Source organism: Pseudomonas sp. yb_5, assembly GCF_043103865.1.
GTDB classification, from domain to species: domain Bacteria; phylum Pseudomonadota; class Gammaproteobacteria; order Pseudomonadales; family Pseudomonadaceae; genus Aquipseudomonas; species Aquipseudomonas putida_Y.
The window spans coordinates 1-97,556 of sequence record NZ_JBICKE010000143.1 but is presented as its reverse complement, the minus strand read 5'-3'; the positions used below and the strand labels follow the sequence as shown (position 1 = coordinate 97,556).

84 protein-coding genes, 4 tRNA genes and 2 pseudogenes are annotated in these 97,556 nt (G+C 61.8%); 34 read left to right on the top strand and 56 right to left on the bottom strand.

Annotated elements, in window-relative coordinates; translation table 11 throughout:
- Positions 1-131 precede the first annotated feature (131 nt).
- Positions 132-2,021, bottom strand: a complete 1,890-nt coding sequence (locus tag ACF8GF_RS25375; protein WP_392488721.1) for a propionyl-CoA synthetase — start codon at positions 2,019-2,021, stop codon at positions 132-134.
- Between the two features lie 179 nt (positions 2,022-2,200).
- Here ACF8GF_RS25375 and ACF8GF_RS25370 point away from each other — a divergent pair, with 179 nt between their 5' ends.
- Entirely contained in the window at positions 2,201-3,067 is an 867-nt protein-coding gene (locus tag ACF8GF_RS25370) for a LysR family transcriptional regulator (RefSeq protein ID WP_176683923.1), read from the top strand.
- On the opposite strand, the gene ACF8GF_RS25365 is transcribed toward ACF8GF_RS25370, so the two are convergent.
- The 5 genes from ACF8GF_RS25365 to ACF8GF_RS25345 all read right to left on the bottom strand — a co-directional run bounded on the left by ACF8GF_RS25365 (position 3,041) and on the right by ACF8GF_RS25345 (position 7,076).
- Positions 3,041-4,195, bottom strand: coding sequence for an HPP family protein (locus ACF8GF_RS25365; protein ID WP_176683924.1), 1,155 nt, complete (start codon positions 4,193-4,195; stop codon positions 3,041-3,043). The two genes, ACF8GF_RS25370 and ACF8GF_RS25365, sit on opposite strands and share 27 nt — an antisense overlap.
- 273 nt (positions 4,196-4,468) lie before the next feature.
- Positions 4,469-5,788 carry a sensor histidine kinase gene (locus ACF8GF_RS25360; RefSeq protein ID WP_176683925.1) on the bottom strand — a complete coding sequence of 440 codons (1,320 nt, stop codon included), beginning with the start codon at positions 5,786-5,788 and terminating at the stop codon, positions 4,469-4,471.
- Complete coding sequence (locus ACF8GF_RS25355) at positions 5,785-6,453, bottom strand: response regulator transcription factor (protein WP_010953307.1); 669 nt, start codon at positions 6,451-6,453, stop codon at positions 5,785-5,787. Before ACF8GF_RS25355 ends, ACF8GF_RS25360 begins: the two co-directional genes overlap by 4 nt.
- Positions 6,454-6,768, bottom strand: a complete 315-nt coding sequence (locus ACF8GF_RS25350; protein WP_209964896.1) for a PepSY domain-containing protein — start codon at positions 6,766-6,768, stop codon at positions 6,454-6,456.
- Complete coding sequence (locus ACF8GF_RS25345; RefSeq protein WP_176683927.1) at positions 6,768-7,076, bottom strand: PepSY domain-containing protein; 309 nt, start codon at positions 7,074-7,076, stop codon at positions 6,768-6,770. The genes ACF8GF_RS25350 and ACF8GF_RS25345 overlap by 1 nt, the downstream gene beginning before the upstream one ends.
- A 237-nt stretch (positions 7,077-7,313) precedes the next feature.
- On the opposite strand from ACF8GF_RS25345, the gene ACF8GF_RS25340 reads away from it, so the two are divergent.
- Both ACF8GF_RS25340 and queD read left to right on the top strand, forming a co-directional pair.
- A complete protein-coding gene (locus tag ACF8GF_RS25340) occupies positions 7,314-8,393 on the top strand; it encodes a patatin-like phospholipase family protein (protein ID WP_392488720.1) in 1,080 nt (359 codons plus the stop codon).
- Between the two features lie 53 nt (positions 8,394-8,446).
- Positions 8,447-8,803: a 6-carboxytetrahydropterin synthase QueD gene (queD, locus tag ACF8GF_RS25335; protein ID WP_392488719.1), complete on the top strand. Its 357-nt coding sequence runs from the start codon at positions 8,447-8,449 to the stop codon at positions 8,801-8,803.
- A 10-nt stretch (positions 8,804-8,813) separates the two neighbouring features.
- On the opposite strand, the gene ACF8GF_RS25330 is transcribed toward queD, so the two are convergent.
- Positions 8,814-9,296, bottom strand: a complete 483-nt coding sequence (locus ACF8GF_RS25330; protein ID WP_392488723.1) for a DUF1289 domain-containing protein — start codon at positions 9,294-9,296, stop codon at positions 8,814-8,816.
- Positions 9,297-9,701: 405 nt separating this feature from the next.
- On the opposite strand from ACF8GF_RS25330, the gene acnB reads away from it, so the two are divergent.
- Positions 9,702-12,311, top strand: coding sequence for a bifunctional aconitate hydratase 2/2-methylisocitrate dehydratase (acnB, locus tag ACF8GF_RS25325; RefSeq protein ID WP_176683991.1), 2,610 nt, complete (start codon positions 9,702-9,704; stop codon positions 12,309-12,311).
- A gap of 71 nt (positions 12,312-12,382) precedes the next feature.
- On the opposite strand, the gene prpD is transcribed toward acnB, so the two are convergent.
- From prpD to ACF8GF_RS25295, 6 genes are all read right to left on the bottom strand, one after another.
- Positions 12,383-13,867 carry a 2-methylcitrate dehydratase gene (prpD, locus tag ACF8GF_RS25320; protein WP_392488718.1) on the bottom strand — a complete coding sequence of 495 codons (1,485 nt, stop codon included), beginning with the start codon at positions 13,865-13,867 and terminating at the stop codon, positions 12,383-12,385.
- Between the two features lie 171 nt (positions 13,868-14,038).
- Positions 14,039-15,229, bottom strand: a complete 1,191-nt coding sequence (gene prpF / locus ACF8GF_RS25315) for a 2-methylaconitate cis-trans isomerase PrpF (RefSeq protein WP_176683931.1) — start codon at positions 15,227-15,229, stop codon at positions 14,039-14,041.
- Positions 15,230-15,380: 151 nt separating this feature from the next.
- Positions 15,381-17,969 carry a Fe/S-dependent 2-methylisocitrate dehydratase AcnD gene (gene acnD, locus ACF8GF_RS25310; protein ID WP_392488722.1) on the bottom strand — a complete coding sequence of 863 codons (2,589 nt, stop codon included), beginning with the start codon at positions 17,967-17,969 and terminating at the stop codon, positions 15,381-15,383.
- A gap of 162 nt (positions 17,970-18,131) precedes the next feature.
- A complete protein-coding gene (gene prpC / locus ACF8GF_RS25305; protein WP_021782879.1) occupies positions 18,132-19,259 on the bottom strand; it encodes a 2-methylcitrate synthase in 1,128 nt (375 codons plus the stop codon).
- A gap of 60 nt (positions 19,260-19,319) precedes the next feature.
- Positions 19,320-20,210, bottom strand: coding sequence for a methylisocitrate lyase (prpB, locus tag ACF8GF_RS25300; protein ID WP_012053054.1), 891 nt, complete (start codon positions 20,208-20,210; stop codon positions 19,320-19,322).
- On the bottom strand, positions 20,207-20,923 hold the full coding sequence (locus ACF8GF_RS25295) for a GntR family transcriptional regulator (RefSeq protein WP_176683933.1): 717 nt from the start codon (positions 20,921-20,923) through the stop codon (positions 20,207-20,209). The genes prpB and ACF8GF_RS25295 overlap by 4 nt, the downstream gene beginning before the upstream one ends.
- A 310-nt stretch (positions 20,924-21,233) precedes the next feature.
- On the opposite strand from ACF8GF_RS25295, the gene ACF8GF_RS25290 reads away from it, so the two are divergent.
- The 5 genes from ACF8GF_RS25290 (at position 21,234) to ACF8GF_RS25270 (ending at position 26,644) form a co-directional block, all read left to right on the top strand.
- Positions 21,234-21,770 carry an ATP-dependent zinc protease gene (locus ACF8GF_RS25290; RefSeq protein ID WP_021782881.1) on the top strand — a complete coding sequence of 179 codons (537 nt, stop codon included), beginning with the start codon at positions 21,234-21,236 and terminating at the stop codon, positions 21,768-21,770.
- A 5-nt stretch (positions 21,771-21,775) separates the two neighbouring features.
- On the top strand, positions 21,776-23,311 hold the full coding sequence (locus tag ACF8GF_RS25285; protein ID WP_176683934.1) for an inactive transglutaminase family protein: 1,536 nt from the start codon (positions 21,776-21,778) through the stop codon (positions 23,309-23,311).
- Positions 23,311-24,291: an alpha-L-glutamate ligase-like protein gene (locus ACF8GF_RS25280; RefSeq protein ID WP_176683935.1), complete on the top strand. Its 981-nt coding sequence runs from the start codon at positions 23,311-23,313 to the stop codon at positions 24,289-24,291. Before ACF8GF_RS25285 ends, ACF8GF_RS25280 begins: the two co-directional genes overlap by 1 nt.
- Positions 24,292-24,490: 199 nt before the next feature.
- Positions 24,491-25,831 (top strand): aminodeoxychorismate synthase component I, encoded by a 1,341-nt coding sequence (pabB, locus tag ACF8GF_RS25275; RefSeq protein ID WP_392460389.1) that lies wholly within the window; start codon positions 24,491-24,493, stop codon positions 25,829-25,831.
- 78 nt (positions 25,832-25,909) lie between these two features.
- Positions 25,910-26,644: a phosphoadenylyl-sulfate reductase gene (locus ACF8GF_RS25270; protein WP_003250299.1), complete on the top strand. Its 735-nt coding sequence runs from the start codon at positions 25,910-25,912 to the stop codon at positions 26,642-26,644.
- Between the two features lie 168 nt (positions 26,645-26,812).
- Here ACF8GF_RS25270 and cysB read toward each other — a convergent pair whose 3' ends face one another.
- The 3 genes from cysB to ACF8GF_RS25255 all read right to left on the bottom strand — a co-directional run bounded on the left by cysB (position 26,813) and on the right by ACF8GF_RS25255 (position 29,485).
- Positions 26,813-27,787 carry an HTH-type transcriptional regulator CysB gene (gene cysB, locus ACF8GF_RS25265; protein WP_010953293.1) on the bottom strand — a complete coding sequence of 325 codons (975 nt, stop codon included), beginning with the start codon at positions 27,785-27,787 and terminating at the stop codon, positions 26,813-26,815.
- Positions 27,788-27,915: 128 nt separating this feature from the next.
- On the bottom strand, positions 27,916-28,413 hold the full coding sequence (locus ACF8GF_RS25260; protein WP_176683937.1) for a universal stress protein: 498 nt from the start codon (positions 28,411-28,413) through the stop codon (positions 27,916-27,918).
- 124 nt (positions 28,414-28,537) lie between these two features.
- On the bottom strand, positions 28,538-29,485 hold the full coding sequence (locus ACF8GF_RS25255; RefSeq protein WP_209964880.1) for a putative 2-dehydropantoate 2-reductase: 948 nt from the start codon (positions 29,483-29,485) through the stop codon (positions 28,538-28,540).
- Between the two features lie 232 nt (positions 29,486-29,717).
- Between ACF8GF_RS25255 and ACF8GF_RS25250 the strand changes: the two genes are divergently transcribed.
- Positions 29,718-30,794: a 3-deoxy-7-phosphoheptulonate synthase gene (locus tag ACF8GF_RS25250; protein ID WP_176683939.1), complete on the top strand. Its 1,077-nt coding sequence runs from the start codon at positions 29,718-29,720 to the stop codon at positions 30,792-30,794.
- 69 nt (positions 30,795-30,863) lie between these two features.
- On the opposite strand, the gene ACF8GF_RS25245 is transcribed toward ACF8GF_RS25250, so the two are convergent.
- On the bottom strand, positions 30,864-31,145 hold the full coding sequence (locus ACF8GF_RS25245) for a GNAT family N-acetyltransferase (protein ID WP_003250290.1): 282 nt from the start codon (positions 31,143-31,145) through the stop codon (positions 30,864-30,866).
- 507 nt (positions 31,146-31,652) lie between these two features.
- On the opposite strand from ACF8GF_RS25245, the gene ACF8GF_RS25240 reads away from it, so the two are divergent.
- Complete coding sequence (locus ACF8GF_RS25240) at positions 31,653-31,904, top strand: Lpp/OprI family alanine-zipper lipoprotein (RefSeq protein WP_003250288.1); 252 nt, start codon at positions 31,653-31,655, stop codon at positions 31,902-31,904.
- A 132-nt stretch (positions 31,905-32,036) separates the two neighbouring features.
- On the opposite strand, the gene ACF8GF_RS25235 is transcribed toward ACF8GF_RS25240, so the two are convergent.
- From ACF8GF_RS25235 to ACF8GF_RS25225, 3 genes are all read right to left on the bottom strand, one after another.
- Positions 32,037-33,014, bottom strand: coding sequence for a L,D-transpeptidase family protein (locus tag ACF8GF_RS25235; protein ID WP_176683940.1), 978 nt, complete (start codon positions 33,012-33,014; stop codon positions 32,037-32,039).
- 113 nt (positions 33,015-33,127) lie between these two features.
- Entirely contained in the window at positions 33,128-33,418 is a 291-nt protein-coding gene (locus tag ACF8GF_RS25230; protein ID WP_003250283.1) for a hypothetical protein, read from the bottom strand.
- Positions 33,419-33,476: 58 nt separating this feature from the next.
- On the bottom strand, positions 33,477-34,082 hold the full coding sequence (locus ACF8GF_RS25225; protein WP_176683941.1) for an arylesterase: 606 nt from the start codon (positions 34,080-34,082) through the stop codon (positions 33,477-33,479).
- Positions 34,083-34,092: 10 nt separating this feature from the next.
- On the opposite strand from ACF8GF_RS25225, the gene ACF8GF_RS25220 reads away from it, so the two are divergent.
- Both ACF8GF_RS25220 and ACF8GF_RS25215 read left to right on the top strand, forming a co-directional pair.
- Positions 34,093-34,779 (top strand): ABC transporter ATP-binding protein, encoded by a 687-nt coding sequence (locus tag ACF8GF_RS25220; protein ID WP_021782890.1) that lies wholly within the window; start codon positions 34,093-34,095, stop codon positions 34,777-34,779.
- On the top strand, positions 34,776-37,283 hold the full coding sequence (locus tag ACF8GF_RS25215) for an ABC transporter permease (protein ID WP_392460390.1): 2,508 nt from the start codon (positions 34,776-34,778) through the stop codon (positions 37,281-37,283). The genes ACF8GF_RS25220 and ACF8GF_RS25215 overlap by 4 nt, the downstream gene beginning before the upstream one ends.
- 97 nt (positions 37,284-37,380) lie before the next feature.
- On the opposite strand, the gene greB is transcribed toward ACF8GF_RS25215, so the two are convergent.
- The 4 genes from greB to ACF8GF_RS25195 all read right to left on the bottom strand — a co-directional run bounded on the left by greB (position 37,381) and on the right by ACF8GF_RS25195 (position 40,394).
- A complete protein-coding gene (greB, locus tag ACF8GF_RS25210; RefSeq protein ID WP_209964877.1) occupies positions 37,381-37,869 on the bottom strand; it encodes a transcription elongation factor GreB in 489 nt (162 codons plus the stop codon).
- Positions 37,870-37,880: 11 nt separating this feature from the next.
- Positions 37,881-38,189, bottom strand: coding sequence for a hypothetical protein (locus tag ACF8GF_RS25205; RefSeq protein ID WP_176683944.1), 309 nt, complete (start codon positions 38,187-38,189; stop codon positions 37,881-37,883).
- Between the two features lie 248 nt (positions 38,190-38,437).
- On the bottom strand, positions 38,438-38,875 hold the full coding sequence (locus tag ACF8GF_RS25200) for a DoxX family protein (RefSeq protein WP_392460391.1): 438 nt from the start codon (positions 38,873-38,875) through the stop codon (positions 38,438-38,440).
- A 112-nt stretch (positions 38,876-38,987) separates the two neighbouring features.
- Positions 38,988-40,394, bottom strand: coding sequence for a transglycosylase SLT domain-containing protein (locus ACF8GF_RS25195; RefSeq protein ID WP_176683945.1), 1,407 nt, complete (start codon positions 40,392-40,394; stop codon positions 38,988-38,990).
- A 157-nt stretch (positions 40,395-40,551) separates the two neighbouring features.
- Between ACF8GF_RS25195 and ACF8GF_RS25190 the strand changes: the two genes are divergently transcribed.
- The 3 genes from ACF8GF_RS25190 to ACF8GF_RS25180 all read left to right on the top strand — a co-directional run bounded on the left by ACF8GF_RS25190 (position 40,552) and on the right by ACF8GF_RS25180 (position 43,398).
- Positions 40,552-41,349, top strand: a complete 798-nt coding sequence (locus ACF8GF_RS25190) for a TatD family hydrolase (RefSeq protein WP_176683946.1) — start codon at positions 40,552-40,554, stop codon at positions 41,347-41,349.
- A gap of 126 nt (positions 41,350-41,475) precedes the next feature.
- Positions 41,476-42,954, top strand: coding sequence for a methyl-accepting chemotaxis protein (locus ACF8GF_RS25185; RefSeq protein WP_176683947.1), 1,479 nt, complete (start codon positions 41,476-41,478; stop codon positions 42,952-42,954).
- Between the two features lie 75 nt (positions 42,955-43,029).
- Positions 43,030-43,398 (top strand): Mpo1-like protein, encoded by a 369-nt coding sequence (locus ACF8GF_RS25180; protein ID WP_176683948.1) that lies wholly within the window; start codon positions 43,030-43,032, stop codon positions 43,396-43,398.
- Between the two features lie 41 nt (positions 43,399-43,439).
- Here the strand turns inward: ACF8GF_RS25180 and ACF8GF_RS25175 are convergent, their stop codons facing one another.
- The 3 genes from ACF8GF_RS25175 to ACF8GF_RS25165 form a co-directional block, all read right to left on the bottom strand.
- Positions 43,440-44,237 (bottom strand): acyl-CoA thioesterase II, encoded by a 798-nt coding sequence (locus ACF8GF_RS25175; RefSeq protein WP_176683949.1) that lies wholly within the window; start codon positions 44,235-44,237, stop codon positions 43,440-43,442.
- Between the two features lie 77 nt (positions 44,238-44,314).
- Positions 44,315-45,094 (bottom strand): CHAD domain-containing protein, encoded by a 780-nt coding sequence (locus ACF8GF_RS25170; protein ID WP_392488717.1) that lies wholly within the window; start codon positions 45,092-45,094, stop codon positions 44,315-44,317.
- A 14-nt stretch (positions 45,095-45,108) separates the two neighbouring features.
- Positions 45,109-45,387 carry a hypothetical protein gene (locus ACF8GF_RS25165; RefSeq protein ID WP_176683951.1) on the bottom strand — a complete coding sequence of 93 codons (279 nt, stop codon included), beginning with the start codon at positions 45,385-45,387 and terminating at the stop codon, positions 45,109-45,111.
- A 177-nt stretch (positions 45,388-45,564) separates the two neighbouring features.
- On the opposite strand from ACF8GF_RS25165, the gene ACF8GF_RS25160 reads away from it, so the two are divergent.
- On the top strand, positions 45,565-46,605 hold the full coding sequence (locus ACF8GF_RS25160; protein ID WP_176683952.1) for a patatin-like phospholipase family protein: 1,041 nt from the start codon (positions 45,565-45,567) through the stop codon (positions 46,603-46,605).
- 115 nt (positions 46,606-46,720) lie between these two features.
- Here the strand turns inward: ACF8GF_RS25160 and ACF8GF_RS25155 are convergent, their stop codons facing one another.
- The 11 genes from ACF8GF_RS25155 to ACF8GF_RS25105 form a co-directional block, all read right to left on the bottom strand.
- Positions 46,721-48,592, bottom strand: coding sequence for a SurA N-terminal domain-containing protein (locus tag ACF8GF_RS25155; protein WP_339443603.1), 1,872 nt, complete (start codon positions 48,590-48,592; stop codon positions 46,721-46,723).
- Between the two features lie 181 nt (positions 48,593-48,773).
- The gene (hupB, locus tag ACF8GF_RS25150; RefSeq protein WP_003250246.1) at positions 48,774-49,046 is read right to left on the bottom strand and encodes a nucleoid-associated protein HU-beta; all 273 of its coding nucleotides are present in this window, start codon (positions 49,044-49,046) and stop codon (positions 48,774-48,776) included.
- A 152-nt stretch (positions 49,047-49,198) separates the two neighbouring features.
- Complete coding sequence (gene lon / locus ACF8GF_RS25145; protein WP_176683954.1) at positions 49,199-51,595, bottom strand: endopeptidase La; 2,397 nt, start codon at positions 51,593-51,595, stop codon at positions 49,199-49,201.
- A gap of 164 nt (positions 51,596-51,759) precedes the next feature.
- The gene (clpX, locus tag ACF8GF_RS25140) at positions 51,760-53,043 is read right to left on the bottom strand and encodes an ATP-dependent Clp protease ATP-binding subunit ClpX (RefSeq protein ID WP_003250242.1); all 1,284 of its coding nucleotides are present in this window, start codon (positions 53,041-53,043) and stop codon (positions 51,760-51,762) included.
- Between the two features lie 108 nt (positions 53,044-53,151).
- The gene (gene clpP / locus ACF8GF_RS25135) at positions 53,152-53,793 is read right to left on the bottom strand and encodes an ATP-dependent Clp endopeptidase proteolytic subunit ClpP (RefSeq protein WP_003259400.1); all 642 of its coding nucleotides are present in this window, start codon (positions 53,791-53,793) and stop codon (positions 53,152-53,154) included.
- Positions 53,794-53,884: 91 nt separating this feature from the next.
- Positions 53,885-55,198 (bottom strand): trigger factor, encoded by a 1,314-nt coding sequence (gene tig / locus ACF8GF_RS25130; RefSeq protein ID WP_103444061.1) that lies wholly within the window; start codon positions 55,196-55,198, stop codon positions 53,885-53,887.
- A gap of 247 nt (positions 55,199-55,445) precedes the next feature.
- A complete protein-coding gene (locus tag ACF8GF_RS25125; RefSeq protein ID WP_176683955.1) occupies positions 55,446-55,745 on the bottom strand; it encodes a DUF6388 family protein in 300 nt (99 codons plus the stop codon).
- Positions 55,746-55,934: 189 nt separating this feature from the next.
- Positions 55,935-56,010, bottom strand: a tRNA-His gene (locus ACF8GF_RS25120).
- Positions 56,011-56,046: 36 nt separating this feature from the next.
- Positions 56,047-56,131, bottom strand: a tRNA-Leu gene (locus tag ACF8GF_RS25115).
- Positions 56,132-56,183: 52 nt separating this feature from the next.
- Positions 56,184-56,259, bottom strand: a tRNA-His gene (locus ACF8GF_RS25110).
- 41 nt (positions 56,260-56,300) lie between these two features.
- Positions 56,301-56,377, bottom strand: a tRNA-Arg gene (locus ACF8GF_RS25105).
- Positions 56,378-56,646: 269 nt separating this feature from the next.
- On the opposite strand from ACF8GF_RS25105, the gene folD reads away from it, so the two are divergent.
- Entirely contained in the window at positions 56,647-57,501 is an 855-nt protein-coding gene (gene folD, locus ACF8GF_RS25100) for a bifunctional methylenetetrahydrofolate dehydrogenase/methenyltetrahydrofolate cyclohydrolase FolD (RefSeq protein WP_003250234.1), read from the top strand.
- Between the two features lie 93 nt (positions 57,502-57,594).
- Here the strand turns inward: folD and ACF8GF_RS25095 are convergent, their stop codons facing one another.
- From ACF8GF_RS25095 to ACF8GF_RS25085, 3 genes and pseudogenes are all read right to left on the bottom strand, one after another.
- Positions 57,595-59,283, bottom strand: coding sequence for a bifunctional diguanylate cyclase/phosphodiesterase (locus tag ACF8GF_RS25095; protein WP_176683956.1), 1,689 nt, complete (start codon positions 59,281-59,283; stop codon positions 57,595-57,597).
- A gap of 13 nt (positions 59,284-59,296) precedes the next feature.
- Positions 59,297-60,415, bottom strand: a complete 1,119-nt coding sequence (locus ACF8GF_RS25090) for a methyl-accepting chemotaxis protein (RefSeq protein WP_370844330.1) — start codon at positions 60,413-60,415, stop codon at positions 59,297-59,299.
- 117 nt (positions 60,416-60,532) lie between these two features.
- Positions 60,533-60,862: pseudogene (locus ACF8GF_RS25085) on the bottom strand (PAS domain-containing protein); the annotation flags it as partial.
- 266 nt (positions 60,863-61,128) lie between these two features.
- On the opposite strand from ACF8GF_RS25085, the gene ACF8GF_RS25080 reads away from it, so the two are divergent.
- The 5 genes from ACF8GF_RS25080 (at position 61,129) to ACF8GF_RS25060 (ending at position 65,607) form a co-directional block, all read left to right on the top strand.
- Positions 61,129-61,443 carry a helix-turn-helix domain-containing protein gene (locus ACF8GF_RS25080; RefSeq protein ID WP_010953232.1) on the top strand — a complete coding sequence of 105 codons (315 nt, stop codon included), beginning with the start codon at positions 61,129-61,131 and terminating at the stop codon, positions 61,441-61,443.
- Between the two features lie 227 nt (positions 61,444-61,670).
- Positions 61,671-62,981: a C4-dicarboxylate transporter DctA gene (locus ACF8GF_RS25075; RefSeq protein ID WP_176683958.1), complete on the top strand. Its 1,311-nt coding sequence runs from the start codon at positions 61,671-61,673 to the stop codon at positions 62,979-62,981.
- Between the two features lie 44 nt (positions 62,982-63,025).
- Entirely contained in the window at positions 63,026-63,724 is a 699-nt protein-coding gene (locus ACF8GF_RS25070) for a FadR/GntR family transcriptional regulator (protein WP_176683959.1), read from the top strand.
- 16 nt (positions 63,725-63,740) lie between these two features.
- Entirely contained in the window at positions 63,741-64,409 is a 669-nt protein-coding gene (locus ACF8GF_RS25065) for a GntR family transcriptional regulator (protein WP_176683960.1), read from the top strand.
- A 151-nt stretch (positions 64,410-64,560) separates the two neighbouring features.
- Positions 64,561-65,607: a hypothetical protein gene (locus tag ACF8GF_RS25060; protein ID WP_176683961.1), complete on the top strand. Its 1,047-nt coding sequence runs from the start codon at positions 64,561-64,563 to the stop codon at positions 65,605-65,607.
- Between the two features lie 39 nt (positions 65,608-65,646).
- Here ACF8GF_RS25060 and ACF8GF_RS25055 read toward each other — a convergent pair whose 3' ends face one another.
- Positions 65,647-66,075 (bottom strand): PACE efflux transporter, encoded by a 429-nt coding sequence (locus ACF8GF_RS25055; RefSeq protein WP_176683962.1) that lies wholly within the window; start codon positions 66,073-66,075, stop codon positions 65,647-65,649.
- Positions 66,076-66,177: 102 nt separating this feature from the next.
- Between ACF8GF_RS25055 and ACF8GF_RS25050 the strand changes: the two genes are divergently transcribed.
- The 3 genes and pseudogenes from ACF8GF_RS25050 to ACF8GF_RS25040 all read left to right on the top strand — a co-directional run bounded on the left by ACF8GF_RS25050 (position 66,178) and on the right by ACF8GF_RS25040 (position 69,085).
- Positions 66,178-67,056, top strand: coding sequence for a LysR family transcriptional regulator (locus tag ACF8GF_RS25050; protein ID WP_176683963.1), 879 nt, complete (start codon positions 66,178-66,180; stop codon positions 67,054-67,056).
- 97 nt (positions 67,057-67,153) lie between these two features.
- A pseudogene (mcpA, locus tag ACF8GF_RS25045) lies at positions 67,154-68,230 on the top strand (methyl-accepting chemotaxis protein McpA); the annotation flags it as partial.
- A gap of 114 nt (positions 68,231-68,344) precedes the next feature.
- On the top strand, positions 68,345-69,085 hold the full coding sequence (locus tag ACF8GF_RS25040) for a methyl-accepting chemotaxis protein (protein ID WP_370290711.1): 741 nt from the start codon (positions 68,345-68,347) through the stop codon (positions 69,083-69,085).
- Positions 69,086-69,138: 53 nt separating this feature from the next.
- On the opposite strand, the gene ACF8GF_RS25035 is transcribed toward ACF8GF_RS25040, so the two are convergent.
- The 3 genes from ACF8GF_RS25035 to ACF8GF_RS25025 all read right to left on the bottom strand — a co-directional run bounded on the left by ACF8GF_RS25035 (position 69,139) and on the right by ACF8GF_RS25025 (position 71,848).
- Positions 69,139-70,203, bottom strand: a complete 1,065-nt coding sequence (locus ACF8GF_RS25035) for a hypothetical protein (RefSeq protein ID WP_176683965.1) — start codon at positions 70,201-70,203, stop codon at positions 69,139-69,141.
- A gap of 112 nt (positions 70,204-70,315) precedes the next feature.
- Positions 70,316-70,693, bottom strand: a complete 378-nt coding sequence (locus ACF8GF_RS25030; protein ID WP_176683966.1) for a RidA family protein — start codon at positions 70,691-70,693, stop codon at positions 70,316-70,318.
- Positions 70,694-70,705: 12 nt separating this feature from the next.
- A complete protein-coding gene (locus ACF8GF_RS25025; RefSeq protein WP_392488716.1) occupies positions 70,706-71,848 on the bottom strand; it encodes an NAD(P)/FAD-dependent oxidoreductase in 1,143 nt (380 codons plus the stop codon).
- Between the two features lie 114 nt (positions 71,849-71,962).
- Here ACF8GF_RS25025 and ACF8GF_RS25020 point away from each other — a divergent pair, with 114 nt between their 5' ends.
- Positions 71,963-72,556: a helix-turn-helix domain-containing protein gene (locus ACF8GF_RS25020; protein WP_392488715.1), complete on the top strand. Its 594-nt coding sequence runs from the start codon at positions 71,963-71,965 to the stop codon at positions 72,554-72,556.
- Positions 72,557-72,679: 123 nt separating this feature from the next.
- The gene (locus tag ACF8GF_RS25015) at positions 72,680-73,465 is read left to right on the top strand and encodes a sulfite exporter TauE/SafE family protein (protein WP_176683969.1); all 786 of its coding nucleotides are present in this window, start codon (positions 72,680-72,682) and stop codon (positions 73,463-73,465) included.
- 3 nt (positions 73,466-73,468) lie between these two features.
- On the opposite strand, the gene ACF8GF_RS25010 is transcribed toward ACF8GF_RS25015, so the two are convergent.
- From ACF8GF_RS25010 to ACF8GF_RS24995, 4 genes are all read right to left on the bottom strand, one after another.
- Positions 73,469-74,008 (bottom strand): histidine phosphatase family protein, encoded by a 540-nt coding sequence (locus ACF8GF_RS25010; protein WP_176683970.1) that lies wholly within the window; start codon positions 74,006-74,008, stop codon positions 73,469-73,471.
- 126 nt (positions 74,009-74,134) lie between these two features.
- Positions 74,135-76,369: a TonB-dependent siderophore receptor gene (locus tag ACF8GF_RS25005; protein ID WP_392488714.1), complete on the bottom strand. Its 2,235-nt coding sequence runs from the start codon at positions 76,367-76,369 to the stop codon at positions 74,135-74,137.
- 450 nt (positions 76,370-76,819) lie between these two features.
- Positions 76,820-77,518 carry a type 1 glutamine amidotransferase domain-containing protein gene (locus ACF8GF_RS25000; RefSeq protein ID WP_392488713.1) on the bottom strand — a complete coding sequence of 233 codons (699 nt, stop codon included), beginning with the start codon at positions 77,516-77,518 and terminating at the stop codon, positions 76,820-76,822.
- A 77-nt stretch (positions 77,519-77,595) separates the two neighbouring features.
- Positions 77,596-78,219, bottom strand: a complete 624-nt coding sequence (locus ACF8GF_RS24995) for a TetR/AcrR family transcriptional regulator (protein WP_176683973.1) — start codon at positions 78,217-78,219, stop codon at positions 77,596-77,598.
- 102 nt (positions 78,220-78,321) lie between these two features.
- Between ACF8GF_RS24995 and ACF8GF_RS24990 the strand changes: the two genes are divergently transcribed.
- Positions 78,322-79,758 carry a coniferyl aldehyde dehydrogenase gene (locus ACF8GF_RS24990; RefSeq protein ID WP_392488712.1) on the top strand — a complete coding sequence of 479 codons (1,437 nt, stop codon included), beginning with the start codon at positions 78,322-78,324 and terminating at the stop codon, positions 79,756-79,758.
- 265 nt (positions 79,759-80,023) lie between these two features.
- The gene (locus ACF8GF_RS24985) at positions 80,024-80,926 is read left to right on the top strand and encodes an acetoacetate decarboxylase (ADC) (protein ID WP_218115690.1); all 903 of its coding nucleotides are present in this window, start codon (positions 80,024-80,026) and stop codon (positions 80,924-80,926) included.
- A gap of 61 nt (positions 80,927-80,987) precedes the next feature.
- On the opposite strand, the gene ACF8GF_RS24980 is transcribed toward ACF8GF_RS24985, so the two are convergent.
- On the bottom strand, positions 80,988-81,428 hold the full coding sequence (locus ACF8GF_RS24980) for a MerR family transcriptional regulator (RefSeq protein WP_021785530.1): 441 nt from the start codon (positions 81,426-81,428) through the stop codon (positions 80,988-80,990).
- A gap of 314 nt (positions 81,429-81,742) precedes the next feature.
- On the opposite strand from ACF8GF_RS24980, the gene ACF8GF_RS24975 reads away from it, so the two are divergent.
- Positions 81,743-82,675 carry an NAD-dependent epimerase/dehydratase family protein gene (locus tag ACF8GF_RS24975; RefSeq protein ID WP_392488711.1) on the top strand — a complete coding sequence of 311 codons (933 nt, stop codon included), beginning with the start codon at positions 81,743-81,745 and terminating at the stop codon, positions 82,673-82,675.
- Positions 82,676-83,005: 330 nt separating this feature from the next.
- Here the strand turns inward: ACF8GF_RS24975 and ACF8GF_RS24970 are convergent, their stop codons facing one another.
- The 5 genes from ACF8GF_RS24970 to ACF8GF_RS24950 all read right to left on the bottom strand — a co-directional run bounded on the left by ACF8GF_RS24970 (position 83,006) and on the right by ACF8GF_RS24950 (position 92,534).
- The gene (locus ACF8GF_RS24970) at positions 83,006-83,194 is read right to left on the bottom strand and encodes a hypothetical protein (protein WP_218115671.1); all 189 of its coding nucleotides are present in this window, start codon (positions 83,192-83,194) and stop codon (positions 83,006-83,008) included.
- A 152-nt stretch (positions 83,195-83,346) separates the two neighbouring features.
- On the bottom strand, positions 83,347-83,781 hold the full coding sequence (locus tag ACF8GF_RS24965) for a universal stress protein (protein ID WP_392460395.1): 435 nt from the start codon (positions 83,779-83,781) through the stop codon (positions 83,347-83,349).
- 67 nt (positions 83,782-83,848) lie between these two features.
- Positions 83,849-86,584 carry a cation-transporting P-type ATPase gene (locus tag ACF8GF_RS24960; protein ID WP_392488710.1) on the bottom strand — a complete coding sequence of 912 codons (2,736 nt, stop codon included), beginning with the start codon at positions 86,582-86,584 and terminating at the stop codon, positions 83,849-83,851.
- Positions 86,585-86,744: 160 nt separating this feature from the next.
- Positions 86,745-91,841: an AAA family ATPase gene (locus ACF8GF_RS24955; protein WP_392488709.1), complete on the bottom strand. Its 5,097-nt coding sequence runs from the start codon at positions 91,839-91,841 to the stop codon at positions 86,745-86,747.
- A 42-nt stretch (positions 91,842-91,883) separates the two neighbouring features.
- Entirely contained in the window at positions 91,884-92,534 is a 651-nt protein-coding gene (locus ACF8GF_RS24950) for a response regulator transcription factor (RefSeq protein ID WP_176683979.1), read from the bottom strand.
- A gap of 202 nt (positions 92,535-92,736) precedes the next feature.
- On the opposite strand from ACF8GF_RS24950, the gene ACF8GF_RS24945 reads away from it, so the two are divergent.
- From ACF8GF_RS24945 to ACF8GF_RS24935, 3 genes are all read left to right on the top strand, one after another.
- Positions 92,737-93,111 (top strand): response regulator transcription factor, encoded by a 375-nt coding sequence (locus ACF8GF_RS24945; RefSeq protein ID WP_176683980.1) that lies wholly within the window; start codon positions 92,737-92,739, stop codon positions 93,109-93,111.
- Positions 93,112-93,275: 164 nt separating this feature from the next.
- Positions 93,276-94,478 (top strand): NAD(P)/FAD-dependent oxidoreductase, encoded by a 1,203-nt coding sequence (locus ACF8GF_RS24940; protein ID WP_176683981.1) that lies wholly within the window; start codon positions 93,276-93,278, stop codon positions 94,476-94,478.
- Positions 94,479-94,515: 37 nt separating this feature from the next.
- Positions 94,516-95,427, top strand: a complete 912-nt coding sequence (locus ACF8GF_RS24935; RefSeq protein ID WP_176683982.1) for an MBL fold metallo-hydrolase — start codon at positions 94,516-94,518, stop codon at positions 95,425-95,427.
- Between the two features lie 94 nt (positions 95,428-95,521).
- On the opposite strand, the gene ACF8GF_RS24930 is transcribed toward ACF8GF_RS24935, so the two are convergent.
- Positions 95,522-97,330, bottom strand: coding sequence for an ABC transporter ATP-binding protein/permease (locus ACF8GF_RS24930; protein ID WP_176683983.1), 1,809 nt, complete (start codon positions 97,328-97,330; stop codon positions 95,522-95,524).
- Positions 97,331-97,556: the final 226 nt, after the last annotated feature.

Genomic DNA, 97,556 nt, shown 5'->3' with positions numbered 1-97,556 from the left:
GGCAGCAACGGTGAAAGGCGGGTGAAATTGGCCAGCAGGCCCGGCCCTTTCGCGGGTAAACCCGCTCCTACGGCCTCTGCCGAACCACCGTTGCGTGTCCCGCCCGCGATAGGGCCATCGAGGTCAAACCATCAACCCGCCCTGGGCAAATCCGCCAGCACCGCTTCGATCTCGCCCAGCACTGCCGGATCATCCAGGGTCGAAGGCGGCACATAATCCTGCCCATCGGCAATCTTGCGCAGCACCGCCCGCAGAATCTTGCCGGAACGGGTCTTGGGCAGGCGCTTCACCAGCCGTACCCGGTTGAAACAGGCCAGCGGGCCGATTTCCTCGCGCACGCTGCCCACCAGCTCCACCAGCAACTGCGCTTCGGCAATGCCCTCGCCATCCTTGAGTACCACCAGCGCCAGCGGTACCTGGCCCTTGATCTCGTCATGTACGCCGATCACCGCGCACTCCGCGACCGCCGGGTGGCGGGCGACCAGGTCTTCCATTTCGCCGGTGGACAAGCGATGACCGGAAACGTTGATCACATCATCGGTGCGCCCCATGATGTAGACGAAACCATCATCATCCAGATAGCCGCCATCGCCCGTGTGGTAGTACCCCGGATACGTGCGCAGATAGGCCTGCAGGTAGCGCTCGTGATCCCCCCACAGCGTCTGACTGCAACCGGGTGGCAATGGCAGGGCAATCACGATCGAACCCTGATGGTTGGCCCCGAGCATGTGGCCTTCGTCATCCAGCACGCGAACGTTGTAGCCAGGCACCGCCCGGTTGCTCGACCCTGGCTTCGCCGCGCTGCCCTCCAGCCCGACGCAAGGCGCGGTGACCGGCCAGCCGGTCTCGGTCTGCCACCAGTGGTCGTGCACCGGCTTGCCACTCACCCGCTCCAGCCATTCATGGGTGCTGGAATCCAGCTTTTCCCCCGCCAGAAACAGTTGCCGCAGCGAGCTGAGGTCATGCTTGCGGATCAGTTCGCCCTCCGGGTCTTCCTTGCGGATGGCGCGCATGGCCGTCGGCGCACAGAACAGCGCGTTGACCTGATACTGCTCCACCACTCGCCAATAGGCCGAAGCATCCGGGGTGCGGATCGGCTTGCCTTCGTAGAACACCGTGGTACAGCCGCTCATCAACGGCCCATAGACGATCAGTGAATGGCCGACCACCCAACCGACGTCGGAAATGCCCCACCACACATCGCCGGCCTGCATGCCATAGATATGGCGCATGGCATAACACAGCGCCACGGCATTGCCGCCGTTTTCCCGGACGATACCCTTGGGCTTACCGGTGGTACCTGAGGTGTACATGATGTATAGCGGGTCGCCGGCATCCAGCTCCACAGGCGCCACCGGCTCGGCACAGGCCAAGGCCGCCTGCCAGTCCAGGTCGCGGCCTGGCAGCAGTTCAGCATGCGCTTGCGGCCGCTGCAGCACCAGCACATTGCGCGGCTGGTGCCGGGCCAGTTGCAAGGCGCGGTCAACCAGCGGCTTGTATGCAATGACCCGGTCGAACTCCAGCCCGCACGATGCCGTCAGCAACAAACTGGGCCGGGCGTCATCGATGCGCAGGGCCAACTCGTTGGCGGCGAAACCACCGAACACGACCGAATGCACCGCGCCGATCCGCGCGCAGGCCAGCATCGCCATGGCCGCTTGCGGCACCATGGGCATGTAGATGATCACCCCATCGCCCTTGTTCACCCCCAACTGGCGCAGCAAACCGGCCAGGCGCGCGACCTCATCACGCAACTGGTTGTAGGTGTAAGTCTGCTGCACGCCGGTCACTGGCGAATCGTAGATCAACGCCAACTGCTCGCCCCGGCCCTGCTCGATCTGGTGATCGAGGGCCAGGTAACAGCTGTTGAGACGGCCATCAGCGAACCAGCGGTGGGTCCCGTCAGCGTTGTCTTGCAGGGTCAGGGCAGGCTTGCGGTGCCAGGCCAGGTGTGCGGCCTGTTCCGCCCAGAAAGCGGCAGGGTCGGAAATGGAATGGGCGTAGCTGTGCTGGTAGCTCATATCGTCAGAAACCCGGTACTTGTTGTTATTGAAGGGCGAAACTTGAGTATGGACCGCTACACCCACCCTGCCATGGGACTAAAGTCACAACCGACCTGCAAATTTGCAGACAACGCAATAACGCCCCATAACGGTGCAAAGCCTCTAGAATAGGCCCCCCCACAAACACCGAGCAGCCCATGGACATCGATCAGGCCCGTACCTTCCTGGAAATTGTGCGTTGCGGCAGCCTGGTCGCCGCAGCCGAACGCCTGTTCGTGTCACAAACCGCGATCACCGCGCGCGTGCAGCGCCTGGAGCAGCAACTGGGTTGCCAGCTGTTCGTGCGTAGCCGCAGCGGCGCCAGCCTGACCAGCAATGGTGAAGCGTTCGTCAGTTATGCCAACCAGCTGGTGCAAACCTGGGAAGCCGCGCGCCGCGACCTGCCGCTGCCTGAAGGTTGCCAGCAGGTGCTGCATGTGGGCGGTGAGGTGAGCCTGGGCAATCCGATGATGCTCGACTGGGTAAGTGCCCTGCACCGTGAACTGCCCAGCCATGCCATCCGCAGCGAGGTCAGCGATGGTGAGTCGCTGCTGCGCAAAGTCGAGATGGGCCTGCTGGACGCCGCGCTGGTCTACCAGCCGGCCTACGGCCCAGGCCTGCAGGTGGAACAGTTGATGGAGGAGAAGCTGATTCGCGTGCGCCGGGTCGAGCGGCCCGAGCCATACATCTACATCGACTGGGGCGAGGCCTTCCGCCGCCAGCATGATGCGGCCCTGCCCGACTGTGCGCGCCCGGCGCTAAGCTTCAACCTTGGCCCGTTGGCCCTGCAGTTCATACTCGACCAAGGTGGCAGTGGCTACTTCCGCACGCGGGTGGTGCAAGCCTATCTGGACAGCGGCGTGTTCGAGCGGGTGCCACAGGCACCGGAGTTCACCTACCCGACCTTCCTGGTGTACCCACGCAAACGCGACAGCGAAGCCCTGCAACAGGCCTTCGCCATCCTGCGCCGGCTGGTAGCTACCGGCGCCAGCGACTGGTCACAACGCTGGGACCCGGTTATCTGAAGTCTCAGTCTTGCTGAGCAACTGACGCTTGAGGCCGGCGATCAGGTCGGTCTGGGTGATCACCCCCACCAGCTTGTCAGCATCAAGCACCGGCAAGCAGTGCAGGCCTTGTTCGCACAACAAGGGCAGCAGGCGTTCCAGCGGGTGCTGGCTGCTGACACTGACAACCCGCGTACTCATCACTTGCGCCATGCGCACCGCCTTGCGGCCGAACAGGCCGCGCCAGCTGAAACGCCCACGCTGCATCGCCGGGCCAATCAGGTCGCCGAGGCTGACGATGCCCACAAGCTTGCCGTGCTGCAGGACAGGCAGGGTCTTCAGGTGATGGCTGGCGAGCATTTTCCAGGCCTGCTCCAGCGTGGTATCAGGCGTGGCGAACTGCACATCGCGGGACATCACCGAGGCCGCGGTGATACCACCAAGGCTTCGCTGCAGGGCGTGCTGCTCGGTGGCGAGGATGATGCGCTCCAGCTCGTCACGGGTGACGTCGACGAACTCGCCCAACTCTTCCAGGGCCTGGTCCAGGTCTTCACTGCGGATGCCGACCCGCTCGCCGGGCAGCGGGTCATGGGTGTGGTGCAGGTCTTTGCGTGGCACCGCGCCTTTCGGGTAGCGCACACCCGTCAAACGGTTGTAGGCGATTGCCACGGTCACCAGGATCAGCGCATTGAGCAGCACCGGCTCCAGCAGGTGATCGCCCATGGCGGTCAACCCCGGGTCGGCCAGCACCGCGCTCACTGCCACACCACCACCCGGCGGGTGCAGGCAGCGCAACAGGCACATGACCAGGATCGAGATGCCGAGCGCCGCAGCAGCCACCCACAGCTCGGGGCCGAAGCCTTCGCGCATGGCCAGCCCCACTGCACCCGCCAGGGCGTAGCTGCCCAACACCGGCCAAGGTTGGGCCAAGGGGCCGGAATGCACCGCAAACACCAGTACTGCCGAGGCAGCCAGCGGGCCGAGCAAGTGCAGGGCGATGCTGGGGCCATAGGCCAGGCTGGTCAGCCAGCCCGCGAGGAACAGGCCAAGCAGCGCACCGATACCGGCACGCAACCATTCTTTTGGGGGGATGTTGAGGGGGGCCGGCAACAGCCGCTGCAGACGACTTTCGGAACGCGAGGCAGACATTTGGGCAATCGGGATCTTTGGTTTTTCTGTTCAAAAAGAAAGCCCAGCCGAGTTGGCCTGGGCCTCGTATTGCGCATGCAATATCACAAGGGGCTCCGTCCGTGGAGAGATGGAAACCGCAGGGTTTCGTGGGGAGGATTTTGCCGGGTGGGGGGAATTTGGGCTAATTCAAAAAACTGCGGCTGTACTGCAATTTTTTTGTAGTACTGATAGGGCCAAAGGGGATTGCGTAGACCTGTGGGAGCGGCCTTGTGTTGCGATGCGGCCCCGGCATTAACGAGCCTTGCGCGGCAGGTCGATGCTCACCCGCAGGCCGCCCAGCGGGCTTTCCAGCAAGGTCAGGCGCCCTTCCCAGGCATCAACGATATCGCGCACGATACCCAACCCCAGCCCATGCCCAGTCACCTGCTCGTCCAGCCGTGAACCTCGCTCAAGCACCTGCTGCCGCTGGTCTTGCGCAATACCCGGGCCATCGTCATCGACCCACAGCCGGTAGCCCTCGGCGTTCGAGGCGATACCCACGCGCACCTCGCTGTCAGCCCACTTGCAGGCGTTGTCCAGCAGATTACCCAACAGTTCCAGAACGTCCTCGCGGTCCCATGGCAACAACAGCCCGGGCGGCACATCACTTGCCAACAGCACGCCCTCGCCATGAATCATGCCCAAGGTCCCGAGCAACCCCGGCAGTTCGGCATCACAATCGAACTGCGCGCCCGGCAGCGCATCCCCTGCCAGGCGTGCACGGTTCAGTTCGCGCGCCAGGCGCTCCTGAATCTGCTGCAACTGCTCGCGCATTTGCGCGCGTACCTCCGGCAGCCCCTGCAGACGTTCACTGGAAGCCAGGCTCAGCAGCACCGCCAGCGGCGTCTTCAGCGCATGGCCGAGGTTACCAAGGGCGTTGCGTGAGCGGCGCAGGCTGTCTTCGGTATGGCTAAGCAAGTGGTTGATCTGCCCCACCAGCGGCACCAACTCGCTGGGCACCTCGGCATCCAGCTGCGAGCGCTGCCCCTGCTGCAGTTGGGCGATCTGCTGGCGTGCCCGCTCCAGCGGCCGCAACGAGCGGGTAACTGTGATGCGCTGCAGCACCAGAATCAGGATCAGCGCCACCAGGCCCATGCCCAGGCCGATCTGCTGCAAGCGTCGGAAACCCTCGCGCACCGGTGAATAGTCCTGAGCCACACTGATCGAAATGTCCTGGCCCAGGCGCCGGTAGTCGGCACGCAGGGCCAGCAGTTGCTGGCCTTCCGGGCCGAGTTCATGGCTATCGGAAAGCCCGGGCGCTGCGGGCTTGGGCATGTCCAGGTCCCACAGCGAACGAGACCTCCAGGTACCCTGGTCGAAATCGATGCGGAAGTAGTAACCGGAGAACGGCCGCTGATAGGCAGCCGAGATGCGCCGCTCATCCAGCTGCAGGCCGGAAGGCCCACGCACCAATGCCACCAGAAGGTTCTCGCTTTCCTTGCGCAGGCCGTTTTCCAGATAACGTTGCAGGCCGGCCTCGAACAGCCACAGCGTCAGTTGCGCCAGCACCACGCCGACTACCACCAGTACCGCCACCAGGCCCAGGCTCAGGCGCGCCTGGATCGACTTCACTCGCCACTCCCGGCATAGATGTAGCCTTGCCCGCGACGGGTTTCGATCACACTGCGGCCCAGCTTGCGGCGCAAATGGTTGACGTGGACCTCAAGCACGTTCGAGTCGCGCTCGGTTTCACCGTCGTAGAGGTGCTCGGCCAGGTGGCTTTTGGACAGGATCTGCTGCGGGTGCAGCATGAAGTAGCGCAGCAGGCGGAACTCGGCGGCGGTCAGTTGCACATCCACCCCGTCGCGGCTCACGCACTGACGGCTTTCGTCAAGGTGCAGGCCGGCCGCTTCCAGCTTAGGCTGGTTGGCCAGGCCACGGGCGCGGCGCAACAAGGCCTGGATGCGCAGTTGCAGCTCTTCGGGGTGGAAGGGCTTGCTCAGATAATCGTCAGCCCCGGCCTTCAGCCCTTCGATGCGCTCGGCCCAGGAGCCGCGGGCGGTGAGGATCAATACCGGTGTGGCCAGCCCAGCGGCGCGCCACTGGGCCAGCACGTCCAGGCCGGGCAAGCCGGGCAGGCCGAGGTCCAGGATGATCAGGTCGTACGGCTCGCTTTGCCCCTGGTAAACCGCGTCTCGGCCGTCAGCCAGCCAGTCCACGGCATAGCCCTGGCGCTGCAGGCCGGCGGTCAGTTCATCGGCCAACGGTACGTTGTCCTCGACAAGCAACAGGCGCATTCAGTCATCTTCCTCGTCTTTGAGCAGGGCGCCGGTGCTGGCATCGAGCTTGATCTCGCGCACCACACCTTCAGTCGTCAGCAACTCGACTTCATATTCGTAGCGATCATCGTCTTCTTCCAGCTCGGCTTCCAGCAGACGCGCCCCGGGGTGACGCCCCAGGGCGGTCTCGAGCAGCTGTTCGAGCGGCAGAATGACGCCCTTCTGACGGAGCTTCAGGGCTTCATCCTGGTCCAGGTCGCGGGCCACAGCCAGGGAGCAGACGGCCAGCAGCGAGAGTGCCAGGTAACGTGCCGGCCGGGATACATGGATCATCAGCTGTCTCGTTCGTCCTTGAGCACCTCACCGGTCTTGGCATCCATGTCGACGTCCCATTCGACGTTCTGCGCATCACGCAGCTCGACCTTGTAGATGTAGCGGCCGTACTCGTCTTCAAGTTCCGAGTCAGTGACGGTGGCGCCTGGGTGCTTGGCCACGGCAGCGGCCTTGAGCTCGTCCAGCGACTTGATGGTCTTGGCGTTGACCAGTTTGACCACTTCGTCAGGCTGAACGTCCTTGGCGAAGGCAGCATTGGCGCCCAGGGCAAGGGCAGCGGCGGTGATCAGGGCAGTCATGGTTTTCATCGTTCTTCTCTCCTGAGAACTGTACAAGTTGTCTACGGGGTTAAGATTAACCACCGGTCCTTAATTCAACCTGAAAGCAACTGGCGGCATGATAGCGCAGTTACGATGCCAACCAGACTCGCCCCCCTGCAAGGGGCGGCCTTGTGCTGCGAAGGGCCAATACAGGCACCTACAGTTATGTTATCTGTAACCGCCCCTTCGCAGCACAAGACTGCTCCTATGCCCAAGAGACCCGCCATGAGCGCCATCCACATCAAATACCCCGCCCTCACCTTCAAGGCCGGCCGGCGCGCCTTGCGACACATCCGCGAGCGCGGCCTGCAGGCGGCCGATGTCGGGGTATTGCCGGGCGCGGCGGGTGGGCCGAAGCCGCTGGGCATCCAGGGCCTGGACCTGGCGCTGTTCGGCGAGTGGCTACCCTCGGCACCCCGTCAGCGTGCCCTGATCGGCGCATCGATCGGTGCCTGGCGCTTCGCCAGCGCCTGCCTCGAGGACCCGGTCGCAGGCATCCGCCGTCTTGGCGAGCTGTACACCGAGCAGGATTTCGCCAAGGGCGTCACTCCGGCCGAAATCAGCCGCAGTTGCCAACGCATGCTCGATGACCTGCTGGAGGGCCGCGACGGCCAGCTGCTGGCCAACCCGCACTACCGCCTGAACATCCTGGTGGTGAAAAGCCATGGCCAGCTCGCTCACGACCATCGCGGCCGCCTGGGGCTGGGCCTGGGCTCGGTGGTTGCCAGTAACCTTTTGGGCCGTTCGCGCCTGGCCCGCCACTTCGAGCGCATCATTCTGCACGATGGGCGCGCCGCGCCTCCGCTCGACACGCTGACCGACTTCCCCTCACGCTACCTGCCGCTGGACCTGGCCAACCTGCGCCATGCCCTGCTCGCTTCCGGGTCGATACCGATGGTCATGCAGGGCGTGAAAGACATCCCCGGTGCCGGCGCCGGCACCTACCGCGACGGCGGCCTGCTCGACTACCACCTCGACCTGCCCTACCGCGGTGACGACCTGGTGCTGTACCCACACTTCACCGACAAGGTGGTCCCTGGCTGGTTCGACAAGGCCCTGCCCTGGCGCAAGGGCGATGCCACCCGCCTGCAAAACGTGCTGCTGATGACGCCTTCGCCGCAATACCTGGCCGCCCTGCCCTACGGCAAACTGCCCGACCGCAACGATTTCAAGCGCTTCATGGGCGATGCGCCAGGGCGCAAGCGCTATTGGTACAAGGCCATCGCCGAAAGCCAGCGCCTGGGTGATGAACTTCTGGAACTGACCGCCACCGGGCGGCTGCATGAACGCCTGCAAGCCTTGTAGCGGCCATGCTGGTAGACTGCGCGCATTATTGATTCACACAGAGTTATGACAGCGTGGAAATTTTCAAGGAATTCACATTCGAATCGGCCCACCGCCTGCCCCACGTCCCTGAAGGGCACAAATGCGGCCGTTTGCATGGCCACTCGTTCACGGTAGGCCTGCACCTGACCGGCCCGCTCGACCCGCACACGGGCTGGATCCGCGACTTCGCCGAGGTCAAGGCGATCTTCAAGCCGATCTATGATCAGCTGGACCACAACTACCTGAACGACATCCCCGGCCTGGAAAACCCCACCAGCGAAGTGATCGCCAAGTGGATCTGGGACCAGGTCAAGCCGCTGATGCCGGAGCTGTCCAAGGTTCGCATCCACGAAACCTGCACCAGCGGTTGCGAATACACCGGCGACTGATTCGCCCGGCTCACTGGCCCTGCGCGCTGCCCATGGCATCGCGCAGGAAGCCAGGGGCGATGTAGCGCTGGTAGTGCGCCTCTGAAAGCAGGAAGAACTCGCGATCGATCGCATCGCGCAATTGGGGCAGTTCCCAGTCACGGAACTCCGGCAGCAACGCCATGCCATAGGCCTCCAGGTCACGGATCATCCGCGCCCCGCGGGCAATCAGCTGGTAAGCCCAGCAATATTCCGACTGCTGCTCGACAAAGCGGATGGAGCGCTGCTCCAGTTGCTGGCGCAGCAGGCCTTTGTCGAACACCTCAAGCTTGGCCATCATCACCTGCACCAGCAGCTGCTCAAGGCGCAACCACACGGCGCGCTTTTGCGAGTCGTCGTAACCGTTCCAGTTGATCACTTCGTGGTGAAAACGCTTGCAACCACGGCACACCGTGTCCCCGTACACCGTGGAGCACAGGCCGACGCAAGGGGTTTTGATGGACTTGTTGGACATGAAAAACAACAGCTTGGCGATGGAATACAGGCCCATGTTAGCCCTTTGTCTAACCGGGGTCACTCGTTAAAGTCATGTACACCGCCTTACCTTCGGGCTTTTTTTACCGTAGAATCACCCGGCCTTTTCAAAGGCAACAATGTCCGTTGGAAGCTGTTTTCAAAGCGTCACGAGCACAGTTGATCCGGTAGAACGGCGTTGGCCCGGGCCATGCATCCCTCGCATGCCCGCGCCAGCCCTCATCAGCCCCCGTTCTGCAGGCGTAAAACTTTGAAAGCAGCTTCTGTAAGGATTCTTTGCGACCCTGGCTGGGCGGCCCACAAAGCCGCGGCAGCGCATGGGTGCATTGAATGCTGGATAAGCGTCCCGGACCCCCTTTAGGGACCACTGATGAGGGAAATAACTGTGCTTGAAGCCTACCGCAAACACATCGAAGAGCGCGCCGCCCTGGGTATCGTTCCCCAGCCGCTGAACGCCGAACAAACTGCAGGCCTGGTCGAGCTGCTGAAAAACCCGCCGGCCGGCGAAGAAGCCTTCCTCGTAGACCTGATCACCAACCGCGTACCGCCAGGGGTCGACGAAGCTGCCTACGTCAAGGCCGCTTTCCTCTCCGCTGTCGCCAAGGGCGAAGCCACGTCGCCACTGATCGACCGCAAGCACGCCACCGAACTGCTGGGCACCATGCAGGGCGGCTACAACATCGAAACGCTGGTCGCACTGCTGGATGACGCCGAACTGGGCGCCGTCGCGGCCGAACAGCTCAAGCACACCCTGCTGATGTTCGATGCTTTCCACGACGTGGCCGAAAAAGCCAAGGCCGGTAACGCTCACGCCAAAGCCGTCCTGGAATCCTGGGCTGCCGGCGAGTGGTTCACCTCGCGTCCGGCCATCGCCGACAAGTACACCCTGACCGTGTTCAAGGTGCCTGGCGAAACCAACACCGACGACCTGTCGCCTGCCCCGGACGCCTGGTCGCGCCCTGACATTCCGCTGCACGCCCTGGCCATGCTGAAAATGGCCCGCGACGGCATCGAACCGCAGCAGCCTGGTTCGGTCGGCCCGCTGGCCCAGATCGAAGCCGTCAAGGCCAAGGGCTTCCCGGTTGCCTATGTCGGCGACGTGGTCGGTACCGGTTCCTCGCGTAAGTCAGCTACCAACTCGGTACTGTGGTTCTTCGGCGACGACATCCCGTACGTGCCGAACAAGCGCGCCGGTGGCTTCTGCTTCGGCACCAAGATCGCCCCGATCTTCTACAACACCATGGAAGACGCCGGCGCCCTGCCGATCGAATTCGACTGCACCAACCTGGGCATGGGCGACGTCATCGACGTTTACCCATACAAAGGTGAAGTACGTCGTCACGACAGCGACGAACTGGTCACCACCTTCGAGCTGAAAACCGAAGTGCTGCTGGATGAAGTCCGCGCTGGCGGCCGTATCCCGCTGATCGTCGGCCGTGGCCTGACCGAAAAAGCCCGCGCCGAGCTGGGCCTGGGTGCTTCCGACCTGTTCAAGAAACCAGAGCAGCCTGCCGATTCCGGCAAGGGCTTCACCCTGGCGCAGAAAATGGTCGGCCGTGCCTGTGGCCTGCCAGAAGGCCAGGGCGTGCGCCCAGGCGCTTACTGCGAGCCCAAAATGACCACCGTCGGCTCCCAGGACACCACTGGCCCGATGACGCGCGACGAGCTGAAGGACCTGGCATGCCTGGGCTTCTCTGCTGACCTGGTCATGCAGTCGTTCTGCCACACCGCGGCCTATCCGAAGCCGATCGACGTCACCACCCACCACACCCTGCCAGACTTCATCCGCACCCGTGGCGGCGTGTCGCTGCGCCCGGGCGACGGCATCATCCACAGCTGGCTGAACCGCATGCTGATGCCTGACACCGTAGGTACCGGTGGCGACTCGCACACCCGCTTCCCGATCGGCATCTCGTTCCCGGCCGGTTCCGGCCTGGTGGCCTTCGCTGCCGCCACCGGCGTCATGCCGCTGGACATGCCAGAATCGATCCTGGTGCGCTTCAAGGGCAAACTGCAGCCAGGCATCACCCTGCGTGACCTGGTTCATGCCATCCCTTACTACGCCATCCAGCAAGGCCTGCTGACCGTTGAGAAGAAAGGCAAGAAAAACGCCTTCTCCGGCCGCATCCTGGAAATCGAAGGCCTGGACGAACTGACCGTCGAGCAAGCCTTCGAGCTGTCCGACGCCTCGGCCGAGCGTTCCGCTGCCGGTTGCACCATCAAGCTGCCGGAAAAGGCCATCGCCGAGTACCTGCAGTCCAACATCACCCTGCTGCGCTGGATGATCGGCGAAGGCTACGGCGATGCCCGCACCCTGGAGCGCCGCGCCCAGGCCATGGAAGCCTGGCTGGCCAAGCCTGAGCTGCTGTCGGCCGACGCCGATGCCGAATACGCCGAAATCATCGAAATCGACCTGGCCGACGTCAAAGAGCCTGTGCTCTGCGCGCCGAACGACCCGGACGATGCCCGCCTGCTGTCCTCGGTACAAGGCGAGAAGATCGACGAAGTGTTCATCGGTTCGTGCATGACCAACATCGGTCACTTCCGCGCTGCCGGCAAGCTGCTGGAGAAGGTCAAGGGTGGCATTCCGACCCGTCTGTGGCTGGCTCCGCCAACCAAGATGGACGCTCACCAGCTGACCGAAGAAGGCTACTACGGCATCTACGGCAAGGCCGGTGCTCGCATGGAAATGCCAGGCTGCTCGCTGTGCATGGGTAACCAGGCACGTGTGCAGACCGGCTCGACCGTGGTCTCCACCTCGACCCGTAACTTCCCGAACCGTCTGGGCGACGCGACCAACGTGTACCTGGCATCGGCCGAGCTGGCCGCTGTCGCTTCGATCATCGGCAAACTGCCGACCGTCGAAGAGTACATGCAGTATGCGAAAGACATCGACAGCATGGCTGCCGACGTTTACCGCTACCTGAGCTTCGACCAGATCGCCGAGTTCCGCGAAGCGGCAGCCAACGCCAAGATCCCGGTGGTCCAGGCGTAAGCTGAGTTACAGGTTGTAAGCAAAGCCCCGGCAGCGATGCCGGGGCTTTGTTGTTTTATGCGCAGGCAAGCTCATATCACAAACAAATCCACGAACCTGTGCACCGCCATGCCTTCCAGCTTCTGCTGGTCCTTGCACAGTTCGAAAATCTGCTGACACCGCTGCCGGGCAAAGCGGGTCGCCAGGTTGGCCCTGAACTTGGCCTCCAGCAACGGTATACCTTCCCCGCGCCGCCGACGATGCCCGATCGGGTATTCCACCACCACTTGCTCGGTGCTGCTGCCATCCTTGAAGAACACCTGCAGCGCGTTGGCGATCGAACGCTTGTCCGGCTCCAGGTACTCGCGACTGAAGCGCGGGTCTTCCACCACCTCCATCTTCTCGCGCAGGCGGTCGATACTTGGGTGGTTGGCATGGAAGGCGTCCTCATAATGCTCGGCCACCAGATTGCCAAAGATCAGCGGCACGGCCACCATGTACTGCAGACAATGGTCACGGTCGGCGGCATTGGCCAGCGGGCCGCTCTTGGAGATGATGCGGATCGCTGATTCCTGGGTGGTGATGACGATGCGGTCGACTTCATGCAGACGGTTACGCACAAGTGGATGCAGGGTTACTGCTGCCTCACAGGCGGTCTGGGCGTGGAACTCGGCAGGAAAACTGACCTTGAACAGCACGTTTTCCATCACATAGCTGCCCAACACCTGGGGCAGACGCAGCTCGTACTGCCCGGCGGGCTTGAGTGCCAGGTCTTTGTTGGTATGGCTGAACGAAACATCGTAGAACCCCCACTGCGAAGCCGTGAGCACGCCCGGCACGCCCATTTCCCCACGCAAGGCGATGTCAGCCAGTTGCACTCCTCGGCTGGAGGCGTCACCCGCGGCCCAGGACTTGCGCGAACCGGCGTTGGGCGCGTGGCGATAGGTACGAAGGGCCTGGCCGTCGACGAAGGCGTGGGACAAGGCCGAGAGCATCTGCTCACGATTGGCCCCCATCAACCTGGCGCACACGGCGGTCGAGGCGACCTTCACCAGAATCACATGATCGAGGCCGACGCGGTTGAAGGCGTTTTCCAGCGCCAGCACCCCCTGGATTTCATGCGCCATGACCATGGCCTCGAGCACATCACGCATCGGCAGTGGCTTTTCACCCGCGGCAAGACGCTTCTGTGACAGGTGATCAGCCACTGCCAGGATGCCGCCAAGGTTGTCCGAGGGATGAGCCCATTCGGCGGCCAGCCAGGTATCGTTGTAGTCCAGCCAGCGCACCGTGCAGCCAATGTCCCAGGCAGCCTTGACCGGATCGAGGCGATAGGAGGTGCCGGGGACGCGAGCACCATTTGGGACCAGCGTGCCTTCCACCTGAGGGCCAAGGAGCTTGGTGCACTCAGGGAAGCGCAAGGCAAGAAGGCCGCAACCGAGGGTGTCCATCAGGCAGTTGCGCGCGGTGTCCAGGGCCTCGAGGGATTCGACCCGATAGCCGAGGGCGTAATCGGCCAGGGTTTGTAGCACCCGGTCGTAGTCCGGGCGGTCGTTGAGGTCTACGTTGGCGCTCATATCCAGCTCCCTTCAGAATTGCCGGGGCTGCCGTGCAGCCCTTCGCGGGCTTGCCCGCTCCCACAGGTTGACCACAGCATTCAGAACCTGTGGTTACCCTGCGGGAGCGGGCAAGCCCGCGAAGGGCCGCCAAGCGGCCCCAACGAACTAAAGCCGAGCGCCGGTGGTGCGTTAGAAGCTGTCGCCAGGCACGCGAACCCAGCCCTCCATCAGCACGCGAGCACTGCGGCTCATGATTGCCTTGGTTACCGTCCACTCACCATTCACCTGGCGCGCCTCGGCCCCGACCCGCAGGGTGCCCGAAGGATGACCGAAACGCACAGCGCTGCGCTCGCCCCCGCCAGCGGCGAGGTTGACCAGCGTGCCCGGAATGGCCGCCGCAGTGCCAATTGCCACCGCAGCCGTACCCATCATGGCATGGTGTAGCTTGCCCATCGACAAGGCCCGCACCAGCAGGTCGATATCACCGGCCTGCACCGCCTTGCCACTGGACGCAGTGTAGGTGCTCGGCGGTGCGACGAACGCCACTTTCGGCGTGTGCTGACGCCCGGCAGCCTGGTCGACGTTGTCGATAAGCCCCATGCGCACGGCGCCATAGGCGCGGATGGTCTCGAAACGCAGCAACGCCTGCGGGTCGCCGTTGATGGCGTCCTGTAGTTCGCTACCGGTGTAGCCGATATCGGCAGCATTGACAAAAATGGTCGGGATACCGGCATTGATCAAGGTTGCCTTGAACGTGCCGACCCCCGGCACTTCCAGGTCATCGACCAGCTTGCCGGTGGGGAACATGGCACCGCCACCGCCGTCTTCATCGGCTGCAGGGTCGAGAAACTCCAGCTGCACCTCGGCCGCCGGGAAGGTGACCCCGTCCAGCTCGAAGTCGCCGGTTTCCTGCACTTCACCTTCAGTGATCGGGACGTGGGCGATGATGGTCTTGCCGATATTCGCCTGCCAGATACGCACCGTGGCGATACCGTTGCGCGGAATACGCGCCGGGTCGACCAGGCCGCTGCTGATGGCAAACGAACCGACCGCAGCGGACAGGTTGCCGCAGTTGCCACTCCAGTCGACGAAGGCCTTGTCGATGCTGACCTGGCCGAACAGGTAGTCGACATCGTGTTCGGGCTTGATGCTTTGCGACAGGATCACGGTCTTGCTGGTGCTCGACGTGGCGCCGCCCATGCCGTCGATCTGCTTGCCGTAAGGGTCGGGGCTACCGATTACCCGCAACAGCAGCGCATCGCGGGCGGGGCCTGGAATTTGCGCCTGCTCGGGCAGGTCTTGCAGGCGGAAGAACACGCCTTTGCTGGTGCCGCCGCGGATGTAGGTGGCGGGGATTTTGATCTGGGGTACATGTGCCATTTTCTTGGGCATCCTGATAGTCCGGTGAAATACCCTGGGGCTGCCTCGCAGCCCTTTCGCGACACAAGGCCGCTCCCACAGGTACTGCGCCGCCCGCTGAGGGAGCGGCCTTGTGTCGCGAAAGGGCCGCAAAGCGGCCCCCGATTCATGCTCAGGCGGTCGCTTCGAGGAAGTCCTGGGCAAAGCGCTGCAGCACCCCGCCCGCTTCGTAAATCGACACTTCCTCGGCGGTGTCCAGACGGCAGGTCACCGGTACTTCCAGGCGCTCGCCATTGGCACGGGTCACCACCAGGGTCAGGGTCGCCCGTGGCGTACGCGCACCCAGCACGTCATAGGTTTCGCTGCCATCCAGGTCCAGGGTCTTGCGGTCGGTGCCCGGCTTGAACTCCAGCGGCAGCACGCCCATGCCTACCAGGTTGGTGCGGTGAATGCGCTCGAAGCCTTCGGCGACAATTGCCTCGACACCCGCCAGACGCACGCCCTTGGCCGCCCAGTCACGGGACGAACCCTGGCCATAGTCGGCACCGGCGACAATGATCAGCGGCTGCTTGCGCTGCATGTAAGTCTCGATCGCCTCCCACATGCGGGTAACCTTGCCTTCCGGCTCGATACGCGCCAGCGAACCCTGCTTCACGCTGCCGTCGTCGTTGCGCACCATTTCGTTGAACAGTTTGGGGTTGGCGAAGGTGGCGCGCTGGGCCGTCAGGTGGTCACCCCGGTGAGTGGCGTAGGAGTTGAAGTCCTCTTCCGGCAGGCCCATTTTCGCGAGGTATTCACCGGCGGCACTGTCGAGCATGATGGCGTTGGACGGCGACAGGTGGTCGGTGGTGATGTTGTCCGGCAGCACCGCCAGCGGGCGCATGCCACGCAACGTACGCTCGCCGGCCAGGGCGCCTTCCCAGTAGGGAGGGCGGCGGATGTAGGTGCTCATCGGGCGCCAATCATACAGCGGCGCCACCTTCGGCCCACGGTCTTCCTCGATGGCGAACATCGGGATGTACACCTTGCGGAACTGCTCCGGCTTGACCGCTGCACGCACCACTGCATCGATCTCTTTATCACTGGGCCAGATATCCTTCAGGCGGATTTCCTTGCCATCGACCACGCCCAGCACATCCTTCTCGATGTCGAAGCGAATGGTACCGGCAATGGCATAGGCTACCACCAGCGGTGGCGAGGCGAGGAAGGCCTGCTTGGCATACGGGTGGATACGCCCGTCGAAGTTGCGGTTACCCGACAGCACGGCGGTGGCATACAGGTCGCGGTCGATGATTTCTTGCTGAATCACCGGGTCCAGGGCACCGGACATACCGTTGCAGGTGGTGCAGGCGAAGGCGACGATGCCGAAACCGAGTTGCTCCAACTCTTTCTCCAGGCCGGCTTCTTCCAGATACAGTTGCACGGCCTTGGAGCCGGGCGCCAGCGACGACTTCACCCACGGCTTGCGGGCCAGGCCCAGCCTGTTGGCATTGCGTGCAATCAGGCCTGCAGCAATCACGTTGCGCGGGTTGCTGGTGTTGGTGCAACTGGTGATGGCAGCGATGATCACCGCACCGTCAGGCATTTGCCCCGGCACCTCCTCCCAGTTGCCGGCAATGCCCTTGGCGGCCAGGTCGCTGGTGGCGACACGGGCGTGCGGGTTGGACGGGCCGGCCATGTTGCGCACCACGCTCGACAGGTCGAAGCTGAGGGTGCGTTCATAGACGGCAGCGCCCAGGCTGTCGGCCCACAGGCCGGTGGCCTTGGCGTAGGTTTCCACCAGTTTGACCTGCTGCTCTTCACGGCCGGTCAGGCGCAGATAGTCGATGGTCTGCTGGTCGATGGCGAACATCGCCGCAGTGGCGCCGTATTCCGGGGCCATGTTGGAAATGGTGGCGCGGTCGCCCAAGGTCAGGGCACGTGCACCCTCACCATGGAACTCCAGGTAGGCGCCGACCACTTTCTGCTTGCGCAGGAACTCGGTCAGGGCCAAGACCAGGTCGGTGGCAGTGATGTTCGGGGCCAGTTTGCCAGTCAGCTCGACGCCGACGATTTCCGGCAAGCGCATCCAGGAGGCGCGGCCGAGCATCACGTTCTCGGCTTCCAGACCGCCTACGCCGATGGCGATCACACCCAGTGCATCGACATGCGGCGTGTGGCTGTCGGTGCCGACGCAGGTGTCCGGGTAGGCGACGCCGTGGTCGCTGTGGACCACCGGTGACATCTTCTCCAGGTTGATCTGGTGCATGATGCCGTTGCCCGGCTGGATCACGTCGACGTTCTTGAACGCCTTCTTGGTCCAGTTGATGAAGTGGAAGCGGTCTTCGTTGCGGCGGTCTTCGATGGCGCGGTTCTTCTCGAAGGCCTGCGGGTCGTAACCACCGCACTCGACGGCCAGCGAATGGTCGACGATCAGCTGCACCGGCACCACCGGGTTGACCTGGGCCGGGTCGCCGCCTTTGTCGGCAATGGCGTCACGCAGGCCGGCAAGGTCGACCAGCGCAGTCTGGCCGAGGATGTCGTGGCACACCACGCGGGCCGGGAACCACGGGAAGTCGAGATCGCGCTTGCGCTCGATCAGCTGGCTCAGCGAGGCATCGAGCGTAGCAGGGTCGCAGCGGCGCACCAGGTTCTCGGCGAGCACGCGGGACGTGTAAGGCAAGCCGTCGTAGGCGCCGGGCTTGATCGCCTCGACCGCCGCGCGGGCATCGAAATAGTCCAGGTCGGTGCCTGGCAGGTGCTTGCGGTATGCAGTGTTCATCATGGAATCAGGCTCGGTCACAGGGTTCGGAAGGTTTCACCGTACCTGTACGAGCGGGCGTGCCCGCGAATGCGTCAGCAGGTGCACAGCGGTTGCAAGGCCGGGCGCATTCGCGGGCACGCCCGCTCCCACAAGGGAAACGGGCTGCCTCTCTGTAGCTATTCAGCGCTGCTCGATCGGCACGAACTGGCGCTGCTCGACGCCGACATACTCGGCGCTCGGGCGGATGATGCGGTTGTTGGCGCGCTGCTCGAAGACGTGCGCCGCCCAGCCGGTCAGCCGCGAGCAGACGAAGATCGGGGTGAACAGCTTGGTCGGAATGCCCATGAAGTGGTACGCCGAGGCATGGTAGAAGTCGGCATTGGGGAACAGGCGCTTCTGCTCCCACATGGTCTTGTCGATGGCTTCGGAAACCGGGTACAGCACCTTGTCACCCACTTCGTCAGCCAGCTGTTTCGACCAGCCCTTGATCACCTCGTTGCGCGGGTCGGACTCTTTGTAGATGGCATGGCCAAAGCCCATGATCTTGTCTTTGCGCTCGAGCATGCGCAGCAGCTCGGCGGTGGCTTCCTGCGGGCTCTGGAAGCGCTCGATCAGTTCCATCGCTGCCTCGTTGGCACCGCCGTGCAGCGGCCCACGCAGCGAGCCGATGGCTGCGGTAACGCAGGAGTACAAGTCAGACAGGGTCGAGGCACAGACACGGGCAGTGAAGGTCGAGGCGTTGAATTCGTGTTCAGCGTAGAGAATCAACGACACGTTCATGACCTTGACGTGCAGCTCGCTCGGCTTCTTGCCGTGCAGCAGGTGCAGGAAGTGGCCACCCAGGGTGTCTTCATCACTGGTGCAGTCGATGCGTACGCCATGGTGGGTGAAGCGATACCAGTAGCACATCACGGCCGGGAACAGCGCCAGCAGGCGGTCGGTCTTGTCGCGCTGGGCTTCGAAGGTCAGTTCTGGCTCGAGGGTGCCCATTACCGAGCAACCGGTACGCATGACGTCCATCGGGTGGGCATCGCGCGGGATGCGCTCAAGCACTTCCTTCAAGGCTTGCGGCAGGTCACGCAGGCCCTTGAGCTTGTGCTTGTAGTCGGCCAGCTCGGCCTGGGTGGGCAGCTCGCCATATAGCAGCAGGTAGGCGACTTCTTCGAACTCGGCACCGGCAGCCAGGTCACGCACATCATAACCACGGTAGGTCAGCCCGGCACCGGCCTGGCCCACGGTCGACAGTGCAGTCTGGCCGGCCACCTGGCCACGCAGGCCTGCGCCACTGAGTACTTTTGCTTCGGCCATGGTGTTTCTCCTTTCTTGAATTTGTTATGGATGCTTTCCGGCTAATTCGGGAGTTGGCGCTTAGCCCTTCTTCTGGGCAAACAGTGCATCGAGGCTCTGCTCGAAGGCGTGATAACCAATGGCATCGTAGAGCTCCATGCGGGTCTGCATGGTGTCGATCACGTTCTTCTGCGTGCCGTCACGGCGCAGCGCGGTGTACACGTTCTCAGCCGCCTTGTTCATGGCGCGGAACGCCGAAAGCGGGTACAGCACCAACGACACGTCGACCGAGGCCAGCTCTTCGGTTGTATAAAGCGGCGTGGCACCGAATTCGGTGATGTTGGCCAGGATAGGTGCCTTCACCCGATCAGCGAAGGTCTTGTACATCTGCAGCTCGGTAATGGCTTCCGGGAAGATCATGTCGGCGCCAGCTTCGACGCACGCCTCGGCACGGTCCAGGGCGGCGTTCAGGCCTTCGACGGCCAGCGCGTCGGTACGCGCCATGATCACGAAACTGTCATCGCTGCGGGCATCGACGGCAGCCTTGATACGGTCGACCATTTCCTGCTGGCTGACAATTTCCTTGTTGGGACGGTGGCCACAACGCTTGGCGCCAACCTGGTCCTCGATGTGGATGGCGGCAGCGCCGAACTTGCTCATCGAACGCACGGTACGGGCGACGTTGAAGGCCGAAGCGCCGAAGCCGGTGTCGACATCCACCAGCAGCGGCAGGTCGCACACGTCGGTGATACGGCGCACGTCGGTGAGCACGTCGTCCAGGCCAGTGATGCCCAGGTCTGGCAGGCCCAGGGAGCCGGCGGCCACGCCACCACCAGACAGGTAGATGGCCTTGAAGCCGGCACGCTTGGCCAGCAGGGCATGGTTGGCATTGATGGCGCCAACCACCTGCAGCGGATGTTCAGCGGCAACGGCGTCACGGAAACGCTGACCGGGGGTGCTCTTGACTGTCATTTCTCACCTCGTGTGCTGTTGTTGTGGGCGTCCAGGTAGTGACGCTCGATATTGCGCTTGGACGCGCCGATGTGACGACGCATCAGCAGTTCGGCCAGTTCGCCGTCGCGGTCGGCGATGGCATCAAGAATGCGATGGTGCTCGGCAAAGGCCTGGCGTGGCCGGTTGGGCGTGGCAGAGAACTGGATACGGTACATGCGCACCAGTTGGTACAGTTCGCCGCAGAGCATCTTGACCAGGGTCTGGTTGCCGCTACCCTGAATAATCCGGTAATGGAAGTCGTAGTCGCCTTCCTGCTGGTAGTAGCCCAGGCCCGCCTGGAACGCTGCGTCGCGCTCATGGGTGTCGAGCACCCGGCGCAGTTCGTCGATGTCAGCCTGGCTCATGCGTTCAGCGGCCAGGCGGCAGGCCATGCCTTCCAGCGACTCACGGATTTCGTACAGCTCGATCAGCTCGGCGTGATTGAGCGATACCACCCGCGCGCCCACATGCGGCACGCGTACCAGCAGGCGTTGGCCTTCAAGGCGGTGGATAGCCTCGCGTAGCGGCCCACGGCTGATGCCATAGGTGCGCGCCAACTCCGGCTCGGAAATTTTGCTACCGGGGGCGATATCACCCTTGACAATGGCCGCCTGGATGCGCCGGAAGACGTTTTCGGAGAGGGTTTCCGTTTCGTCTGCCAGCACCGGCCCGGGGGTGGAAAGGTCCTGCATATTGTCGACACCTTTTAAAACTACTCGTCAGAAACTAGCTAAATGAGACCGCCAAGTCAAAGGCAAAATGAATATTGTCGACAATCGTCTAATCACGAACTATCACCACTTCTACGCTGTCAGATCGCGCACCGCTGGCGTCAAGACGTCGGCGTGATAGAATGCCGCGCCTCCGATGGGGTATGGATAGCCTGTCTGTCATGGATGCATGCATGCTTGTTGACAGATAAACGAGGAAGCTTGCGCAGTAATTGCCAGTCTTCTTGCCCTGAACCTTGCCTAGAACCTTGCAAAGCACCGCGCCAGGAATATGAGACTTACACCCGTTTTATTGCTGTTATGCCTCACCCTGCTGCCGGCCCTTGGCCAGGCTGCGGGCAAGACCGTGTATGGTCTCAACGAATACGCGCATCTGGGCGACCTGGATCTGGAAGTGGCCGCCAAGCTCGACACCGGCGCCAAGACCGCATCGCTCAGCGCCCGCGACATCAAACGGTTCAAGCGCAATGGCGAAAGCTGGGTACGCTTCTACCTCGCGATCGATGCGGCCCATTCGCACCCGATCGAACGCCCACTGGCACGCGTCAGCAAGATCAAGCGCCGGGCTGGCGACTATGATGCCGAATCGGGCAAGGCCTACACGGCCCGTCCGGTCATCGAACTCGAAATCTGCATGGGCCAGGCCAGACGCACCATCGAAGTCAACCTCACCGACCGCAGCGCCTTCCAGTTCCCGCTGCTGATCGGCTCCGAGGCGCTCAAGCACTTCGACGCACTGGTTGACCCAAGCCTTAAATACGCGGCCGGCAAACCTGCCTGTGCCACCGACGCTCCCAAAGCAGAGTAATCCCGATGCGCTCTCTTACCCTCCATCTGAAAGCCCTGATCACCGTGCTGGTGCTATTGGGCGTGGCGGTCACGGCTTATCAGATCTTCGTGCTCGGCATCCCGGTGACCGAGGATGAAACCGACGACCTGTGGAACATCGACGCCAAGGTCGAGTTCGTGGCCAACAGCAAGGATCCGGTCAAGGTGCAGATGTTCGTGCCACCGCTGAACCGCGACTACGTCAGCCTCAACGAGAGCTTCATCTCCAACAACTACGGGGTCAGCATCAACCGTGCAGACGGCAACCGCAAGGTTACCTGGTCGGCACGTCGCGCCAGTGGCAAACAGACCCTCTACTACCGCCTGGTACTGACCAAGCGCTACAGCAGCGAGAAGACCAAGGTCAAAGGCCCGACCTTCCGTGACAGCCTGGCCGTCGAAGGCCCCGAAAAGATCGCCGCCGAAGCGCTGATGGCGCCTATACGTCAGCACTCGGCTGACGTCGAGACCTTCGTCAGCGAGACCATCAAGCGGGTCAACAACCTAAACGACGACAACGTCAAGCTACTGCTGGCCGGCGACACTTCGGCGATGAAGAAAGCCGAGGTCATCGACCTGCTGCTGTCGATCGCCCACGTGCCAATGGAACGGGTGCACACCATTCGCCTGCTGGCCGACACCCCGCAAACCCCGGAGCTGTGGTTGCGCAGCTTCAACGGTGACGACTGGCTGTACTTCAACCCGGACACCGGTGAGCAAGGCCTGCCGAGCGACCGCCTGCTGTGGTGGACCGGTGACGACAACCTGATCACCGTCGATGGCGGCAAGAAGGCCAACGTCACCTTCAGCATGAACAACAGCGAGATGAACGCCATCCGCCTGGCCAAGCTGACCGACGAGAACACTGACGCCGACTTCCTCGAGTACTCGCTGTACGGCCTGCCGCTGCAAACCCAGCAGACCTTCATGATCATGGTCATGATCCCGATCGGCGTGCTGGTGATCCTGGTGCTGCGCAACCTGATCGGTATCCAGACCCTGGGCACATTCACACCGGTGCTGATTGCCCTGGCGTTCCGCGAAACCCAGCTGGGCTTTGGTATTGTGCTGTTCACGGTGATCACTGCCCTGGGCCTGTCGCTGCGCTCGTATCTGGAACACCTCAAGCTGCAGATGCTGCCACGCCTGTCGGTGGTATTGACCTTTGTCGTGGTGCTGATTGCCGCCATCAGTCTGTTCAGCCACAAGCTGGGCCTTGAACGCGGACTGTCGGTAGCACTGTTCCCCATGGTGATCCTGACCATGACCATCGAACGCCTGTCGATCACCTGGGAGGAGCGTGGTGGTGGACATGCCATGAAAGTGGCCGTCGGCACCCTGTTCGCCGCTGCCCTGGCACACCTGCTGATGATGGTGCCGGAACTGGTGTACTTCGTGTTCACCTTCCCGGCAGTGCTGCTGATCCTGGTGGGCTTCATGCTGGCGATGGGCCGTTATCGCGGCTACCGCCTGACCGAGCTCGTGCGCTTCAAGGCTTTCCTGAATAAGGCTGACACCTGATGTTTGGCCTGATCAAGACGTGGAAAGCCCTGGAGGCCCGGGGCATCATGGGGATCAACCGGCGTAACGCGGACTATGTGCTGAAGTACAACAAGCGCAACCTGTACCCGATCGTCGACGACAAGATCATCACCAAGGAGCGCGCGCTGGCGGCCGGCATCCATGTGCCGGAAATGTACGGCATCATCGAGACCGAAAAAGAGATCGAGAAGCTCGACCAGATCATTGGCGGGCGCAGCGATTTCGTCATCAAGCCGGCGCAAGGCGCCGGCGGTGATGGCATCCTGGTAATCGCCGACCGCTTCGAGGACCGCTACCGCACGGTGTCGGGCAAGATCATCAGCCATGCGGAAATCGAGCACCAGATTTCCAGCATCCTCACCGGGCTGTACTCTCTCGGCGGGCACCGCGACCGCGCACTGATCGAGTACCGCGTGACCCCGGACCAGATATTCAAGAGCATCAGTTACGAAGGCGTGCCGGACATCCGCATCATCGTGCTGATGGGCTACCCGGTGATGGCCATGCTGCGCCTGCCGACTCGCCAGTCCGGCGGCAAGGCCAACCTGCACCAGGGCGCCATCGGCGTGGGTGTCGACCTGGCCACCGGCGTGACCCTGCGCGGCACCTGGCTGAACAACATCATCAGCAAGCACCCGGACACCACCAACGCGGTGGACGGCGTGCAACTGCCGAACTGGGACGGTTTCATGAAACTGGCCGCTGGCTGCTATGAACTGTGTGGCCTGGGCTATATCGGTGTGGACATGGTGCTTGACCAGGAGAAAGGCCCGCTGATTCTGGAGCTCAACGCCCGCCCGGGGCTGAACATCCAGATTGCCAACGATTGCGGCCTGACTCAACGCACCCATGCCATCGAGGCACACATCGAAGCACTGGCCAAGGAGGGTGTGAGCGAAGACGCCGAGCAGCGGGTACGGGTAGCGCAGGGTTTGTTCGGGCATGTGCCTAACCGCTGAAATACAGGGGCTGCCTTGCAGCCCACTCACAGCACAAGGCTGCCACTGCACGGGGTTCAAGTGCTTCACTCGACCTGCAGGGGCTGCCTTGTGCTGCGCATGGGCCAAACACAGCGTTGAATGTCGTACCCAGCGCTAGGCGCTTTTCCTGCACAGGTCTACAATCGCCCTCCTCGCTTTTACATCGCCGTCCATACTGATGCCGACCTGCACGCTACACCCCCTGCCCTACAAGCCCGACCCTGCCGCCTATTTCGCCCACCTGCGCCAGGCCCCCGGTGCGATCCTGCTCGACAGCGCCCGCCCCGGCGCCGAACGCGGCCGGTTCGACCTGCTCAGCGCATGGCCGCTGCAACAACTGCAGGCGCAGCCCGATGAAGAGGGCCGCGTCTTCCTCCAGCGCCTGCGTGCTGCCCTGGAACAACTGGGCCACGCGGACTTGCCCAACGGTATAGAACTACCCTTCGCCGGCGGCCTGATCGGCTACCTGAGCTACGACTTCGGCCGCCGCCTGGAACACCTGCCAAGTCTGGCCGTGGACGACCTCGGCCTGCCAGACGCACAACTGGGCCTGTATGACTGGGCACTGGTCAGCGATCATCTGCTCGGCACCAGCCAGCTGGTGTTCCACCCGAGCCTGGCAGGCGACAAACGGGAACGCCTGATCAGCCTGTTCCAGGACACCACCGCCACCACCGGCGACTTCCGCCTACTCGCGCCGATGGCCGGTGACCTGGAGCCCGAGCAGTACAAAACAGCTTTCGACCAGGTACAACGCTACATCCAGGCCGGTGACTGCTACCAGATCAACCTCACCCAGCGCTTTCGTGCGCCCTGCCAAGGCGATCCATGGCGGGCCTACCAGGCCCTGCGCCAAGCCTGCCCGACACCCTTCTCCGGCTACCAGCAACTGGCCGACGGCAGTACCCTGCTGAGCTTTTCGCCCGAGCGCTTCATCCGCGTCAGCCAAGGCCAGGTGGAAACCCGGCCGATCAAGGGCACCCGCCCGCGCGCCAGCGACCCGGCTGAAGACAAGCGTAATGCCGAAGAGCTGCTGCACAGCCCAAAGGACCGCTCGGAAAACCTGATGATCGTCGACCTGCTGCGCAACGACCTTGGGCGCACGTGTGAGATCGGTTCAGTGAAGGTCCCGGAACTGTTCAGCTTGGAGAGCTACCCCAACGTGCACCATCTGGTCAGCAGCATCACCGGCCAGCTGGCCAGCGACAAGGATGCGCTGGACCTGATCGGCGACAGCTTCCCAGGCGGCTCGATCACCGGCGCACCGAAAATCCGCGCCATGCAGATCATCGACGAACTGGAACCAGCACGCCGTGCGCTGTACTGCGGCTCGCTGCTGTATGTGGATGTGCGTGGCGAAATGGACAGTTCGATCGCCATTCGCAGCTTGCTGATCAAAGATGGCCAGGTCAGTTGCTGGGGCGGCGGTGCGGTGGTAGCCGATTCGCAGTGGCAGGCCGAATATGAAGAGTCGATAGCCAAAGTGCGGGTGCTGATGCAGACCCTGCAGGGCTTGTAAGCCCTTCTAGACCGCGTTTTTTGTTACCATCACACCACTACGAGCGCACAGCGCCACAGCCAAGATGGAAACCGCCTGATGAGCCAACCCTTCGACGTCGCCGCCCTGGCCGCGACCTATGCCAACAAGTCCCCACAAGACATTCTCAAGCTGGCCTTCGAGCACTTCGGTGATGACCTGTGGATCTCCTTCAGCGGCGCCGAGGATGTGGTGCTGGTCGACATGGCCTGGAAGCTGAACAAGCAGGTAAAGGTATTCAGCCTCGACACTGGGCGCCTGCACCCGGAGACCTACCGGTTCATCGACCAGGTACGCGAACAGTACAACCTGCCGATCGAGATCCTCAGCCCCGACCGCGCCAAGCTCGACCCGTTCGTCAAGGAAAAGGGCCTGTTCAGCTTCTACAAGGACGGCCATGGCGAGTGCTGCGGCATTCGCAAGATCGAGCCACTGCGACGCAAGCTGGCCACCGTCAGCGCCTGGGCTACCGGCCAGCGCCGCGACCAAAGCCCCGGCACCCGCAGCCAGGTGGCAGCACTGGAAATCGACAGCGCCTTCTCCACGCCTGAGCGCACGCTGTACAAGTTCAACCCACTGGCGCAGATGAGCAGTGAAGAGGTATGGGGCTATATCCGCATGCTCGAGCTGCCGTACAACAGCCTGCACGAGCGTGGCTTCATCAGCATTGGCTGCGAGCCGTGCACCCGCCCGGTGCTGCCAAACCAGCATGAGCGTGAAGGACGCTGGTGGTGGGAAGAGTCGACACAGAAGGAATGCGGGTTGCATGCGGGCAACCTGATCAGCAAGGCTTGAGCTAGTCCTGGCGCTCTGTAGGAGCGGGTTTACCCGCGAAGAAGACACCGCGGTGGATGGCACGGGCTTCGCCCGTATTCGCGGGCAAGCCCGCTCCCACAAGGATAGCGCCAGCTTTTAGAAATTGAGCTAGACAGTTACTCCCACAGCGGCCCCAGCATTCCCGAATCAGTGCACCGGCAGCTCGACACCTTCGAACAATTCTTCCAGCTCTTGCTTGTTGTGGCACTGAATGGCCTTGGCCATCACTTCACGAGTCAGGTGCGGGGCAAACTTCTCGATGAAGTCGCACATGAAGCCGCGCAGGAAGGTACCACGACGGAAGCCGATCTTGGTGATGCTGGCTTCGAACAGCTCACTGGCATCCAGCGCCACCAAGTCACTGTCGAGCTTGGCGTCCACAGCCATGCCGGCAACGATACCCACGCCCAGCCCCAGGCGTACATAAGTCTTGATCACGTCGGCGTCAGCCGCGGTGAAGACCACTTTTGGCGTGAGGCCGCGGTGATTGAAAGCCTCATCCAGCTTCGAGCGCCCGGTGAAGCCGAACACGTAGGTGACGATCGGGTATTCGGCGACTGCTTCCAGGGTCAATTTCGGCAGCTTGGCCAGCGGGTGACCTTGTGGCACCACGACGCAACGGTTCCACTTGTAGCACGGCATCATGATCAGGTCGCCGAACAGCTCCAGCGCCTCGGTGGCGATGGCGAAGTCGACCGTACCGTCCGCTGCCATCTCGGCAATCTGCATGGGCGAACCTTGGTGCATGTGCAGGGACACTTCCGGATACTGCTTGATGAAGCTGCTGATAACCGGCGGCAACGCATAGCGCGCCTGGGTGTGGGTGGTGGCGATGGACAGCGTGCCCTTCTTCTCGTTGGAGAACTCCTGGGCAATCTGCTTGATGCTCTCGACCTTGCGCAGGATTTCGCCTGCTGTGTTGATGATGCGCTCACCGGCCGGGGTAACGCGGGTCAGATGCTTGCCGCTGCGGGCAAATACTTCAACACCCAATTCGTCTTCGAGCAGGCGGATCTGCTTGCTGATACCTGGCTGGGAGGTATACAGGCTCTGCGCCGTCGCGGAGACATTGAGGTCATGGTGCGCCACTTCCCAGATGTAGCGCAGTTGTTGAAGCTTCATAGGTTTCCCTCGGTTCAGCGATGAGTCCGCGGCAGCAGGCAGCGACGATATATAACTATATTAGTGGTTCTTGAAATAAATCTAGAACTATTTTGTTACATGCCCACGGAGACGGCCTACACCTATCTTCATGCTTTCCTACGCCCCAGATGCTGCGCCAAGGGCACCATGTACACCGGCACCGGCGACAGCTGCAGCAGCCGCACCGCCGTACGCCCCAACGGTACATCCACCCCGGCACCCGCACTGTGGCTACCGAATATCAACAGGTCGACGCTTAGCCGCTGAGCCTGGTCGAGAATCACCTGCGCCGGGTCACCCTGACGCACCCGCACGGCCTTGATCACCGCCAGGTCAGCCTCTTCGCCCAGCTCGTCACGAAAGTTTTCCAGCACACGCTGCTCTATGTTCGCCATCACTGTGTTCACCCCCTGGCGATGCAACTGGTCGAGCGTCTGCTCATCAAGGTAACTTTGCAGGAGGGATTCGGCGAACTGCCCCATCGGCTCTACCGCGTGGATCACATACAGCTCGGCACTGAACGTGCGCGCCAGGGCCAGCGCGTGTTGCATCACGAAAGGGGCGTAGACACCGAGGTCGGTGGCGTACAGCATGGAGCGGATCATTCGACCTCCTCGACTGCCGCAGCGGCAGAGCAAACTTCAGCTTAGCAGCGCGCCGGACGCTCGCTTTGCCGTCCGGCGCGCTGTGGCCGCGGGCTGTAGCGCCCCGCCGAAGCCTCCGCCCCCTTCAGGCAGGCCTGTTGCCGCTGTCGATGAAACTCAGCGCCTGGTACAGCATCTCAATGCGCGGCAGGTTGCAGCCTGCCGCCCGTGCGCGCGCCAGCGGCTCGGCATATATGGCCCCCAGCTCCAACGGGCGTTTGTGGACGTGGTCGTGATACATGCTCGGCCAGTAGTCGGGCATGCGCTCGGTCACCTGGAACAAGTGCTCGGCATAGCCTTCGGGCAGCACATGGCCACAGGCTGCCGCGCCCTGCACCACCTCGGCCATCAAGGCCTGTATCAGCGCGCGGGCATTGCTGTCGGCCATCAGTGGCGAAGTGCTGGCCCCCAGCAGCACCGACAGGCCGTTGTAAGGCACGTTCCACACCAGCTTCTGCCAGCGTGCCAAGGCCAGGTTCGGCATGACCTGCGAGTCGATCCCCGCAGCCTGGAACAACCCGGCGCCTTCATTCACCAGCGCGACACCACAATCGCTGGCCGGCCCGCTGTGATAACCCAGGTTGACCGCACCCAAAGCCTGGTGACGAATGACACCTGGTGCCTGGCGGTTAACGCAGATGAAGCACAGGCCGCCGAGCAGGTGCATGTCGCTCCGCAAGGCCGGACGCAACTGTTCCTCTACACCCAGGCCGTTCTGCAACAGCACCACCTTGGCGCCGGGCGCAGCGGCCTGGACGATCAACGGAGCCAACTGCTCGTTGCTGGTGGCCTTGGCCCCGATCAGGAGCCAGTCACAGGGCGGCATGTCGGTGGCACTGGCATACGCCTGCACCCTCATCTGCAATGCGCCATGCACGGCACTGTCCAGGCTCAGCCCTTGTTCACAAACGGCCTGATACTCACTACGCAACAGAAAATGCACGTCGAAACCGGCCCGGGCCAGCATCAACCCATAAAAGCCACCAATGGCACCGCTGCCGATGATGCCGATGCGAGGGGGGTGAGAATGCATGCCAATCTCCAGGTCTATAGTCAGCGCTCTTTTTACACAGGTTACGCAGCGCTGGGCAGTCCATTCGCACGCAACACCCTAGCTCAGGTAAAAACCCCACAATGACTGGGTCAAGCCCATTGTCGTGCCACCTGTAACGCGCTAAGGTTCGGCTCCCCGCTGCGATTATTCTTGCTGCTGGGCCGCACGGGGTTAGTTGGCGGCCGGCACCCGTGACCTGACGAGTAACACGATGGCTGATTTACCGATCGATGACTTGAACGTTGCCTCCAACGAGACCCTGATCACCCCTGATCAGCTCAAGAAGGAAATCCCCCTCAGCGCCAAGGCCCTGCAGACCGTGACTGCCGGCCGTGAAGTCGTGCGCAATATTCTCGACGGCAAGGACCATCGCCTGTTCGTCGTGGTCGGCCCTTGCTCCATCCACGACATCAAGGCTGCCCACGAATACGCCGAGCGCCTGAAAGTGCTGGCCGAAGAAGTGTCCGATACGCTGTACCTGGTCATGCGCGTGTACTTCGAAAAGCCGCGCACCACCGTCGGCTGGAAAGGCCTGATCAACGACCCGTACCTGGATGACTCGTTCAAGATCCAGGACGGCCTGCACATCGGCCGCAAGTTGCTGCTGGACCTGGCCGAAATGGGCCTGCCGACTGCCACCGAAGCGCTCGACCCGATTTCCCCACAGTACCTGCAAGACCTGATCAGCTGGTCGGCCATCGGCGCCCGCACCACCGAGTCGCAAACACACCGCGAGATGGCCTCGGGCCTGTCCTCGGCGGTGGGCTTCAAGAACGGCACCGACGGCGGCCTGACCGTTGCCATCAATGCCCTGCAGTCGGTGTCCAAGCCGCACCGCTTCCTGGGCATCAACCAGGAAGGCGGCGTGTCGATCGTCACCACCAAGGGCAACCCATACGGCCACGTGGTACTGCGCGGCGGCAATGGCAAGCCGAACTACGACTCGGTCAGCGTCGCCCTGTGCGAACAGGACCTGGCCAAGGCCAAGATCAAGGCCAACATCATGGTCGACTGCAGCCATGCCAACTCCAACAAGGACCCGGCCTTGCAACCGCTGGTGATGGAGAACGTCGCCAACCAGATCCTCGAAGGCAACCAGTCGATCATCGGCCTCATGGTCGAAAGCCACCTGAACTGGGGCTGCCAGTCGATTCCGAAAAACCTGGACGATCTGCAGTATGGGGTGTCGATCACGGACGCCTGCATCGACTGGTCGGCCACCGAGAAAACCCTGCGCAGCATGCATGCCAAGCTCAAGGATGTGCTGCCGCAGCGTAAGCGCAGTTGAATATTGCGCGAACAAAAAACGCCGGGCACTGCCCGGCGTTTTTTGTTGTGTCTGGTACCTGTCGTCAGCTCAGGCCTTGCTCGAATGCCGCTGTTGGCGCTCCATGTAACGTTCCACATACGAGCAAGACGGGATCACCGTGTAGCCCATCTGCTCGGCGTACTCCAGGGCACGCTCGGTCAGGGCGGCAGCAATCCCGCGGCCGCGCAGGGCGTTGGGCACGAAGGTGCGATAGATGTCCAGCGTCTGCTTGCCCAGATCCATGTACGTCAGATAGGCACGATGACCGTCCACGTTGGTCTCGAACTGATGACCGGCCTGGTCATGGTGGATGGTCAGCGCTTCGCTCATCACTACTCCTCGCAGGTCTTCTCGGCAGACCCATACCTTAACCGATGGTGGTTTATCCGGCACAGAATCCTCTACGCCACCTGTTGCCGCTTCGACGATTGGACGATTGTAATCGTTCGGATCCTCTGGCACTCACAAGATAGTAGGCACCGCAAGCGGGATTGCTCAAGGTGGTGGCGGTTAAAAATGCTCAAAACGCCGCCCGGGCGACTTTCCCAAGCCCGCCCAACAGCCACCGGATGTTCTAGGGCTTAAGACGCTGATCGACAGTTAAAGTCACCCTTAGTTCAACAAAAAAGTTCCAGTACCACAATCGCTTGCGAACCCTGCACATTTTTTTCACAGACACGTCGCAAATCTTGTCGGCGCAGGGTCAAGCAACATTTTTTTTGCAGTTCTTGCGCTCTGTCAGTTTACTTACTACAAGTAATGGGTACTATGTACGCCGGCCAGTTTCTCTTTCCTGAGAGATGGCTATTTAATAGAAAGTCCTTGAAGGGGAACACGATGAACAACGTTCTGAAATTCTCTGCTCTGGCTCTGGCCGCAGTTCTGGCTACCGGTTGCAGCAGCGTATCCAAAGAAACCGAAGCTCGTCTGACTGCGACTGAAGACGCAGCAGCTCGCGCTCAAGCTCGTGCTGACGAAGCCTACCGTAAGGCTGACGACGCAATGGCAGCCGCTCAGAAGGCTCAGCAGACCGCTGACGAAGCCAACGAGCGCGCTCTGCGTATGCTGGACAAAGCCAGCCGCAAGTAATAATCCTCACGGATTGTTAAGAAGCCGACCCACTTGTGGGTCGGCTTTTTTATTGCCTTTGAAACCGGCAAACGCGGCCAGCAGGTACGAAAAGGCCTGCACTAAGGCAGGCCTGGGTGTGTCGAAATTACCTTACTGCAGTTCGGGCGGAATGCTCGTCACCATCGGTGCGCCCGCCTGGTTATCCACCGGCACGGCAATTTCTACCGGCATACCATCTTCAGCGGCCACCACATCACGCACCATGTCCCAGTTCATGCGTAGGTTATTGGCCAGGTCTTCGCGCTTGAGCAAGGTATTGATAACGGCGGTGTGTTTGTCGACCACCGACGGGTTGCCGTGGTCATCCAGCGGCGTGTGTGCCTCAAGATAGACCTTGCCGCCACTGATACCGAACTTGTAAGGCTCGTTGATGATGCGCACCGGAGTCCCTACCGGCACCATCTTCGACAGTTCAAGCACGTTATTGTTGAACATGCGGAAGCAGCCGTGACTGGTGCGCATGCCAATGCCGAACTTCTTGTTCGAACCATGGATCAGGTAGCCCGGCACGCCCAAGGTGAACTTGAACGGCCCAAGCGGGTTGTCCGGGCCAGCCGGCACGACGGTCGGCAGGATGTCACCGTCAGCTGCGTGCTCTTTGCGAATCGAAGCGGGCGGCGTCCAGGTCGGGTTGGGCGTCTTGGCGGTGATCCTGGTGTTGGCGATCGGCGACCCCCAACCCTCGCGACCAATACCCAGCGGGAAGGTGTACACCACGCTCTGCCCCTTAGGGAAGTAGTACAAGCGGTACTCGGCCAGGTTGATGACGATGCCTTCACGCGGGCCCGGCGGCAGGACGAAACGGGTGGGCAGGATGATCTCGGTGCCGGCGCCCGGCAGCCAAGGGTCCACGCCCGGGTTGGCGGCGATCATTTCCAGGTAGCCAAGGTCGTTTGCGGTGCCGATATCGGCGAACGTGTCCTCGTACTTTGCCTTGATCACATGCACCTGGCCGACGATGTCTTCACCGGGCGGTGGCAGTGGCAGCTCCAGCGCAGCAGCGGGGCCCGCTACCAACAGGGCGGCCAGGGACAGGCTACGGGTGACGGCAGGAAAGCGCGGCAACATCCGGTAAATCCTTCGAAAGGTGGGTCAAGAGGATCGATTGTACACCCGCGCCGATGCAAGCGGGAGGCATTGGCACGTTGCAAACGTTTCAGATGATGAAAGGCGCTTGTCGTTCAGCTGCCGTGCAGCTCTGGCCACACCGGGCGCATGCCACGTCGCTGGGCATCGAGGATGGCACGGCACAGCTCACACAGGCGGCCATCGCGATAGATCGATCGCGGCACCCCCGACCAACGCGGCTGGGCTGGCAGCAGGCCGCCGCACAAAGTACGGTCGACCGGCACGCCCAGCTCAAGCTGGCGGGCCACGAGGTGGACGCGGATTTCCTGGCAGGCGAACAGGTCGAGCTGCTCATCGGGCTCGATCAGTTGATAGGCATACAGGGACCAGGCAGGGCGCGGCATTTGGAGCACTCGAAACGGGGGGCGCAACATTAGCCGAAAGGCGTCCCCGTTTAAAGCGTCACAGCAAGGGTTTTATCGCTGGCCAGGCATTTTCCAGCAGCCGCTGCTGAGCACCCTGGGCCGGATGGATGCCATCAGCCTGCATCAACTCAGGTACACCCCCTACCCCTTCGAGGAAAAACGGCACCAAAGGAACCTGTTTGTCCACCGCCAGCTGTTCATACACCTTGGCAAATGCAGTGGTGTAACGCACACCATAATTGGGCGGCAGGCGCATGCCCAAGAGCAGCACCTTGGCACCTGCCTCGCGCGAGTGCTCGATCATCGAGGCAAGATTTTGTTGCAATTGAGCAGGCGGCTGCCCGCGCAGACCATCGTTGCCGCCCAGCTCCAGCACCACCAGGCTTGGTTTATGTGCTGCAAGCAGCGCCGGCAGCCGCGCCTGGCCGCCTGCGCTGGTGTCGCCACTGATCGACGCATTGACCACTTTATCGTCAAAACCTTCCTCCCTGAGGCGGGCCTGCAAGAGAGACACCCAGCCCTGGCGGCTATCCAGGCCAAAACCGGCGCTGATACTATCGCCAACAATCAGCAGTGTTCCTGCCGCTGCGCTCTGGGCCAGGCAATACAGGGCCAGACCGGCACTCAACCACCACACTCGCATCGGATTCTCCATGAGCCCCAGCATTCTCGTTGCGCAGAACCTTAGCAAAGTGGTCCCCAGCGCGGAAGGTGACCTCACCATCCTCCACGCGCTTTCTCTCGACCTGGCCCAAGGCGACAGCCTGGCCATCGTCGGCGCCTCGGGCTCCGGCAAATCGACCCTGCTCGGCCTGCTCGCCGGCCTCGACCGGCCCAGCGCCGGCAAAGTCATGCTCGCCGGCCACGACCTGGGGCCACTGGATGAAGACCAGCGTGCCCGTGTGCGTGCCGAACATGTGGGCTTCGTGTTCCAGTCGTTCCAGCTGCTCGACAGCCTCAATGCCCTTGAAAATGTCATGCTGCCACTGGAACTGGACGGCCGCCGCGATGCCCGCGAACAGGCTCGCACCTTGCTGGAACGGGTCGGCCTGGGCAAGCGCCTGAGCCACACACCTCGGCAGTTGTCGGGCGGCGAGCAGCAACGCGTGGCAATCGCCCGCGCCTTCGCCGCGCAGCCTGCGGTGCTGTTTGCCGATGAGCCCACCGGCAACCTCGACAGCCACACCGGCGAGCGCATCAGCGACTTGTTGTTCGAGCTGAACAAGGAGCGCGGCACTACCTTGGTGCTGGTCACCCATGACGAACGCCTGGCCCGCCGCTGCCGGCGCCAGATCCGCCTGGACGCGGGCCGCCTTGTGGCGCCGATGGAGGCCCGGTGAGCCATATGCCGCTGTCCCGCTTGTGTCGCCTGGCACTGCGCCAGTTGCTGCGCGATGTTCGCGCCAGTGAAGTGCGCGTGCTGTTCTTTGCCCTGTTGGTGGCGGTAGCCGCCAGCACCGCCATCGGCTATTTCGGCGCCCGCCTCAACGGCGCCATGCAGCTGCGTGCCAGCGAGTTCCTTGGCGCCGACCTGGTACTGCAGGGCAGCGCCCCGGCCCGCGGACAACAGCTCGATGCCGGCAAGGCACTGGGCTTGCGCCATGCACACGTGGTCGAGTTCACCAGCGTGGTCGGCGGTGACAATGGCATCCAGCTGTCCAGCGTCAAGGCCGCCGACGGCGCCTACCCATTGCGCGGGCAAGTACGCAGCGCTCCGGCACCCTATGCCGAAGAAACACCCGGCGGCGGCCCTGCCCGTGGCGAGGTGTGGGTAGAACCGCGCCTGTTGGCGGCACTGGGGCTGGCGATCGGCGACAGCATCGACGTGGGCATGAAATCCCTGCGCATGAGCCGTGTGCTTACCTACGAACCGGACCGCGCCAACAACTTCTACAGCCTTACCCCGCGCGTGATGATGAACCTGGCCGACCTGGAAGCCACCGGTGTGATCCAGCCGGGTAGCCGGGTCACCTACCGCGACCTGTGGCGCGGCGATGCCGAGGCGCTGGCGCAGTACCGTCAGGCCGTGGAAAAAGACCTGGCCGCCAACCAGCGCCTGCGTGACACCCGCGATGGCAACCAGCAGATCGGCGGTGCCCTGGGCAAAGCCGAGCGCTACCTGAACATGGCCAGCCTGGTGGCTGTGCTGCTGGCAGGCGTAGCCGTGGCTCTGTCGGCCAGCCGCTATGCTGCACGCCGGCTGGACGCCAGCGCCCTGCTGCGCTGCCTGGGCCTGTCGCGCCACCAGGCGTTGGGCCTGTATTGCCTGCAACTGGCCATGCTCGGACTGGTCGCTGCCCTGGCCGGCGCCCTGCTCGGCTGGCTGGCTCAGCTGGGCCTGTTCCGCCTGCTGCACGGCTTGCTGCCGAGCGTGGTGCCCGCCGGCGGCATCATTCCAGCGCTGGCAGGTATCGGTACCGGGTTGGTGGCACTGGCTGGCTTCGCCCTGCCGCCGATTGCAGCGCTGGGCCAGGTGCCGCCACTGCGCGTGCTGCGCCGTGACCTGCTGCCGATACCTGCGCGCAGTTGGTTGGTGTACGGCGCCGCCCTCCTCGCCCTGAGCCTCATCATGTGGCGCCTGAGCCTCGACCTGCTGCTCACCTTCGCCCTGCTCGGTGGCGGCCTGGTCGCTGCACTTCTGCTCGGCGGGCTGCTGTTGCTCGGTTTACGCAGCCTGCGCCAACTGCTGGCCGGAGCGCCACTCACCTGGCGTCTGGGGCTGGGCCAGCTATTACGCCACCCCATGGCTGCGGCTGGCCAGGCCCTGGCCTTCGGCCTGATACTGCTGGCCATGGCCTTGGTCGCCCTGCTGCGCGCAGAGCTGCTCGACACCTGGCAAGCACAGTTACCCAAGGATGCGCCTAACCACTTCGCCCTGAACATCCTGCCAGATGACCGTGAGCTGTTCGCTCAACGCCTGCACCAGGTCAATGCCGCTTCGGCACCGCTCTACCCAGTAACACCCGGACGCCTGGTGCAAATCAACGAAAAACCGGTACAGCAGATGGTCAGCAAGGACTCGGCAGGCGAGCGCGCGGTGCAGCGCGACCTTAGCCTGACCTGGGCCGCCGAGTTACCCGAAGGCAATGTGTTGAGCGCCGGCAGCTGGTGGCAAGCCTTGCCAGCCGACAACGACATCCCCGGGGTTTCGGTGGAAGCGGAACTGGCCAGCAGCCTGAAACTGCAGATGGGCGACCTGCTGACGTTCGATATTGGCGGGCAGCAACGCCAAGCCCGCGTGAGCAGCTTGCGCAGCGTGCATTGGGACAGCTTCCAGCCGAACTTCTACATGATCTTCCAGCCCGGTACGCTGCAGGGGCTGCCGACCACTTACCTGACCAGCTTCTATTTGGCACCGGGGCATGACCTGGATGTAGTGGCACTGTCACGGGCGTTTCCGGCGGTGACCATCCTGCAGGTGGATGCCTTGCTCGACCAGCTGCGCAGCATCCTCGCCCAGGTCACCCTGGCGGTGGAATATGTGCTGCTTTTCGTGCTGGCCGCCGGGCTGGCCGTGCTGTTCGCTGGCTTGCAGGCCACGCTGGACGAGCGCATTCGCCAAGGCGCACTGCTGCGGGCATTGGGTGCGGCGCGGCCGTTGCTGGTCAAGGCACGGCGTATCGAGTTCGGCCTGCTGGGTGCGGCCAGCGGGCTATTGGCGGCCGTGGGCTGCGAACTGATTACCTGGGTACTGTATCGCTATGCCTTCGACTTGCAGTGGAGCCCGCACCCGTGGTTGCTGGTGTTGCCGCTGGCGGGGGCGCTGCTGGTGGGTGGTGCGGGGGTGCTGGGAACGCGGCGGGCGCTGAATGCCAGCCCGCTGGCGGTGTTGCGCGAGGCTTGAGTCCTGGCTGTCAGAGCTTCTGCAGGAGCGACCCTGAGGGCTGGGCGATTCCTTAAAAGGACAGCACATGCCTCAGGGCGGCGCAAAACGGGCCCAGTCAGTCCGTCGAGACGCCCTGGCCGTAACTGATGCTGCTCACATACCAGGTCGCTTCACCGGTAGGTGTATGCACCACCACCTCATCACCCTCCTCCTTCTTCAACAAGGCGCGAGCCATGGGCGAATCGATCGAAATGTAATCGTTGCGCCCGTAGATCTCGTCATAGCCGACAATGCGAAACTTCATGGTCTCGCCCTCGTCGTTCTCGATCTCAACCCAGGCACCGAAAAATACTTTACCTTCCTGCTCAGGCGAATAGGCCACCACTTTCACATCTTCAAGACGCTTGCGCAGGTACCGCACCCTGCGGTCGATTTCGCGCAGCAGCTTCTTGTTGTACTGGTAGTCCGCGTTCTCGCTTCGGTCACCCAACGACGCCGCCCAGGCAACCTTTTGGGTGATTTCCGGACGATAAACCCGCCACAGGTGGTCCAGCTCTTTCTTCAGTGCCTCATGGCCTTCTGTGGTAATGATATTGGTGCTCAATAGCGCATTCCTCAGCGGCGGGTAATCAGGCCTTGACGCGCGATGCGGGTAAGATGGCCTATGACTTCGGCGGCCTCATCCGGCACCGGCGCCTGGATCACAGCCAGATCGAAACGGTCATTGCCATACTGCGCGAGGTGGCAGCCGCTATCGGCAAACTGGATCAGAAAGGCACGTGCCTGCCCCTTGCGCCGTGACAGGCCTTCAAGATGACGCAAAAGGGTGGGCTGATGCCGACCGCCGAGCAGGATGCGCGGTGTACGGGACGCCTGGCTGGCAGGCAAAGGGCTCAAACAGACACTGGTACGTGGGCAACTCATGGAGTTTCTCTCCGCCTCGCGAATCCCGCTGGGCAGCGGTGGGAGGCGTCACCGAACCAGCGCTTTAGCGGTATTTCGGACGACCCGGAGGTGGGGCTTTCCTGCGCCCCGCAAGTAGCTGTTTAAATCGGCGCAGGCGGTATGCTAGAGCGATGAGCCCCAAGTTGCAAGCTACAAGCCGCAAGCAAGAACAAGCCGAGTATTGGCCCGCGCTTGCCTGCGGCTCGTTGCTCGCAGCATAGAGGTGATTAGCGGGCGATCAGGCGGTCGAGCGAAAAGCAGCCGGCGCCTTCGATCATGACTGCAACAGTGCCGGCCAACAGCGCCAGGGCGAACTCATAGCCGTTGTTGGACATGAACAGGCCGTTGCCGATGTGCACCGAAACGATCGCCACTATCAAGGTCACCGTCAGCGCCAGGGCCGCCGGGCGAGCCAGCAGGCCGACCACCAAGGCCAGGCCACCGAAGAATTCGGCACTGCCGGACAGCAAGGCCATCAGATAACCCGGCGCCAGGCCGATGCTTTCCATCCATTGGCCGGTGCCTTCCAGGCCGTAGCCGCCGAACAGGCCGAAGAGTTTTTGCGCACCATGGGCCATGAAGATGATGCCGACCAGGATGCGGATAACGCTTAGGCCTGCGCCAGCACGAGTAGAGAACAGTGCGTTGAGGGTAGTGTTGTTCATGTGGAAGCGTCCTTGAAGCGAAGCAGTTGTGTTGGGATGGGCGCCATCATAATCAATTCAATAGATATGAAAATCGCAAAAAACCCAACATAACAATCGATATAATCGATTGTTAACGCTTCGCTACGCGCTCCAGTGCTGTGCGTTCGCGGTTGAACGCCAGGTAGTACTTGTTGATGCTATTGACGAAATTGACCGGTCCCATCCCCACCTGCTCCATGGCGATACGCTCGGTCTGGAAGAACCACTGGTTACCGTTGAGCCCTCGCCGTCGGGCCTCTGCGCGCATGGCCTGAACCCGCTCGGGGCCAAGGTTGTAGGCTGCCAGCACAAAGGCCATGCGCTCACGCTCATTGATCTTGGCACTGGCAAAAAACTTGCGCCGGATAAGCGCCAGATAACGGGCACTGGCCAGGACATTGCCATCTACCGTCGCGGTATTGCTCACCCCTACCCGCTGGGCCGCCGCGGGGGTAATCTGCATCAGGCCATGGGCACCGCCAGTGCCGCGTGCAGCCGGGTTGAGCGTCGACTCCTTGAAGGCCAGTGCAGCCAGGTTGAGCCAGTCGATCTGTTGCGCCTGGCCGTGTTTCTGCAACACTGCCCGTACCGAGGCCAGACGCTGGCGGCCCTTGCTGGCCAACGGGTTGTGTACCCGGTACTGGCGGCGGTAGATACGCTCGAACGCCGCATCCTGGTTGTCTGGCGCGCGGTAACCTTGCAGAAAGTGATCGACTGTTGCCAACAGTTGCGGCGCATCACGCCCTACATACCAGCGCATGGCTTGCGGCGGCCCCAGGCGCACCCGGCTGTCCAGGCGCAAGCGCGGCATAACCCGGGCCCAACGCCGGGCAATGGGCTGCTCGACCACGGTCAGGTGGTAGATACCCGCCTGTACCATCTCCAGCACATCCTCCACCGCCAGTGTCGAATCGACCCACTCCACTTTGATCAGCGGCCGCTTGCGCAGTGCCAGTTGCTGGTTGACCTGCTGGATCAGCGGCCCGGCGGCACTGGCGCTGGTCAAGGCGACGGTACGCCCTGACAGCTGTTCGACCTTGCTGAAACTTCGCTCGCCTTTGCGCCCGACCAGCGTCAGCGGCACCTGGTCGAGTATCGGCGCACTGCTGCTGACAGCGCCCACCGTCGTGGGGTCAAGCAGCTCGCCTGGCGCGGCCAGGTCACCCTCGCCGCGGGCCAGGGCGCCCAACAACTGCTCCTTGGCTCGCGGGATGAGCTTTAGCTGAATCTGCTGGTCGTCGGCGGTACGAGCATTGAGGAAATGCTCCAAGGCACGCAGGCGATAATACTCGATGCCAACTGGCTCGCCCTTGACCTCCCCCGAGCTGTTGCGGCTCTGGTTGACCAGCACTCGCAGTACTTTGCTGGTGCGAATCTGCAGCAGGTCACGCACCTTGGCAGGCGGTATGTTCTGCTGTGGCCCCGGCGTACGCGCCTGGGCGGGGCCGGTAAAGATCAACCCGAGCGTCAGCAGAAAAATGAGCCAGCATCGCAGCATGCGAAAACGTGTCCGTGGTCGGTGAGCGGCATCCATGGGGTGCACCGCCAAGTGATGAACGACGGCAAATGACCACGGCAACAGCATGAAGTTCTTGGTTTTTTCAGAAAAACGCGGCATTTGCTATGCTGGCCGTCCCGCGGCACGAGACAGCACCATGCAACTGATCGATATCGGCGTCAACCTGACCAACAGCAGTTTCCATGACCAACAGGCAGCAATCGTCGAGCGCGCACTGGAGGCCGGCGTTACGCAAATGCTGCTGACAGGCACCAGCCTGGCGGTCAGCGAACAAGCGCTGGAGCTGTGCCAACAACTGGATGCCAGCGGCGCGCACCTCTTCGCCACGGCCGGCGTGCACCCTCACGATGCCAAGGCCTGGGATGCCGACAGCGAGCGCCAGTTGCGACTGTTGTTGAGTGAACCGCGCGTACGCGCTGTGGGCGAATGTGGCCTGGACTTCAACCGCGACTTTTCCCCTCGCCCGCTGCAGGAAAAAGCCCTGGAAGCCCAGCTGACACTGGCTGCGGAGCTGCGCCTGCCGGTGTTCCTGCACGAGCGCGATGCCAGCGAGCGCTTGCTGGCGATTCTCAAGGACTACCGCGACCACCTGGCCGGCGCGGTGGTGCACTGCTTTACCGGTGAGCGCGAGGCGCTGTTCGCCTACCTGGACCTGGACCTGCACATCGGCATTACCGGCTGGATCTGCGACGAACGCCGCGGTACTCACCTGCACCCGCTGGTGGGCAACATCCCTCAAGGCCGGCTGATGCTGGAAAGCGACGCACCCTATCTGCTGCCGCGCAGCTTGCGGCCCAAGCCCAAGAGTGGGCGCAACGAGCCGGCGTTCTTGCCGGAGGTACTGCGCGAGGTGGCCTCGCATCGCGGTGAGTCAGCCGAGCACACGGCGGCGCATACCACGGCAACGGCGCGCGACTTTTTCCAGCTCCCCTGATTCTTGCGGGTTTCTGCGGAGCGGGTGAACGCCGTTGATATGCATCAACAAATCCCGTCGAGGATGCGGGCACAATGATGGCACCTTGCCAATATTGTTTCCGCTCAACTCAGAGAAGACCTGCCCATGGGTGCCTGGCTTAGCAATGTTTCCCTGAAGTACAAATTCTGGGCCGTCAACGCAGTGGCCTTTGTCACCACCTTGCTGCTGGTGCTGTACGCCGTGCACCTGGAGCAACGCGCACGTGCCGAGGCGGCTCAGAGCCAGGCGGCCGCACAAGCTCAGTTGCTGGCCGCCTGGCCAGCCGGGCAAGCACTGCCACGCCCGGCCAACGTCATCAGTTGGTCAACAGGGCAAACGCCAACCTACGCCGGGGAGGCGCTCGATGCCCTGCGCAACACCCAAGGCTGGGTAGAACTGCCGAGCGCCTGGATCCTCGGTGAAAACCCGCTGCGTGGCGCACAGGTGCTGCGCAACGGCGACCAGCAGTTGGCTGTGCTGGCTCAGTCCCCCAGTCTGCGTCAGGTTTTCTTCGATCGCTTCAGCAATTACGCGGTGTGTGTACTGATCCTGATGCTGGCCATGCTCGGCGCCTCCCAACTGCTGATCCGCTTCCTGCTCAGCCAGCTCAACACCCTCAAGGACGTGATGCTACACGTAGAAAAAACCGGCGACCTGTCGGCCCGCGTACCACTGGCCAGTGGCGACGAGGTCGGCCAGATGGCCGGGGCCTTCAACGCCATGCAGTCCACCTATCACCGCGTGGTCAGCACCGTCGCCCACAGCGCAGCACAACTGGACTCGGGCGCTGCACGCCTGGCCGCCAGCATGAGCGACGTACGCCATGGCATGCTCGGCCAGCAGAGTGAAACCGACCAGGCCGCCACTGCCATCAACGAAATGTCGGCGACCGTGCACCACATCGCCCAGCACGCCGGTGCCACCCGCGATTTGTCACAAACCGCCGACACCTTGGCCGGCAGCGGCCAAGCGGTGGTCAGCCGAGTGCAGGATTCGATTTCCGGGCTTTCCAGCGGCGTGCAGCAAACTGCCGAGATGATTCGACAGCTAGCCGAAGACAGTCAGAAGATCAACGGTGTAGTCAGTGTGATCCACAGTATTGCCGAACAGACCAACTTGCTGGCGCTCAATGCTGCCATCGAAGCCGCGCGCGCCGGCGACCTCGGCCGAGGCTTTGCCGTGGTGGCCGATGAAGTGCGCAACCTGGCCAAACGCGTGCAAACCTCCACGGATGAAATCACTACCATGGTTTCGGCCCTGCAGTCGGGTACCCGCGATGCGGTGGAGTTCATGCAGGAAAGCTCGTACAAGGCCGACGACTGCGTGCGTCAGGCACAGGAAGCCGGTGAGGCGCTGGCTGAAATTACCGGTGCCGTGGCGCAGATGCGCGAAAGCAATACCCAGATCGCTGTAGCGGCCGAGCAGCAAAGCCAGGTAGCCGAGGAAATGAACCGCGCGGTGGTCAGCATCCGCGATGTCACCGAGCGGACCGTGCAGCAGACGGTCGGTTCGGCGACTACCAGCAGCGAACTGGCGACCCTGGCCGGCGAGCTTAACAAGGCCATTGGCCAGCTCAAGCTATAGTCAGCATAGCTAGCCTCGATTGGCCCCCACTCGGGGGCCGCACTAAGCTTTGGGCATGACCGAGAGGAAATCCCCATGAGCAAACGCCTGCCCAATCTTCCCGCCTGGCAATGGCGCGGCTATCACCACAATCACCGCCACCCGGCCAACCTGGTACTGCACCTGATTGCTGTTCCGCTGTTCATTCTGGGGACACTACTGGTGCTGTCCGGCCTGTTCGGTTTCGACCTCGGCCAGATCGCGGTGGGTGTGATTGCCCTGGTCGCCGCGCTGGGCCTGCAGCGCCAAGGGCACCGCCTTGAAGCCGAGCAGCCCGAGCCGTTCGCCAACCGCCAGGATGCCGTGCAGCGCTTACTGACCGAGCAGTTCATCACCTTTCCGCGCTTCGTGCTGAGCGGGGCCTGGTGGAAGGCCTGGCGGGAGCGGCACAAGCACCGACACTGAGTCAGTTGCCGGAGCACTCCTTGTGAGCAGCCTTGCAAGGGTCAGGCGAAAACGGTGACGGTCTGCCGGCTCAACGCCAACAACTCGCCCTGCGCCGTCCACAACGCCGCAGCAGCGTGCCCATAGCCATCCCGCGCATGCTCGGTCTCCACGCAGTACCGACACCAATCCAGGGTCGACAGCTTCGCTGTTGGCTGGATGAACTCGATGGTCCAGGTCAGCGTACTGCCCGCAGCGGGCTGCTTGAGAAACGGCATAAGGCTGGGCGGCCAGGCATCGACCAACGCCAGCACGTGCGCCTCGCTCACCGGTTCTTCCAGCACATCCCGCAAGCGTACCCAACCGCCCATCCTGCGCGACTGATTGCCACTGAACGGCAACCCGCCCACTGCCCAGCGCAGGGCAACATGCCGCATGAACTCAGGGGTAACGCCTTTGATATAGGGCAACTCCGGGGCCGCCTCGTCGAGCGCAGGCATTTCTATGGCCGGTAACGCCGGCACTTCCACCACCGAAGGCCGGCCCGCACCGAAATTGCCCTGCACCAAGGTCACCACCTGGCCAGCCTGAACGGCGCGGCCCAGCAGCGTGCTAACCGCCTTGCCTTCGCGCAAAATCTCCACCTCGAAGCGGATGGGTACATCCGCCGCCGCGGGTGCCACAAAGCTGATGGCCAATGAGCGTACCGGGCGGTTGTCGCAGATCTTGAGGCGCATGGATTCATACACCATGGCCGCCATCAAGCCGCCAAAAGCAGCGCGCCCCTGGGCCCAACTGGGCGGGATGCTGACGGAATCCGGGTTGGCCCGCACGGCGTCGAGCAGTTGGTTGAAATTCATTGGCCGGCTCCTGCCTGCAAAGGAAAAGGTCCGCTCATCCTAGCCAGCAAACCCCGGGGAATCAGCCCGCATATCGGTCATTTTCCGTGATAGCGCCGCGTCAGTGCCTGTTGCAGGGCGTCCAGCGTCATATCTGACTGACGCTCCGCCTCATGCAGTTCCTGCTCCCAATCGGCCCTGCAGGGGAGCAGGTCGGCCTGGTCACGCGCTTGCAGCAGCCATTGCAGGCGGTCGTGCCAATCGCCCAGGTCGCCCTGTGCCTTTTTCAGCAGACGTTGCAGTTTTTTCCCAGCGTGATCGAGTTGCGGGTAGGCCTCATCACCATACCGCGCACGCTTGATCAGCAAACGCAGGCGGTGGCGATCGTGGGCCGGGTCCTGCAACGCTTCGTACAACTTGCGCCACTGCTTGACCAGACGCTTGTCGATGCGCTTGCCCAGCGACTTGACCAACCCCTCCCGGCCCGCCGCCCGCAGGAACAATGGAAAGGCGTCGAGAATCGCCAATACCCTTGCCAGCTGTGGGCTGGCAGCGACGCTGGCGAAGGTCCTGTCACGCCCCTGCAGACGCCGCTGCCCGGCTGCCGCATGACCGCGTCCGATCAGCTCGGCCGCCACTACCTCGCGATCACGCAAGGGCGTGGTAAGGGTACCCAGCGACCTTGCAGCATCCTCGAGCTGCTCCACGCCGGGCAGCCCACGCAGCGGCCTCAACAGACTGCGCAGGCGCCGCAAGGTGACACGCAGGTCGTGCAAGGCTTCGCTGTCGGTATTGGCAGCCAGGCGTTCACGACAGGCCAGCAACCGCACCTGCAAGGTCAGTATCTGGATAACTACATGGTCGAGCATGGCAGACATACGATGCTCCCTGATCAGCGCCCGGCGCGAGATTCACGAATGTAGAAGCGGGCCTTTTCGGCTTTGCGGGTACAGCTTTCAAAGCCTTCGAACTGCTGCTGGGTCTTGGCCCCCGTCAGCAAAGACAAGGCTTTGGAGTAACTGACGGCACCGGCGAAGCCTTCGGCCTTGGCCAGATCCAGCTCCTTCCAGGCGGCATCCAGCTGGGTCGCGCAGCTGTCACGGTAGGCCGTCTTGCCCGCGCAGCCAGCAAGGGCCAAGGCAATCAGTGGAAGGCAAATCCAGGCTTTCATCAGTAATACCTCTATGGAAGAACGGTGGCTGTTCGACGCGCCGACAGCTGGAAAGTGCCACGCCCGGCCGGCGTTGCCTGGCCAGTTTTATTACAGTAGCTCAGCACGATCTACATTGAAGCACAGGCAGCGATGGGTGCATTGTAGGACCATGATGGCACTGGCCGGGGAATGTTCATGAGTAAACGTGTGGCACTGGTACTGGGGTCGGGCGGAGCCCGAGGGTATGCGCACATCGGCGTAATAGAGGAAATCGAGCGCCGCGGCTACGACATAGCCTGCGTTGCGGGGTGTTCCATGGGTGCGGTGATTGGCGGTATCTATGCCGCTGGCAAGCTGGACGACTATCGCAACTGGATCGAGAGCCTCGACTACCTGGATGTGCTGCGCCTGGTCGACGTCAGCTTTCGCCTCGGTGCGATTCGCGGCGACAAGGTGTTCGGGCAGATCCGCAAGATCGTCGGCGAGATAAACATCGAGCAACTGCGCATCCCCTACACCGCAGTGGCCGCCGACCTAACCAACCAGCAGGAAATCTGGTTCCAGGAGGGTTGCCTGCACCAGGCCATGCGTGCCTCGGCGGCCATTCCCAGCCTGTTCACGCCGGTGATGCAAGGCAACCGTATGCTTGTCGACGGCGGCATTCTCAACCCGCTGCCAATCGTGCCTGTGGTGTCCAGCCATTGCGACCTGATCATCGCAGTCAACCTTAACGCCACCAACCAGAAGCAGTACCAGTTGCCGGTGATCGAGCGCCCGGCGGCCTTCAAGATGCGTTTTGACGCCTTGCTGAGCTCGCTGGGCTCACGCTTGCCATTCCGGCGTAAACCGGCGGAAGAGCTGATCCGCATCGAAAAGGAAATCGTCGCCGAAGGGTTGGCACCACCAAGCCCGTGGCTGACCGACAGCGCCGACCCGGAAAGCCAGCAATCAGCGGCGGCCCCGGAGCGCGAGGGCGCGCCTAAGTCGGCCACCGGTTCTTTCATCATCGACAACGTGGGGCCGGCCTCGCTGCTGGACTTGATCAACCAGAGCTTCGAGGTCATGCAGACTTCGTTGGCACAGTACAAGATTGCCGGCTATCCACCGGATGTGCTGATCAACGTGCCCAAGCGGGTGTGCCGGTTTTTCGAGTTCTACAAGGCGCCGGAGCTGATCGCCCTGGGGCGAGAGATTGCACGCGATACGCTGGATAGTTATGAAGGAGTGAAGCGGTAGAACCTGGTCGGCGCCGCCCCTGAGGCGGTGTGGTCTTCGACAATCACCGTCCGCGCGGCTGGCGAAAACGAAACAGGCCGCACGAAGCGGCCTGTTTCTTCATGCAACGAACACCTTAGTAACGAGTGATGTCTGCATTGGCTTCCAGCTGTTTGCGGTAAGCGGCAAAGTCCTGCTGGCCAGCACGTGACGCGAGGTAGCGGCGAATCTGCTGCTTCTCTTCGTCGGTGGCGGTAGCGCCTTCGTTCACACCCTTGAGCTGCAACACCACCAGGCTACCGTCACGCAGCACTACACTGCCGTAAACAGGCTTGTCCTTGGCTTGCGGCTTGCCCAGACGGAACAGTGCCTGCAGCTCGACCGGATCAATACCGTCCTCACCACGGGTGACGGCTTCATAGGCTTTCCAGCCCTGCCCTTCGTGCACGCTGCCTGCTGCGATGGAACCGTCGCGCAGGCCGGCAATCAGCTTGTCCGCCTTGGCCTTGAGCTCGGCAGTCGCCTTCTCTTTGGCCAGGTGCTCCCTGATGTTCTTGGCCACAGCTTCCAGCGGCAGTTGCTCTGGCTTGCGGTGCTCCTTGACGCGCAGCACCACGGTGGTCTCAGGGTCGAGTTCGATGGCGTTGCTGTTGGCACCCTCATCCAGCACTTCTTCAGAGAACGCAGCCTGCACCACCGAACGGTTCGCCGTAATGCCTTCACCACCCTCGCGGCCGAAGGCGGCGGAGGTGTGTACCTTGAGGTTCAGGTCCTGGGCCGGCTGAGCCAGGTCGGAAGCCTCGTAGGCAGCATCCTGCAACTGCTTGCTGGCGTCGACATAACGCTGCTCGACCAGCGGCATCTTCAGATCACGGGTCAGCTTGTCCTTCAAGCTGGCGAAGCTCGGTACTTCTGGCGCCTGCACGCCCAGCAGCTTGATCAGATGGTAGCCAAACTCGGTGCGCACCGGAGCAGATACCTGGCCATCCTGAAGCTTGTACAGCGCCTCTTCGAAGGCCGGGTCGTAGACGCCCGGGCCGGCGAAGCCGAGGTCACCACCGCTGTTGGCGGAGCCTGGGTCCTGGGAGAACTCCTTGGCCAGTGCGGCAAAGTCCTCACCCTTGGCCAGACGCTGCTCGATCTCTTCGGCGCGGGCCTTGGCCTGGGCGTCGGTGACCTTGTCGTTGACCTCGATGAGAATGTGCGCGGCATGACGCTGTTCAGCCAGGTTGGCGATTTCCTTCTCGTACTGAGCCTTGAGCTCTTCGTCGGTCACTTTGACCTGGTCGAAGAAGGCCGACTTCTTCAGCTCTATGTAGTCGATCACGACCTGGTCAGGCGACATGAACTCCTTGGCGTGCTGGTCGTAGTGCGCCTTGACCTCTTCGTCGCTGACCTTGACTGCGGCCGGGTCGGCCTTGAAGGTCAGGGAGGCGAAGTCGCGGGTCTGCTTTTCCAGGCGAGCAAAGGCATCGACCTGCTGATCGGTGACGAAGCTGCTACCGGCCAGGCCGGTGCGCAGTTGGCCGATGAGCATTTCCTCGCCAAGCATCTCGCGGAACTGCATGCGGCCGTAGCCCATCTGGCGGATCACCTGATCGAAACGCTCAGCGCTGAACTTGCCGTCCACCTGGAATTCAGGGGTCTGCAAGATCACCTGATCCAGTGCGGCGTCAGAGAAAGCGAACTTGGCATCTTCAGCGCCTTGTAGCAGCAGCTTGCGGCTGATCAGCCCCTTGAGTGCTTCTTCACGCAGCAACTTGTCATCCAGCAGCGCCGGGTCGAAATCCTTGCCCAACTGTTGCATCAGTTGACGGCGCTGCATCTCGGCCGCCTGGCTCAGTTCGTTCTGGCTGATGGTCTGGCCGTTCACCTTGGCGGCGTCCTGGCTATGAGTGGCGGCCTGAAAAATGGCTTCGAAACCGGTCAATGCCATCAACACGACGATAAGGCCGATGATGGTCTTGGCAATCCAACCTTGTGAATTGTCCCTGATATTTTGCAGCATGCGTCCCCCAGAAACGGCTGTACCACTGCGTCGACAACCGCGGAGCGTGGGTAGAATCCTGATAAAAGAAAGGCGCATCCGAGGATGCGCCTTTTCTTAGCAAACGTGTCAGGCGGGAACGTTTGCGCCCCGCCATCACCGTGCTCGGACCAGGCCAGGCCGGGCCCGGCTGAAAGACGACTTAGTTGACGGCGTCTTTCAGGCCTTTGCCTGCCTTGAAACCTGGAACCTTGGCGGCTTCGATCTTGATGGCCTTGCCGGTTTGCGGGTTGCGGCCGGTACGCTCGGCGCGCTCCTTGACCGAGAAGGTACCAAAGCCAACCAGTACCACATCGTCACCTTGCTTCAGGGCGCCGGTGACGGATTCGATGACTGCGTCCAGCGCACGGCCGGCTACAGCTTTCGGGATGTCAGCAGATGCGGCGATAGCGTCAATCAGTTCCGACTTGTTCACTCTAAGTCCCCTTATTTCTCTATTGAGTTTGTTTCTAAGTATGTAATGAAAAGCTTATGAAACGTGTGCTGGGCGGCCTGACGACAATAGCGTGCCGCTTTATAGCAAGGCCTCGAAAAAACTGTCAAGGAAAGCCCCCCAGCCGAAAACTACTAATGCGTGCTAATTCTTTCCTTGGCATCGCCGTCGCGCTTTTCATCTTTCGCGACAATCTCCGGAGCCACATCTGGCAAGGGCTCCGGGGCGTATTGCAGCGCAATTTGCAGGACTTCGTCAATCCATTTGACCGGTTTGATCTGAAGATCCTGTTTGATATTTTCAGGAATCTCCTTGAGATCGCGAACATTCTCCTCGGGAATGATCACCGTCTTGATCCCGCCACGGTGTGCCGCCAGCAGTTTTTCCTTCAACCCGCCAATGGCCAATACCTGGCCACGCAAGGTGATTTCGCCGGTCATGGCCACGTCGGCACGTACCGGAATCTGCGTCAGCGCCGACACCAATGCGGTGCACATGCCGATACCGGCACTAGGGCCGTCCTTCGGCGTGGCGCCCTCAGGCATGTGGATGTGCACGTCGTGCTTCTCGTGGAAGTCGGCGGCAATCCCCAGGCTGCGGGCGCGGCTGCGCACCACGGTCTGCGCGGCAGTAATCGACTCGACCATGACATCGCCCAGCGAGCCGGTCTTGATCAACTGGCCCTTGCCGGGGATGACCACGGCCTCGATGGTCAGCAACTCGCCGCCCACCTGGGTCCAGGCCAGGCCGGTAACCTGGCCGATCTGGTCCTGCTGCTCGGCAAGGCCATAGCGGAACTTGCGCACGCCCAGCAGGTGCTCCAGCTGCTCGCTGGCCACCTTGACCTTGACCTGCTTCTGCCCGGTATGTTCCTTGACCACCTTGCGGCAGACCTTGGCAATTTGCCGCTCCAGGCCCCGTACACCGGCTTCACGGGTGTAGTAGCGGATGATGTCGCGAATCGCCGAGACGTCGACTTCCAGCTCTTCCTTCTTCAAGCCGTTGGCCTTGACCTGCTTGGGCACCAGGTACTTGACCGCGATGTTGATCTTCTCGTCCTCGGTGTAACCAGGCAGGCGGATGATTTCCATCCGGTCCAGCAGCGCCGGCGGGATGTTCATCGAGTTCGAGGTGCACAGGAACATCACGTCCGAGAGGTCATAGTCGACCTCCAGGTAGTGGTCGTTGAAGTTGTGGTTCTGCTCAGGGTCGAGCACTTCCAGCAGCGCCGAGGCCGGGTCACCGCGCATGTCGCTGCCCATCTTGTCGATCTCGTCGAGCAGGAACAACGGGTTGCGCACGCCCACCTTGGTCATCTTCTGGATCAGGCGACCCGGCATGGAACCGATATAGGTACGGCGGTGGCCACGGATCTCGGCCTCGTCACGCACGCCACCCAGGGCCATGCGCACGAACTTGCGGTTGGTGGCGGCAGCGATCGACTCGGCCAGCGAGGTCTTGCCGACGCCGGGTGGGCCGACCAGGCACAGCACCGGGCCGCGGATTTTCTTGACGCGCTTCTGCACGGCAAGGTACTCGAGGATGCGTTCCTTGACCTCTTCCAGGCCATAATGGTCGGCATCGAGGATTTCCTCGGCCTTGGTCAGGTCCAGACGCACCTTGCTCTGTGCCTTCCACGGCACCTGCACCAGCCAGTCGAGGTACGAGCGCACCACGGTAGCTTCGGCCGACATCGGAGACATTTGCTTGAGCTTGTTCAGCTCCGCCTGGGCCTTGGCCAGGGCATCTTTAGGCAGACCTGCGGCTTCGATGCGCTTTTTCAGCTCTTCGACTTCATTGTGGCCTTCGTCACCATCGCCAAGCTCTTTCTGAATGGCCTTCATCTGCTCATTCAGGTAGTACTCGCGCTGGCTGCGCTCCATCTGCTTCTTGACCCGGCCGCGAATGCGCTTTTCGACCTGCAGCAGGTCGATTTCGGCATCCAGCAGTGCCAGTACGTGCTCGACACGGGTAGTCAAGTCGACGATTTCAAGAATTTCCTGCTTCTGCTCGATCTTCAGGGCCATGTGCGCGGCCATGGTGTCGACCAGGCGCCCTGGCTCTTCGATGCTGTTCAGCGAAGACAGCACTTCGGCAGGCACTTTCTTGCCCAGCTGAACATACTGCTCGAACTGCGACAGCAGCGTGCGCACGAACACTTCCGACTCGCGTTCGGCAGTGTCGGTTTCGTCGATGAGGGAGACTTCGGCACGGATGTGCCCTTCAACTTCGGAGAAGCGCTCGACCGCACCACGCTGCTCGCCTTCGACCAGCACCTTGACGGTGCCATCAGGCAGCTTCAGCAGTTGCAGCACGGTGGCAACGGTACCGACGCGGTACAGGGCGTCCTCACCCGGGTCGTCGTCGGCTGGATTCTTCTGGGCCAGCAGAAGGATCTGCTTTTCGCCCGTCATCGCCGCCTCGAGGGCTTCGATGGACTTTTCACGCCCCACGAACAGCGGGATAACCATGTGCGGGTAAACAACGACATCGCGCAATGGCAAAAGAGGCAAGTCGAGGGTGGTCTTCATGATTTCGCCTCTACAGCGGCCTTATGGCCGGAAACCGGTGGAAATGATGCTTGGACCTAATGTGGGGGCACGCTTGGGAAATTACAAGCGCTTGCTCAGGAAAAGCAGAAAGGGGCCCGTAGGCCCCCATCTTGCTTGCAACCGAGAACCGGCCTTCGCCTGAATCAGGCGTCTGGCGCGGCCTTGGCTTGCGGTTCGCTGTTTTCGTAAATCATCAGCGGCTGCGAGGTGCCCTCAATGACGCTCTCGTCGATAACTACCTTGCTGACATCCTTTTTCGAAGGAATCTCGTACATGGTATCGAGCAGCACGCCTTCGAGGATCGAACGCAGGCCACGAGCGCCAGTCTTGCGCTCCAGGGCCTTGCGTGCAACGGCCTTGAGCGCATCGCTACGGAACTCGAGGTCAACGCTTTCCATCTCGAACAGCTTGGCATACTGCTTGGTCAAGGCATTCTTCGGCTCAGTGAGAATCTGCATCAACGCAGCCTCATCCAGCTCGTCAAGGGTAGCCAGTACCGGCAGACGGCCGACGAATTCCGGAATCAGGCCAAACTTGACCAGATCGTCCGGCTCGACCTCACGCAGGGATTCGCCAACCTTCTTGCCCTCTTCCTTGCTGCGCACTTCAGCTCCAAAACCGATGCCACCCTTGGTGGAACGGTTCTGGATGACCTTTTCCAGGCCCGAGAACGCACCACCACATATGAACAGGATGTTGCGGGTATCAACCTGCAGGAACTCCTGTTGCGGGTGCTTACGGCCACCCTGCGGCGGAACCGAGGCCACGGTGCCCTCGATCAGTTTCAGCAGTGCCTGCTGCACGCCCTCACCGGAAACATCACGGGTGATGGACGGGTTGTCCGACTTGCGCGAGATCTTGTCGATTTCGTCGATGTAGACAATGCCCATCTGGGCCTTCTCAACGTCGTAGTCGCACTTCTGCAACAGCTTCTGGATGATGTTCTCGACGTCCTCACCCACATAACCGGCCTCGGTCAGGGTGGTGGCGTCAGCAATAGTGAACGGTACGTTCAACAGACGTGCCAGGGTTTCGGCGAGCAGGGTCTTGCCCGAGCCAGTCGGCCCGATGAGCAGGATGTTGCTCTTGCCCAGTTCGACTTCGTCACCCTTCTTGTCACGCTGGTTCAGGCGCTTGTAGTGGTTGTACACCGCTACGGCCAGCACCTTCTTTGCGCGCTCCTGACCAATGACGTACTGGTCCAGGATGCCGCTGATTTCTTTCGGCGAAGGCAATTTGTGCGCGCTGCTCTCGGCCTGGGCTTCCTGCACCTCCTCACGGATGATGTCGTTGCACAGGTCGACGCACTCGTCGCAGATAAATACCGAGGGCCCGGCAATCAGTTTGCGCACTTCGTGCTGGCTTTTGCCGCAGAAGGAGCAATAAAGCAATTTGCCGCTGTCCTCGCCGTTACGGGTGTCAGTCATTCGATCGATCCAATCCGGTAGGCTTGCAACACAAGATGAAGGCAATTGCGGGCTTTTTCAAGTCCGCAGGTAGGCGCTTTCGACGCCCACCTGCTCTGACCCCCCGGTTCAGGAGGCCAGTTGCCGCTTGTCATAGACCGAGTCGATCAGGCCGTACTCGGCTGCGCGCGAGGCGCTCATGAAGTTGTCACGTTCGGTGTCACGCTTGATGGTCTCGAGGTCCTGGCCGGTGTGATAGGCCAGCAGCTCGTTCAGACGGGCCTTGATATTGAGGATTTCCTGGGCGTGGATCTCGATATCGGTGGCCTGACCCTGGAAGCCGCCCAGCGGCTGGTGGATCATCACGCGCGAGTTCGGCAGGCAATGACGCTTGCCCTTGGCACCTGCCGCCAGCAGGAAGGCGCCCATGCTGCAGGCCTGGCCGATGCAGATGGTCGAAACGTCCGGCTTGATGAACTGCATGGTGTCGTAGATCGACATGCCGGCAGTGACGGAACCGCCCGGCGAGTTGATGTACAGATGGATATCCTTGTCCGGGTTTTCCGCCTCAAGGAACAGCAGTTGCGCAACGACGAGATTGGCCATGTAGTCCTCTACCGGGCCAACCAGGAAGATCACACGCTCCTTCAACAGGCGCGAGTAGATGTCGTAAGCGCGTTCGCCACGGGCGGACTGCTCGATAACCATCGGGACCAGGCCGCCTGCGGCCTGGATGTCAGAGCTCTGCTGAATATAAGAATTGCGGGACATGTCCTGCGCTCACTCCCAAATAGTCATGGCTTGAATACGCACAAGCCAGCTCGAAGGCTGGCTTGTGGAGGTTTCCTACGAGAGAAGCCTGTTACTCAGCAGCGGCAGGAGCCTCGGCTGGTTTAACGGCTTCTTCGTACGAGACCGACTTGTCGGTCACAGTCGCTTTCTGCAGAACAGTATCTACAACTTGTTCTTCCAGCACAACCGAACGCACTTCGTTCAGTTGCTGGTCGTTCTTGTAGTACCAGGCGATGACCTGCTCAGGCTCCTGATAAGCCGAAGCCATTTCTTCGATCATCTCGCGAACCTTGGCGTCGTCTGGCTTCAGCTCGAACTGCTTGACCACTTCGGCCACGATCAGGCCCAGCACAACGCGGCGCTTGGCTTGCTCTTCGAACAGCTCGACTGGCAACTGCTCAGGTTTGATGTTGCCACCGAACTGCTGAACAGCCTGCACGCGCAGACGGTTGACTTCGTTTTCCAGCAGGGCTTTTGGCACTTCGATCGGGTTGGCGGCCAGCAGACCGTCCATGACCTGGTTCTTGACCTTGGTCTTGATCGCCTGACGCAGCTCACGCTCCATGTTCTTGCGGACTTCGGCGCGGAAGCCTTCCAGCGTCGATTCCTTGATGCCGAACTGGGCGAAGAACTCTTCGTTCAGTTCTGGCAGTACAGGTGCCGAAACGCTGTTGACGGTGATGGTGAACTCAGCGGCTTTGCCAGCCAGGTCCAGGTTCTGGTAGTCCTCTGGGAAGGTCACGTTGACAACGCGCTCTTCGCCAGCCTTGGCGCCAACCAGACCTTCTTCGAAGCCTGGGATCATGCGGCCGGAACCCAGCACCAGCAGGGTGCCCTTGGCCGAACCACCGGCAAACACTTCACCGTCGACCTTGCCGACGAAGTCGATGTTGACCTGGTCGTCGTTCTGCGCAGCGCGCTCGACGGCCTCGAAGCGGGTGTTCTGCTTGCGCAGCACTTCCAGCATGTTGTCCAGGTCGCTGTCAGCCACTTCGGCGCTCAGGCGCTCGACCTTGATCGACTCCAGGCCTGCAACCGTGAACTCGGGGAACACTTCGAAGATGGCGACGAATTCCAGATCCTTGCCCTTTTCGAAGGACTTCGGCTCTACGGCCGGGGAACCAGCCGGGTTCAGCTTCTGCTCGACGATGGCTTCGTAGAAGGAGGCCTGCACCAGGTCACCGAAAGCCTCTTGACGGGCGTCCGCCTCGAAACGCTGACGGATCACGGTCATCGGTACCTTACCAGGACGGAAGCCCGCGATCTTGGCGCGCTTGGCAGTCTGCTGCAGACGCTTGTTGACTTCGTTCTCGACGCGCTCGGCCGGAACGGCGATGGTCATGCGGCGCTCGAGAGCGGAAGTGTTTTCAACAGAAACTTGCATGGATATTCCTCGTTGCACAGACGTTAGCCGGCGTTAGCCCGACTCCAGAATCAAGGGCAAACATTCTAGTGAGTCACGCAGCAGAAGTCACCCCACACGGGACGACGGGAAACAACGCCGGTCGATTAACTTAAAGGCCCGCACGGCGCACCGCCGAGCCTGCTTCCAATCGGGGCTGCACGACGCCCGGGGCGGCCTGCAGCCGAAATACCTTGTCAAACAACTACCAGCAACGCATTCGCTTCCTTTATTCAGGATCGATTTCGTTGAACTGGCAGTATTCCTCCCATTCCAGCCCCAGCGCCTCGGCCACTTCACGGTGCGTTTCCAGGCGCATGGCCTGCAGCTGCTCCGGGGACTCGGCAATCAATTGCAGCGCCAGCTCCCAAGGCTCGATACCCTGCTCCGCGGCTGCATCCTCGAACGCCCATTCGATCTGCTGAGCCTGCTCGCGCGCATCCAGCTCGCGGATCTCCTCGAGCAACTGCGGACTGGCTTCGGCAAAGCGCTGCAGCGCCAGGGCCTGACGGGCTTCTTTCGCAATCATGGTGGTGTCCTTTGCCGGCCAAACGGGCCGGTGTTTCAACCGGCTGAAATCTAACAGCTTTTATTGGGGTGCCACCAGAGGATTACAAGGGGGCAGGAGGTGTTTTGGTCGGGACGCGACTCACCACCGCCACGCGGACCCAAAACAAAAAGGCGCCCGATCTCACGATCAAGGCGCCTTTCAGGAATATGGGGTGGACGATGGGAATCGAACCCACGACAACTGGAATCACAATCCAGCGCTCTACCAACTGAGCTACGCCCACCATATTGCGGTCTTGCGGTACAACTTTACAGAAGCATGGTGCGGACGAAGAGACTCGAACTCTTACAGCTTGCGCCGCTGGAACCTAAATCCAGTGTGTCTACCAATTTCACCACGTCCGCGTAACGCTTAAAACAAAGGCGCCAGATGCTATCGAGGCGCCCTTGAAGAATATGGGGTGGACGATGGGAATCGAACCCACGACAACTGGAATCACAATCCAGCGCTCTACCAACTGAGCTACGCCCACCATATTGCATTACAGTCTACTTGCTTGCCAAAGCTGCCTAATGGCGCGCCCGGCAGGACTCGAACCTGCGACCATCCGCTTAGAAGGCGGATGCTCTATCCAGCTGAGCTACGGGCGCTTAAGCTTGAAGCCTAACCGAACGAGACGCTAACAAGGAACTGTTAAACCACTCATTCTGCCCGACTTAGCCAACCAGTGCTAGGCTGTGCCCGACAAGTGCGGCGAATCTTATAGTCGACCCCGAAAGTCGTCAACACCTTTTTCGAAAAAATTTAAATTATTTAAGGGCTTAGGGGATTTGCCCGACCACCCGCCTTTGCCCTTGGCCCATGTCGTGCGAGAATGCGCGCTCTTTATTGTTCCTTCTCGATGGTTAATCACGCGTCTATGACTGCACACCTAATCGATGGCAAGGCTATCGCCGCCAGCCTGCGCCAGCAGATCGCTCAACGTGTCGTGGAGCGTCGCCAGCAAGGCCTGCGCACGCCGGGCCTGGCAGTGATCCTGGTCGGCACCGACCCCGCCTCCCAAGTCTATGTCTCGCACAAGCGCAAGGACTGCGAAGAGGTCGGTTTCATTTCGCAGGCGTTCGACCTGCCCAGCGAGACCACGCAACAAGCCCTGACCGAGCTGATCGACCGTCTCAATGACGATCCGGCCGTCGACGGCATCCTGCTGCAACTGCCGCTGCCGGCGCACCTGGACGCCTCGCTGCTGCTCGAGCGCATTCGCCCGGACAAGGATGTGGACGGCTTCCATCCGTACAACATCGGCCGCCTGGCCCAGCGTATTCCGCTGCTGCGCCCGTGCACACCGAAAGGCATCATGACCCTGCTGGAAAGCACCGGCCAGGACCTGTACGGCATGAACGCGGTGATCGTCGGCGCGTCCAACATCGTTGGCCGCCCGATGGCCATGGAGCTGCTGCTGGCCGGCTGCACCGTGACCGTCTGCCACCGCTTCACCAAAGACCTGGCCGGCCATGTCGGGCGTGCCGACCTGGTGGTCGTGGCTGCCGGCAAGCCGGGCCTGGTCAAGGGTGAGTGGGTCAAGGAAGGCGCCATCGTCATCGACGTGGGCATCAACCGCCAGGAAGACGGCAAGCTGGTCGGCGACGTGGTCTACGAGACTGCCTTGCCACGCGCCGGCTGGATCACACCGGTGCCGGGCGGCGTCGGGCCGATGACCCGGGCGTGCCTGCTGGAGAACACGCTGTATGCAGCAGAAGAACTGCACAAGTAATACCGCGTGATGCAAAAACGGCACCTCTTGCAGGTGCCGTTTTTTTGCCCGTGATTGATGGTGCGGGTCAAGACCACCGCCCGCTGATGGCCTTCAAGGGTCACGCCACTCCACTGGCTGCCGGTAGGCCTGCGCCCAAGCTTGCACTTCACTGGCTGGCATCGGCCGGGCAATGCAGTAACCCTGCGCCAGCTCACAGCCCAGGCCCATCAGTACCCGCCCGTGCTCGACACTCTCCAGCCCCTCGGCAATCACCTCGCGGCCAAACGCCCGGGCCAGGCCGATCACCGCCTCCGTCAGCGCCAGGTCGTCCTGGTCATGAAGGATGTCCCGCACGAATGACTGGTCGATCTTGATTGTCTGGGTCGGCAAGCGCTTCAGGTAACTCAACGACGAATAACCAGTGCCGAAATCGTCCAGCGAGAAACGCACACCCAGCGCACGGCAGGCATCCAGGCAGCGGCTGACGTGCTGCAGGTTGTCGATGGCCACTGACTCGACGATTTCCAGATCCAGCAGCGCCGGGTCCACCGCCGGGTACGCTGCCAGCAGCTGCTGCAAGCGCTCGGCAAAGTCACTACGCTGCAAATGCCGCGCGGCGATATTCACGCTCAACGACCAAGGCCGCCCTTGCAGCTGCCAGACCTGCAACTGGCTCAACGCCTGCCCGATCACCCACTCGCCGATTTCGACGATCAGGTCGGTCTGCTCTACCCAAGGCAGGAAATCGCCGGGCGGCACCACGCCACGGCCAGGCCGTTGCCAGCGCAATAAGCCCTCGAAGCCCAGTACCTTGCCACTGCGCAGGTTGACCTTGGGTTGGTAATAAAGACACAGCTCACGGTTGCGCAGCGCCCGGCGCACGCGCGCCACAGTCTGGTGGGTGGCCTTGAGCTCCTGCTCCTGCGACACATCGAACAGATGGTAACGGTTGCGCCCGCGCTGCTTGGCCACATACATGGCCTGATCGGCGTGGCGCACCAGGGTGTCGGCATCTTCATCATCCTGCGGGTACAGGGTCACGCCGATACTGGCACTGAGCGACAGCGTATGCTCACGCACCACACAAGGCGCCGCCAATGCCCGCAGTACCCGCTGCAGGGCTGCATGCAGCTGACACTCATCGTCGACGTCGCGCAGGATCAGCACGAACTCGTCGCCCGACAGCCGGGCCACGGCATCACCACCGCGCAGGATGCTCTTCAAGCGCTGCGCCACTTCCACCAGCAGCAGGTCACCCACGGCATGCCCGTAGCCGTCGTTGACCGCCTTGAAACCATCCAGGTCGAGCATGCACACCGCCAGCGAGATACCTTCACGACGCGAGTAGGCCAGGGCCTGATTCAGCAGGTCGGACAGATAGGCGCGGTTGGGCAGGCCGGTGAGCACATCGTGGCCCACCCGCCACTGCAAGGTATGCAGCAGCTGGCGCTTCTCGGTGACGTCAAAGCGGATCGACACATACTTGCGCACCTGGCCTGAAAGCGGATCGACCAGTGGCACCATGGTGCTGTCGACCCAATACAACGAACCGTCCTTGGAGCGGTTGCAGATTTCACCCTTCCACACCCGCCCGGCGACCAAAGCCCGCCACATGCCGACAAAGAACGTCGGCTCATGCAGGCCGGAATTGAGGATGCGGTGATTGGCCCCCAGCAGTTCCTCGCGGCTGTAGCCCGAGATGCTGCAGAACTGCTGATTGACGTAGGTAATGTTCCCACGCAGGTCGGTTTCCGAAAAGATCGCGGCCGCGTCCACGGCCGCGCGATAGTTATCATCCATAAAGCATCCTGCCTTAGCGGTTGAAGCGCTCCACCAGGGCGCGCAATCCGGCGCATACATGTTCCAGTTCGGTACCGCGCGAGGCGGCGGCGTTGGCGCTGTGGGCGCTGTGCTGGGCAATACCGGCTACGCCGTTGATCTGCCGCGAAACGTCTTCTGCCACCGCCGACTGCTGCTGCGAAGCGGTGGCCATCTGCTGGCTCATGTCGCTGATACGCTGAACCGCGTCACGAATGCCATGCAGCGCCTGCCGGGCTTCCTGCACTTGGGCAACGCCCTGCTCGGCACCGTCGATGCCTTGACTGGCGATCGCCACGGCTTCCTCGGCGCCACTGCGCAGGGTATCGATGATGGCCTGGATGTGCAGGGTGGACTGGCGGGTCTTGTCGGCCAGTGCACGCACCTCGTCGGCGACCACGGCAAAGCCGCGGCCTTGCTCGCCCGCACGGGCAGCCTCGATGGCGGCGTTGAGGGCCAGCAGGTTGGTCTGCTCGGCAATGCCGCGGATCATCCCGGCGGCCTCGGCAATGGCGCCGGTCTGGCCAGCCAGGTGGCTGACTGCCTGATTGATCTGCCTCACAGTACTGGCCAAGGTCCGAATGGCCGCACCACTGGCATCGGCCACCTGGCTACCTTGCTCGGCCAGCAGATGCGCCGTGTGTGCCTCGGCGGCGGTCAACTGCACGTGGTTGGCCACTTCGCCGATGGAGGCGGCCATCTGATTCATTGCAGTGGCGCTCAGGTCGGTCTCGGCACGTTGCTCCAGCAATGCCGCCTCGGTGCTGCGCGACAACTGCCCGGCATCGCGAGCAGCCACGGCCATTTGCCCGGCCAGGTCGCTCAGCCGCGTCAAGGCAGTTTTCAGGCGCGCCTCTTCGCTGATCAGCATCAGTTGCAACTGCCCGGCAGCCCCCGTCAGGTCGCTGTAGGTCAAGGCTGCAACCGGGTCGGCGAAGGCACCTTCGGCGCCCTGTACAATTTGCTGTAGCTGCCGCCCGAGGGCGTTGCGCGCCCACAGGCCACAGCCCACGAACAGCCCCAGGGTCAGCCCCTGCCCCACCAGGCCGGGCCACAACTGGTTGGCACCCACCGCCAGCAGCCCGCCGGCCAGTGGCAAGGCCAAGGCCTGCATCAGCAAGCTCAGCCGGCGCGACGCAGGCAATGCCGCCTGGCCGTTGCGCAGCCGCGCATACAGGGCTTCTGCACGGGCTACTTGCTCGCGCGTAGGGCATACGCGCACCGACTCGTAACCCACAACCCGCCCACCTTCGAGGATGGGCGTGACGTAAGCATTGACCCAGTAATAGTCGCCGTTACGGCAGCGGTTCTTGACGATACCCATCCAGCTTTTGCCGGCTTTCAGGTAGCGCCACATCAACTCGTACACCGCCGGCGGCATATCCGGGTGGCGCACCAGATTATGCGGGCTGCCGATCAGTTCGGCCTCGCTGTAGCCACTGATGGCGGCAAACTCTGGGTTGCAGTAGGTGATCAGGCTGGCGGTATCGGTAGCAGAAATCAGCCGCTGATGGGGGGGGAAACGTTGCTCGACCGGGGTTACCGGCAAGTTGAGGCGCACGATGAGACTCCATTCAATGACAAGCCGGCACCCAGTTCATCGACGGCCATCGGAACCGATTCATGGCGATCCGCTCCAATGGGCAAAAGCGCTTCCTGCCGTTGCAGCACGAGGCCGAACGGTACAAGGAAGATGACGATGACTGACCGGTCAAGCCATGAATTCTACGAAATTCATCACATAAATAAAACAAAGGTGATCGATCATGGCGTTGCGCCACATGGATAGATATCGTTAAGTTCTTGATTCTAAATGGGAATTAAGCGATGACGAGATCAGCTTTGGGTATCGCCCTGCGCCGCTACCGCAAGCTGGCGGGCCTGACCCAGGCACAACTGGCCGAACGGACCGGCTTCGACCCCAAGACCATCAGCCGTTTCGAAACCAGCACCTACACCCCCAGCATCGATGCAATCATGGCGTTTGCCCAGGTGCTGGGCGTCAAGACCAAGGACTTCTTCGCTGAACCGGACGACGAAGAGGAGCAGCGCGCCTACCTGTTCGGCGTCATCCACAACGCCCCACCCAAAGATCTTGGCAAGTTGATTGCAGCAGTGGACCAGGCACTGGCCAAGCCCTGAGCTATTTCACGCGCCCGCCTTCACGGCACGCACCGAACTAGAGCATGGCAGGCTGGATTGCCCCACAACTGGTCAGACCGGTAAGGCCAAAAATCCTTGCAATCAGGGATTTTTCGCGCTTTTATGGCCTCGCGCTGAACAAACCGGTAAGACCACAATAATTAAGTCCTGCGCTCTTTCGCCCCGTGCGGCTACCGAAGCAAGGACACCGATCAGAGACTCCTCCCATGCTCAAATGGTGCTCGCGTTCGATTTTCCTGCAAGTCGTACTCGGCCTTGCCCTCGGCATCGCCTGCGGTCTGAGCTTCCCCGACCTCTCCCTGCAACTCAAACCCCTCGGCGACGGCTTCATCAAGCTGATCAAGATGCTCATCGGCCTGATCGTGTTCTGCGTGGTGGTCAGCGGCATTTCGGGTGCGGGCGATCTGAAAAAGGTCGGGCGCATCGGCCTGAAGTCGGTGATCTACTTCGAAGTGCTGACGACCCTGGCGCTGGTGATCGGCCTGGTGTTCGCCTTCAGCAGTGGCATTGGCAGCGGTGCCAATATTCATCTGGACCAACTCTCCGCCGCCGATGCCAACGGCTTGGCCGAGCGCGGCCAGCACATCCATGGCGCCACGGCGTTCTTCATGGACCTGATCCCCAGCTCGGTAATCGGTGCGTTCGCCGACAACAACATTCTTCAGGTGCTACTGTTCTCGGTGCTGTTCGGCAGCGCGCTGAACCTGGTGGGTGACTCGGCCGCCGGCATCTCGCGGCTGATCAACGAACTGAGCCATGTGATCTTCCGCATCATGGGCATGATCGTGCGCCTGGCGCCGATCGGCGTGTTCGGCGCCATCGCCTTCACCACCAGCAAGTATGGCCTGGAGTCGCTGCAGCACCTGGGCGGGCTGGTGGCGCTGTTCTACCTCACCTGTGCCGGCTTCGTGCTGATCGTGCTGGGCACCGTCATGCGCTTGTCGGGCCTTAAACTGCTGCCGTTGATCAAGTATCTGCGTGAAGAGCTGACCATCGTCCTGGGCACCGCCTCTTCCGACGCCGTACTGCCACAGATCATGCGCAAGCTTGAGCACCTGGGCATCGGCAGTTCCACGGTCGGCCTGGTGATCCCCACAGGTTACTCGTTCAACCTCGATGGTTTCTCCATCTACCTGACCCTGGCGATCGTGTTCATCGCCAACGCCACCGGCACGCCACTGGAAATGACCGACCTGCTGACCATCCTGCTGGTGTCGCTGGTGACTTCCAAGGGGGCTCACGGCATCCCAGGCTCGGCACTGGTGATTCTTGCCGCCACCCTGACTGCGGTACCGGCGATCCCTGTGGTAGGCCTGGTACTGGTGCTGGCGGTGGACTGGTTCATGGGTATCGGCCGGGCGTTGACCAACCTGATCGGCAACTGCGTGGCCACCGTGGCCATTGCCCGTTGGGAGAAGGACATTGACCTGGAGCGCGCGCAGAACGTGCTCGACGGCAAGCCTGGCTTTGCCCACACACCCCGCAAGCAACCCACCGCCCATCAACAGGAATTCTGAGCGAACGTGGCCGGCGTTGACGCCGGCCCTTCCAGGAGCGAAACGTGATCAGCTCATCAACCGTCGTCAACTCAGTGGTCGAAAAGCTCCGCCAGGCCCTGGCCCGCGGCCAATGGCGCACCGGCGACATGCTGCCAGGCCAGCGCGAACTGGCCGAACAACTGGGCATCAGCCGCCCCAGCCTGCGCGAAGCGGTAACCGTGCTGGAAACACTGGGCCTGGTGCGCTCGTTGCCAGGCAAGGGCGTATTGGTGCTGGATGCCGATGTCCAGGCGTCGGGTGTGGAAACCAGCGCTGCGGCCAGCCTGGCCGACGTGCTGGAGCTGCGCTACACACTCGAACCGTTCATCGTCGGCCTGGTGGCGCAGTCGGCCAACAGCCAGGACATCGGTCAGCTGCGCCTGACCCTGATGGACATGCGCGAAGCGCTGGAGGCCGATGACAGCGAAGCCGGGGTCAAAGCCTACATTGCCTTCCATGAAGCGCTGTTTGCCCTGACCACCAACCCGATCTTCCAGAGCGTGGTGCAGCAGACCGGGAATGCGCTGAAGCAAAGCGCCGACATGCTGCGCAACTCGCCAGAGCACCTGGCCGCGCGACTGAAGGAGAACGAAGCGGTGGTGCGCGCCATTCGCGAACGCAACAGCGCCCAGGCCAGTGCCCAGATGCGTCAGCACATCGTGGCCGAAGGGCTGCGCATGGGCATTGCGCTGAATATCCCGGACGAACATCCGCATCCATGACCTCAGGAGAGTGACCATGAACGCCGTCCCCCACTTGCCTGCCCTGCTCGCGGCCGGCGAAACCCGTCTGTCGGCCGAGCAGATTTACCCGCGGCTGTTCGACGCCATTCTCGAACAGCGCCTGCCACCGGGCAGCCTGTTGCCCGAACAGGCGCTGGGCCATGCATTTGGTGTCAGCCGCACGGTGATCCGCCGCGTGCTCGGGCGCCTGTCCGACCAGCAGGTGGTGGTACAGCGCCCCAGTCACACCGCACATCTGGCCGCGCCTGACCCAGACCAGGCACGCCAGGTGCTGAGTGCCCGGCGTCTGGCCGAAACCACGCTGATCACCCTGGCCGCGCAACGCGCCCGGCCGGTGCAGGTACGCCAGCTACGGCAACTGGTGGAGCGCGAGCGCCAGCACCATGAGCGTGGCGAACGCTGCGCGGCGATCCGCCTGGGCGGCGAGTTCCACCTGAAACTGGCGCAGGTGGCGGCCAATGCGCCGCTGGCGCGGTTTCTCAATGGGCTGGTGCCGATGACCTCGCTGATCATCGCTCGCTACGAATCGCCGTGCTGCGATCATTGTGCGTGGGAAGAGCATGCGGCGATCATCGATGCCGTGGAGCAAGGTGATGCCGAGGCGGCCTTGGGATTGATGCACAGGCACCTTGACCGCCTGGAAGAAAAGCTGGACCTGGAATAACCCGACCAGGCTGACGCGATCGCTCCCACCCAGGCCGCGCTCACGCAACCCTTTGCAGCGGTACTGGGCGGGCGATGGGCTGCACAGCAGCCCCGATAACCCCACCCTATACTGCGAGAACCAGCCCAGCCTCTACCAGGGAGGCGGTCGCGTGAGCTCTCGAATCCTCCTGCTGCTATGCCTTCTGCTGGCCCTCGGCGGTTGTGCCAGCAAGCGCCCCCCTGCCCCACCGCCGCCCACAATACTCACCCCTGCGGCCTGGCAACGCATCGATCAGGAACTGATCGACGCCTCGGCCGGCGCAGCCGGCTCGGCCAACGACTATGCCCGTCGTTCCATGCGGGTCTGGAAGGAGCAGGTGCAACAACGCACCGAGCGCGACTTCATTCCCTGGTTCACGGGCTACTGGACCCAGCAATGGCTCACCCTCAAGGTGGCCTGGTACAAGCTCGACAGCGGCAAGGGTCGGGAACCGGCAGAAAAACGCCTGGCCCTGTACCTGCAGGAGCAGTATCGCGCGCGGGTGATCGAGCCGGTGGCCGAGCAGATCAACCCCGAGGGCATCCGCGACCGCGCCTGCGAGCTGTACCTGCAACTGCTCGGCCAGCAACTGCCGGCCATCATCCGCCGCTACAACGCGCCGCCGGAACAATTCAGCCAGCGTCTCAACCGTATCCCCGCCATCGCCCTGGGGCCACCGGATACGCGCAATGCCAGCCTGTATCAGCTGCTGCGGGCCAAGTCACTGGACCAGCAACCGGCTTGGCAAGCGATGCGCCAGCACTTGCATCAGCAGGCCAGCAAAGGCCCTGGCAGGACCGATGTCGGACTGAACTCGGTGGCCACCCAGGCCAGCGAAAAGCTCGGCGCCAGCCTGGCCCCACGCGGTATCGCCAGTGCGGTGGCATCGGCAGTGGGCAAGGTGGCAGGGGCGATGATTTCAATTGCTACGGCCGGTTACGGGATGATGACCCATGACCGTGACCACCCGCAGATGGTCGAACAGCTGCGGGTGATCCTCAACGTGGCGTTGAACCAGGAATGGCAGGAGTTGATGGAGAACCGCCAGAGCGGGACCATGGCCGGGGTCTATTACCTGTCGGGACAGGTTGAGGACAGCTTGCTGGCCAGTGCACCGCGGCCGGTGGAGCAGCAGGTAGAGCAGCAGGCGCCTTTGATCATTCGCCTGCCACCTTAGTGGCAACCTGTACCGGCTTCTTCGCCGCGCAAGGCTGTGTCAAGTTGTGGCCAGGGCAGAGCTTGGCAAGCCAAACACCCGATCAAACGCCCAGTTGTAGGCAAAGGTGTAGCACGGCACCAGTATGATGAACGCCATATCCACCAGCAGCGCCTCCAGCAATGTCATGCCCAGCCACCAGGCAATCAGCGGAATCAAGTACACCACCAGGGTCAACTGGAAGCCGATGGCATGCACCACACGCCGCGCCACGCTGCGTCCACGCTTGGCCTGGCGGCGCTCCCAGTACTCGAACAGGGTGTTGTAGATCAGGTTCCAGAGCATGGCGATGGTGGTGATCATCACCGCCAGCGGCCCGGTATGCGACGCCTGCGTATCTGACAGGTAGGCCAGCCCGAGGGTCGACATGCACAGCCCGATCAGTTCATAGAAAGTCACGTAGACCAGCTTGCGTTTCAATCCCTGCACCCAGGGTTCCCTCCAAAGACAAAAAGCGAAGGGGGCGATCATGCTTCAACGTACTTGACAGCAAAAGTCAGCAGCTATCAGATCTGCTGACAGGAGGCTGCCATGAACTTTTCCAGCGACAACATCCAGCTGTTTCTGGCCGTGCTCGACCACGGCTCGTTTTCTTCCGCGGCGCGCGCCCTCAAGCGGGTGCCTTCAGCCGTAAGCATGGCCATTGGCAACCTTGAGGCAGAACTTGGCTACAACCTGTTCGAACGTGGCCCGCGAGAAGTTCGCCCAACCGCACAGGCCATGGCCCTGGAGCCACACGCCAGACTGATTGCCGAACAACTGGGGCTGCTGCAGGTTCATGCCCTGGAGCTGTCCCAAGGGCTCGAGAGCAGCCTGACCCTGGCTGTGGTACCTGACATTGATCACCGTCCGCTGCTGGCGGCCATCGCCAGCCTCGGCGAGCGCCACCCGTTGCTGGACATTGCCCTGCTCAGCGCCCCGCAGGAAGAAGCCCTGCACTTGCTGGACAGTGGCCGTGCCGACCTCTGCGTAGCCTTTGCCGGCCTGCAGGTCGATGCCCGCCGCGGCTTTCAGCACATCGGCATGGAGTCGCTGGTAGCCACCTTGTCGCCGGCCCACCCGGCCTTGCGTGAGGGGCGTATCCACGACCTCGAGGACTTGACCCAGGTGCGTCAGATTCTGGTGCGCAGCCGCGACCTGCCGCTGGCTGACCCTCGCCCGCTGATCGGCGCCACGCACTGGTCCAGCGACAGCTTCGACCTGGCTTTGCAGATGGTGGAAGCTGGCCTGGGCTGGGGTGATCTACCGTTGTCGCGGGTCGCGCCGCTGCTGGCCAGCGGCCGCCTGGTACGCCTGGCTTTCCGCAATACGCGCAACGAGTTGCAACTGCCCGTACATATCCTGTGGCGCAAACAACAGCCGCTGCAGCAGGCCGCACGCCTGCTGATCGAACAGCTGGCTGACCGGTGACTGCCGTCCGTCGAAACGTCTGTAAGAATTTTCTCTAAGCACTTCAATCTTTTACCCCTTGAGCCGATATCTCGGTCGACAGGCCCCGCATCGCGTCATGAGCGCGCTGCGCCCTCCCCTCATTGGCTCAAGGTCTCGAAACATGAACCTGAAATTTCGCCACAAGATCCTGCTCAGCGCCTGCGGCGTCGTGGTTTTGGCATTTGCCCTGTTCACGCTCTACAACGACTACCTGCAACGCAACACCATCCGCCAGAACATCGAAGCCTCGGTACAACAGTCCGGTGCGCTGACCGCCAGCAGCGTGCAGAACTGGATGAGCGGGCGCATTCTGGTGCTGGAGAACCTGGCCCAGGACATCGGCCAGCAAGGCGCCGGTGACACGCTGCCAGGGCTGATCGAGCAGCCGTCCTACACGCGTAATTTCCTGTTCACCTATCTGGGCCAGGCCAACGGCGGATTCACCCAGCGCCCGGATGCCCAGATGCCCGCCGGTTACGACCCGCGGCAGCGCCCTTGGTATGGCGCCGCCGCCAACGCCGGGCAGACCGTGCTGACCGCCCCGTACCAGGGTGCAGTCGGTGGCCTGATGGTGACCATCGCCACGCCGGTGAAGAGCAAGAGCAATGGCGAACTGATCGGTGTGGTCGGCGGTGACGTGACCCTCGACACCCTCGTCGAGATCATCAACTCGGTCGACTTCGGTGGCATCGGTCACGCCTTCCTGGCCGACGCCAATGGCCAGGTGATCGTCAGCCCCAATAAAGACCAGGTGATGAAGAACCTCAAGGACATCTACCCAGGCAGCAACCTGCGGGTCGCCGCCGGCATGCAGGATGCCACCCTCGACGGCCAGGACCGCATCATCTCGTTCGCCCCGGTGGCCGGCCTGCCTTCGGCGCAATGGTACATTGGCCTGTCGATCGACAGGGACAAGGCCTATGCCGCGCTCAGCCAGTTTCGCACCTCGGCGATCATTGCCATGCTGATCGCCGTGGCCGCCATTGCCGGCCTGCTCGGCCTGCTGATTCCGGTGCTGATGAGCCCGCTGACCACCATGGGCCGCGCCATGCGCGACATCGCCGAAGGCGAAGGTGACCTTACCCGCCGCCTGGCCGTGCAGAACAAGGACGAGTTCGGCGAACTGGCTACCTCGTTCAACCGCTTTGTCGAGCGCATCCATGCCTCGATCAGCGAAGTGTCCTCGGCCACCCGCCTGGTACATGACCTTTCGGAGAAAGTGGTCAGCGCGTCCAATGCGTCGATCAACGGCTCTGAAGAACAGAGCATGCGCACCAACAGCGTCGCTGCGGCCATCAACGAACTGGGCGCCGCCACCCAGGAAATCGCCCGCAACGCGGCAGATGCTTCGCAACATGCCAGCGGTGCCAGCGAACAGGCGCACGGTGGCCGTGAAGTGGTTGAAGAAGCCATCAGCGCCATGACTGCCCTGTCGCAACGGATCAGCGAGTCGTGCGCGCAGATCGAAACGCTCAACGCCAGCACCGACGAAATCGGCAAGATCCTCGACGTGATCAAGGGCATTTCTCAGCAGACCAACCTGCTGGCACTGAACGCGGCCATTGAAGCGGCCCGTGCGGGTGAAGCCGGCCGTGGCTTTGCCGTGGTAGCCGACGAGGTGCGTAACCTGGCGCACCGTACCCAGGAGTCGGCGGAAGAAATCCACCGCATGATCACCAGCCTGCAGGTAGGCTCGCGCGAAGCGGTGCATACCATGAACACCAGCCAGGTCTCCAGCGAGCAGACCGTGCAGGTGGCCAACCAGGCCGGCGAACGCCTGGCCAGCGTGACCCAGCGCATTGGCGAAATCGATGGCATGAACCAGTCGGTGGCGACAGCGACCGAAGAACAGACCGCCGTGGTCGAGAGCCTCAACCTGGACATCACCCAGATCAACGCCCTGAACCAGCAGGGGGTGGAGAACCTCAACGAGACCCTGCGCCATTGCGATCAGCTGGCCCAGCAGGCTGGGCGTTTGAAGCAGTTGGTGGGCAGCTTCAGGATTTAAACGCCGGGTTCAGGCGGCAACGGCCTATGCCTGTTGTCGCCTGTACCAGCCCCTTATGCAGCCACCGCCTTCGCAGCCCTGCCCCGCCGTACCCAGGCCAGCAATACCGCCGTCATCAGCACAAAGCCCAGGTAACCGAAGAACGGGTACACCTCACCCACCAGGTTGATGAACCCCACCAGGCTACAGCCGAACGCCACCACCCCGGTCACCACCGAGCCCCAGCGGAACGTCGTCGTGCCCGCCGGCAACAGCCGCGAGAGGAAGGAAAACAGCGTGCCCACCGCGGTGTTGACGATCATGCCGAAGATGATCAGGCACATCACCAGCCCCAGCAGTGGTGACACTTCGTTGGCAATCGACAGCATTGGCATCGGCTGGTCGGCCACACTGTCCAGGCGCGACAGCAGCCCGGCACTCATCACCAGCATCAGGCCACCTAACGCCGCACCACCGAGCAGGCCTCCCCACACCGCCGCTTTCTCGCCCTTGGCCGAACCGCCCAGAATGGCCAGGATCGGCGCGCCCGCGACGATGTTATACGACACATACAGGAACGCACCCAGCAACCAGTGGCGGGTGCCGGCCTGTTGCTGGCTGGCCACCTGATCGAGCGCAGCAAAGCTCTGCTCGCGGGTGATCACGGCATACAGCGCTATCGCCGACGCCACCAGGATCAGCAAGGGGGTGATGGCGCCGATCGCAAGAATCATCCTGCGCACGTCCAGACACACGATGCCGACCACCACCAGCGTCACCAGCACGCTGCCGGTCAGGGCCGGGATGCCGAACTGCTGCTCCAGCAATGCACCACCACCGGCCAGCATGACCACGGTGACGGCGAACATGAAAAAGGTGATCAACCAGTCGACGAACATGCCCAGGTGGCGGCCGCAGATGGCCAGGATCACATCCTTGTGCGAGGTGGCCTGCTGGCGATTGCCCAGCCCCGCCAACGCCATGCCGAGGAAGGTGAACAAGGCGGCGCTGACCAACGCGCCAGCCAACCCCCACACGCCGAAATCGACAAAGAACAACAACAGTTCCCGCCCTGAAGCGAACCCCGCCCCCACGATCACGCCGACAAATGCGCCGGCAATCTTCAGCTGCTCTTGCATGTGAACCTCTGGATTTATTGTTGTTTTGTCATTGCCGTCGCATACCTGTCGTAGGGGCGGCCTTGCAGCCCAGCGCGACACACGGTCGCCTCTACACGGGCTCTTTGCCCGGTCAGGCGTCGCCGACGAACGCCTGCACCTCGATCTCCACATCCACGCCCAGGGCCAACGCCGAAGCCACGGTGGAGCGCACTGGTAGCGCCGCGCCGAAGAACGCCTTGTACACCTCGTTGAAGCCGGCGAAATGGCGCATGTCCGACAGCCAGACCGTGACCTTTACCACCTGGTCGAAACGCGCACCACAGGCCGCCAGGCTTTCGGCGATACGCTCGCAGGCAGCACGTGTCTGGGTCTGGATATCACCGCGCACCACTTCGCCGTCGGTGCTCATCGGCACCTGTCCGGAAAGGAACAGAAAGCCACCGGCCTTTACCGCGCGGGAAAACGGGAACGGCAGGCTACTGGGGAAACGCTGAATGTCATTGCTCATGGGATGCTCCTTTCAGGGTTGCTGGAAACGGGCCGGGGACAGGCGCTCGGGCGCCACTCCCTGGCTGACAAGGTCGGGACACAAGGGCTGGCCCAGCAGCAGGTCGGCGGCCAGGCGCGAGGCGCCCGCTGCCGACTGGATGCCATAGCCTCCCTGGGCCGCCAGCCAGAAAAACGCGGGGACATGCGCATCGAAACCGATCACCAGGTCGCCATCGGCAACGAACGAACGCAGCCCGGCCCAGGTGTGGCTGGGTCGGCGGATCGCCAGGGTGGTCATGGCTTCAATGTTGTAGATACCCAAGGCCACGTCCAACTCCTCGGGCGCGGCATCCTGTGGTTCAACCGGGTCGGCATTGGCTGGCGACCCCAACAGTTGGCCGGCATCCGGCTTGAAGTAGAAGCTTTCATCGACGCCAATCACCGCAGGCCAGCCGGTAAAGTCCTGTTCCGCCGGGCCGGGGAAGGTGAAGGCGCTACGGCGGCACGGTTGCAAGCCGATGCGCGCCACCCCGCACTGCTCGGCCACACGGTCCGCCCAGGCCCCTGCAGCATTGACCAGGCGGCGGGCCTGCAGCCGGCTGCCATCGGCCAACTCCACCTGCCACACGCCGTCCAGGTATCTGGCCTGGATGAGCTCGGCGTTACAGCGCAGTTCACCGCCAGCAGTGCGATAACCACGCAAGAAGCCTTGGTGCAAGGCATGTACATCAAGGTCCATCGCACCCGGCTCAAGCACCGCGCCGGCCAGGGCTTCGCCACGCAAGCTGGGTACCTGTGCCAAGGCCGCGTCCCGGTCAAGCAGGCTGACTTCTGTGCCATTGACCAGGTTCTGCGCGTAAGTTTGCTCAAGCAGTTCACGCTGCTCCAGGCCGGCCACATACAGACAGCCTCGCGGCTCCAGCAGCGGGTGCTCGCAGAAGCCCTGCGGTGGCGCTTCGTAGAAGGCCCGGCTGGCGCGGGTCAGCGCCTGGATCTGTGGGGTGCCGTAAGCCTCCATGAACATGGCCGCCGAACGCCCTGTGGAGTGGTAGCCAGGCTGCGATTCACGCTCGAGCAACAGCACACGCTGCTGGCCGGCCACGGCCAGGCGATAGCCCAGTGAGGCGCCGGCAATGCCAGCACCGATGATCAGGGTGTCGTAGGTCGGGGTCATGCACGTTCCTGCCAGACAATTATCATTTATGAGAATTCTAATATATGAGAATTTAGAAATGCGCAAGTGTCCAAGGTAAGATGCCCGACCAACGCCGCATGCCGAGATCCCTGAATGCCCTCAGCTCTACCCCAGCTTGACCGTGCAGTAGTGGGCCAGCGCCTGCGCCAGGTGCGCAAGGCGCGCCAGATGACCCTCAAGCAATTGTCCGAGGCCAGTGGCGTGCCGCTGTCCACGTTGTCGAAGATGGAACTGGCGCAGGTGTCGGTCAGCTATGAAAAACTCGCCGCTGCTGCGCGGGCGCTGAATGTCGATATTGCCCAGCTGTTTCGCGCCAGTGGAACGGTCAATGCGCCTGTGCCGGTGACCGTGGTGGTCGATTCACTGCCAGCTGCGGCGGGCTATTCGACCGGCACCTATGACTACTACCCGATTGCCGGGGACTTCCCCGGGCGGCGCATGACACCGGCCTATGCCCGCATCATTGCCCGCGAGCGCGGCCAGTTCGACGATTTTATCCGCCACCCCGGGCAAGAGTTCGCTCTGGTGCTGAGCGGACGCGTGCGCATCGAGTTCGAGACCGGAGAAGCGGTAAGCATCGGACCGCAGGAGACGGCGTATTTCGACAGCCAGGTGGGGCACATCTACCTGTCGGAAAGCGATGACGGTGGCGATGCCCATGTCATGGTGGTGATGACCGATCGTTGATCGGGTGCGCCTGCCAGGCATGCGCGGTTATAACCTAATAACGAACAAGTCTATTTGGCTATAAAAAAATCTATATGCTGACTGGCATCCGATAACGGGCAAAGTTGGGCAGTCGAGTAGCGTATGGATGTAGGTTCTTTCGGTTTCACCATTGCTGGCCTGTTCGTGGGCTTCATCGTCGGTATGACCGGCGTCGGTGGCGGCTCGCTGATGACCCCGATCCTGTTATGGTTCGGCATCCACCCAGCGACCGCTGTCGGCACCGACCTGCTGTATGCAGCCATCACCAAGGCCAGTGGCGTCTGGGTCCACGCACGCAACAAGAACATCGACTGGAAGATCACCGGCCTGCTCAGCATGGGCAGCGTGCCCGCAGCGGCGCTGACCCTGTGGTTCCTCAGCACCCTGCACGCCGACACCTCGGCGCTCAACGCCATCATCAAGCAAGGCCTGGCGGTGGTGCTGATCCTGACCGCGCTGGCCATCCTGTTCAAATCGCGCCTGCAGGCCTTCGCCAGCCGCCATGCCGGTGATCACTACCACCTCAGCGACCGCAGCCTGAACACCCTCACAGTGCTGACCGGCGTTGTGCTTGGGGTAATGGTCACCCTCACCTCCATCGGGGCCGGCGCCCTGGGTACGGTGGCGCTGTTCCTGCTGTACCCGTTCCTGGTCACCCGTCGCCTGGTCGGTACCGAAATTGCCCACGCCGTGCCACTGACCTTGGTCGCAGGCCTGGGCCACGCCGGCATGGGCAACATGGATTGGTCGCTGCTGGGCTACTTGCTGCTGGGCTCGCTGCCAGGCATCTATCTGGGTAGCCACCTCACCGGGCGAATCTCCGACCGCGTGCTGCGCCCTTGCCTGGCAGCCATGCTGCTGCTGATCGGTTACAAGCTGGCGTTCTGAGCCTTAGCCCAGGCGCAACCGCCACTGCCCGGTAAAGCTCAGTTCCAGGCGTGACAAGGGCAGCACGTCGATACGCTGCCCGGCACTCATCGGACACCCGAGCACCTCTACCAGCATGGCGCGTATGACCATCGGGTGAGTCACCGCCAGCCAGTCACCCGGCCTGTCGAAGGCCGCCAGCCAGGCGGCCAGGCGCTGGCATAGCGCAGCGAACGACTCGCCACCATGCACGGCACTGGCCGGATCCTGCAGCCATTCTGCCAACGCCTGCGGTTGCTCGGCTTGCAGCTGCTTCAGCGACAAACCCTGCCAACGCCCGAGGTCACAATCGGCCAATCCCGGCTCGATCTGTACCGCCCCCGTTAACCACGCCGCCGTCTCGCAGGCCCGCCGCTCTGGCGCACTCAGTAACTGCGCGCCTGAACGGTCGGCGCCGGACTCTTGCTCTAGCGGCAGGATGCCATCGTCAGAATGGTGCAGGCGCCCGCTCTTCTGGGCCTGGGTCAGGGCATGGCAGATCAGGGTCAGGCGGACGGCTTTCACCAGGCATTTCTCGCAGCGGGCTGGGGTGCATGGTTTAGCACGATGCGAGGCTTTTGGCTGCAACAATGACGTCTGCCATCCGCGACCTGATTTACCGGCGATTGGGCCGCATGGCGGCCCATGGGATCAGAAGCTGATATTCAGCGCAGCAAACACCGCCCTGCCCGGCTGGTTATACGTGTTTGCCCCCGAGCTGCTGGCATTGCCGCCACGCAGGATCTGCTTGTCGAACACGTTGTTCACACCTACACGCACATCGTAGTTGGCATTGAACCTGTACCCGGCGCTCACGTCCACCAGGCCATAGGCCTCGACGTCCCGCTGGGCGGTCTTGTCGTAGTCCTGCTGGGTGCGGTAGTTGTAGGTAGGTGATTTCTGCTTGCCGAAGTAGGTACCTGCCAGCTGGAATGACAGCTGCTCGGTGGCGCGCCAGTCGAGGCTGGTGTTGACGGTGTATTCCGGGATCACCGAGAGCGGCTCACCCGTTTCACGATTATCGTTGTCGAGCATCCAGGTCAGGTTGGTGTTCCAGTCCAGGGTCGGAGTCAACTCGATGAAGAAGTTGCCTTCGACACCTTCCACCCGCGCTTTGCCGGCGTTGTCCCACTGCGTCACGCGGCTGCCGGTACCGATGGTGTAAAGCACATCGGTATCACCGATGATCTTGTTCTTGTAGTCGTTGCGGAAGTAGGTGGCACTGGTGCGCCAGGTGCCACGGTCGTACAACAGGCCGATTTCCTTGTTGACGCTGATCTCTGGCTTGAGGTCGGCGTTGCCCTGCAGGTAGCAGCCACCGTTGTTGGTCTGTTGCACACTGCAGCCGTTACCGCGGCTGTACAGCAGGTAGTTGGGGTTGGACTGGTACAGGTTCGGAACCTTGTAGGCACGGGCGATGCCGCCTTTTACCGACAGCGCTTCGGTCAGCTTGTGCGACAGGTTCAGGCTGGGGCTGAAGTTGTCACCGAAGGTTTCGTGGTGGTCGAAACGCAGGCCCGGCGTAAGGGTGGTGTCGCCAACGATGATGTTGTCTTCGACAAACAGCGCATAGCTGCGTGCGGTCATCTTCGAGCTGCTGCGATCGAAGCCGACAAGGCCGTCATTGTTGGTGGGGTCGGAGCTTTGCGGGCGCAACGAACCTTGGTCGTTGAGGGCTTCGTACAGGTACTCGCCACCCACGGTAAGCACATGTTCTGTGCTGCCCATGGCGAACGGCAGGTTCACTTCACTGCTCAGACGTGTGTTGCGCAAACGTGACATGGCCCCACCTTCGTCGTTGGGGGCACCTTCGGTGCGGCCTGCCAGGCCCTCGTTCAGGCGCCAGTTGCGCACGTACTCGTAGGCCAGCGTGGTCTTGCTGGTACCCCAGGTGAAATCACCGAGGTGGGTCAGGTCGTAAGTACTGCGCTGCATCACGTTGGTTTCGTGGCCGTAGAGGCTGGAGACGAAGTCGACGTCACCGCCGCCGTTGCTGTTCATGGTATCACCGGCAAAAATGTTGCCCTGACGGCTGTAGCCGGCACTGGCTTCCAGGCGGTGCTCGTCGTTCAGTTTCCAGCTCAGCAGGCCGTTGATGTCCTTGTTGCGCACCCCCTCCCGCCCCGCTACCAGGGCGCTGGTGGCATGCCCGGCGTTGATGTCCAGATCGTCGGCGTCAGTCTTGGCCAGGCCACCGTACAGGCGGAAACCCAGGTTATCGGTCAGGCCGCCACCGAGGTTGAAGTTGGCTCGGCGGCTGGCGCCTTCTGCGCTGTCTTCGGGCAGCTGCGTGTACAGGCTGACGCTGCCTTTCAACTCGTCGGAAGGGCGCTTGGTGATGATGTTGACCACCCCGCCCATGGCGCCGGAGCCGTAGCGTGCGGCGGCCGGGCCACGCAAGATCTCGATGCGCTCGACCGCTTCGGCCGGCACCCAGTTGGTTTCACCCCGAGTATCACGGTCACCGTTCCAGCCATAGCGCACGGCGTTGCGCGCGCTGGATGGCTTGCCGTCGATGAGGATCAGCGTGTTTTCCGGGCCCATGCCGCGCAGGTCGATCTGGCGGTTGTTTCCGCGTGCGCCACTGGCACTGTTGCCGGTCAGGTTAACCCCGGGCTCGCGGCGGATGATGTCGGAAAGGTCATTGGCCGGCGGGTGGCGTTTGATGTCTTCGGCGGTGATGATCGACGTGCCCAGGGCCTGTCGCGCCTCGCGCTCGGCGGTGATCAGGGTGTCCTGGATCACCAGTGCGTTGTCGGCGACGGGCACTTCCAGTACCTCACCCGCACGTCGCTCCTCGGACTCTGCCGCGGTCGCCAGCATGGACGGCGACGCAAGCGCGACGAACGCCAGGGCCAGGCTGTTGGGTGAAGTTCTGCACTGCATGGGTACATCTCCTGCGATTCATGAGCGAAAAGGCACATCCCTGTCGGAAACCGGGAGCCCTCGCCCACCGGCCCCGCACACTCAGTCTGGCGGCCAACAGGGTTGGTAAATATAGAGAATCGCAAATGCGAGTAAATCTTATTTACGAAGTTTACATGTTTGTAACTGAACTTTGCTGAACCGTGATCTTTGGCATCGCGAGGCTTACCCGCCCCGCTGTGAGAGCAACTGTCTTGCTCAACATCTGAAAGGCGTGCGCGGTCGCCGGCAAGGAGCGGGTTTACCCGCATGGGGTGGCGGCGGCAACAGTGAACGGCTGGTGGAAATTGCCGGCAGGCCTGGCCCTTTCGCGGGTGAACCCGCTCCTACAACGGCCTGTGCCGAATCACCGAAGTGTCAGCCGTACCACTCTATGGCGAAGACGTCGCGCCTCTCGTTAAGCGAGGGATCTCACGCAGCCTTCCGCTGGAGCAGTGCAGCTACCTGCTCGGCAGTTGCTTTGGCAGATTGTGGGTTCTGGCCTGTCACCAAGCGGCCATCGACAACCACATGGGAAGTGAATGGCAAGAGTGCTTTCTCGTAGCGCGCCCCACGGCGCTTCATTTCTTGCTCGGCATTGTATGGGACCTTGCTCGCAACGCCCGCCAGCACTTCTTCGATCCAGGCATAGCCCGTCAGACGACGCCCCTCTACCAGGAGACGGCCATCAGACAGCCGAGTATTGAGCAGCCCGCAATACCCATGGCAAACCGAAGAAACGACGCCACCCTGCTCGTAGATCTCGCGGGTCAGCCGCTGCAAACCCTCGTCCTCAGGGAAGTCCCACATCACCGCATGGCCACCGGTAAAATAGATGGCGTCGAAGTCTGATGACACTAACGCTTGCGGACTTGAGGTGTTGGCAAGACGTGCCATTGCCGCCGGGTCGTTCAACCAGGCTTTGGCCGTGCCATCGAGCAATGGCCACTTGAGCGAACGCGGCTCGAGTGGGGATTTTCCACCCTGCGGGCTCACCAAGTGCTGTTCGTAACCTCTGCCAGCGAACACATGCCAGGCATGCGTCAGCTCACTCAACCACAACCCCGTGGGATGACTTGGGTCGCTGTAATGGGCAACATTGGTAACGACGTGCAGGATGCGTTTGGTCATGCCTGAGTACCTGATCCTAGGTGGTTGGGCCAAGCATCGCCTTCATACGGGCGAGCAGTTCTCTGTAGAGTCGCAGGTCATCGAGTCGTCTGATCACTGACCAAACCGTCAAGCAAGGTCGTCAAGGCATCCTCGATGGCATGGTCGCCGACCTTCGCCGGCACCAACCGGCTATCGATCGAAAGCAGGGTCAACCCGTGAAGGTGCGCCCAGCTTGCGGTAGCCTGTCCCAAGGCAGAACGGGCGCGAATAGTACCCTCCTCCTGACCCCGCTCCAGCACCTCGATCACCAGGGAGAACGGTGCCTGGGCCCGGGGGTCGACATGGATCTGCGCGGGGTCTCCCGCCTGTGTCGAAAACATCAACCGGTACAAATCCGGATTCTCCTCGCCAAACGCCAGGTAGGCGTAGGCCATCGCCCGCAAGCGCTCTGGTGCTGACATCGCGGGCCCCATCGCGTCTTGCATCGCCGCATTCAATCGCTCGAAGCCCAGTAGCGCCAACTCGTGGAGCAGCGCCCCCTTGTCCGGAAAATGCCGATATGGAGCCGAGTGGCTCACTTCGGCTCGCCGGGCTATTTCGCGCAGGGTGAATTGCCAGCCTCGCTGTTCTTTCAGGGTGGCCAAAGCAGTGTCGATGATGGTGCGACGCAAATCGCCATGGTGGTAGGGCTTTGCTTCGCAAATTTCATCGGATGACATACGGCTGCTCCCCTCATGTTGACAGTGAACACATTGTCTTCCTATGATCGGCGGAAATCAAGTTTACAGTGTCTACATCGCAATGACCTTGAGAGGTGCAAGATGACTGTCGCCGCAACATCCATCCCAGATATCGACGCCGCAACCATGCTGGAACAGCAGCGGAGTGCGTTTCTCAATGACGGGCCACCCAGCGTTGAGCGACGCAAAGCCAACTTGATCAAGTTGCGCGCGGCGGTGCTTGCCCATCGCCGCGACGTGGAAGAAGCGATCAGCGCCGATTTCGGCAACCGCTCAAGGCATGAGACAGACATCATGGAACTGCTTGGCGTGGTCCAGTCGATCGACTACCTGCTGCGGCACCTGCGCCGTTTCATGAAACCCGAGCGTCGTCACGTCGCCGCGTTTCACCGTAATGGCCGCGCGCATGTGGAGTACCAGCCCAAAGGCGTGATCGGCGTCATGGCGCCGTGGAACTACCCAATAGCGTTGACCTTCATCCCCCTGGCCACCGCACTGGCGGCTGGCAATCGGGTGATGATCAAACCCTCCGAACTGACGCCACGCACCAGTGAGCTGATTCAGCGCATTCTGGCGGGCAGTTTTACCGTCGAAGAGGTGGCGGTGATACTCGGCGGCCCTGAGATAGGCGCAAGCTTCAGCGCTCTCCCCTTCGATCACCTATTGTTCACCGGCAGTACCCAGGTTGGCCGGATGGTGATGCGGGCGGCTAGTGACAACCTGGTGCCGCTGACTCTTGAACTGGGCGGTAAAAGCCCTGTGTTCGTGGCCCCTGGGCATGCCGGACGCAACACCCTCGACAGCATCGTCTTCGGCAAACTCGCCAATGCCGGCCAGACCTGCGTGGCACCGGACTACGCCCTGGTCCATGAGGATGACTTGGATGAGTTCATCTCCCAGTACCGCGCGGCTGTCGCCCGTAGTTATCCGCAAGGCCCGACCAGCCCGGACTACACCTCCATCGTCAGCGACAGGCACTACGCGCGGTTGCAGTCGCTGGTCGAAGACGCCCGCACCAGGGGTGCCAAGGTGATCGAGGCTGGCGTGACCCCGGAGCGTGCGGCAGAGCGACCGCGGACACTGGCTCCGGTGCTGATCGTGGGGGCTGGTGACGATGCACTGGTCATGCGCGAAGAAATCTTCGGGCCTTTGCTACCGGTGCGTACCTACCGCTCCCTCGACGAAGCGATCGGCCATATCAATGCCAGGCCACGTCCGCTAGCGCTCTACTACTTCGGCAATGTGGGGGCCGACAGCGAAGCGCTGCTCAGGTGCACCACCTCCGGCAACGTCGGCATCAACAACACCCTGATGCACGTCGCGGTGGACGACCTGCCGTTCGGCGGCGTGGGTCCCAGTGGCATGGGGGCTTACCACGGTATCGAAGGTTTTCGCTCGATGAGTCATGCCAAGGGCGTGTTCGTGCAAGGTCGTTGGAACTTGCCAAGGCTGCTCCGGGCACCTTTCGGAAAACTGGCTGATTTAGCCCTCGCCTACACCTTGCGCCCCCGGCCATGACAGCAGGTCCAGTGGCGGATAAAGCCCACCAACAGCGCCTTGACATTAAAGTTAAGTTTAAAGTTAAGGTGCGTGTGTAAGGTCCACCTAGTTCGGCGCCAAGCGAGATGCCTGGTCGCATTCATCAATGCGTGATGCAATTCACCGGAGAGACTGAAAAGTGAAACTCGGAACCGTCGCCGCAGTGGCAGGTGCACTCCTGACACCCATTAGCAACGCCACCCTGGCGGACACGACCGGCATCCCCAAGCATGCCGAAACCGCGATGATAGAGATCGCAGGCCACCAGGTACCCGTCGTCAAAGGCGGTCTGTACGACCGATACCGCTCCAACCCTCCCCTGTCGGTGATCCAGGCCGAAGCGCCAGGCATGGACCTCAGTTGGTTCAAAGGCCTGGAAAAGACCAAGGTCGATATGGGCTTCGAGTCGTACTCGCCTAACTTCTACTACAAGAACAGCCGGTTTACAGCCGTTTACACCGCAGACCTCGATCGCCTGCGCGAGCTGATGCCTGCCGAAGTACTCAAGCAGGTTCAACCCCTGCAGGTATGGCCAGGCCGCGGCCTGGTAGCGTTCACGGCTTACACCTACGATTATTGCGACAACGACAGCTACAACGAAATTGCCTTGTCGATCATCACCAACAAACCAGGCAAGTCCAATCTCGGGCCATTCAGCTTGATCGGACAATCCATGTCCAAGGACTTCTGGGGCTACGTGCTCAAATTGCCGGTAAATACCGAGCTTGCCCGTGTCCGTGGCGTAGTGGGCTACAACCTGCCGAAATGGCTGACAGAGATCAACCGCCGAGAGGACGCCGCGACCGTGTCCTATGACATCGTCGACGCGCAGACTGGCAACATTGACGTCGTCTTTAAGGCAAGAAAGCTCGAGGACGTATCCAGTGAAGCCGGCCTGGTGACTAACAGCTTCACCAACCTCGATCACGCTGGACAGCTGAGTTATGGCTATGCGACGTCTCGGCAGACCCGTCATGGATCGAGCATGAGCGCTGACTCGGCTCACCTGGTGCTCGGCGACGGTAGCCTGTCGACCTACATCCGTTCTTTGAAGTTGGGCAAGATGGTGAAATACGAATACGTGCCTGAATTCCAGAGCGCCCTCTATGCTCCGAAGCCGCTGGCAGCACTGAATAGCGGTGACTGAACGCTGTATCAGCGCCGGCCCCTGAGCCGGCGCCCTGCTCCGCATAAGACGCTGGCATGCTTCACTTGGCAGGTGAAGCGCCCACCTTGTTCAAAGCGATGTCTTCGCGCAGACGGCCAAGCACCCGTTGGGTGTTGTCTACGCACGGCATGCCGTCTGGCTTGCTTTCAATGCCGTCGATCACCATCAGCAACTGCTCCTTGTTGCGAGCCAAGCGTTGCTGCAGCACCTCGATCTCCTCGACCTTGCGTTTCAACCCGGAAAGTAGCTCGTCATGACGCCAACCTTGCGAACTCATCGGCAACAGGTGCCGGATTTCTTCCAGGGTAAACCCTGCTGCCTGTGCGCTGGTGATCATCTCCAGTATCCAGACTGCATCATCTGAATAGTCGCGGTAGCCATTGGCCTTTCGCTCAACTGATTGAATCAGCCCACTTGCCTCGTAGAAACGGATGCGCGAAGCGGCAAGACCCGTGATTTTCGCAAGCGCTCCAATCCTCATACCACACCTTCACAGAAGTTCTGACCTTAAAGCTCACTTTAACCCCCCGGGCACCCGAGAGCCAACTTCGATTACGGATCTCCAATCGTGGGCCTGATCAAATCGGCCCAACCCGCCATCCCGCGCCTACTCTTACGATAAGGACTTGACCTTAAAGTTTACTTTAAGCCTAAGGTAAATACCTGGGCTACATGGACTTTGCTGTACCGCGCCCAAGGGCGGCAGCCACAGCGTCGCGCCCGGCATACGTAAACGGGCCATCATCATCGCAGTTAGTAGAGAGAAACCTTCTACCGAGGTTTCCAGGAGACCAAATGCAAACCGTTTTAGGCGCAACTGGCCAGATAGCCATAGAGCTGGCACGGGAACTGAACCGGACATTTACCGAAGATATCAGGCTGGTCAGCCGTAATCCGCGCAAAGTCAGCGACTCTGACACGCTGATTGCGGCGGACCTGCTAGACGCCAGCCAGGCGGCCAAGGCCGTAAAGGGTAGCAGCATCGTTTATTTCACGGCCGGACTTCCGCCAGATACACAGCTTTGGGAAACGCAATTCCCAGTGATGCTGCGAAACGCGCTTGATGCGGCTCGCGCATCCGATGCCAGCTTCGTCTATTTCGACAACACGTATATGTACCCGCAGGATGATCGTCTGCTGACGGAGGACACGCCCTTCGAACCGGTCGGTCGTAAAGGGCAGGTTCGTGCGCGAATGGCATCGATGGTGTTGCAGGAGATGGCGCGAGGCGACATTCCTGTGGTCATAGGGCGAGCTCCAGAGTTCTATGGGCCCGGCAAAACGCAGAGCATCACCAATACCCTGGTCCTCGACAACATGAAGGCCGGCAAGACGCCACGCGTCCCTGTGCGAGACGATACTCAGCGAACACTCATCTGGACGCCGGATGCAAGCCGGGCACTGGCAGCGCTGGGGAACACTTCAGATGCGTTCGGGCAAACCTGGCACCTGCCCTGTGACGATGAGCGGCTGACCTACAAACAACTTGTCACGCTGGCTTCTCAGATCTCTGGCAAGGACGCTACTTATAAAATTCTTGGCAAATTGACCCTGACAGCAGTAGGCCTGATATCCAAGCAAGTCCGTGAGCTGCGGGAGCTGCTGCCACGGTACGCGCACGACAACCTGTTCGACTCCTCGAAGTACAAGCAGCGTTTTCCCGATTTCAAAGTCACGACTTACCGTCAAGGGCTCACTCAAATCTTCGATGAGTTCATCAGCAGCTGAGACGGATCTTCGTCCTTCTTGGCTGTAGCATTCTGAGCTAGCTGATCTGGAGAGGACTCGACTCCGGCAGCTGGCTTACCAACATTGAGCCATTCCGTTTGGCAGGTGTGTAGGTGCCAGGCACGGGTTCAGACTTCATCAGATACTCCACACCGCCAGTGAGCCAGTAATCGTCAAACTGTAGCCATTTTCTGGCGGTCTTCTTTTCTCCGCGCGCGTTGACAACCTCACCACAGACGAAAGTAGGCTGATGGGCACGCTTTTCCTCGCCAGGGCCTTTCAGCGTTTTGGCGATACGCGCCTTTATCAACCTTTGCACCCTGGCTAATCTCAGCAGCGGCCGGAATAGTTAGCGCGTTTGGCGTTGGTGATCATGCTTGGTGAGCCCGGAATGAATACTTCGATATTGGGAATTCCAGTGGTGTGGTAAGCGGTGGACACATCACCCCAAGGAATAGCCATGGCACCTTTCTCGCCGTCGCCGAAGTCTATCCTGCGCACCTTGTAGGCCAGTGGCACACTTACGATTCTGCCATCGCGGTGCACTTTACCCCCTTGCGCCAAGCCTTCGACCGAGGTCTTCGCAGTTCCTGGAGAAAAGCCCGATCGAGCGTCAAAGCCCAGCGATAATCACGAGATAAAATCGCAGGTGGCTCACCATTCACAATCTCTTATTTGACCAAGGTGATGGGTAAATCCGAGAGCTGAATCACCTTTGCCGCGACAGAACCCAGAAAAATCCCTGCCAAAAAACCATTGCCATGCGAACCCAGGATGATGCTGTCACATCCAAGGAAATGCGCACACGCCACAATTTGACTGGCTGCATCGCCTTGCAGGGTATGGAGTGCGAATGCAATCCCTTCTTGCTTCAGAAGCACGTCAGCCTTTCGTAAATCCTCGGCACTTCTATCCCCATAGTAGCGATCACGCTCATCCTCGCTCATGCCATTTGCGATTCGAGTGGGTAAAAGTGGCTGTACATTCAACAGATGTACCTCAACATTGCCGCCCAGCAACCCACCCTCCTGGATAAGCCCAATAAGGTAACGCACGGCGCGTTCCGAATGCTCGGAACCATCGACCGCAACCAGTATTTTGTGCATGTTCCAAATCCTCTTTCAGGTCATGAAGGTGCTTGTCGTTCCGGGTGCCGCCAGCATTCAACCCGTTCTACTCGGACAAGCGGATTCGAATCTGTTTTTCTATCTCGATAACCGCAAATAGCGCAACGCCAACCCCGATGATCAGCAGGCCATCAAGGAAGGGGATTGCCTCCGTTGCAAATACCTTTTGCAGCGGTGGCGCATACGTGATGGCGAACTGAGCGAAGGTAATCACCATGACGGTCATCCACACGACCTTGGTGCCGCGAATACCCTTCCAGGTAAGCGATGTGCTGTAGAGGTTACGAATGAAGAACAGGTGGAATATTTCCATCACGACTAACGTGTTCACCGCGAGGGTGCGGGCCAACTCAACAGAGTAGCCACGGTCGAGTGCATACGAAAAAATGCCATAAACACCACAGAGGAAAAGAATGGAAACAAGCACCATATGCCAGACCAGGGCTCCGCTTATGAGTGGTTCCTTACGTGAACGGGGCAGTCTGAGCATGGTGTTTTCTTCGGTGGGCTCGAACGCGAGCGCGATGCCGAGGGTCACTGCGGTTATCAGGTTGATCCACAGAATCTGTATCGGCGTCACCGGCAGCGTAATGCCGAGGAGCAGCGCGACAATGATGGTCATGGTCTCGCCTGCGTTGGTAGGCAGCGTCCAGCTCAACACTTTCTTGATGTTGTCATAGACTGTTCGGCCTTCGCGTACTGCAGCGACGATGGAGGCGAAGTTGTCATCGGCCAACACCAGGTCTGCGGCCTCCTTGGCGGCCTCACTGCCTTTTCCACCCATGGCTATACCGGCGTCGGCACGCTTTAGCGCCGGTGCGTCGTTAACGCCATCGCCGGTCATGGCCACTGTCATGCCATTCGATTGCAGCAGCATTACCAACCTGAGCTTATGTTCGGGGCTGGTGCGAGCAAAAATGTTGATGCCCTTTACCGCCTCCTTGAGGGCGGCATCGTTCATGGCGTCCAGGTCCACGCCAGTCAGCACCTTGTCGGGATTTTGCAGGCCTATCTGGCGACCGATAGCGGCGGCGGTACCGTCATGATCGCCAGTGATCATTTTTACGGCAATGCCCGCTTTTTGGCATTGCTGAACCGCCTCTAACGTCTCGGGTCTAGGTGGATCAATCAGACCGACCATGCCCAGCAACGTCAACTTTCCTTGCACGTCCCCGAACGCCAACACGGTGTGCTCGGTCCGAACCGGCCTTACTGCAAACGCCAATACACGCTGCCCCTTGGCAGCAATGGCGTTCGCCTTTGCGTGCCAGTAGTCCACATTGAGCGGTTCAGTCTCGCGAGTGCTTGCAAGCTGGTGCGTGCACATGGCCAGTAGCTGCTCTGGCGCACCTTTCACGTAGATAAAAGCTTGTCCATCATGGTTGTGATGCAGTGTCGCCATGAAGCGGTGTTTAGCGTCAAACGGTATGGCATCAGTGCGAGGCCAAGCCCGACGATCTTCATCTCGATCGATTCCGGTTTTTCCGGAGAATGCCAGCAAGGCCCCCTCCATCGGATCACCTTCCACCGTCCATACATCGTCATGCAGACGCAGTACGGCATCATTGCAAAGACCTGCTGCTCGTCCCAGGTCCGACAGCGCGGGGTGAGACGATAGGTCAATTGACCGATCAGCAAGACTGATGCTTCCCACAGGCTGATAACCAGCGCCATCGACCGTGAAGACCAGATCGTTCGTGACGACCGTTGCCACCATCATTTCGTTGCGGGTCAGTGTGCCGGTTTTGTCAGTGCAGATGACGGAGACCGAGCCTAGCGTTTCGATGGTAGGCAGACGGCGCACGATAGCGTTGCGTCGGGCCATTGCCCGAACTCCGACGGCCAGCGTAATGGTAAGGACGGCAGGCAGCCCTTCAGGTATCGCCGCTACCGACATCCCCACCACGACCATGAAGATTTCGGTGAAGGCGTAGTGCCCGACATAATGGCCGAACACGAGCAATAAGCCGCCAACTAACAGAATCAGGATCGTCAGCCAGCGGGCAAACACGTTCATTTGCTGCACCAGCGGGGTGGTCAGCGTTTCTACACCTGCAAGCAGAGAGCTGATACGCCCGATCTCGGCTGCTGCTGCGGTAGCCACTACAACGCCTGTTGCCTGTCCGCAAGTCACGAGCGTACCGCTGAACGCCATGCACGTACGATCACCCAAGGCTGCGCCAAGGGGCACTGATTGGGTATGCTTTTCTACGGGTACGGATTCACCGGTAAGAATGGCTTCCTGAATGTGAAGCCTGTTCGCGTGCAGCAAGCGTAAATCAGCAGGGACTTTGTCTCCCGCCTCCAGCAATACGATATCGCCCGGTACCAGTTCCTCACCCGCAATACTCAAGCGTTCGCCTGCGCGAATCACGGCGGCGCGCGGTGCCAGCATCTGCCGGATAGCATCCATCGCCTTTTCTGCTTTGCCTTCCTGAACGTAGCCAATGATTGCGTTTGCAATTACCACCGCCAGGATCACTACCGTATCCCACAGATGTTGCAGCATCGCGGTAATCGCAGCGGATCCTAAAAGCACGTAAATCAGGATGTTGTGAAATTGCAGCAAGAATCGAAACCAGGCCGGGCGCCTTGCTGCCTCTGGCAGGCGATTGAAACCAGCGCGGTCAAGACGGGCTTGAACCTCGGCAACCTCCAGTCCGACATGCGCATTGACCTCGAGCAGGTTTGTCACCTGCTCGGCTGGCAGGGTGTGCCAGGCCACAGAATGCGCAGGGATTGGTGTTTGCTCAACGACTGCGTCGACCACTGGCGTTTTCAATGAGACTCCCCTGTGCGCACAGCTCGACTGTAACGGGCTTAGGTGGACATGAGCGGTCGTCGCTGTATCAGCATGCTGATAAGTCGCTCGTCACGCTTAGGTTCTCTTTGCCATCTAGCTGATACGAACTATAAGAAACATGCAACCGACAGCTTGATAACTATTGACCTGAATCAACCAGAAGCGCCGGTAAGGAGAACTGCACCTGGGCGCCAGGACTCTGCTTGGGGCTGGCCCAGAAGCGGCCGCCGTGGCTGTCGATGATCGAGCGGCATATTGACAGCCCCATGCCCAGGCCGGTCGCCTTGGTGGTGTAAAAAGGCTCGAAAACCTGCTCTACGTTTTCCGCTACGAATCCGGGCCCGCTGTCCGCCACGGTTACCCGCACCCCCTCCTGGTCGAGGGCCGTGCTTATTTGCAGCTCACGGGCACCTTCAACCTCCAGCATCGCCTCCAGCGCGTTGAGGATCAGGTTCAGCAGTACCTGCTGCAACTCCACGCGGTCGATCAGCACCTGCGGCAAGCCCTCGGCAAGGGCGGTATGCACCTGTGCCCTCGCCCTCACGGCCTCGCCACGGGTAAAGTCGACCATCTCCAGCACCACTGCGTTGACGCCCACCGACTGCTTCTGCGGCGGGGCTTTGCGGATCAACTCACGAATACGGCCCAGCACCTGCGCCGCGCGGTTGGCGTCCTTGATGATCCGTCCCAGCCCCAGGCCTACTTCATCCAGCGCCGGTGGCTTTGCGCTCAACCAGCGGATGGCGGCATTGGCATTGGTGACCGTGGCAGCGATCGGCTGATTGACTTCATGGGCGATCGAAGCGGCCAACTGGCCCATGGTAGCGACACGGTTGGCATGCGCCAGTTCGGCCTGTACCTGGCGATTCTTGGCCTCCCGTTCCGCTACCTCGTGATACAGCCTGGCGTTCTCAAGCGAGATGGCGGCCTGTGACGCGACCAGCCGCAACACCGCGATACGCGCGGGGTCGAACACGCCGGCACTGAGATTGTTCTCCAGGTACAGCGCCCCAACCAGCCGCGCCTGATTGCTAAGCGGCAGGCATAGCAGCGACCGAGCCGAGCATCGGCGGATGTAGTCGTCAGCCATGAACGCAGCGTCACCCATGGCGTCGTCCAGGCACAGACTTTCCCCCGTGCGCAGTACCTGGTAAAGCACGGACTCGGCCAGCAGCGTACTGCTCACCGGTTCGTTGCAAATCATCACTTCACCCTGCCCCACACTTGCCTGCGCGACGATATGCGGCTCGCTCCCTCGGGCGCGGACCAACACGCCCCGCTCGGCACCGGCTTGCTCGATCGCCGTGCGCAGCACTTGGGTGATCAGTTTCTGCAGATCGACTTCGCCCGACACGGCGCGGGACACCTTGAGCACCGTCGCGAGGTCCAGGTGCTCGACCGGGGTGGCGATGGTAGCCGTGGGGCCTGGCTCTGGCTCGATGCTGCGCAGATAACGATGACGGCTGTCCAACTGGCGCACCTTGCCATCGGCACCCCAGCGCAGGTAGCCATAACGCGCATCTCGAAGGTAGACGCGGGCAATCCGGGCAAGCCCGCGGCTGCCGTAGAAGCGCGATGCCAATTCGTTTGCAAGCGCCTCGACATGCACAAAGCCGCTGTCACGCGCGAGCTGGATGGCCTGCTCATAGAGGTGCTCGGCGTCGACCACGTGCCCCTGCAAGCGCGCGATTTCGGCCTCCAGCAGCACCTGCCGACTGGCGAAGGTTTCTGCGCACTGCCGGGCCCAGGTCTGCAGCTCGTGATGGTGCTCGGCCAACGCCTGCAACGTGACATCATCAACGCTCTGCCCGGCCGCCAGCGTCAGTGCGGCAAAGAAGTGGTACTCCGCCTCCTCGAAAAACGAGGTGATCACCCATTTAAGCGCCTTGGCCCGCGCCGCACAGGCTTCGGCCGCCGCATAGTCGCCTGCCAGGTAGCGCGCCTGCAGTTTGCGCACCCAGTATTTGCCGGCCGCCAAGGCAAGGTCCGGAGCAGCGTCCAGGTGCTGCTCGAAGCGCGCTTCATTGAAGTGCTCGTCGTTCAGACTTCCAAACACCGGCGTTTGCCCGCGCAGCGTGCGGATCAGCGCCAGCTGCGTGTTCATGAAGTCGATCACCAGCCCGAAATGCACTTTTTCTGCGTAGGCCAATCCTTGCTCGGCCTCCGGTTGCATGCTGCCCAGCGGTTCACCAGTGAACAACTGATCGGATATCAGCCCATTGCCTACATAAGCGGCATACGGCAGGTCACCAACCCGGTTGGCCGCGACGAAGGCCCGGCGCAGCAACTCGCGACACTCGCTGACCGGCCGCGTCCAGCGCACCACGAACATCGAGAAACACAGGAAAGTACTGGCTTCAAAGCGTTGCAGGCCGCGCCGCTCGACCAGCTCGCAAGCAAGACGCCCGAATCGGTAACCGGTCTGGTAGTCGCCATAGCGCCGGGACACCCGCCCGATATTGGCGTAGAGCATGCACGAAGCATCACAGTTGCCATGCTCGAGGCTCAAACTTACAGCCTTGCATATGGTCAGGCAGGCCAGGTTGGCATTGGTTTGCACAGCCGGGGCGAACAGCTTGCACAAGACATCCAGGGTGGCCAGGGAGGTCGCGTCCTCCATCAGCGGCAGGTCAATCAACTGCTCGATGCTACGCGCGCCTACCCGCAACGCGATCTGGTCATATTCACCACGTACCTCGTCATCGCTCGGCCGCGCGACCCAGTGGATGCCCACCTGCCGCAGCCAGGCGAGGCAAACCGCCACCGCGCGATCGCTGCGGTCGAGCATCAGGCAAACATCCATATGCAAGCACGCTACCGCAACGCCTTCGGCTGTGGTCCTGGCGCGCCGAGCCAGGCCGATCAGGCGCGCGTCCGCGCACCCGAGCTGGCCGGTGAGAAACTCGCATTCAGCCCGGTTCAGCGCCAGGGCAAAGCTCAATTCATGCGGATAAGCGGCACACGGCCCCTCCAGTAATTGCTCGCCCACGCTCAGGTAGGCCAAGGCCGATCCGTAGGCCGATGCGGCCTTGGCCCGGCGCCCGGCAAGCAGGTTGAGTTCGGCCAACTGCTTGCGTTCGCCAGGGGCATCGATCAGCGTCGCACCGCGGTTGAGCTGCCCGACGATCTCGAAAATGGCTTCCTCGCGGTGCTGGGCCGGCACTTGGTTGGCCAGCAGGCGACCGATACGCAGGTGCATGGCAGCGCGGTCTTGTTCGGCGATCAGCGAGTAGGCGGCTTCATGGATGCGGTCATGAACGAACGCGCAGGTGCCGTCATGGTGGGCGACCAGCTCCAGCCGGATTGCCGCCCATAAAACCGCCTGTACACGCTCCATCGGCAGATCGAGCACCAGGGCAAGCGTCTGCGTATGCGCCACGTTCCCCAGACAGGCCAGGTGCTGAAGTGCCTGACGGGTTGCCAACGGCAGTCGGGCGAGCTTGCCAACCATCAGGTCGACGACATTGTCGGTGTAACCCTTGGCATGGATACGCTGCGAATCCCAACGCCAGCGCCGGGCTGCGTGGTCGTAGGCCAGGAGCGACTCCTCGGCCAGCGCCTGGAGAAACTGGATGACAAAAAACGGGTTGCCGGCAGTCTTGTCCTGCACCAGCTGGGCCAGGCCCATCACGCTCGGGGCCGGGCAGTGCAGTGACTCGGCGATCAGCTGTTCGATATGCGGGCGTGCCAGGGGCGCAAGGCGAACCTCATGCACAGGGGCGCCTGCCTGGCGAATCGCCTGGAGCCTGGCGGTCAATGGGTGGTGGGCATCCACCTCGTTGTCGCGGTAGGCGCCCACCACCATCAGATAACGCAGTTCCGGGTGCGTAAGCAGGTCTTCGAGCAGGTCGAGGGTCGCCGCGTCCAGCCACTGCAGGTCGTCCAGAAAAAGCGCCAGCGGGTGCTCGGCGCGGGCAAACACCGAGATGAAGCGTCGCAATACCAGCAAAAACCGCCGTTGCGCCTGCTGCGGATCAAGCACCGGCACTGGCGCAGGCTCGCCGATGATCAGCCGCAGCTCCGGAATCAGGTCGGTCATCAGCCGTGCGTGGGGCCCACACGCCGCCAGCAATGCCGTACGCCATCCGGCCAGCACCTCGCTGCTTTTCCCAAGCAACGTGCGCACCAGCCCCTGAAACGCCTGCACCAGGGTGGAATACGGGATATCGCGCTTGTACTGGTCGAACTTGCCACTTGCGAACAGTCCTCGCGGTGGTACCAGTACCTTGTGCAACTCATTGACCACCGAGGATTTGCCGATCCCCGAATAACCGGAGACCAGCACCAGCTCCGGCACGCTGCTGCGCACCATGCGAGCGAAGGCATCTTCGAGAATCTGCACTTCGCGTTCGCGACCGTATAGCTTTTCCGGGATCAACAGGCGGTCGGGGGCGCCTTGTTCATCCAGGCTGAAGGCCTTGATGCTCCGGTTTTGTCGCCACTCGGCAAGGCACCGGCGCAGGTCTTGCTCAAGGCCGGCAGCACTCTGGTAGCGATCTTCAGCGGTCTTGGCCAGGAGTTTCATCACCAGTCGGGACAGCAGCGGCGGCACGGTGGCAACGCGCTCGCTGGGTGGCAGTGGTTTGCGAGCAATGTGGCAGTGCACCCACTCCATGGGTTCTGTGGCATTGAAGGGCAGCGAACCAGTGAGCATCTGGTACAGGCCCACCCCCAGCGCGTAGAGGTCACTGCGTGAGTCTACGGAGCGGTTCATCCGTCCTGTCTGCTCAGGCGCCATGTATGCCAAGGTACCGGCGATGGTCTCCGGCGGTTCGGGCGCTTGCCGCTCGCGGGGCAAGCGTGACGCCAGGCCGAAACCGGTAAGGCGGACCTTGCCATCGTCGCAGTCGACCAGGATGTGGTGGGGTTTGAGGTCCTTATGCACCAACCCGGCCAAGTGCAGGCGGCCCAAGGCAACGCTAATTGCCACAGCCAGCTCAAGGCAGGTTTCGATGTCCAGCGGTGACATCAGCAAGGCCGACAACGGTTGGCCGCCCGGGTCGCTCAGCACCAGGCGCGGCTTGCCATTGAAGCGCTCCAAGGCCTGGGGCTGCAGCGCCCAGCTATCCTCAAGCTCATCGCGTAGACCATACTCATGTGTCAAGCGGTCGACGGTGGCGGGCGTAGGCTGCTCATTGGCCGGCTGCATCAGCAGCACGCGGGTGCCGTCCGGGCGCCGTAGCCGGCAAAACAGGCGATCACCATCGTTCCACAGGACTTGCTGTCTACCTGGCATGGGTCCGGGCCCCTTCGTCAAGTTGGAACAATGCGAGCTGTGTCAGACCATGCGACGCAACGGCTCGACACCCAGCGCCTCGGCCATGCGCACCAAGTCGGCGACCGAGCGAGCGCCGAGTTTCTTCATCATCTGCCCACGATGCACTTTCACGGTGACCTCGCTGAGGTTCAACTCAGCAGCGATCTGCTTGTTCATCAGGCCGGCGATAACGAAGGCCAGCACCTGCCGCTCCCTGGACGTTAGCGTCTGGAAAGCGCTGCGCAATGCCCCGCCGGCCTGTTCACCTGCCAGACGCTCGCGGTCGCGAGCCAGGGCACTGGCCACCGCGTCGAGCATGTCCTGGTCACGGAACGGTTTGGTCAGAAAGTCTACCGCGCCAGCCTTCATCGCTTTGACCGACATGGCGATATCACCATGCCCTGTGATGAATACCACCGGAATGTGCACCCCTCCCTGCTCCATCTGTGCCTGGAACGCCAGGCCACTTTCGCCACGCAGACGCACATCGAGCACCAGGCAACCGGGCACAGCCTTGCGGGGGAAGGCAACAAATTCCTGGGTGGAAGCAAAGCTTTGCACCTGCAAGCCCACCGAACGGAACAACCCGTCGAGTGCCAGGCGCATGGACTCGTCGTCATCAACGATATACACCACCGGCTCATTCGGGCCGTGTGTGCTCTGTAAGGCCATTTGCGCTCCTTCAGCCGTGACGCCGCGTGCTGTTGGCAGGTTGAAAATCTAGCCTATTGTTGGGCAAGGTTCACAGGTTTGGCCACCGGAAACCGGCAATACCAGACGCAGGTATAGCCCAGCTATACCTAGGTATACTTCTGCCACTTGCGCGACCGGGTATCTTGAAACAATGGCACAGGCCGCCAGGAGCAGACCGCGCATGAAGCAGCCCACCGCAACTCTGATTGCCGTTGTCGACGACGACGAGTCCCTGCGCGATGCGCTCGACGGCCTGTTGCGCGCCACCGGCTACCGTACCCGCACCTTTGCCAGCGGCATTGATTTCCTTGCCTCTGATGGCCCGGGCCAGGCAGGCTGCCTGATCTCCGACATCCAGATGCCCGGCATGTGTGGCGTCGAGCTGTTGACGCAACTACAGGTACGTGGGTTCGACATTCCGGTGATCTTCATCAGCGCCCACCCGGGCCAACGCTCACGCATCACCCCGGGCATGGCAGGCGTAGTCAGCTGTCTGCCAAAACCATTCGAAGCCCAGCAACTGCTGGACTGCATCGAGACCGCCCTGCACCACTGAACAGTCCCTTCGATACGATCGTATAGCTGCTTACGCCCCATGCGTAATCCACTGCACACCCATGGAGAAGTGTGCGCGTCCCTGCCCCTGCATAACATCGACCTACAGCGTCCCGCCAGGGCCGAAGTTAAGAACCCTTACCCGTTCAACACAGGAGCACGATCATGAAACAGCAACTTCTGGTTATTGGCGCAGGATTCGCCGGATTGTGGAGCGCCCTGAGCGCCGCGCGCCTGCTCGACATGCATGGTCGGCAAGACGTGCAAATCACCGTGCTGGCGCCACAGGCTGAACTGCGTATCCGCCCGCGTTTCTATGAGGCCGACGTGCATAGCATGTTCGCCCCGCTCCAGGCGCTCTTCGATGCTGTCGACGTACGCTTCATCAAGGGCTGCGCCGAAAGCATCGACGAGCTGGCCCGCCGCGTCAGCTATCGCGACGAAGCCGGCCAACAGGCGCAATTGGCCTACGACCGCCTGATTCTGGCAAGTGGCAGCCTGCTGGCCCGCCCACCCGTGCCTGGCCTGAGCCAATATAGCTTCGACGTCGATCAGATCGAATCAGCAGCGCGCCTGGAGCAGCACCTGATGGCGCTGGGCAAACGCCCCGCAAGCAGCGCCCGCAATACCGTGGTGATATCCGGCGGCGGCTTCACCGGTATCGAAACCGCTACCGAGATGCCTGCACGCCTGCGTGCGGCTCTGGGCGAAGACGCGGAGATCCGGGTGGTCCTTGTCGACCGTGGCGAGCGCATCGGGGCCGCCCTGGGTGAGGGTATCAGACCTTCGATCATTGAAGCCTCGGATGAACTGGGTATCGAATGGATTGTCGGGGCCACCGTAACCGCGGTGGATGCCAATGGCGTAACGCTGGCTGATGGCCGACATATCGAAAGCCAGACCGTGGTCTGGACCGCCGGCATGCGCGCCAGCCCGCTGACCGAACAACTGACCGGTACCCGTGACCACCAGGGGCGCCTGCATGTGGACGGCAACCTCAAGGTGCACGGCCTGGACCATGTCTTTGCTGCAGGCGATGTGGCTTATGCAGCCACTGACGAGATCGGCAATTTCGCGGTGATGTCCTGCCAGCATGCCATCAGCCTCGGTCGCCATGCCGGCAATAACGCAGCCGCCGATCTGCTGGGGGTGGCACCCACGACTTACCGTCAGCCCAAGTACGTGACCTGCCTGGACCTAGGCGCCTGGGGCGCCGTATACAGCGAGGGCTGGGACCGCCAGTTGAAACTGGTGAAAGGCGAAGCCAAGGAGCTCAAGACCCAGATCAACACCGTGTGGATCTACCCGCCGGCAGCCGAGCGCGCTACCGCCCTGGCTTCCGCCGACCCGTCGATTCCAGTGGCTTGAGCCCCGCACGACCTTCCCATCCAGCAGGAGAACGACCATGACAATGCCAATGAACAATGTCGTCCCGACCGAGACCGAAGAACTGGTGCCCTCGCGCTATGCCGTGAAAGTCGGTGACATCGAGGTGCTGGTGGTGAGTGACGGTGTACTGCCCCTGCCCACCGAAACCATGTCGACCAACGCCGACCCAGCCGCCCGCGCGGCCTGGTTCAAGGACATGTTCCTGGGGCCGGAAACCTTCGACTGGGCGCTGAATGTATTGCTGGTGCGCAGCGGCGAGCAGGTCATCCTGGTGGATGCCGGGCTGGGTGGGCAGTTCCCTGGGTTCCCGCGGGCCGGACTGTTCCCGAAGCGGCTGGCGGCGGCCGGCATCGCGCTGGAGTCGATCACCGATATCATCATCACCCACATGCACATGGATCACATCGGCGGCCTGCTGGTGGAGGAGGTGAAGAACCGCTTGCGTGCGGACGTGAAGATCCATGTCACCGCGACAGAAGTAGACTTCTGGGCTGCACCGGACTTTTCGCAAACGGACATGCCTCAACCGGTACCAGATGTACTGCGGTCCACGGCAAAAGCGTTCATGCAAGCCTACGGCGACAGGATCCGCACCTTTGAGCTGCACCATGAAGTGGCCCCCGGTGTCGTCGCCAGCCTTACCGGCGGTCATACACCGGGGCACTGCGTGGTGTACATCAACTCGAACGAAGAGCAGCTGACCTTCGCCGGCGACGCATTGTTCCCGGTAGCCTTTGATCACCCGGATTGGCACAACGGCTTCGAACACGACCCTGAGGAATCAGTGCGGGTGAGGATGGCGCTGCTACACGATGCCGCAACCAGTGGCGAGCTGTTCGTCGCGACACACTTGCCCTTCCCTTCTGTAGGGCGGGTAGCGGTCGACGGTGAAGGGTTCCGCTGGGTTGCAGGATTCTGGAATTATTGAAAAACATCGTGATGCTCGACCGCCCCCTCACACATGACAGTGCTAGGCACGAGATGCGCTGCTCTGGTGAGGGGCTCCCGGAACTCAAGCCGAACTAGGCCAGCGCAGCCTCCTGCTCCAGCAACGACCAACCGCCATGCCCATCCACCTCAAGCCGGTGGGTATGGAACGCCGCCAGCGTGCTGCGGTGGCCGACACTGACCAGCAATGCACTCGGCATTTCCGAACGCAGCAACGCATACAAGGCATGCTCGAGCCCTTCATCCATCGCCGAGGTGGACTCGTCGAGGAACACCACCTGTGGCCGGTTGAACAGCACCCGGGCGAACGCCAGGCGCTGCTGCTCGCCCACCGAGAGGATGTGTGACCAGTCGCAGCTGACGTCCAGACGCTCGGCGAGGTGGGCCAGGTTGACTTGGCGCAATGCCTGCTGCATGAGCAGTTCATCCTTGGGGTTGCTGGCTGCCGGGTAGGCAATGACGGTACGCAAGTCACCCAGCGGCAGGTACGGGCGTTGCGACAGGAACAATGCCTGATGGCCCGTAGGCCGCCTGACCTTGCCTTCGGCATACGGCCAAAGGCCCGCCAGGGCACGCAGCAGCGTGGTTTTACCACTGCCTGACGGCCCTTTGATCAACAACGCCTGACCGGCGTGCAGGCTCAGGTCCAGGTCGGCGATAAGGGCATGCCCATCCGGGCGTAGCACCTGCAAGCCCGCGATCTGCAGCGCATGCGCCTGGTCTTCGGTAGCGACGCGCGGCAACGCACTTGCCTGCTGGTTGGCATCCAGAAAGCCGGTGAGACGGTCAAGGGTTGCACGGTACTGCGCAAACGCATCGTACGACTCACGGAAGAACGACAGAGAATCCTGCACCTGCCCAAAGGCCTGGGAAGTTTGCATGACATCGCCCAGCTTGATCGCCCCACTGAAGAAGCGCGGCGCCTGAAGAATGAACGGAAACACAACGGCAACCTGACTGACACCCAGGTTGAAGCCACTGAGCTTCAGGTTCCGGTACACCAATGCCCAGACATTCACGATCAAGGAAGCAAAGCGGCCCAGCAACGTGCCCCGCTCGACTTGCGAACCTTGGTAGAAGGCAATGTTCTCGGCGTTCTCACGCAGACGCATCAACGTGTAACGGAAGTTGGCGGTGAGTTTCTCGTTGAGGAAGTTAAGCCGGATCAGCGGGCGCCCGAGGCGGAAGGCGACCCAGGTGGCGGCGATGACATACAGGTACACGGCAAACACCATCGCCCGAGGGATCTCCACGCCGGCCACCGTCAACGGTGCCGACAGCCCCCAGAGGATGCCGGTGAACGCCACCAGTGAAACCAGCGCACTGACTGCGCCCAAGGCAAGGGTGACCGAGTTGGTGACGAAAGCGTTGACGTCCAGTTCGATACGCTGGTCAGGGTTGTCCACTGGCTCGGCAAGGAACTGGCCACGGTAATAGGCATCGCCCTGCATCCAGTCGTGGGTCAGGCGCTCGGTCAGCCAGACCCGCCACTTGATACTGAACGCCTGACTGACATAGAAGGTGAACAGCGAGCGCAGCACATGGATGGTGGCCAGCACCGCGAAAACGCCGAGCAGGTACCAGAACGCCGTCTGGTCAAGGCCCTGCAAGGCGCTGTAGAAGCCGTTGTACCAAAACGAGAACAGCACGTTGAGGCGAACCGAAAACAGCGTCAGGACCAGCAGCAGGGCGAATACCAGCAACGGCCGCCAACTGCGCCTGAAACTGAAATAGGGTCCCGCAAGCTGCCAGAACTGGCTGCCCCAGCGTGTACAACGCACAGCCAGAGTCGCGGCTGCAGTGAAGCTGACAAGGGTGATGAACGAGGCAATTGCCAGCCAGCTTAGGCTCTCTTGCAGGGCCTGATGCCAGTTCATTTCCATGGTAAGTATCCGTGCTGAGTATTTCCGCGAGCGTAGCACTACGCTGTCATGCTTCAGGTATAAATGACGCACATTTCATGATTTGTAGGAGCGGGTTTACCCGCGAACACCGGTAACGCCGGTGCCATCTACGAAGCTGCCTGCTCCCGGGATTCGAGCAAGGCCAGATTTTTTGGCCCATAAAGACAAAACCCCTACCTGCATATGCAGATAGGGGTTTTGCGAA

What these genes read in the sequence shown, in the direction of transcription:
- ACF8GF_RS25155 (WP_339443603.1), bottom strand. Translation starts at nt 48,592, where the DNA reads ATGCTGCAAAATATCAGGGACAATTCACAAGGTTGGATTGCCAAGACC.
- ACF8GF_RS25270 (WP_003250299.1), top strand. Translation starts at nt 25,910, where the DNA reads ATGAGCCAACCCTTCGACGTCGCCGCCCTGGCCGCGACCTATGCCAAC.
- ACF8GF_RS25370 (WP_176683923.1), top strand. Translation starts at nt 2,201, where the DNA reads ATGGACATCGATCAGGCCCGTACCTTCCTGGAAATTGTGCGTTGCGGC.
- ACF8GF_RS25175 (WP_176683949.1), bottom strand. Translation starts at nt 44,237, where the DNA reads ATGAATTTCAACCAACTGCTCGACGCCGTGCGGGCCAACCCGGATTCC.
- ACF8GF_RS25125 (WP_176683955.1), bottom strand. Translation starts at nt 55,745, where the DNA reads ATGATTGCGAAAGAAGCCCGTCAGGCCCTGGCGCTGCAGCGCTTTGCC.
- ACF8GF_RS25090 (WP_370844330.1), bottom strand. Translation starts at nt 60,415, where the DNA reads ATGCAGGCCTTGGCCTTGCCACTGGCCGGCGGGCTGCTGGCGGTGGGT.
- ACF8GF_RS25190 (WP_176683946.1), top strand. Translation starts at nt 40,552, where the DNA reads ATGCAACTGATCGATATCGGCGTCAACCTGACCAACAGCAGTTTCCAT.
- ACF8GF_RS25220 (WP_021782890.1), top strand. Translation starts at nt 34,093, where the DNA reads ATGAGCCCCAGCATTCTCGTTGCGCAGAACCTTAGCAAAGTGGTCCCC.
- ACF8GF_RS25355 (WP_010953307.1), bottom strand. Translation starts at nt 6,453, where the DNA reads ATGCGCCTGTTGCTTGTCGAGGACAACGTACCGTTGGCCGATGAACTG.
- ACF8GF_RS25340 (WP_392488720.1), top strand. Translation starts at nt 7,314, where the DNA reads ATGAGCGCCATCCACATCAAATACCCCGCCCTCACCTTCAAGGCCGGC.
- ACF8GF_RS25170 (WP_392488717.1), bottom strand. Translation starts at nt 45,094, where the DNA reads ATGTCTGCCATGCTCGACCATGTAGTTATCCAGATACTGACCTTGCAG.
- acnD (WP_392488722.1), bottom strand. Translation starts at nt 17,969, where the DNA reads ATGAACACTGCATACCGCAAGCACCTGCCAGGCACCGACCTGGACTAT.
- ACF8GF_RS25080 (WP_010953232.1), top strand. Translation starts at nt 61,129, where the DNA reads ATGACGAGATCAGCTTTGGGTATCGCCCTGCGCCGCTACCGCAAGCTG.
- ACF8GF_RS25040 (WP_370290711.1), top strand. Translation starts at nt 68,345, where the DNA reads ATGCGCACCAACAGCGTCGCTGCGGCCATCAACGAACTGGGCGCCGCC.
- ACF8GF_RS25200 (WP_392460391.1), bottom strand. Translation starts at nt 38,875, where the DNA reads ATGAACAACACTACCCTCAACGCACTGTTCTCTACTCGTGCTGGCGCA.
- prpB (WP_012053054.1), bottom strand. Translation starts at nt 20,210, where the DNA reads ATGACAGTCAAGAGCACCCCCGGTCAGCGTTTCCGTGACGCCGTTGCC.
- ACF8GF_RS25180 (WP_176683948.1), top strand. Translation starts at nt 43,030, where the DNA reads ATGAGCAAACGCCTGCCCAATCTTCCCGCCTGGCAATGGCGCGGCTAT.
- ACF8GF_RS25290 (WP_021782881.1), top strand. Translation starts at nt 21,234, where the DNA reads ATGAGACTTACACCCGTTTTATTGCTGTTATGCCTCACCCTGCTGCCG.
- ACF8GF_RS25195 (WP_176683945.1), bottom strand. Translation starts at nt 40,394, where the DNA reads ATGCTGCGATGCTGGCTCATTTTTCTGCTGACGCTCGGGTTGATCTTT.
- ACF8GF_RS24995 (WP_176683973.1), bottom strand. Translation starts at nt 78,219, where the DNA reads ATGTCATCCGATGAAATTTGCGAAGCAAAGCCCTACCACCATGGCGAT.
- clpP (WP_003259400.1), bottom strand. Translation starts at nt 53,793, where the DNA reads ATGTCCCGCAATTCTTATATTCAGCAGAGCTCTGACATCCAGGCCGCA.
- ACF8GF_RS24965 (WP_392460395.1), bottom strand. Translation starts at nt 83,781, where the DNA reads ATGCACAAAATACTGGTTGCGGTCGATGGTTCCGAGCATTCGGAACGC.
- ACF8GF_RS24930 (WP_176683983.1), bottom strand. Translation starts at nt 97,330, where the DNA reads ATGGAAATGAACTGGCATCAGGCCCTGCAAGAGAGCCTAAGCTGGCTG.
- ACF8GF_RS25280 (WP_176683935.1), top strand. Translation starts at nt 23,311, where the DNA reads ATGTTTGGCCTGATCAAGACGTGGAAAGCCCTGGAGGCCCGGGGCATC.
- ACF8GF_RS25095 (WP_176683956.1), bottom strand. Translation starts at nt 59,283, where the DNA reads ATGGATGATAACTATCGCGCGGCCGTGGACGCGGCCGCGATCTTTTCG.
- ACF8GF_RS25235 (WP_176683940.1), bottom strand. Translation starts at nt 33,014, where the DNA reads ATGTTGCCGCGCTTTCCTGCCGTCACCCGTAGCCTGTCCCTGGCCGCC.
- ACF8GF_RS25015 (WP_176683969.1), top strand. Translation starts at nt 72,680, where the DNA reads ATGGATGTAGGTTCTTTCGGTTTCACCATTGCTGGCCTGTTCGTGGGC.
- prpD (WP_392488718.1), bottom strand. Translation starts at nt 13,867, where the DNA reads ATGAGCGCCAACGTAGACCTCAACGACCGCCCGGACTACGACCGGGTG.
- ACF8GF_RS25160 (WP_176683952.1), top strand. Translation starts at nt 45,565, where the DNA reads ATGAGTAAACGTGTGGCACTGGTACTGGGGTCGGGCGGAGCCCGAGGG.
- ACF8GF_RS25330 (WP_392488723.1), bottom strand. Translation starts at nt 9,296, where the DNA reads ATGTCCAACAAGTCCATCAAAACCCCTTGCGTCGGCCTGTGCTCCACG.
- ACF8GF_RS25250 (WP_176683939.1), top strand. Translation starts at nt 29,718, where the DNA reads ATGGCTGATTTACCGATCGATGACTTGAACGTTGCCTCCAACGAGACC.
- ACF8GF_RS24955 (WP_392488709.1), bottom strand. Translation starts at nt 91,841, where the DNA reads ATGCCAGGTAGACAGCAAGTCCTGTGGAACGATGGTGATCGCCTGTTT.
- ACF8GF_RS25025 (WP_392488716.1), bottom strand. Translation starts at nt 71,848, where the DNA reads ATGACCCCGACCTACGACACCCTGATCATCGGTGCTGGCATTGCCGGC.
- ACF8GF_RS25035 (WP_176683965.1), bottom strand. Translation starts at nt 70,203, where the DNA reads ATGCAAGAGCAGCTGAAGATTGCCGGCGCATTTGTCGGCGTGATCGTG.
- ACF8GF_RS25020 (WP_392488715.1), top strand. Translation starts at nt 71,963, where the DNA reads ATGCCCTCAGCTCTACCCCAGCTTGACCGTGCAGTAGTGGGCCAGCGC.
- tig (WP_103444061.1), bottom strand. Translation starts at nt 55,198, where the DNA reads ATGCAAGTTTCTGTTGAAAACACTTCCGCTCTCGAGCGCCGCATGACC.
- ACF8GF_RS25000 (WP_392488713.1), bottom strand. Translation starts at nt 77,518, where the DNA reads ATGACCAAACGCATCCTGCACGTCGTTACCAATGTTGCCCATTACAGC.
- ACF8GF_RS24990 (WP_392488712.1), top strand. Translation starts at nt 78,322, where the DNA reads ATGACTGTCGCCGCAACATCCATCCCAGATATCGACGCCGCAACCATG.
- ACF8GF_RS25185 (WP_176683947.1), top strand. Translation starts at nt 41,476, where the DNA reads ATGGGTGCCTGGCTTAGCAATGTTTCCCTGAAGTACAAATTCTGGGCC.
- ACF8GF_RS24975 (WP_392488711.1), top strand. Translation starts at nt 81,743, where the DNA reads ATGCAAACCGTTTTAGGCGCAACTGGCCAGATAGCCATAGAGCTGGCA.
- ACF8GF_RS25345 (WP_176683927.1), bottom strand. Translation starts at nt 7,076, where the DNA reads ATGAAAACCATGACTGCCCTGATCACCGCCGCTGCCCTTGCCCTGGGC.
- ACF8GF_RS25005 (WP_392488714.1), bottom strand. Translation starts at nt 76,369, where the DNA reads ATGCAGTGCAGAACTTCACCCAACAGCCTGGCCCTGGCGTTCGTCGCG.
- ACF8GF_RS25240 (WP_003250288.1), top strand. Translation starts at nt 31,653, where the DNA reads ATGAACAACGTTCTGAAATTCTCTGCTCTGGCTCTGGCCGCAGTTCTG.
- ACF8GF_RS25245 (WP_003250290.1), bottom strand. Translation starts at nt 31,145, where the DNA reads ATGAGCGAAGCGCTGACCATCCACCATGACCAGGCCGGTCATCAGTTC.
- ACF8GF_RS25375 (WP_392488721.1), bottom strand. Translation starts at nt 2,021, where the DNA reads ATGAGCTACCAGCACAGCTACGCCCATTCCATTTCCGACCCTGCCGCT.
- ACF8GF_RS24985 (WP_218115690.1), top strand. Translation starts at nt 80,024, where the DNA reads ATGATAGAGATCGCAGGCCACCAGGTACCCGTCGTCAAAGGCGGTCTG.
- ACF8GF_RS24980 (WP_021785530.1), bottom strand. Translation starts at nt 81,428, where the DNA reads ATGAGGATTGGAGCGCTTGCGAAAATCACGGGTCTTGCCGCTTCGCGC.
- ACF8GF_RS25165 (WP_176683951.1), bottom strand. Translation starts at nt 45,387, where the DNA reads ATGAAAGCCTGGATTTGCCTTCCACTGATTGCCTTGGCCCTTGCTGGC.
- ACF8GF_RS25230 (WP_003250283.1), bottom strand. Translation starts at nt 33,418, where the DNA reads ATGCCGCGCCCTGCCTGGTCCCTGTATGCCTATCAACTGATCGAGCCC.
- prpF (WP_176683931.1), bottom strand. Translation starts at nt 15,229, where the DNA reads ATGGCACATGTACCCCAGATCAAAATCCCCGCCACCTACATCCGCGGC.
- ACF8GF_RS25050 (WP_176683963.1), top strand. Translation starts at nt 66,178, where the DNA reads ATGAACTTTTCCAGCGACAACATCCAGCTGTTTCTGGCCGTGCTCGAC.
- ACF8GF_RS25255 (WP_209964880.1), bottom strand. Translation starts at nt 29,485, where the DNA reads ATGCATTCTCACCCCCCTCGCATCGGCATCATCGGCAGCGGTGCCATT.
- ACF8GF_RS25030 (WP_176683966.1), bottom strand. Translation starts at nt 70,693, where the DNA reads ATGAGCAATGACATTCAGCGTTTCCCCAGTAGCCTGCCGTTCCCGTTT.
- ACF8GF_RS25260 (WP_176683937.1), bottom strand. Translation starts at nt 28,413, where the DNA reads ATGATCCGCTCCATGCTGTACGCCACCGACCTCGGTGTCTACGCCCCT.
- pabB (WP_392460389.1), top strand. Translation starts at nt 24,491, where the DNA reads ATGCCGACCTGCACGCTACACCCCCTGCCCTACAAGCCCGACCCTGCC.
- lon (WP_176683954.1), bottom strand. Translation starts at nt 51,595, where the DNA reads ATGAAGACCACCCTCGACTTGCCTCTTTTGCCATTGCGCGATGTCGTT.
- ACF8GF_RS25075 (WP_176683958.1), top strand. Translation starts at nt 61,671, where the DNA reads ATGCTCAAATGGTGCTCGCGTTCGATTTTCCTGCAAGTCGTACTCGGC.
- ACF8GF_RS25350 (WP_209964896.1), bottom strand. Translation starts at nt 6,768, where the DNA reads ATGATCCATGTATCCCGGCCGGCACGTTACCTGGCACTCTCGCTGCTG.
- ACF8GF_RS25295 (WP_176683933.1), bottom strand. Translation starts at nt 20,923, where the DNA reads ATGCAGGACCTTTCCACCCCCGGGCCGGTGCTGGCAGACGAAACGGAA.
- folD (WP_003250234.1), top strand. Translation starts at nt 56,647, where the DNA reads ATGACTGCACACCTAATCGATGGCAAGGCTATCGCCGCCAGCCTGCGC.
- prpC (WP_021782879.1), bottom strand. Translation starts at nt 19,259, where the DNA reads ATGGCCGAAGCAAAAGTACTCAGTGGCGCAGGCCTGCGTGGCCAGGTG.
- ACF8GF_RS25065 (WP_176683960.1), top strand. Translation starts at nt 63,741, where the DNA reads ATGAACGCCGTCCCCCACTTGCCTGCCCTGCTCGCGGCCGGCGAAACC.
- cysB (WP_010953293.1), bottom strand. Translation starts at nt 27,787, where the DNA reads ATGAAGCTTCAACAACTGCGCTACATCTGGGAAGTGGCGCACCATGAC.
- clpX (WP_003250242.1), bottom strand. Translation starts at nt 53,043, where the DNA reads ATGACTGACACCCGTAACGGCGAGGACAGCGGCAAATTGCTTTATTGC.
- ACF8GF_RS25285 (WP_176683934.1), top strand. Translation starts at nt 21,776, where the DNA reads ATGCGCTCTCTTACCCTCCATCTGAAAGCCCTGATCACCGTGCTGGTG.
- ACF8GF_RS24950 (WP_176683979.1), bottom strand. Translation starts at nt 92,534, where the DNA reads ATGGCCTTACAGAGCACACACGGCCCGAATGAGCCGGTGGTGTATATC.
- ACF8GF_RS25365 (WP_176683924.1), bottom strand. Translation starts at nt 4,195, where the DNA reads ATGTCTGCCTCGCGTTCCGAAAGTCGTCTGCAGCGGCTGTTGCCGGCC.
- ACF8GF_RS25225 (WP_176683941.1), bottom strand. Translation starts at nt 34,082, where the DNA reads ATGCGAGTGTGGTGGTTGAGTGCCGGTCTGGCCCTGTATTGCCTGGCC.
- ACF8GF_RS24945 (WP_176683980.1), top strand. Translation starts at nt 92,737, where the DNA reads ATGAAGCAGCCCACCGCAACTCTGATTGCCGTTGTCGACGACGACGAG.
- ACF8GF_RS24940 (WP_176683981.1), top strand. Translation starts at nt 93,276, where the DNA reads ATGAAACAGCAACTTCTGGTTATTGGCGCAGGATTCGCCGGATTGTGG.
- ACF8GF_RS25205 (WP_176683944.1), bottom strand. Translation starts at nt 38,189, where the DNA reads ATGAGTTGCCCACGTACCAGTGTCTGTTTGAGCCCTTTGCCTGCCAGC.
- ACF8GF_RS24935 (WP_176683982.1), top strand. Translation starts at nt 94,516, where the DNA reads ATGACAATGCCAATGAACAATGTCGTCCCGACCGAGACCGAAGAACTG.